This window comes from Specibacter sp. BI4, assembly GCF_056680095.1.
On the sequence record NZ_CM155265.1, the window covers coordinates 3,442,531 to 3,554,890 of the forward strand.

Below are 112,360 nucleotides of genomic sequence, written 5' to 3' on the forward strand. Positions count from 1 at the left end.
CAACTCGAGAATGCCGGGCCCCGCCAGCTCAACCCATTGCAGCAGGTCATGGTCCTCCAGCGGTTCGGGCGTGCCGTTGGTCACCTGCGCCAGCCACACGCGCATGGCGGCGTTGGCGTTCAGGGGCCAGCCGTCCGACGTCGGACACTGCAGTTCGGCGCCCAACTCCGCCTCGACGCCCAACTCCTCGGCCAGCTCCCTGTGGAGGGCTTCCTGCGGGGTTTCGCCGGGTTCAATCTTGCCGCCGGGAAACTCCCACATGCCGGCAAACTCCGGCGGGGCGGTCCGCCGGGCAGCCAGGAGCCGAACGGGATGTGCAAGGGAATCGACCAGGGCAGCGCCCACTATCTGTTTCTGCGTAGTCACCCCACCAGTCTAGGTCGAACTAGACTGGAGGCGGCAGCATCATGCCTTGCCTTGCGCGGCCCCGTCTTCGGAGTGCCGGCACCGGCCGCCCAGCACAGTGCGGCAGCGGAAGAAACCCACCCTGCGAAAGAAAATTCATGACCCTGCTTAAATCACAGCGCGACGCCAAGCCCGCCTCACCGAGGGTTGTGGCGTGGGCAATCCTGGCCCTGGCCATCGGCGGTTTTGGCATCGGCACCACCGAGTTTGCCATGATGGGCCTGCTGCCCAATGTGGCCGAAGGCGTGGGCGTCAGCGTGCCGACTGCCGGACACGTGATTTCCGCTTACGCCCTGGGAGTTGTCATTGGGGCGCCGCTGTTGATTGCCGTCGGCGCCAAACTGCCGCGCAAGACCCTGGCGCTGGGGTTGATGGCCTTGTTTACTGTGGGCAACCTGCTCTCGGTGTTCGCCCATGACTACACCACATTGCTTGTGACCCGCTTCATTGCGGGCCTGCCGCACGGTGCCTTCTTTGGCGTGGCTGCCGTGCTGGCGGCCTCGATGGTGGTGCCCACGAAGCGTGGCCGGGCCATTTCCATGGTCATGATGGGCTTGTCTGTGGCCAATGTGCTGGGCGTGCCGCTGGCAACCTTTGTGGGCCAGCAGTTCGGTTGGCGCTGGCTGTTCATTCTGGTCGGCATCATCGGCGTGGCCAGCATGGTGTGCATGGCACTTTTTGTTCCGGCCCAGAAGGCGCATCCTGATGCGAGCCTGCGCAAGGAACTTGGCGCCCTGCGCCGCGGCCAGGTGTGGTTGACACTCTTGATCGGCGTTGTCGGCTTCGGCGGCTTCTTCGCGGTGTACACCTACGTGGCAAACACCATGACGGACGTTGCCGGCTTCTCCCCCGCTTTCCTGCCCCTCATCGTTGGTTTGTACGGGGTGGGGATGGTGGTTGGAAACTACATCGGCGGCCGGATCGCCGATTGGTCTGTCATGGGCAGCATCTACCTGGTGATGGGTTTCATTGCAGCCATGCTTGTCATTTATGCGGCCTCGGTCCACATCCAGTGGATGGCCCTGCTGATGATCTTCGTCATTGGCGCCTCGGGCGCCATGCTCATTCCCTCGTTGCAGACCAGGCTGCTGGATGTTTCGCCGGGCGCCCCAACACTGGCCTCCTCGTTGAACCACTCCGCCTTGAACCTGGCCAATGCCCTCGGCGCCTTCGTGGGCGGCCTGGTCATCACCTGGGGCTGGGGCTACACGGCCCCGGCCATGGTGGGTGCGGCCCTCGCCGTGCTGGGCCTGGGCATCGCCCTTGTCAGCGGCTTGCTGGACAAGGCTGCCCGCAGGCGGGCCACAAGCTAGACGTCCCGGGCCGCTGCCGGAAGAGCTCCTGCGCAGCGGAAAGGCGGCAGCCGGCCGGGCAGGGCTATCATGGTCGTACCGGCCGGATGACCGCCTTCAGGACAATGCCTGATCTGCCCTGTTGCGTGTGGACATGTTGACCCGGTCTCCCGCCGGGACAAAGGACGCCGACATGTTCGACCTGCCGATAAGCATTGCCGTTGTCGCATTCATCGCCGCGGCATCGCCGATACTGGCCGCCCTCGCGGGCCGTGCTGTCAAGGTCCCGCTCGTGGTGTTCGAGATCCTCCTGGGCATCATCGTCGGCCCGGCCCTGCTCGGGTGGGTCAAACCCACAGCCTTCATTCATACGATGTCCCAGTTCGGCCTGGCCATGCTGTTCTTCATGGCCGGCAATGAACTCAATTATGCTGCCATCAAGGGCAGGCCGCTGCGCCGGGCGGGACTGGCCTGGCTCATTTCGGTGGCGGCGGGCATTGCCGCCGGCCTGCTCATCGTCCCGACCGTCGAGGCGGCAATTCTGGTCGGCATCGCCGTAGCCACAACATCGTTGGGGACCCTGCTGCCCATCTTGCGTGACGCAGGCGAATCACGGACGGTTTTCGGAAGGGCTGTGGCGGCGGTCGGCACTGTGGGTGAATTTGGCCCGCTGCTTGCCATCTCCTTGTTTCTGAGCGGCCGCGATTTCGGGGCCTCAGCCGTGATCCTCCTGGTATTCATCGTCATCGTTGCCGTGTCAATCTGGTTGACGGCCAGGGGCAGCCACCACCATTTCCACCGGCTGACGGCGGCGACCCTGCACGGCAGCGGCCAGTTTGGGGTCCGCCTGGTGTTGCTGCTGGTTGCTGGTTCAGTTGCGCTCAGCACCATCTTTGGCCTTGACCTGCTGTTGGGTGCGTTTGCCGGCGGCATTCTCTGGCGGGTCTTCATTGGCGGCGCCAGCCCCGGCGACGCAGCTGTTGTGGAAACCAAGCTCGATGCTGTTGCCTTTGGATTCCTCATCCCGGTGTTCTTTATCTACACAGGGCTGTCATTTGATCTCGATGCCTTGTTTAAGAACGCCTTCACCCTGGCGTTGGTGCCGATCTTCCTGATCGTGCTGCTCGTTGTTCGCGGGCTGCCCAACGTCCTGGCCGCACCCGAAGGGTCCCCCTGGGCTGACAGGTGGGCGATTGCGTTGTTTGGGGCCACGGGACTGCCCATCATCGTTGCCGTCACAGCCATTGGCGTGGACAGCGGGTACCTGCCGTCAGGGATCGCAACAGCCTTGATCGGGGCCGGGATGCTGTCCGTGTTGTTCTTCCCGGCCCTTGCCCTGGCCCAGGGTAAACGCAGGCCCAAGGCCGGGCCGGGCTGAACCTGGTGGCCCTCCCCGGTCCAGGGTTCACCGTCAAGCCACGGCGCAAGCTGCCGCACGCACCTGCGCTCCGGCCGCCGTCGGGCCTCACGGCCCGCTGTGATGCGTCAGTGCGCGCGCCGCTGCGCCCGGGCACTGGCGTAAAGGCACACGGTGGCCGCGGTGCCCAGGTTCAACGACTCTGCGGCACCATAGACGGGAACTGCTACGCGGTGATCGGCAAGCGCCTTCTCTTCCCCGGCCAGCCCCTGGGCCTCGTTGCCAAAGAGCCACATCGTGGGTTCGGCCAGGTCATAGGTGGCGTCGGGAATTTCCTGGTCAAAGGACCGGGCGGCGCTTTCGTCCTGGAGCAGGTCAAGATTCAACTGGCCGTAACCGTCGGCGGCGAGAATGCCAACGCCGGCGGCAGAAGCGGCCGCCACCACGTCTGCGAGGTCCGCACCAAGCACAACGGGCAGGTGGAAGATGGAGCCGGCAGTGGCACGCACGGCCTTCGGGTTGTAGATGTCAACGCTGGACTGGGAGAAGATCACGGCGTCGGCGCCGGCAGCATCGGCTGCACGCAGGACGGTGCCGGCGTTGCCCGGGTCCTGGACCCGGCACAGCATGGCGATCAGCTTGGGTTTGGCGGCAAGAACTTCGCTCAGTGGCACGTCCACAAAATTGCAGACAGCAACGATGCCTTGGGGTGAAACGGTGTCAGTCATGGCTGAGAGCACCAGTTCGCTGGCGATCCGCACCTGCAGGCGCGCGCCCGGGGCGGAGGCGGCGTCCAGCAGCTCGGGGTACTTTTTCAGGCTCTCAACCGTCGCATACAGGGCCTCAACCACAGGGGTTCCGCCGGCGGACAGGCATTCGCGGTGTGCCCTGAGGGCCTCCCGAACAGCCTGCGGGCCTTCGGCCAGAAACTGCCGGCGCTTTAAACGGCCCGAGCGCCCTACCAGCTTGGCAACGTCCCGCACCCGATCTGCTCGAGGGTTGGTCATTGCTTCTGCTGGCGGGCGCCCGGGTTCATTCATGCTTAGGACTTTAGCAGTCGCAGAGCAGGAACAAGGAACTGGGGGTTCCTGGGGAAATGCTGGAATTACTTGGCGGCCGGAGCTGACGTGTCAGCAGGCAGCGCACCCTTGGCGATGTTCACCAGAGCGGCGAAAGCACCGGCGTCGTTGACGGCCAGGTCGGCCAGCATGCGACGGTCAACCTCAATCTCAGCAGCCTTCAGGCCCTGGATCAAGCGGTTGTAGGTCAGGCCGTTGGCGCGTGATGCAGCGTTAATGCGCTGGATCCAAAGGCGACGGAAGTCACCCTTGCGCTTGCGGCGGTCGCCGTAGCTGTACACAAACGAGTGCAGCAGCTGCTCTTTGGCCTTACGGTAAAGGCGTGAACGCTGTCCGCGGTAACCCTTTGCGCGCTCAAGAACAACCCGACGCTTCTTATGGGCGTTTACAGCCCTCTTCACACGTGCCACGTGCGTACTCCTTCAATTTTAAAGATCCCAAGCCAATCATGCCGGGGAAGGCTTTGATGAATGGTGTCAGTTCCGAAATTGGAAATTCCACCGATTGACTTGCGAAATTAGATGCCGAGCATCTTCTTGATGTTGCGCACATCAGCCTTGGCGACCAGGAGGTCACCCTTCAGGCGGCGCTTCAAGCTGGAAGGCTTGTGCTCCAGGTAGTGGCGGCGGTTGGCCTGCTGGCGACGCAGCTTGCCGGAACCAGTCAGCTTGAATCGCTTCTTGGCACCACTATGTGTCTTCATTTTAGGCATGAGGACCTGTCTCCTTACGTATCCACCGGCGCTGCCTGTGGTTCTCTTGCAGCGACTGGTTGGGTCACTGTGTGGGTGTATTCACCGCTGAAAAGGTGAAACCTTATTCAGCCGAGCTGGGGGTTTCGGCCGCCGGTGCGCTCTTTGCAGAGGCAGGCTTGGTGGCCGGTTTTGCTGCTGCCTTGGCTGCCGGCTTGGCCGCAGGCTTTGCAGCTGCGGGCTTGGCCATCGGCTTCGGCATGGGGATGGGCTTGGCGGTGACAGGCTTCGGCGCAGCTACCGGCTTCGGTGCTGCGGCCGGCTTGTCGGCGGCCTTGGCAACGGGTGCCTTGGCTGCGGGTGCCTTTGCCGGTGCGGGGGCCTTGGCGGCGGGGGCTGCCTTGGCAGGTGCTGCCTTGGGCGCCGCAGTCTTGGCGGGTTCCTTGGCAGGTGCGACGGCGGCAGCCGGCTTTTCGGCCGGAGCGTTCACCTTGGGTGCCGGTGCAGTTGCGGGAGCTTCCGCAACAGCTGTTTCCTTGGCAGCGTCAGCTGCGGGAGCCTCGGTTGCCGGAGCTGCCGAGTCGTTGACGACGTCGGCTGCGGGAGCCGGGGCGTCCTCGTTCAGGTGCAGGCCTTCGGGCAGCAGGTCAGCCAGCGACTGGGTCATCGGCACCTTGTTGTCGCGGTCCACATCAACGCGGGCGGTGCCATTGGCAACCGCTTCGTTGTGTGCCTTGGCGTCGGCGCGCTGCTGGTTGCGGCGGGCTTCTGCCTTGGCTTCAGCCTTGTTCTTCAACGGACCAATAACCATGACCATGTTACGGCCGTCAATGCGGGGGCTCGACTCGATGATGCCAACTTCGGCAACTTCTGCGGCGAACTTCTGCAGGAGGCGGATGCCCATTTCCGGACGCTGCTGCTCGCGGCCTCGGAACTGGATCATGGCCTTGACCTTGTCACCGGCGCCGAGGAAGCGCATTGCGTGTCCGCGCTTGGTCTCGTAGTCATGGGTGTCGATCTTGAGGCGGAAACGGATTTCCTTCAAGACGGTGTTGGTCTGGTTCTTGCGGGCTTCACGAGCCTTGACTGCGGCTTCGTACTTGTACTTGCCGAAGTCCATCAGTTTGCACACCGGCGGCTTGGCCGTCGGCGCAACCTCTACCAGATCCAAGTCGGACTCTGCTGCTAAACGAAGGGCATCCTCAATGCGGACAACCCCAACCTGTTCGCCTGCTGGCCCAACCAACCGCACCTCGGGGACGCGGATTCGATCATTGATGCGTGGCTCGCTAATGTGTAGCTCCTGTTGCATAAGAAAAGGTGAATGCCACCAGCAACGGAGAAGGCCCCCAATTTGCTGATGCAATGGAGGCCTCGAATGATCGGCGCGGCATCCCGGTCAAAGGGAATTGCCTGCCCTCCCCCAAGGGAAAGCGCCAACCTGAACCAGACAACGCCAAGAATGGGTCGAAAGGTGGGAGAGGACTCCACTTGCAAACTCGCTGCCGCAGCAATCCTGTGCCCTGTGATTTTCATCTTCAGGACGCACGATAAATAACAGCATCGAGTCGGTCTGTGACAAGCTTAGCAGCATGAGTACCCCAGATAATAATTCGGACACCCGCAACACGTTTCAGGCAGCCCCCGAGGAGGCCCTGACGGACACAGAAGCAGCATCGGTGGTGCGTGACATCGCCGAAGTTCCGGCCATCGAAGTCATCACGACGGCGGCCGTCCACCTCATGAGCGCGGCGGCAGTCAAGTGCGGCCTGGCCGCCGGACCCGACGCGGAGGAGCTGAAGGACCTGGACGAGGCCCGCAAGCTCATCACGGCCCTCGCCGGGTTCGTCACCGCCGCAGCCCCCGAAATTGGCAGCCAGCACGCCGGTCCCTTGCGCGACGGCCTGCGTTCACTGCAGCTCGCCTTCCGCGAGGCCTCGGAATTCCCCGACGCACCGGGCAAGGGCCCGGGCGAAAAGTTCACCGGCGCGGTCAACTAGGCTCCGGCCCCTCCCCAAGCCAAAATCCAGTTTGCAGTAGTTGGACGGAAATCACAGTTTTTCGGTGATATGCGTTCAACTACTGCAAACTGGATTTTTTGTTGCCGTAAATCAAGCCTGCGGGTCCCGGCTGCGCAGCCGGATCTGGACAGAGTCCACTGCGTAGGCAAAGCCTTCATTCGCCGCCCAGAATTCCTGCAGGCGGGCAAGCAGGCCGTCTATTGCCACCTGGTCAAGGCCGGGCAGCAGGGTCAGGGTGACGCACAGCTCCGGTCCGGTGCCGCCGCCGGCAACCAACCGTCCGGACGGATCAGCGGCTGTGTCCCACTGGGTGCCGATGCCTTGTCCGGGGCTTGCGGAAATGCCTGCCACCAGGGGGTGGTCCAGGGCTGCAAGGGAAAGTTCAAGCACCTCGGCAACCACCGGGTCGGCGTAGCTGGGACGCCAGTCGCGTTGTTGCGCGAGAGCCCACATGGCCGGCCTGCGGACGACGAACGGCCGTTGCGACCCGGGATCCACAACCATCAGCTGCGCTTCCTCGGCCACGGCTGACAGGGCGGCGCGCGCAGCGTACACGGCCACCGGCCGCGCCCCTGGATGCCACCGGGTCAGCGCCTCGGCGTGGGAAAAGGCCGGCAGCGCCCGCCGCCCGTCGGGACCCTGCAGCGTCACCAGGGCCATGTCCGACTCCTTGTCGGTGACCAGGCCGTTTTCCCCTATCGCCTGCTCCGCGAGCTGGGCGACAATCGGGATGAAGACGCGGGCGTGGGCCAGCGCTGCCACGACCTGCGCTTCGGTTCCGTCTCCCGAGGCAAGCGCTGCCAAGGCTGCGGCGTAGACGGGGTCCATGGCGCCGTCATCGGTGTCAAAGTTGTGGTACTTCTCCTGCGCCGGCAGATCGCGCCCGGCCCAGGGCTGCCCGGCCGAGTCGGTGTTCCCGCCGGCACCGGCCAGGGCCGCGGCAATGTGTCCGGGCAGCGCCTTCTTGGGCAGCTCGGTCATGATTTAGCGGCGGCCGGCAACGTCAAGGGCCTGCGGCAGGGTGAACTGGCCGGAGTAGAGCGCCTTGCCGATGATTGCCCCTTCAACGCCCTCGCCGACGAGTTCGCGCAGCACGCGCAGGTCCTCGAGGCTGGAGATGCCGCCGGAAGCCACCACGGGCTTGGCTGTGCGGGTGCACATTTCCCGCAGCAGTTCCACGTTGGGCCCGCGCAGGGTGCCGTCCTTGGTGACGTCGGTGACGACGTAGCGGGCGCAGCCGGCGTCTTCCAGGCGTGCCAGAACTTCCCAGATGTCGCCGCCTTCCTTGGTCCAGCCGCGGCCGGCAAGTGTGGTGCCGCGCACGTCCAGGCCGACGGCGATCTTGTCGCCAAAGCGCTCGATCACCTTGGCCGTCCATTCGGGGTTTTCAAGTGCCGCAGTGCCAAGGTTGACTCGGCCCACGCCCAGTTCCAGGGCAGCCTCCAGGGAGGCGTCGTCACGGATGCCGCCGGAGAGCTCGACCTTGACTGTCAAGGCGGCGACCATTTCGCGCAGCAGGTGCACATTGGATCCGCGCCCGAAGGCTGCGTCGAGGTCAACAAGGTGCACCCATTCGGCGCCGTCGTTCTGCCAGTTCAGGGCCGCTTCAAGGGGCGAGCCGTAGCCGGTTTCCGAGCCTGCCTCGCCCTGCACCAGGCGGACCGCCTGTCCGTCGGCAACGTCTACGGCGGGCAGCAATTCCAAAATGGGGGTGGTCATGGGGTCCTCAACGTCATTTGATCTGTGGATGTGAAGTGGCCGCGGGGCCGCGGCCTGCGGCACGCTTGCCGGGTGGAGCTAGAGCGTGAATAAATATGCCGCCACCAGCGACATGACAGCCAGCAGGGCGAAACTGATGGGAATCCACCGGGCGGACTTTTGTTGGTAAAAGGTGTAGGCCCCGCCGATGAGCAGCCCGGCCAGTGCCATCAACAGCAGCGACCACATTAGTTGTCCGCCTTGGCCAGCGATCGCACCCAGTTGCGCAACAGCCGTGCTCCCGCGTCTCCGGACTTTTCCGGGTGGAACTGCGTGGCGCAAAGTGGCCCGTTTTCAATGGCGGCGATGAAGGGTGCACCGTGTTCGGACCAGGTCACCAGTGGCGGGCGCATCTTCGGCTGGAGGACTTCGAAGTCCCAGGCCTGCACCCCATAGGAATGCACGAAGTAGAAGCGTTCACTTTCAACGCCCTCAAACAGCATGGAGCCTTCGGCGGCTGTGACGGTGTTCCAGCCCATGTGCGGGACGACGTCGGCGGGCAGCAGCTCCACGGTTCCGGGCCACTCCCCCATGCCCTCCTCGTGAACGCCGTGCTCGACACCGGCGTCGAAGAGGACCTGCATGCCCACGCAGATGCCCAGGACAGCACGTCCGCCAGCGACGCGGCGCCCGATCATCCGCAGGGCGTCAACGTTTTTCAGTTCGGCCATGACTGAACCAAACGCACCGACACCCGGAACCACCAGCCCATCGGCGTTGAGGACGTCATCAGCCTTGGCACTGAGCGTCACAGCCGCACCGGCACGTTCCAGGGCCCGCACTGCCGAGCGCACATTGCCCGAACCGTAGTCAAGGACAGTGACAGTGGGCTGTGGTGGGGCTGGCTTCTCCGTCGCTCCGGAGCTCACAAAAGACCCTTCGTGGATGGAATCCCGGTCACCCGGGGGTCAGGTTCGACGGCCGAACGCAGCGCACGGGCAAAGGCCTTGAACTGCGCCTCGACGATGTGGTGCGGGTCCCGGCCGGCGATGAGCGTCATGTGCAGGCAGATTTGCGCGTGCAGCGTGATGGCTTCAAAGACGTGGCGGGTCAGGGAACCCGTGAAGTGGCCGCCGATAAGGTGGTATTCCTGGCCTGCGGGCTCGCCGCCGTGCACTAGGTAGGGACGGCCTGACAGGTCGACGACGGCGTTGGCCAGCGCCTCATCCAGCGGCACTGTGGCCTCGCCGAAGCGGCGGATGCCGGCCTTGTTGCCCAGCGCCTCCTTCAGCACCTCGCCAAGGGAGATCGCAACGTCTTCGACGGTGTGGTGCGCATCGATGTGGGTGTCGCCGGTGGCTTTGATGTTCATGTCGATCAGGGAGTGCTTGGACAGCGCCGTGAGCATGTGGTCATAGAACGGCACCGACGTGTCAATGGTTGACGTGCCGGTCCCGTCGAGGTTGATTTCAACCATGACGCTCGACTCACTTGTCGCCCGCTCCAAGCGGGCTGTTCGTCCCTGGCTGGGCGTGGTCTCAGTCATTGCAGCAGTCCTTTGATTTGTGTGCGCCATCCCGCGCCCGTGTGCAGGGCAGGGTTGGGCGCGCGGTCGATCCTCGGTGATTAACACCAGTTTAGAAGAAAAGGCAGGGGAAAGCCCAAACAGTCCCGCACCAGGGCTCTTTTCAACGCACGACGGCGTCAGGCAGCCGTGCCTTGGCCGGCGAGAAAGGTGCGCAGCCCGGTCAGGAACGCGCTGGTTTCAGCTTCCGTGCCGGCGGTGACGCGCAGGTGGCCGGGTATGCCGACGTCGCGAATCAGAACTCCCTGGGCCAGCAGCGCCTCCCACACCTCATGGGGGTTATCCAGCCCGCCAAAGAAGACGAAGTTGGAGTCTGACGGTGCGGGAGTCAGCCCCAGCGCCGTGAGTTCGGCGACAATGCGGTCGCGCTGGACCTTGATCTGCTCAACGTTGGCCAGCAGGGACGCTGAATTGCGCAGTGCAGCCACTGCTGTCGCCTGGGTGATGGCGGAGAGGTGGTACGGGAGCCTGACCAGGCGCAGCGCGTCGGCGACCTCGGGCGCCGCGGCCATGTATCCCAGCCGGGCGCCGGCCATGGCAAACGCCTTGCTCATGGTGCGTGAGACGACCAGGCGGGGGCGGCCCTCGAGCAGGTTCAACGCGCTGGGCGTGCCGGCGTGGGAGAACTCAGTATAGGCCTCATCCACGATGACGATGGCTTGCGAGGCTTCCCCTGCCTCGTAAACGGCCTGCACAACGTCCAGGCCAAGGGCCGTGCCGGTGGGGTTGTTCGGTGAGCACAAAAGAACGATGTTGGGGGCCTGCTCGCGAACCTGCTCAGCCGCCGATTCGGCGGACAGGCTGAAGTCCGGCGCCCGCACTCCGGCGATGTAACCGGTTCCGGTGCCGCTGGCCAGCAGCGGGTACATGGAGTAGGTGGGAGGGAAGCTCATGACGGTGCGGCCAGGACCGCCAAATGCCTGCAGCAGCTGCTGCAGAACTTCATTGGAACCGTTCGCCGCCCACAGGTTGTTTTCATCGAGCCCATGACCCAGGTAGGCAGCCAGCTCCTGGCGCAAGACGGTGAATTCCCTGTCAGGGTAGCGGTTCAGGCCGTCAAGCTCTGCCGCCACAGCCGTGAGGATGGCTTCCTTGGCGTCGGCCGGGACACCGAAGGTATTTTCATTGACGTTCAGGAGCACCGGCACGTCAATCTGCGGAGCACCGTATGGGTGCTGTCCGCGCAGATCGTCACGGAGCGGCAATTGGCCTAAGAGTTCAAACTGATCCATGGCACAAGCTTAATTGGCGACCGGACCAAATGCCGAAACGGCGACACCATGCGGACATCTTTGCGACAGGTGCGGGCACTCGCGGCACAGCCGGCGGGCGCTGCTGCAGCTCCCAGACTTTATCTGGGGCGTGGAACGTACAGGCGCTACTTGGGGAGGGGGACGTACAGGCGCTGGCCGGCCTGCAGGACTCCGCTGCCCAGCTCATTGAGCGCCACAATTTCACTGACAACGTCACGAATGTCGCCATGCGGGTTCGAAGCACTGGCAATGCTCCAGAGATTGTCGCCCGGCAGGACGGTGACTGACACGGCGTAGTCGGCCAGGTCCACGGCCGCGTACGCGGCGGAGGCCTGGGCCGGGGTGGCGATGGAGCCAAGCCCAATGGCCAGGGCGGCAAAGACCATTACGGCGGCCGTGAGGATGGCGGGGAGGCCAAGGAGCACCAGACGGCCGCGGCGGGTGAGCTGGAGCCTGGCCCGGCCACCATCATTCATGCCCGGGCCAGCCTGCGCCGAACCCAAAGGCACCGAACCGACTGGCGCCGTAACCGAACCGGACTGCATCCGTTCGGGCTTCGCGGAGTCGGGCCTGAACGCCCTGCCGCCGGCAGCGGCTTCGGTGGCCGGCTGAAAGCGCCACGGTCCCGTGCCGCCTGCCGCCGAGTCGTTTGTGTGCCTGCTGCTCAGGGTTGGTGCTGAGATAACCATTGCATTCATGATTTCTGGTCCTTTCGCCGTGGATCTAGATCCTTGGCCATCAACATCCGTCGGATCAAATTTCCATGCCTTATATCTTCGATAGAACGTATGTTCTAATTAGCTACTAGTACAGTTTTAGCACCTATGGACGACACTTGCCAAGGGCTGATAGAACAAATGTTTGAAATTGCTTCGTTTGTGGCTTAAACTTGTGAGACAAGGATTGGCCGCTAGATGCAGTCCACCAGCAGGCACTGACATTGTTCAGGGCAGCCACGAAAGGACCCGGGAACCATGGCGCTTCCAGAACCTCCGCACCGCATCCCCCAGGCGCCCAGCCGCGCCGGAATGAAGGGGCTGACAGTTCGGCAAAAGAAAATCCTTGAGTGCATCCAGCGCTCCATCGCCGACAAGGGCTACCCGCCCTCCATGCGTGAGATTGGTGATGCGGTGGGGCTTGCGAGCCTGTCAAGCGTCACGCACCAGCTGACGCAGCTGGAACGCCACGGCTATTTGCGCCGCGACCCCAAACGTCCCCGCGCCATGGAGGTCCTCATTCCGCTGGTGCTCGACAGCGGCCAGGTTGAGATCGAGGGTGTCAGTTCGCCCTCCAATCTGCGCAGTTCAAACGGCCTGAACTTTGCCGAACTCAGCAGTTCCTCGGACACGGCGTTCGTCCCGCTGGTCGGGCGCATCGCAGCCGGCGGGCCCATCCTGGCCGATCAGTCGGTCGATGACATCATGCCGCTGCCCCGGCAGATTGTGGGCAGCGGTGAACTGTTCATGCTCAGGGTTCAGGGCGATTCCATGATTGACGCAGCCATCTGTGACGGTGACTGGGTTGTGGTGCGCCAACAAAACACGGCCAACAACGGTGAAATCGTTGCTGCCCTCCTCGAAGACGAGGCGACAGTGAAGACGTTCCGGCAGCGCGACGGCCACACCTGGCTGCTGCCCCAGAACACCCGCTACGAACCCATCCTCGGCGACCACGCAACCATCATGGGCAAGGTTGTCTCGGTGCTTCGCAGTCTCTAGCACCACTCCTGCAGACAGTGCGGCGCCCCGGCCAAGTGGCCGGGGCGCCGCACTGTTCACTCTTGTTTTTGTTTGCGTGGCATCATCTCCCACATATTTCAGGATGCCGTTGGTGGGCGCATACCGTTGAGCCATGATTAATCTTGTGCCCGCGGGCCCCGCCGACATGGATGAAATCTCGGCGTTCCTTCGCACCGCCGATTTGACGCTCAGCGGCCTCGATTCACCGTCGGTGCACTTGTGGATCTCACGGGATGCCACAACAGGACGGATTTTCGCGTCAACTGGTTACGAAAGCAGCCACGACGGCAACCATGCGCTCATACGCAGCGTCGCCGTCGCTCCGGAACTGCGTGGAACAGGAATTGGGCTGGGGCTCGCTCAATTTGCCATGGACCGGGTCGTCGAAGCCGGCGCCGACCGGGCCTGGCTGTTTAGCCGCAGGTCGGGGCCGTTCTGGCAGAAAGCCGGGTTCACGTCTGCAGACACGAATGCTCTTGCGGTCGCCCTGGCCTCAACACACCAGGTTCAACTATTTACCGAAACCGGCCAGCTCGGACGCGAAGTCGCTTGGAGCCGGCAGTTGTGATGCAACGCCGGCACGACGCCTCATGGAGTGTTCCGTTACGGACATGAAGCCCGACGCGGGCTCCCTGTCGGCCGGGCGAGAACAGCGCCGGCACGATCGCTGCCGGCATCGCCTAAGCCGCACCCCAGACTCAGTGGATACATGCATTTACGGGGAATGAGGCCCAGCCCGGGGGTGCAGTCAGCGCGCTCCTTCTGCGCGGCGGCGTGTCTCCTCGGCGATCTCGATGAGACGCTCGATCACGGTGCGCGTGCTCACCCGTGCCCGCGCTTCGGGCCTTGTCAGGATTTCGATGTGCCGGCCAATGTCGAGCCCCTCGATCCGGCGCAGCACTACCTGCTCCCGAAAGTGGGGCGCCAGTCCTGTGTAGCGCGGCAGCAGGCCCACGGCGCGAGTCTCGGCGATAATGGCCGCCACCATGTTGAACTCATTGACCCGGTGCGTAATCTGGATCGGGGTGCCCGCGCCTGCAGACATTGCCTGGACGAGGAGTGGTTCGAGGGCAAATCCTTCGTGCGCCGCCACCCAGGTTTCTGCCGCTAGATCGGCCAGGCGCACCGTCCCATGTTTCGCCAGTGGATGGTCACGGTGAATGGCCAGGTCAATCGGTTCCTGCAGCACAGGCGTGGCGTGCACCCTGCGGGCGGGCCAGGGTTCGGACATCAGCGGACGGTGGGCGATCACGACGTCGTGGTCGCCCACCAAATCGACGAACTCGTTGACCGATACGTCCTCGTCCCTGCAATGCACCCTCGGCCCGTCGGGATCGTTGAGGCTTCTGGCGATAAGCTCCGGGAACCAGGCGAGACCGGCGCTGTGAAAAGCGGTGACTGAAACGAGTTCCTGTCGCGCCAGGAGATACCCTGTGACGGAGTTCTCTGCGCGTGCGAGGGCTTCCAGCACTTCACCTCCGGCATCGGCGAGCCGTTCGCCCGCCGGCGTGAGTATCAGCACTCGACCCCGCTGCTCGGTGAGGGGAATTGACACTCCCCGTTGCAGGGCTGCGAGTTGCTGGGACACCGCAGACGGAGAAAGGTGCAGGGCCTGTGCCACAGCAGTGACGGAGCCGCGGTCCCTGAGTTCGCGCAAGGTTCGAAGATGATGAACTTCCATGAAGCTCACCTTACGGGATATTGAAGATAGTGCCTGTTGTTCTGCACGGAGGGTTGTCAGTACGGTAAAAGCATGTCCTTCGCATCCCCCTCCACCCGTCGACTGCTCCCCGACGCCGTACTCCTGATCGTGGCAATATTGTGGGGCGGAAGCTATCTGGCGACTCAAGACCTGGCGGTGGCCTCATCCGCGGCTGCGGTGATGTGCGCTCGTTTCGTTCCCTCGGCGGCAATCCTGCTGCTGGCGCATTTCGCCCGGCCAAGAAATCGGCTCCGGGACTCGGCATTTCCCGGCATCCTGCTTGGAACCCTACGGGCGGCCACCATAGCGCTGGAAACCATCGGCGTCACTCTCACGAGTGCGACAAACGCCGGGCTCATCATCGCCCTGTCCATTCTGCTGACCCCGTTACTCGAGTCCGCTCTCACCAGGAGACGGCTCTCCCCTGCGTTGGTCGGAAGCATCCTGCTTGCCCTCCTCGGCATTGCGCTGCTCGTGGGTGGCAATGGTTTCTCCGGGGTCAACCTCGGCGATGGACTCATGCTTGGTGCTGCAGCAACACGGGCCCTGCTCGGTGTTGCCGAGGCATGCTTTACCGTCAACAAAAAAGCCAACGTGCTGGGGCTGACCACCGTCGAGATCACATTTGGCGCGGTCATATTCGCCGCCTGGGGCGGAAACTCACTGCTGGCGCATCTTCCGGGCTTCACTGTCGCGAATTGGCTCACTATTGCCTACCTGTGTCTGGGCTGCACGATCCTGGCGTTTCTTGGGCAGCTCTGGGCAACGAAGCACACCTCGGCGTCACGAGCAGGCATGCTTCTCGGCACCGAACCTGGCTGGGCCCTCCTCGTGGGAATGCTCCTTGCCGGAGACCGGATTGGCACGCTTGGCTACCTGGGGGCAGCGGTGCTTCTCGTGGCCACCTGGTGGGGGGCCCGTGCCGAACAGCGCTGGCGCGGGAGTGGCTTGCCACACCGGGAGATCACCGTAGCCGCGTCGGCCGTAACCGCGTTGCAAGGTGCGGCCGACGACTGAGCCCTGTTGGGCCGGTGACCAATGGCCGCGCGCGACCCGTCAGCTATTTGCCCGACAGCCTTGTCAGCGCCGACAAGGCCACCGCCCTGTCCTTGGTGGCCCAGAACGGCGGCAGGGCCGCCCGCAGGAAGCCGCCGTAGCTGGCGTTCGCCAGCCGGGAGTCAAGAACAGCCACCACTCCCCTGTCCTCACTGGACCGAATCAAGCGCCCCACACCCTGTGCCAGGCGCACAGCCGCATGCGTGGCCGAGATGGCGATAAAGCCGTCGCCCCCACTTTGCGCCACTGCCCTTGCCCTGGCCGTGACCAGCGGATCATCCGGGCGGGGAAAGGGAATCCTGTCAATGACGACAAGCCTGCAAGAGGCGCCCTGCACGTCAACGCCCTGCCACAGGGACATGGTGCCGAACAGGCAGGTGTCAGCTTCGTCGGCAAATTCCTTGATCAGCCCCGCCATGGATGAATCACCCTGGCACAGAATTTTCACCTTGAGCTTCTTGCGCAATTTCTCGGCCGCATCCTCCGCCGCCCGCCGCGAGGAGAACAATGCCAGCGTGCCTCCGCCGGCAGCCGTGATGAGCGCCGCCAGTTCATCCAGCTGTTCCGGTGACATCCCAAATCCCGGCTTTTGCAGGTGGGCTGCAACATACAACATGCCCTGCTTGGGGTAGTCAAAGGGCGAACCAACGTCCGCCCCTGTCCAATTGGGCGCACTGGGACCCAGCAGTCCCAGGCCTCCGGCAGTGGCCTGGAATGATTCGCCAATGGCCAGCGTGGCCGAGGTCAGCACGACTGTGCGGTCTGCAAACAAGCCTTCGCGCAGTTTCATCGCCACGCTCAGGGGCGCAATGTTGATGACAGCGGGTTCGTTCGGATCAGCCTTTTGGTAACCCTTGCCCGGTGTGAATGTGCCGGGCCGTGACGCCCACACAACTTCCCGCGCCTCGTTTGCCGCCAACAGGCGCTCACAGAGGTCGAAGATCAGGTTCAGGCGGGACCTGGCAATGGAACGTCCACCGTCAGCCGTGGCGCTGCCTTCCGGCTTTGAATCCGACAGCGCCGCCCGGACGGCGTCGCGCACCTGGCCGATGACCTGGCTTTGGGCATCATTGAGCCCGTTGGGCAGCAGCCCTTCAGGGGTTCCCGCGAAAACCAGGTCAAGGGCTGCTGCACTTGCGTGCAGCGCGTCCACCGAAACACCTGTGTGCTTGCGGGTGCTCGAGGCAGCCGCCTGGACCATCTGGACCGACAGCTGTCCGGTGACGGCACCTGTCACCCGGTCCTGGAGCTCATGGGCCTCGTCCACGACCACCAGGTCGTAATCGGGCAGGACGGCGATGCCTTCAAAGGCACTGATGGCCAGCATGGCGTGGTTGGTGACCACAATGTCCGCTTCGGCCCCTCGGGCGCGGGCCAGTTCGGAGAAGCATTCGGTGGCCAACGGGCACTTCTGTGCCCCCAGGCATTCCATGGACGTGACGGAAACCTGCCGCCATGCCTTGTCGGTGACGCCGGGAGCAAGTTCGTCCCTGTCCCCGGTTTTGGAGTCCTGTGCCCATTCGCGCAGCCGCACAACTTCCTTGCCCAGCTGGGACGTGGGACCGGAGCTTGCCCCCGGAAGGTGGGCGACGCTGGTGTCTTCGCCCAGGTTGAACAGGGCACCTTCCCCCGTGTCTTCGGTCGGGAAACCTCCACCCAATTTGTGTTTGCACACATAGTTGCTGCGCCCCTTGACCAGTGCCACGTCAATCGCACGCGGCAGCAACGGTGCCAGGGCAGCCAACAGCCTGGGTACGTCGCGGCCAACAATCTGGGCCTGCAGGGCCAGCGTTGCCGTGGCCACAATGGCCGGTTTGTCGCTCGTGAGGGCGTTGACGATCAACGGGATTAGGTAGGCAAGCGATTTTCCCGTTCCGGTGCCGGCCTGCACCAGCAGGTGGTCGCCGCTTTCAATGGCGGTGACCACCCGCCGGACCATCTCATGCTGCCCATCTCGGCGCTGGCCGCCCATGGATTCAACTGCCCGGTCCAAAAGATCCAGTGCCTGCTGTGACAATTCGCTCTCAGGCATGCTGGACAAAAGGTTCAACCTCGGCAGCCAGGTCCTCGCGGACGCGAACATTGGCCAGCGTTCCATGCTCACCGTGTTCGAGGCTGACAATCTCGGCGTCACTGCGGTGCAGCTTGTTCAGGACGTCGCCGCGATCGTAGGGAATCAACAGTGTCAAGGACACGCTTGGGTGCGGGATGCCTGCACTGATGGCTTCCAGCAATTCCTCGATGCCCTGGCCGGTTCGCGCGGAAACCACAACCGTGCGGGGTTCATGCTGGCGCAGCCGTTCAACCACGAACGGGTCCGCGATGTCGGCCTTGTTCAAGATGATGATTTCGGGGATTTGGAGCGCCCCGACTTCAGCGAACACCGTCCGCACCGCCGAGATCTGCCCCTCCGGATCGGGATGTGAGGCATCCACAATATGCAGGATCAGGTCTGCGTCGGCCACTTCTTCAAGCGTTGACCGGAATGCCTCAACCAATTGGGTTGGCAGTGAGCGCACGAATCCAACGGTGTCGACAAGGGTGTAGCCCAGTCCGTCCGAGGTTTCGGTTTTGCGCACAGTGGGGTCGAGGGTGGCGAACAGCGCATTCTCCACCAGTACACCGGCGTCGGTGAGGCGGTTCAGCAACGAGGATTTGCCGGCGTTGGTGTAGCCGGCGATGGCAACTGAGGGCACGCTGTTGCGCTTGCGGTTGGCGCGCTTGGTTTCCCGGGCCGGGCGCATGGCCGCAATTTCCCGGCGCAGTTTGGCCATCCGCGTACGGATTTTGCGCCTGTCCAGCTCCATCTTCGTTTCGCCGGGACCACGGGAACCAATGCCGCCGCCGGCGGCTCCCACCCGGCCACCGGCCTGGCGCGACATGGATTCGCCCCAGCCGCGCAGTCGTGGCAGGAGGTATTCCATCTGTGCCAGCTCAACCTGGGCACGGCCTTCGCGGGACTGGGCGTGCTGGGCAAAAATGTCCAGGATCAGCGCGGTGCGGTCAATGACCTTGACCTTGACCACTTCTTCCAGGGTGCGGCGCTGGGATGGTGCGAGGTCGCCGTCAATGATGACTGTGTCGGCACCGGTGGCGTACACAATTTCCTTGAGCTCCTGTGCCTTTCCCTGGCCCAGAAAGGTGGCGGGGTCGGGCTTGGCACGGCGCTGAACGAGCCCGTCCAGGACCTCCGAGCCGGCTGTTTCAGCCAGTGCGGCCAATTCCCGCAGCGAGTTCTCGGCGTCGGCCATGGTCCCCTGCGACCACAGACCGGCCAAAACCACACGTTCCAGGCGCAGCTGGCGGTATTCAACCTCGGAGACGTCTTCGAGTTCGGTGGACAGGCTGGCCCGGCGGCGCAGCGCGTTGCGCTCCGCAAGTTCGGACTGGTCGCCGTCAAATTGGCTGTGCTGGAAATTCAGGGACGAGACGGCCTGGGCATGCCCGGCCAGCGGCCGCACGGCAGGCGTTCCCTCATAGGGGTCCTGGGCTTCGCTTTCTTCGTCAGCACGCACGGCCCGGCTGGTGGCCGCGTCCTTGGCCAGGATGCGGTCAATCACGGCCTCGATCTCGGCCACTGACAACTCCTGGTCGGGCTGGCCGGAGCCCGGTGTTGTTCCGTTTCCGCCGTTTGTGGGCAGTTTGTTGTCGTCGGAACCATGGTGTGCAGATGCGTTGGACATGTTCTCCTTATAGGCGCTTACCCTCAATCGTAGTCCGGCCCGCCCACACGCACACCTTCCGCGACAATTTCCTGTGGACAAGTGCCCCGGGGCGTGGCCGTGCTTAGGCGCGCCTAGATACACAATGTGGCAAAACCACACTAATCTGGCATGACTATGGGTACTCAGGGTGCAGAGCACTATTTCAGTTCACAACCGTCCACGCCGATGAAGCGCCGGCCCCTCAGCGTGGTTTTGGCCGGCGCGGAGCGCCAGCTGCAGACAGCAGGGGGCATCTTCAGCCCGGACGGGGTCGACAAGGGCACCACCATCCTGCTCTCGGAGGCGCCGCCGCCGGCCACAGAGGGCAATCTGCTTGACATCGGCTGCGGCTGGGGGCCCGTGGCCCTGAGCCTGGCCCTGCGGTCCCCCGCCGCAACCGTGTACGCCGTGGACATCAACGAACGCTCCATTGAACTGACCCGGGAAAATGCCGCGGCGCTGGGACTGGACAACGTCCATGCGTCGACCCCGGAGGACGTTGATCCGGGGATTCGGTTCAACACCATCTGGTCAAACCCGCCGATCCGGGTGGGCAAGTCGGAGCTGCACTCCATCCTGCTCATGTGGCTGCCCCGCCTCGCCCACAACGGCAACGCCTACCTGGTGGTCCAAAAGAACCTTGGTTCGGACTCGCTGCAGCGCTGGTTGGCTGGCGCGCTTGGCGAGCAGTACCCGGAGGCCGGTTTCACGGTTGTCCGCGACTCCACGAACAAGGCGTTCAGGATTCTGAAGGTCACCCGCACCAACCCGTAGGCACGACGGCGACGCCCCGGCAGCCGCGGGCAGGCGCCGTACTGCGGACGGCCGGGGTTACACCAGCCCTTGGGCAACCACGCCGTCGGCGACGATCTCGGCCGGCCCGCTGAGCTCAACGTGTTCGCGTCCGTCGGGGCCGGGGATGAAACGCACCCCCACCACGCCCCCGGGAACTGCCACAGCCCAGTCGTCGGGGGCGTCGCTGCCGGCCCAAAAGCGGATGGCGGCAGCTGCGGCACACGCGCCGGTGCCGCACGACAGGGTCTCCCCCACCCCGCGTTCGTGGACGCGCATGCTGATGTGTCCGACGTCGTCCATCACCAGCGGCTCGGCCGGCACGGCAAACTCGACGTTGGTGCCGTGCGGCGGCGGCGGCGTAACCACGGGCGTCGTAAAGAGCTGCGTCCCGGCAAGTTCGGCCAGGTCCGCCAACGCCACGACGGTGTGGGGGTTGCCCATGCTGATGGACAGTGCCGGGCGCTCCACGGAAAGCCCGGCCGCGTCGACCAGCGAATCCATGCCCCGCCCCGCAGCTTCATCGGGGAAAATGAAGTCCCAGGGTCCCATGTCCACGCGGTAGCCGCCGGGGGTGCGCGACACGACCTTGATGCCGGCACGGGTGCCAACGGTGAGCGCCTCGCCGGGCTCCAGCGCCACGAGCCCCTGGGCCACGAGAAAGTGCACAAAAACCCGCACGCCGTTGCCGCACATTTCCGATCGCGAGCCGTCGGCATTGCTGTAGTCCATGAACCATTCGGCGCCGGGGTTTTCCGCCAGCAGGGCGGCACCCTCGGGCAGGTGCCGGGACCGGACGGCACGGATCAGCCCGTCGGCGCCGATGCCGCGGTGCCTGTCGCACAGCACGGCTGTTTGTTCCGGGGTCAGTTCGCGGGTGCCGTCGGGATCGGACACCAGCACAAAGTCGTTGCCGGTCCCGTGCCCCTTGGAGAAGCGCAGGCCTGTCAGTGGTGTTGCTGGCTCAGTCATGCATTAAGACTAGGGCACCAACCGCCCTGGCGCCGGACGGACGACGCCGGATGGCGGCTTAGCCGCCCTGCCCGCCCAATGCGGGCAGCCCGTCGGGTGCGTGCTGGCTGTCTTAGGCTTCATCCGCGGAGGCCACCAGGGCCGCTGCCGCGGAACCCAGCCCGGGCTGGGACCAGTCGAGCCACTGGACGCGCGGGTCCGCACGGAACCAGGTGAGCTGGCGTCGGGCAAACTGGCGGGTCGCCACGATGGTTTCCTCGCTGGCCCGGGCAACTGTGGACCCGCCGTCAATGACCCGCAGGAATTGTTGGTAGCCGAGGGCCTTGTGCGCCGTCCGGCCCTCCCGCAGCCCCTGGGGAACCAGGGCCGCAACCTCCTCAAGCAGGCCCTGGTCCACCATGCGATGCACGCGCCCCTCCAAGCGGTTATGAAGATCGGCCCTGTCGCCGTTCAGCCCAATCTGCACGGTAGGGGTGACGTAGCGGCGATCGGGCATGAAGGAGCTGAAGGGCCTGCCGGTGAGTGCATGGACTTCAAGGGCCCGCACCACGCGCTTGCCGTCGTTGATGCGGGCGGCGGACACGGCGTCCACCTCCGTCAGGCGGGCCAGCATCGCGGGCAGCCCGTCCCGTTCAAGTTCCGCCTCAAGGGTGGCCCGGAGCTGCTGATCGGTGCCCGGGAATTCAAGGACGTCCACGGCCGCCCTGAGGTAGAGGCCGGAGCCGCCCACCAGGATGGGCAGCCTGCCACGGGAGCGGATGTCGGCAATGGCCGTCCGGGCCAGTTGCTGAAAGGTTGCCACGGTGGTGTCCTCGCGGACCGAAAGGAAGTCCATGAGGTGGTGCGGGATGCCGCGGCGTTCGGAAACGGGCAGCTTGGCCGTTCCAATGTCCATGCCGAGATAAAACTGCATGGAGTCCGCGTTGACGGCCTCGCCGTCGAAACGTTCGGCCAGCTGGAGGGCCAGCTCGGATTTCCCCGATCCGGTGGGCCCGACAATGGCCACAAGCGGCAACTCACGTCCCGACAGCTCAGCGTCCGAAGCCGCTGCGGGGGTTGCGCTCATGCGGTGCGGACCGGAAGCGACGGCATGCCGAGGCTGACCTTCGGCCGGGCGCCGTCGGACGTTCCAGTGGTGGGCACGCCGCACGACTCGGCCTGGGCCAGGTCCCAGGCATCGCCGGCGCGGGAGCGGCGCAGCTGGTAATCAGCTGTGGTGGGGTCTGCAACGAGGTGGAAGGACGCGGCCTCCGTGATGGTGACAGTGACAAGGTCGCCGGGGCGGGGGGCCTCGGCGCCGTCGGGGACGCTGAAGTGGACCAGGCGCTGGTCTTGTGAACGGCCGGAGAGCCGGCTCGTTGCGGCAGCCTTGCGTCCTGACTGGGCCGTGACCATGACCTCAACACTGGTGCCCACCTGCTTGGCGTTCTCCTCGGCGGCGATGCGGTCCTGCAGTGCTGTCAGTCGCAGGAACCGCTCCTGGACCACTTCCTTGGGCAGCTGGTCGGGCAGGTCCGCGGCGGGTGTGCCGGGGCGCTTGGAGTATTGGAACGTGAAGGCGGTGGCGAAGCGGGACTTTTCAACGACGTCGAGCGTGGCCTGGAAGTCCTCCTCGGTTTCGCCGGGGAAGCCGACAATGATGTCGGTGGAGATGGCGGCGTGCGGCATCTGCTCGCGCACCTTGTCCAGGATGCCCAGGAATTTCGCAGAGCGGTAGGAGCGGCGCATGTCCTTGAGCACCTTGTCGGAGCCGGACTGCAGCGGCATGTGCAGCTGGGGCATGACGTTGGGAGTCTCGGCCATGGCGGCGATGACGTCGTCGGTGAAGGCGGCCGGGTGCGGGCTCGTGAAGCGCACGCGCTCCAGGCCCGTGATGTCACCGCAGGCGCGCAGCAGCTTGCCGAACGCAAGGCGGTCGCCGAACTCAACACCGTAGGAGTTCACGTTCTGGCCCAGCAGGGTCACTTCGATGGCGCCGTCGTCCACGAGTGCCTGGATTTCGGCCAGGATCTCCCCGGGGCGGCGGTCGCGTTCCTTGCCTCGCAGTGAGGGCACGATGCAGAAAGTGCAGGTGTTGTTGCAACCCACGGAGATGCTGACCCAGCCGGAGTAGACGGCGTCACGCTTGGTGGGGAGCGTGGACGGGAACACGTCAAGTGATTCCAGGATTTCCATCTGCGCGTCGGCGTTGTGGCGGGCGCGTTCCAGCAGGACCGGCAGGGCGCCCACGTTGTGGGTGCCAAAGACGACGTCGACCCAGGGTGCACGCTTTTGGATGGTGTCGCGGTCTTTTTGCGCCAGGCAGCCGCCGACGGCGATCTGCATGCCGGGGTTGCTCTCCTTGACGTGGGCGAGCATGCCCAGGTTGCCGTACAGCTTGTTGTCGGCGTTCTCGCGGACGGCGCAGGTGTTGAAGACGACGACGTCGGCGCTGGGGCCCACGGGCTGCCCGTGCCCGTCAACCTCGCCTGTGGCATTGGAATCATCGAAGGCGACCATGCCCGCGGTTTCCAGGAGCCCGGCCATGCGCTCCGAGTCGTGGACGTTCATTTGGCAGCCGTAGGTGCGCACCTGGTAGGTGCGGGGCTGGCCGGCTGGGCTTGCTGCGGTTGCGGACGTATCGACGCTGTCTTGGATCAGGCTCACCGTACCAGCTTAAGACCTGCCGCCAAGTATCAGCTAAACGGCCTTCGCCAAGGCCACGGTGGAGGCGCTCACGCGCCAAAGTGCAGGGCCCGGTGGGAAGCGCTCATGGGCTGACGCGCACACGAGCGGGGCGTGGACGTCCGGACATGGGGAGGAGGTGAGGCTTTTAATACCAGCCGATGGCTTCGGAGTGGTCCCAGGCACCGCAGGGTGAGCCGTAGCGGTCCTGGATGTAGCCCAGGCCCCAGTCAACCTGGGTGTGGTAATTCGTGAGCCAGTCGGAGCCGGTGACGGCATATTGGCTCGGCGGCAGGGCCTGCGCGATCCCATAGGCCCCGCTAATGGGGTTCGTGGCATTGGTGCGCCAATTTGATTCACGTTCCCACAGCTGGACCAGGCATTGGAACTGGTCCTGCCCCCAGCCATGTCCGGCCAACCGTGTCGAGGCGTAGGCCTGCGCCCCTGCCGGATCGTTGACTGCGCCACCGGGAATGTTCGGCAGCAGCACGTCAATTGGTATGTAGCCGTCATCCGGGTCCGGATCCACCGGTGCCGACGGCGCCACCGGGGCAACAGGGTTTGGTGCCGGGGCCGGGGCCGGAGCTGGGTTCACCACGGGGTTCGGAGCCGGGTTTGCGGCTGGTTGCTGGGGTGCCGGTTTCAGCCGTTCAGCCTCGACACGCTGCCGCTCGGCCTCCGCGCGGCGGGCCGCCTCCGCCGCGGCCGCCTGGCGTTTTGCTTCCTGGGCCTCGTTGTAGGCGGCAAGTTCAAGCTGCCCCTGCCGGTATTCCTGTTCCTTGGCGACAGTGGTGTTGTTCAGGGATGCCAGCTGCGCCACCAGGGTGGTGCTCTGTGTTTTTTTCGTGTCAAGTTGTTTGGTCACGGCGCGCTGGGCGGCAACGGCTGCGTCACGGGAATTGGACGCTGCGGCTGTGAGTTCCTTTTGGGCCGCCTCGGCACCCTTTCGAGTCTCTTCAAGGGCGCTTGCCGCTGCCTGGGCCTCATTGGCCCTCGCCTGCTTGATGGCGGCCCGCTCACCGACTTGGTGAAGCATGTCAACACCGTTGAGGCTTTCGGGTGATTCCAGGGCGGACATAGTGGCGAACAGTCCCAGTCCGGTCCCGCCGCTTTTGTAGCTTTGCACGGCAACGGCAACGGCATCTTTTTTGTACTTCTCGGCTTGTTCGGCCGCACGGGCAGCCTGGGCCCCCAGGACACCGACCTCGGCGGTGGCAGCATCAAGTTGGCGCTGCGTCAGGGCAAAATCGGCTCCGGCCTTGACGGCGGCAGTGCCCAGCACTCCCGCTTCAGCTTCCAGGGAGTCCAGCATGTGCGACACCTTGGAGACCTCAACGGCTGTGGCGGCTGCATCGCCCTTGGCTTGTTCAACATCGGCCCAGCTGGGGAACCCCGACGGCGGGGCGTCCTCGGCCTGGGCCGGCACGGCTGTGACGGCGGAGGCAAGCAGAAAACCGGCCGCCACTGAGACGGCAAGCAGGCGGCGTAGTTTTGGCTGGTGCTTACTCATATGCCGCTAGCATAGCCGCTTCACGCTGGTTGCTGCCGAAATACTTGTCATGTTGTCCCTGCCGTCGCGCAGTTGCGGCCTGCGCGCTGCGCCGGCGCGGACGCGGGCTGCCTAGTCTTCCTGCCGGCTCTCGTCGATGACCTCGCCAACGATCTGGAAGGCAAGGGAGGGGTTGAATCCCTTTCTGGCCAGCATCGCCACCCAGCGGCGGGTGTATTTGTCCCGCTCCGCCGCTTCGTCCAGGTCCATGGACGGCCGGACCTTGCGCCGGACAAGTTCCATGGCCTGCCCGCGCTCGGTGTCGTCATCAATTTGTGCCAGGGCTTCCTGTGCCAGGTCCGGGGCGATCCCCTTCTCCGTCAGTTCACGTTGCAGGGCTCCCCTGGCCAGTGACTTGTGCATCGACCTGCTGCGCACCCACATGTCGGCAAATTCGGCGTCGTCAATGAGTTTGACAGCTTCAAAGCGGTCAAGCACAGCCTCCGCCACATCCTCGGGGATGTGGCGTTCGGCAAGCTTTTGGCTGAGCTGGAACCTACTTTTAGGCGAGTGTGTCAGCTGGCGCAGCACAATTGCCCTGGCCACCGATGCCGGGTTGGCTTCAGGTTCCAGTTCCGGTGCCGGACGTGCGTTGTTCATGGGGCGCCCTAGAAGCCGTCAACAGCCTTGAGCTTGGGTTCGGTTTCATCCTCAGTTTCAGCAATGACACCGACACCCAGCTTTGCCTTGATGAGACGCTCCAGTTCATCTGCCAGTTCCGGATTGTCCTTCAGGAAACGCCGTGAGTTCTCCATCCCCTGTCCCAGTTGGTCACCGTCATAGGTGTACCAGGAACCGGACTTGCGGATAATGCCGTGCTCGACACCCATGTCGATGATTCCGCCTTCACGCGAAATGCCCACGCCATAGATGATGTCGAACTCGGCGATCTTGAACGGTGGTGCCATCTTGTTCTTGACAACCTTGACCTTGGTGCGGTTGCCAACGGCGTCGGCACCCTCTTTCAGGGTCTGGATGCGCCGAATGTCAAGGCGGATGGACGCATAGAACTTCAGCGCCTTGCCACCGGTGGTCGTTTCGGGACTGCCGAAGAACACACCGATTTTCTCTCGGAGCTGGTTGATGAAGATGGCCGTCGTCTTCGTCTGGCTCAGGCGCCCGGTGATCTTGCGCAGGGCCTGGCTCATGAGACGGGCCTGGAGGCCCACGTGGCTGTCGCCCATGTCGCCTTCGATTTCGGCACGGGGCACAAGGGCCGCCACGGAGTCAATGACAATGACGTCCAGGGAGCCCGAACCAATCAGCATGTCCATGATTTCCAGGGCCTGCTCACCGGTGTCCGGCTGGGACACCAGGAGCGCGTCGGTGTCGACACCGAGTTTGGCCGCGTATTCCGGGTCCAGTGCGTGTTCGGCATCAATGAAGGCTGCAATGCCGCCAAGCTTCTGCGCACTGGCAACAGCGTGCAGGGCCAGCGTGGTCTTACCGGAGGACTCCGGTCCGTAGATCTCCACGACGCGTCCGCGCGGCAGTCCGCCAATGCCCAGGGCCACATCCAAGGCGATGGAGCCGGTGGGGATCACTTCAATGGGTGCCCGGACATCGTCACCCAGGCGCATGACTGAGCCCTTGCCGTATTGCTTGTCAATCTGGGCCAGTGCTGCTGCCAGCGCTTTTTCACGGTCTGCGGGAGCGGCCATGATTCACCTCGGTCTTTCCGTTGCGCCGTTTCCGGCCCCGGGCGGCTGCGCTGGTGGCGCAGTGCCCGATTAGTGGTCTGATGCATTGCTCGTGCAATTTTTTGTTCTTGACCGGTTTCCCGGCATCCTGCTGATGGAACGGACCTGCAGGTTTTCCTCGTCACTTAAAACGCTAGTTCAAGGGTCTGACATTGTCTGCGGCCACCACGCCCCAACCCGGAAATTGTGGAGAACTTTCTGGCTCTCCACGGCCCAGCACAGTAACCATTATAGTTTTGATCGAATAGATATTCGAACATCTAACGCTTGATTGACGGCGTGTCGTTGTTGCACACGGCCAAAGTCACGTTTTCGGGCCGCCCCGTCTAATTTTTCGGGGCAATGTCCCTGCCCAGCCAGCGCGACGGCGGGACATCCTGGATCTTGCACACCTCAAGCCAAATGTCCCGTGGCTCAAAGCCGGCACGCAGGGCGTCGCTTGCGGTGTTTCCGCCCACGCCGCTGAGCACCAGGTCGCGGGCCAGCACCCGGGAATAGGAGGGGCTGAACTCATCGTCCATCAATCGCCAAAATTCGCTTACTCGCACTCCACCATTCTCGCATGCCCGCGCCCGGGGCGAATCGCCCGGCGGCGGGCCCGTCACGAGCCCTGCCTGACGCCTGGAATTGCACCATGACTCCCGCATCCGCGCCGCCGGTGGCTGTAAACGAGGCAACAATTGCGGCCTTGGAAGACCTTGACACACAGCTGAGCCTGCTGTCGCGCCGCGCCCGCGCCATCAACTTTCAACTTTCAACTCACCAGGAGCGTCCATCCGGACCTGGAACCGGCGGCTTACGGACCGTTGTCCGTGCTGCTCAACCAGGGCGGGATGCGTTTGACCGAGCGTGCCAGCCGGGTTGGTGTGGGCAAGCCATCGGTCAGCCGGCAGATCACCCTGCTGGCAAGCCTGGGGTTGGTGGACAGGGAAGGCGACCCGGCGGACCGGCGCGCCCAGCTCATTGAGCTGACTGCGGCCGGCCGGGCAAAGATGGAGTCGATTCACGCCGGCAGGCAGGCAGCTTTTAATGCCCGTTTTAATGTCCGGTTGCAGGATTGGGATGAGGACGAAGTGGCATCCCTTGCGACGCTGGTGGCCAAGCTCAACGCCGCCTACATCCGTTAATCATCCAGGAGCGCCCCCACAGCGAAGCCAGGCCCAGCCGGGACGCACCGGGCACTGTGTAAAGGGCGACGGGCATTGGGCACCGGGCAAACCAAAAAACTGGACCCCTCCCGAGGGAGGGGTCCAGCCTGGTTTAGGGGGTGGCCCCGCAATCCGGGGCAACCTAGTTTAGAAAGCGCTGGACATTAAGCCCTTGTTCAGTTCGTCGGAGAGTTCCTCGTTCAGGTCCCTGCCATAGCGGGCGGAGAATTCCTGGGGAACGGTGTCCGGGACAGCCACGCCTTCGGCCATGGCCAAACGGTCACTCACTTCACGCAGCATGAGTGACAACGGCACTTCCAGTGCGGAACAGATTGAGGCCAGCAATTCCGAGGACGCTTCCTTTTGTCCTCGTTCAACTTCACTCAAATAGCCCAGTGAGACACGTGCATTGTGCGAGACTTCGCGGAGTGTGCGGCCCTGGCGTTGACGCACATCTCGCAGAACATCACCAATCTCGTGGCGTAATACCACCATTTTGCGCTCCTTCTGCTGATGCGGTTTCTCGTCTGCCAAACCCACATCCCGCCAGCGCACTACGCCGTTTACGGATACGGGTTGTTTCACCATCGGTATCGCCTTACTCCTAGATCAATCATTCACTTTGGGTGCACCTTCCGGAGGTTCCCGGAGGGTGCTGTGCCCGCTTGATGTTCCCATCCTAAAGGGAATGGAACCATTTTGCGTTCACTATGACTAACTATCCGGTCACAACTTTTGTTCCCCGGCAGCTTTAATGACTTGTTCAAGCAGCGAAATGGCCTCCTGCGTTGCCTGCACCCGGATCATTTCCCTGTCCCCGCCAAAATGGTATTCGTAGGATTGGGCTTCCCCGTCAAGCGCCACACCAATGTACACATGGCCGACTTCCTTTCCCTGGTGGGGTTCCGGCCCGGCCACACCTGTGGTGGAGATGCCCACGCGGGAGCCGGCGGCCGCGCAGGCTCCCAGTGCCATGGCTGCGGCAACCTCCGGGTCGACCGCCCCGCGGCTTTCCAGCAGCGCCGGCGAAACGCCCAGAAGGCGTTCCTTAAGCTCGTTTTGGTAGGCGATGACACCACCTTGCAACATGCCGGAGGCGCCAGGCACCTGGATCAGCGTGGCCGCCACCATTCCGCCGGTCAGTGACTCGGCGGTGGCAACCGTGATGTTTGCCGCCACGGCCGACGCAACGAGCGCGGCCAGTCCTGTATCAGTCAGCATCCGCTACTCCGGTTCCGTGGGGTTGCCGGCGGGGGTGGCGCCCGGATCGGTGCCGTGACCCTGGCGGGCGCTGCGGCCGGCCGCACGCAGCTGCCATGCCTTCACCAGGTAGTCCCCGCCTGTCACCACTGTCACTGCCAGTGCGGCAAGCATGACGACCAGGGCAATAATTGACAGCCAGGAATTGGCGGGGGTCACCGGCAGCAGGTACACAAAGATCGCCACCGTCTGCATGACTGTCTTGAGCTTGCCGCCCTTGGATGCGGCCATCACGCCATAGCGAATCACGACAAAGCGCAGCAGGGTGATGCCAATTTCACGCACGAGCATCACGATGGTGACCCACCACCACAGCTCCCCCACAGCCGAGAGCATGACAAGCGCCGAACCTATCAGCAGCTTGTCGGCAATGGGGTCTGCGATCTTGCCAAAGCTGGTGATGAGCCCGCGCGCCCGGGCAATGTCGCCGTCGAGCTTGTCGGTGTAAATGGCAACCACAAACAACACCACAGCCAGCCATCGCAGGGGGCCGTACTCACCGCCGTCGGCAACGAACGACCAGATGAAGAATGGCACCAGCACAATGCGCAACATCGTCAAGGCGTTGGGCAGGTTCCAATTCGAAGGGCGCGGCGCCACCGTTTCACTCACAGTGCAAGGCTATCGGCAAAGTGGCTGACGGCGGCATTTCGCGCCGGTCCGTCCGCTAGCGTCCCGTCAATGACCATGCGTCGTCGCCGTCCCCGTTGTCGCCATCGTTGCCGTCGTTGTACTCGACGGCCTGCGGACGGTTGGCCAGGTCATCAGCCACGAGGTCGCCGCCCCAGCCATGGTTGGCATTCGCGTTCTCGGCAAGTGCTGCCGCCATCGGGTCCACGGCCGGAATCGGCGCGCCGCCAGGTTCGAGGGCGGTGCCGCCTGCCACGGGACCGTCACCGCGGATGGCGGCGAGGGTATCGGCGAGGTCGTCAGGCTTGACCATGACGTCGCGGGCCTTGGAACCCTCCGAGGGTCCCACGACGCCGCGGGATTCGAGCAGGTCCATGAGCCGGCCGGCCTTGGCGAAGCCGACGCGAAGCTTGCGCTGCAGCATGGACGTCGAGCCGAACTGTGTGGTGACGACGAGTTCGGTGGCCTGCAGCAGGAGGTCCATGTCGTCTCCAATGTCGTCCTCGATGACCTTCTTCGGTGCCTCGACGGCGACGTCGTCACGGTAGGTGGCCGTGAGCTGGCCCTTGACATGGTCCACGACGGCCTTGATTTCTGCTTCCGTGACCCAGGCGCCCTGCACACGGACGGGTTTTGACTTGCCCATGGGCAGGAACAGGGCGTCACCCTGGCCCAACAGTTTCTCGGCACCGGGCTGGTCGAGGACCACGCGGGAGTCGGTGACGGAGGAGGTGGCGAACGCCATGCGGGAGGGCACGTTGGCTTTGATCAGGCCGGTGACCACGTCCACTGACGGACGCTGGGTGGCCAGCACCAGGTGGATGCCGGCGGCACGCGCCAACTGCGTGATGCGCACAATGGAATCTTCCACATCGCGCGGGGCGACCATCATGAGGTCGGCGAGCTCATCCACAATCACCAACAGGTACGGGTAGGGCCGCACAATTCGCTTGGAGTCCACCGGCGGATGGACGTTGCCGGCCTTGACCGCCTTGTTGAACTCGTCAATGTGCTTGAATCCGTAATTGGCCAGATCGTCATAACGCTGGTCCATCTCCCGAACAACCCACTGCAGCGCTTCGGCTGCCTTCTTGGGATTGGTGATGATGGGGGTGATCAGGTGCGGCACGCCTTCATAGGCCGTCAATTCAACGCGCTTGGGGTCAACCATCACCATGCGCACCTCATCAGGGGTGGCCCGCATCAGGATGGAGACAATCATGGAGTTCACAAACGAGGACTTGCCGGCACCCGTGGCACCGGCCACGAGCAGGTGTGGCATCTTGGCGAGGTTGGCGACAACGAAACCGCCCTCGACGTCCTTGCCCACGCCCATGACCATGGGGTGTTCGGTGCGCCGGGCGTTGGCCGAGCGCAGCACGTCACCAAGAACCACAATTTCCTTGTCGGCGTTGGGAATCTCGATGCCGATGGCGCTCTTGCCCGGGATGGGGCTCAAAATGCGTACGTCCGAGGAGGCGACGGCGTAGGAGATGTTCTTGCTCAGCGCCGTCACGCGCTCAACCTTGGTGCCCGGGGCAAGCTCAATCTCGTACCTGGTCACTGTGGGGCCACGGCTGAAGCCGGTGACCTTGGCATCGACATTGAACTGCTGCATGGTGTCGGTCAGCGCGGCCACGACGGTGTCGTTGGCGGCCGTGGCATCCTTGCCCGGGGGGCCCGCCGGCAGGTATTCGGAATCCGGCAGCGTGTACGTGACGTCTCCGGAAAGCTGGAGTTGTTCCGAGCGGGCGGGGATCGGCGTCGGCGGGATCAAGGGCGGGGCCGGAATGGTGTGCGCCACGGCGGCGTCGACGTCGAACGCACCTGTGGCGGCATTCCCCACGGTGCTCCGAGCAGCGTTCGCGGCCACAACACCGATCGCCTCGGTGACAGGCTCGGTGTCCTGCTGGCCGTCAAAGACATCGCTGCTGGTGGGCAGTCCCTGCCTGGCCTTGATCTTGTCCGCTGCCAGCTCATCCCTGGTTGGCCTGCGAACCCCGGGCCGCACGGATGCCGCGCCCGACCCCGAAACCTGGCCTTCGTCGTCGTCCGGTTCGATGAGCGGCGTGGCGAACGCTTCCGTCCCCACCACGTCATCGAATTCCTCTTCGCGTGCAGCCTTCTGGCGCGAACGCAGGCTGCGCGGCTTCTTCGCCTTCCCGCCGTCGGCGTACAGGTAGCTCTGGTCGTGGCCGTTGGCGTCCAGCTCACGTGAAGTGCCGGGGTCCGTGCCCATCAACTTTTCATACACGCCACGCAGGCGGGCAGGAATGTGGCGCACGGGGGTGTTGGTCAGGACGAGCACGCTGGCGAACGCGACGATGGAGTAGAAGATGATGGCTGTGATGTGTCCCAAATAGGCCACGCTGCCGCCGGCCACCACACCCACCATGCCGCCGGCCGCGCTGATGCCCTCAAAGCCGTCGGAGACGCTGGGGTTGCCGCCCGCGACGTGCGCGAGGGCGCAGCCGGCCAGTGTCAGGATGGAAAAGCCCAGGGCGACCCGGTTGTTGGTTGGCATGTTGCTTGGCTGCCTGAACACCAGCACGGAGAAAATCAAGAACATCGGCGGCAGCAGCACCGCGAACCAGCCAAAGGTGCCCTGCACGACCCCCTGCACAGCATCGGCAACCGAACCCGTCAGGCCCCACCATTCAAAGGTGGCAATGATGACGGCAAGCAAAATGAACAGCAGCCCGGAGCCGTCGCGGCGTTCGTGGGCCGGCATGTCGCTCTTGTCGGTGCCCATGCGGCGGATGGCGCCGCCGATCAGGTGGCCCAGGCCCTGCCAGAATCCAACCACGATGCGCACAGGCCACACCAAATGCACCTCCGGCTCGGGAGCGGAAGGTTTGCTGCGTGTCACCGGCGTCTTTGTGGTCTTCGCGGTGCGCGATGAAGCGCCACCCTTCTGACCGGCGGACGAACGGGCGGGGGAAGAACGAGTCGCCATGGTTCAACGGTACCGCCCGCGGCGCGGAATCTGGCGGATTTCGGCGCTGAATGACGCGTGGTGGCAGGCACACGGACGCACCCGCAGGTCCCGACGGGACGCATCCCTTGATCCAAACGGACCCGCCCGGCAGGCAGAAGGGCCACGTAGCGGGGATGGATTGGGTGGGCCCACGCGCCCGAGGGCCCCGCAGCGAGCTTGCGAGCTGTGGGAGGGCGTGGGGACTACGCTTCGAGAACCACGGGAATGATCATGGGCCGGCGGCGCAGCTTGCGGTTGACCCAGGTGCCAATCACGCGGCGCACCACCTGCTGGAGCTGGTGGGTTGTGTGCTCGGTGCTGGCCATGACGGCTTCCTCAAGGGCGGCAGCGATCTTGGGTTTGATGTCGTCGAAGACGGAGTCGTCCTCGGCCACGCCGCGGGCGTGGATGTCCGGGCCGGAGACGATCTTGCCGGTTGCCCGGTTGACGACAGTGATGATGGAGATGAAGCCTTCGTCACCGAGAACGCGGCGGTCCTTCAGGTCGGCGTCCGTGATCTCGCCAACGCTGTGGCCGTCAACGTAGACAAAGCCGCATTCGACCTGGCCGGTGATCTTGGCGACGCCGTCCTTGAGGTCGATGACGGAGCCGTCGTCGGTCAGCAGGACGTTCTCGGCCGGCACGCCTGAGGCGATGGCGAGCTTGGCGTTGGCGATCAGGTGGCGGGTCTCACCATGGACGGGCATGACGTTTTTGGGTGTCAGGATGTTGTAGCAGTACAGCAGCTCGCCTGCGGCCGCGTGGCCCGAGACGTGGACCTTGGCCGTGCCCTTGTGGATCACGTCGGCACCGAGCTTGAGCAGCCCGTTGATGATCCGGAACACGGCATTTTCATTTCCGGGGATCAGCGATGAGGCAAGGATGACGGTGTCCCCCTTGCCCACGGCAATCTTGTGGTCGCCGTTGGCCATGCGCGAGAGCGCGGCCATGGGCTCACCCTGCGAACCGGTGGACATCAGCACAACCTCGTTGTCGGGCAGGTTGTCCACGTTTTTCATGTCGACCAGGACGTCGGCTGGCACGTGCAGGTAGCCGAGTTTGGCGGCGATGGACATGTTGCGGACCATGGAACGGCCCACAAAGGCGACCTTGCGGTCGTGCAGCACGGCAGCGTTGAGGACCTGCTGGACGCGGTGGACGTGGGAGGAGAAGCTGGCCACGATGATCCGCTTGTCGGCCTTGCCGAACAACGCTTCAAGCGTGGGCCCGATTTCGGCTTCGCTGGTGGTGAACCCGGGCACGTCCGCGTTGGTGGAGTCAACCAGGAACAGGTCAACGCCTTCCTCGCCCAGGCGGGCAAAGTGGCGCAGATCGGTGATGCGCCCGTCAAGGGGCAGCTGGTCCATCTTGAAGTCGCCGGTGTGCAGCACCGTGCCGCCCTCGGTGCGGATGAACACCGCAAGTGCGTCGGGGATGGAGTGGTTCACGGCAATGAACTCGCATTGGAACGGGCCCAGCTGCTCGACCTGGCCTTCCTTGACTGTCAGCGTCCAGGGCTTGATCCGGTGCTCGGTCAGCTTCGCCTCGATGAATGCCAGGGTCAGCTGCGAACCGATCAGGGGAATGTCCTGGCGCAGGCGCAAAAGGTAGGGAACTGCGCCGATGTGATCCTCATGGCCGTGTGTGAGCACCACACCGACGACGTCGTCGAGCCTGTCCTTGATGTAGGAAAAATCTGGCAGGATGACGTCAACGCCGGGTTGGTCCTCTTCGGGGAACAGCACGCCGCAGTCAACGATGAGCAGCTTGCCGTCCATTTCAAAGACGGTCATGTTGCGGCCGATCTCGCCAATGCCGCCCAACGGCACAACGCGCAGCGTTCCCTTGGCCAGTTCCGGCGGGGTCCGCAGCCCGGGTTCGGTCGTTTGGGTCATGGCTAGACTTCCATTCCAGCTTCCGCGAGGTCAGCCTTGATCATGGCGATCTCGGTCTCGCCAGGCTCCACGAGGGGCAGCCGGACGACCGAGTTGGACAGGATTCCCTGCCACTTGAGAATTTGTTTGACGGCGACGGCGCCCTGCACATGACCCATGGCGGCCCTGATGACCGGGTCCAGTTCAAAGTGGATGCGGCGGGCAGTGGCAAAGTCCCCGGCAGCGGCGGCGTCAATGAGGGCGCGGAACTTCCGGGGTGCAATGTGGGCACTGACACTGACAAGTCCGACGGCGCCAGCGGCCATCAGCGGCAGCGTCAGTCCGTCGTCGCCCGAGTACACGTCAAGATCGGTGTTGGCCAGCACGCGGCTGGTTTCGGTGAAGTCGGCCTTGGCGTCCTTCAGTGCCGTGATGCGCGGGTGGTCCGCCAGCTTGATGATGGTTTCGGTGGTAATGGCGACACCGGAGCGGCCCGGAATGTCGTAGAGCATCACGGGAAGTTCGGTGGAGTCGGCAATGGCCTCAAAGTGGGCCTGGATACCGGCCTGGCTGGGCTTGTTGTAGTACGGGGCGACAAGAAGCAGTCCGTCAATGGCGAGCTTCGCCGCACGCTGGGACAGGCTGATCGAGTGGCGGGTGTCGTTGGTTCCGGTGCCGGCAATGACCCTTGCGCGGCCGCCCACTGCATCAATGACAGCCTGGAACATGCCCAGGTTCTCTTCATCCGTCAGGGTGGAAGTTTCACCCGTGGTGCCGGTGACGAGGATGCCGTCGCAGCCGTCGTCGACAAGCTTGTTGGCCAGCTCCCCGGCAGCCTTGTAGTCCACCGCCCCATCGGCGGTGAAGGGGGTGACCATGGCGGGCACCAAAGTTCCGAAGGTGCGGGGGGAGATTTCAGAGGCAGACATAGCTAAAACATTAGCGCCAAGTTGGTGAATTCACGCAACGCAGTCCACCAATCGGGTTGCCGGCCGGTTGTGGGCGCCCGCGCGGGGGCCGCCGCTGCGCCCCGGAACCCGCCAGCCTCCCGGCAACCCTCGCGCAGCAATGGTGCTGTTTTCGGCAACCCTAGCGCAGCAATTGCAGGAATGGCAGCCACTCGTCAAGCACAGGCTGGGACGGGAACAGCGTTGTGCCGTGGTTGCGGCCCGGGAGTTCGACGAACCGGGCCTGCGGCATGAGGGCGGAGGCACGCCGCGAATCCTCCCAACGGCTGGTGTCGGCGCTGCCGGCCATCAGCAGCGCCGGGGTCGTGATGGCGGACAGTGCGCTCTCGGAAACTGGCAGGTCCGCCTCGGTCTGGGTGAAGTAGGCCCGCAGCGCCCCGGCGTCGTTGGCCAGGAAAGCCGCCCGGGTCTGGGCATCCAGGGCACGGCCCATGCGTGCTTCCCAGCCCTCGACAAAGGCGGGCATGCCGCCCGAGCCGAGGGCGCCGTCGTACCCGGGGAAGAACAGCCGGCCGATGCTGCCCGGCTGGATGCGGTAGGTGCCGCCCAGCGTTGTCAGCGACAGCAGGCGTTCGGGCGCCTCGACGGCCAGCGAGAAGCCCAGGCGGGCGCCGACCGAATAGCCGCCGTAGTGGGCCTGCGGTGCGCCGGCGGCATCCATCACGGCCAGGACGTCGGCCACGAGCGTGGGCATGGCGTAGTCGGCGGGGTTGTGGGGCTTGCCGCTGCGTCCGTGCCCGCGCAGGTCCATGGTGATGACCCGATGGTGCCCGCGGAACGCCTTCGTGTAGCCAAATCCGCGCCAAATGGCCTTGCTCAGGGCGCTGCCGTGGACAAGCACCATGGGCTCGCCCTCCCCCACCGTGTCATAGGCTAGCTCGACGCCGTCGTGCGGGTTGTGAGTGACAGGCATGTGGGCCTATTCCTTGTTGTGAACGGGTCGCAGCTGGCCCTCCCCGGGATTAGGGGGCGGAGCGGAAGTTACGGGCGGACGCGGGGTCGGAACAGCGCGATGGCGTCGCGCATGGCCTTGCGGGCGCGCTTGCGGTCGCCCGCGGCGTCGTAGGCGCAGGAAAGCCTGAACCATGACCGCCAGTCGTCGGGCGCCGCCTCGGCCTCGAGCTTGTATTTTTCAAACTCTGCGTCGGCCGCCCCGCGCACAATCCTGCCGCCGGGCGTGCGGGGCAGGTTGTCCTCGGGCAGGCCGCCTTCAGCCTCAAGGATCTTCGCCATTTGTTCTGTTCTGGCACCGAACTTGATTTCGCTGATCAAGGCCCACGCCGCAACGAACGGGATGACAAGGTAGGAAACGCCCAGAAGCTTGGCTATCCAGTCCGGGTCGGCCAGGAGCAGCACGGCCCGCTGCATCATGACAACCATGTAAAACACCAGCAGAAGGGCGATCAAGGCCACCCAGATTTTGGTTTTGGAAATTTTCATTTTGGACACCGCCGTGTTGGCCACGGTCCTAGCCTTCCAGATCCATGTAGCCGTCAAGGCCCACTGTCAGGCCTGGGCGGCTGCCCACCGTACGAACGCCGAGCAGGACGCCGGGCATGAATGATTCGTGGTTGAAGGAATCATGCCGGATTGTCAGCGCCTCACCGGGGCTGCCAAAGAGCACTTCCTGGTGGGCAACCAGCCCTGCCAGCCTGACGCTGTGCACGGGAATGCCGTCAATGGAGGCGCCGCGTGCGCCGTCGAGCTCGGTTTCCGTCGCATCCGGGGCTGCCGCCACACCCGCCGCTGTGCGGGCTGCCGCCACCAGCTGGGCTGTGCGCAGTGCTGTTCCGGACGGTGCATCGACCTTGCGCGGGTGGTGCAGTTCGATGATTTCAACGGAGTCGAAATAGCGTGCAGCCTGGGCGGCAAATCGGGTTGCCAGCACAGATCCGAGCGCAAAGTTCGGGGCGATCAGCACGCCTGTCTGCGGGTGTTTTGCCAGCAGTTCCTCAAGTTCCGCCAGCCGTGCAGCATCCCAGCCGGTGGTTCCGACCACGGCGTGGATGCCGTGCTCGACGGCAAACTGCACATTCGCCTGGGTGGAATCCGGAACCGTCAGGTCGACGACGACCTGGGCGCCGCGCTCCACGAGGAGCTCCAACGAGTCGTTGCGGCCCAGCGCCGCAACGAGCTCCATGTCCTGTGCCGCGTCGATGGCCGCCACGGCAGCCGTTCCCATTCGTCCCTTGGCGCCGAGCACGGCAACCTTCAGCATTTCACTCATGGGTTTAAGCCTACTGGTTTTCCGGACCCTGCTGCTCCGTGGGCTGGCGGGCCTGCCCCGGTGGCTGTCCAGGGACCTGCGCCGGCATGCTGCCGGCCCCGACCCACTCGACGCTGCCGTCGGCGAAAAACTGTTCCTTCCAGATCGGCACCTCCGCCTTGATCCGCTCCACCAGGGCCGAACACAGTTCAAAGGCCTCCGCCCGGTGGGAGGAGGCAACGGCGCACACAAGGGCCGGTTCACCAATTTCCAGCGGCCCCACCCGGTGTGCCACCCAGACCCGCACGGGGTGGCCGTCGGGGTCCCGCGCACTGTCCAGCAGCGAGCCAACCACGTCGTTGAGCACGCCCCTGGCAAGCGGGTGCGCGCTGTAGCTCAACCGCGCGACCTGCTTGCCGCCGTCGTGGTTCCGCACAATGCCGCTGAAGGAGACCACTGCCCCGGCGGTGTCTGATTCCACGGCGGCGATGGCGGCATCCACAGAGATGGGTTCGGCGCTGAGTCCGGCAAATACGACGTCGATGCTAGTGGCCATGGCGACCCGCCACCTGTTCGCAGAGGTGCTTGATGATCGGATCCAGCACTGCCAGCCCGTCCATGACACCGGAGGGGGAACCCGGCAGGTTCACGATCACTGTGTGTCCGGCGAGGCCCGCATGGCCCCGGCTCAGTGCGGCCATCGGCGTTTTCGCCCGTCCGGCGGCACGGACCGCCTCCATGATTCCCGGGATTTCCCTGTCAATCAGCGGCAGTGTCATCTCCGGGGTTTGGTCATCCGGGCTCAGGCCGGTGCCGCCGCTGGTGATGACGACGGCGGGACGTTGCGTCAGCACGGCCCGCAGCGCAGCCCCCACCGGGGCGCCGTCGGGCACGACGACGGGGGCCAGGGGTTCGAAGCCGTGTTCACTGAGCCAGTCGACGATGATGGGTCCGGTCTTGTCGTCGTAGACTCCCAGCGCAGCGCGGGTGGAGGCGATGACGACGGCGCCAGCCCCCAGGGACGTGCCCGGTTCGCAGGCGCTCATGCCGGCTGCCCTCCGGCGGCGGTGGTTCCGGCGGGGCCGGCGGTTGTTTCGGCGTCGCCACTGGCGGTAGCTCCGGCGCCGGCCACCCAGTCGCCGCTCTTGCCGCCGCTTTTGGCCAGCACCTTGATGCCGGAAATGACTGCGTGCTTGTCCACTGCCTTGATCATGTCGTACACGCTCAGGGCGGCAACCGAGACAGCCGTCAGCGCCTCCATTTCCACGCCTGTCACGCCGCGGGTTTTCACCGTTGCAAGCACCGTGACGGCGCTGTCGCCAAGCTCAAAGTCAACAGTGACCTTTGAGATCGGCAGGGGGTGGCACAGCGGAATGAGCTCGGAGGTCTTTTTGGCCCCCATGATGCCGGCCACCCGCGCCACCGCCAGTGCGTCGCCCTTGGGCAGCCCACCGGATCCCAGCAGCTTCATGACGTCCACGGTGGTGGAGACGGTGCCCGTGGCTGTGGCCTCGCGGGTGGTGGTGGCCTTGTCGGAAACGTCAACCATGGCGGCGGTTCCATCGTGGCGCAGATGGGTGAGGGAAGGAGTGTCGGGAGTAGTCACAACAGCCATACTTCCACTTTTGCCCCGGCCTGCAATTCCGTGACGCCGGCCGGGATGTTGATGAGGGCGTTGGCGTGCGCCAGGGCCCCCAGCAAATGCGAGGATTCCCCGCCAATTTCACCCACCGAGGGTGCCGATTCATACTCCGGTCCGGAATAAATGCCGCGGCGGATCTGGTGCTTGCCCAGCGGTGACACCATGGCATGTTCCAGTGCGGCAACCACCACGCGGCGCTTCGCGGGGGCACCCAGCAGGGCCGACAGTGCGGGGCGCAGGAAGAGTTCAAAGGACACAAACGCACTGACGGGGTTTCCTGGGAAGCCAAGAAAGGGAACGCCCCGGTAGGTGCCCAGCGCCTGCGGGCCTCCGGGCTGCAGCGCCACGGAAACAAACTCCATGGCTGCCTGGGATCCGGCGTTGGCACCGCCCAGCGCCTGCCTGACAACCTCAAAGGCACCGGCGCTGATGCCGCCCACCGAGATGACGAGGTCGACGCCCGGCTCGGGCATGCCGCCGCCGAGCTGCACGCTTCCCACATGCCCCTCCAGGAGCCGCAGCAGGGCGCCGGGATCGTCCCTGACAACATAGGAGTGGACCACCTCAACGCCTGCGTCAGCGAGGCTGGCCCGGAGCAGTGCCTCGTTGGCGTCAAAGATCATTCCCGGCGGCAGTCCCCCGGCTGCTGCGGGGTCGCCGGGTGCCAGCACCTCGTCACCGGTTGTCAGCAGCAGCACCCGCGGTTTGCGCCGGACCGGCAACTCGGTGAATCCCAGGGCGGCGGCAAGCCCGGCATGGGCGGCATTGAGCAGGGTTCCGGCGGCAACCACCACAGCGCCGTGCAGCACATCGCTCCCCTGTGTCCGCACAAACTTTCCCGCTGTCGTGGCCGGCAGCTCCACCACGTCCCCGGGCGCGGCAAACTCCGACGGCTTGGCCAGTTCAACGGGCACGACGGCGTTGGCACCGGCCGGCAGCATGGCCCCGGTCATGATCGGTGCGGCATGACCGGCTGCGAGTTCGTCCGGGACGGCGCCGGCAGCGATGGTCCCGGCCACAACATACGAGGTTGATTCTGCTAAATCAACGCTTTTGGGCTGATCCGAATCCACCCAGATGGCGTAACCGTCCATCTGGGAGTTGGCAAAGGGCGGCAGGTCCACCGGCGCCACCAGATCGGTGGCAAGGACACGCCCGGGTGACTGCGCGATCGGGAGCTGCGTGCCGCCGTCGTCCATGACCGAGCCGGACAGCTCAGCCCAGCTCCGGCGCAATAGCTGCGCGACTGCCTCTTGGTGTTCGGCGACTGCTCTCCGCATGACTTCCTTCCGGCGGGCGCCGGGCGGCGCTCCCTTTCCAATCCTAGGCGAGTGCCGCGGGGAGCGCCCGTGCTGGCGGGCGCTAGGGCGGATTCCGTCGCTGCACACCCGAACCTTGCACGCCAACGGCGCCGGGAATCCAATAATGGCGTAGCGTTGGGGCATGGACACCAAACGCGTAACCTTGGGCATGCCGGAGGTGCGACCCGCCCCCTCCGTCGCCGGAGTGCCGCGCCCGGGCGGGGCAGACACCGGACTGCTGGACCAATTCGGCCGGGTGGCGACCGACATGCGGTTGTCACTGACCGACAAGTGCAATTTGCGCTGCACATACTGCATGCCGGAGGCCGGCCTGGAATGGCTGAAGAAGGACAAGCTGCTTACCGCAGCTGAAATCGTCCGGCTGGTGGGACTGGGCGTCAACGCACTTGGCGTGCGTGAACTGCGGCTGACGGGCGGGGAGCCCCTGGTTCGCGCCGACCTGGTTGACATCATTGCGGCGCTGCGCCAAAACCATCCCGAGCTGCCCATCTCGCTGACAACCAATGGTGTGGGCCTGGCAAAAAAGGCGCAGGCGCTGGCCGACGCGGGCCTGACCCGGCTCAATGTCTCCATGGACACCCTGCACCACGACGCCTTCCTGCAGCTGACCCGGCGGCCCTTCCTTGACCAGGTGCTCGCCGGCATCGAGGCCGCCGCAGCCGCCGGCCTGGCACCGGTCAAGATCAACGCCGTCCTGCTGCGCGGCGTCAATGACGGACACGCGGCCGAGCTGCTGCAGTGGTCCCTTGACCGCGGCTTTGAACTGCGTTTCATCGAACAAATGCCGTTGGATGCCGACCACGGTTGGACCCGCGAAGGCATGATCACGGCCGCCGAAATCCGTGCACTGCTCAGCACCGACTTCGAGCTCACCCCTGATCCGCGTGCCCGCGACGGCGCCCCCGCCGAACGCTTCGAGGTGCGCCGCCCGGGCTCGGCCGAGCTGTTGGGCACCGTGGGCATCATCGCCTCCGTGACCGAACCGTTCTGCGCCGACTGCCGCCGCACCCGCATCACCGCCGAAGGCAAGGTGATGAGCTGCCTTTTCTCCCGCACCGAGGTCGACCTGCTCGCCCTGCTGCGTGCCGGAACAACCAAGAACGACGACGACGCCGTTACCGCCCGCTGGCAGGACGCCATGTGGGCGAAGCCGCGAGCCCACGGCATGGGCCACCCCGGATTGGGCGATGCCGACTTCGTGCAGCCCGACCGCAGCATGAGTGCCATCGGAGGATGACCATGTTCGTACGCTTCTTTGCCGCAGCCGCAGCCGCCACAGGCGTTGAGGAACAGCGCGTTGACCTCGCCGCCGTGGCAGGGTCCAGGCCGTACACGCTGGCTGACTTGTCCGAGCTGCTCGTGACGAGCTTTCCGGTGTCGGCCTCCGGCCACACTCCCCCGCTGGCCGAGATCCTGACCCGGTGCAGCTTCCTGCTCAACGAGGTCTCCACCCGGGACCTGACGGCCGCCCTGAAGTCCGGCGACGTCGTCGACGTGCTGCCGCCGTTCGCCGGAGGGTAAGCACCGCAAGCGGCGGGCCCAAGCGCTCAGGAACCTGCCGGTGCCAGCGGGCCAAGCGACAGTGCCAGCAGTGCGCCGCGGCTCTGGACACCGGTTTTCCCGAAGATTGACTTGAAAACATCCTGGATCGTGTACCTGCTGATCCCCATGCGGTGCGCCAGGGCGGCTGTGTCCAGGCCCGCCGCGCAGAGCTCCAGCAGCTGGGATTCCCGCGGGCTCAGCGCGAAGCTGCGCTCGAAAACATCTATCCGTTCCGAGGGCAGGGCGTCCTGGATGGTGACGGCAATCGGGGCCGCGGCGCCGGCAACCCCCGTCGTCATCCTCGCCGCCGACACGCCTGCCCACACCCCGCCACCCACAGGGACGCGGGAACGGGCCGGATGGGTGTCGACGCCGCACTCCACCGCCAACAATTGTGCAGCCACATTCAGCACCTCTGCCGGCACGCCCTGGTGCGGGCGGGGTGCCCGCTGCAACAATTCCAGCCACGGGGCAGCTGATTCGGTCTGGCTCACGATGGACAGGTCGTCGGCCAGCACCAATACGGCCTGCCGGTGGCCGGCAGTTGATGCGCCGGGCCCGCCGCTGTGAAATTCCCGGGCGGAGCAGGCCCGCAGGCCTGTGGCAATGACCGCTGCCAGGGCGTCCAGCCGCTGCGCCTCGGCGCTGGAAAAGTCGGTCTGTCCCCGGCCCCGCCACAACTCGAGCCAGCCCCACAAGCCCCAGCGGTCGGCAAAGGCGACGGACAGGACGTCCACCACCCCATACCGGGACAAAAGCGGCCACAGGGCACTGCGGCCGGGCTCATCCCCGGTCGCCTGCTTCAAGGACACCGCCCGCGACGGATTGACGGGCAGTGCCGTCCACCTGTTGACGGCAGTTCGGTACCGCAGGGAGATCAGGGCCGGCAGCTCCCCTGTGAACGGCCCCTGGGCCATCGGCGCAACACCAACTGTCGTGACGGGGTCCGCCAGCGGCCAGACCCAGGCATCATGGCCAACGACGGCGTGCAGCTCACCCAGCACGCCGGAGCGGTAGGCGTGGCTGTCCAGGCGGGCATCCCCCGCTGCCTCGACCCGGTCCAGGCAGCGGCGCAGGGCCCAATCGCTCGTCATGCCTCAAGTATGCGCCCATTGCCCGGCCCGCATGTGGCCGCGGCGCCCCAGATTTATGGGATGTTGCGGGGCGGCCCGGAGACCTAAAGTCAAAGCATCAGTTTCAGCGAAAGGACACGGCAATGCACACCTTGCAGATTGAACACGGCATCAAGGACTTTGACATGTGGTTGGCGGCCTACAAGTCCGATCCGCTGGGGCGGACGGCCTCGGGGGTGGTCGCCGAACGGGTGTACCGCCCCGTGGGTGAGGACCACTATGTGGTCCTTGACCTGGATTTTGTTTCGGCCGGCGAGGCGGAGCAGTTCCTGGGCCGGTTGAAGGCCCAGGTGTGGTCCACCCCCAGCGTTTCCCCGGCACTGGCAGGCGGTCCGAAAACACGGATCGTTGAACAACTCCCTTAAAACAAACTGGCCCGCGGTTGTGGTCGCAAAACACCGTTAAAACACGTGTTTTGCGACCACAACCGCGGGCCAGTTGGAGAAGGCGGGTGGTTAGAGGCCGAACGTTTCGGATTCCTCAAACGGGCCGACAACCGTGATGGTGCGCGGCGAGCCGGCCAAATCGCGGGCCAGGTCCTGAACCTCGGCGGCCGTGACCTTGCGGATCCGGTCGAGGGACTCGTCGATGTCAAGGAATTCGCCCGTGACCAATTCGGCCCGGCCCAGCCGTGACATGCGGGAGCCGCTGTCCTCGAGCGCCAACACGATGCCGCCGGCCAGCTGCCCCAGGGCCTTGGCCAGCTCGTCGTCGGTGACGCCGTGCTCGGCAAGTTTTTCAAGTTCAGCTTCCAGCAGGCCGATGACCTGCCCGACCTTTGCCGGTGCACACCCGGCATACATGCCGAAGTAGCCGGTGTCGGCATAGGAGGAAGCAAAGGAATAGGTGGAGTACACCAGTCCGCGCTTTTCGCGGATCTCCTGGAACAGGCGCGAGGACATGCCGCCGCCCAGCACGGAGTTCAGCACGCTCATGACGTAGCGGCGTGAATCCGTGGCGCGCAGTGACGGGCAGCCCAGGATGATGTTGGCTTGTTCGACCTGGCGCTTGACCACATGCAGACCGGACGTTCCTGTTACCTCCACGGCCTCGCTGGAGCGCCGCGGGGCCGGGGCCACACCGTCGTCCAGGGACCAGCCGGCGGTGCGCAGGGCTTCCAGCACCTGGCCGCACACCTCGTCATGGTCCAGGCCGCCGGCCGCTGTGATGACAAGTGTTTCCGGCCGGTAGTGCTTTTGGTAGTGCGCCCACACGGATTCGCGGGGCACAGCCTTGATCGCCTCGGGTGTGCCCCCGATGGGGCGGCCCAGGGCGTGGCCGCCGAGAACGGCCGCAACAAAATTCTCATGGGCAACATCAGTGGGGTCGTCGCCGTCCATGGCGATTTCCTCCAGGATGACGTCGCGTTCCTGCTCCAGCTCGGCCGGGTCAATCACGGCTGAGGTGACCATGTCGGCGATGACGTCGATGGCCATGGGCAGGTCGGTGTCCAGCACGCGTGCGTAATAGCAGGTGCTTTCCTTGGCCGTCGCAGCATTGGATTCCCCGCCGACCTCGTCAAAGGCGGAGGCAATTTCCAACGCCGTGCGGCGCTTGGTTCCCTTGAACAGCAGGTGCTCAAGGAAATGGGTTGAGCCGTGTTGGCCCTCGGTTTCATCCCGAGAGCCAACACCAACCCAGAACCCGATTGTCGCACTGCGCTGTCCGGGCATGGCCTCGGTGAGGACCCGCACGCCACCGGGCAGGACCGAGCGGCGCACGACGGCGCCGCCGGTCTGGCCCGAAATGACTGTGGAGCCGCTGCCGTTCAGGCCGTCAGCAGCGCTTAATAGCGGCAAAAGGGTGATCGCCATGAATTATTCAGCAGCGCTTTCGGCCACTGCTTCTTCGGAGGCGTTCTCTTCGTCGGCAACAACCGGCGAGAGGGAGAGCTTGCCGCGGTCGTCGATCTTGGTGATTTCCACCTGGATCTTCTGGCCGACGGAAACTACGTCATCAACGTTGTCCACGCGCTTGCCATTGGCCAGCTTGCGGAGCTCGGAGATGTGCAGCAGACCATCCTTGCCCGGTGTGAGCGAGATGAACGCACCGAACGTGGTGGTCTTGACAACTGTGCCCAGGTAACGCTCGCCAATTTCAGGAATCTGGGGGTTGGCGATGGCGTTGATCGCTGAACGAGCGGCGTCAGCTGACGGACCGTTCGTTGCACCGATGTAGACCGTGCCGTCATCTTCAATGGAGATGTCAGCGCCGGTGTCTTCCTGGATCTGGTTGATCATCTTGCCCTTCGGCCCAATGACCTCGCCGATCTTGTCAACGGGGATCTTGACCGCGATGACGCGGGGCGCGAACTCGGAGAGCTCGTCCGGGACGTCAATGGCGCTGGTCAGGACCGACAGGATGTGCAGGCGGGCTTCGCGGGCCTGCTTCAGGGCGGCAGCCAAAACGGAGGCCGGGATGCCGTCGAGCTTCGTGTCCAGCTGGATGGCCGTAACGAACTCGGAGGTACCGGCAACCTTGAAGTCCATGTCGCCGAAAGCATCTTCGGCGCCAAGGATGTCGGTCAGGGCCGCGTAGCGGGTCTGGCCGTCAACCTGGTCGGAGACCAGACCCATGGCGATGCCTGCAACGGGTGCCTTCAACGGCACACCGGCGTTGAGCAGCGACAGGGTCGATGCGCAAACGGAGCCCATCGACGTTGAGCCGTTGGAGCTCAATGCCTCGGAGACCTGGCGGATGGCGTAGGGGAATTCCTCACGCGAGGGCAGAACGGGCATGATCGCACGCTCGGCCAGGGCGCCGTGGCCGATTTCGCGGCGCTTGGGCGAGCCCACGCGGCCGGTTTCACCGGTGGAGTACGGCGGGAAGTTGTAGTTGTGCATGTAGCGCTTGCGCGTTACGGGGCTCAGCGAGTCGATCTGCTGTTCCATCTTCAACATGTTCAACGTGGTGACACCCAGGATCTGGGTCTCGCCGCGTTCGAAGATTGCCGAACCGTGCACGCGGGGCAGGACCTCAACTTCAGCTGTGAGCTGGCGGATGTCCGTCAGGCCGCGGCCGTCGATGCGAACCTGCTCGGTGAGGATGCGCTGGCGGATGACCTGCTTGGTCACGGAACGGAAAGCTGCGGAGAGCTCCTTCTCGCGGCCGGCAAAGTCGGCTGCCAACGCGGCAGTTGTCTCATCCTTCAAGGCGTCGGAGGCGTTGTCGCGCTCCTGCTTGTCGGCGATGGAGAACACGGCTGCCAGCTTGGTCGCTGCTGCCTTCTCCACTGCGGCGTAGGCGTCATCCTGGTAGTCAAGGAACACGGGGAACTCGACAGTGGGCTTGGCTGCGCGGGCGGCCAGGTCGGCCTGTGCTTCACACAGTGCCTTGATGAACGGCTTGGCAGCTTCCAGGCCCTCTGAAACGATCTCTTCGGTGGGGGCCTGGTGGCCCTGTTCCTTGATGAGCTTCCAGGAGTTCTCGGTTGCTTCGGCTTCCACCATCATGATGGCGACGTCGTCACCGGCAACCTTGCCGGCAACAACCATGTTGAACACGGCGTTTTCCAGCTCGGAGTGCTTCGGGAAGGCAACCCACTGCGGGCCCTGGCCGTCGTCGATCAGTGCAACGCGGACGCCGCCGATCGGGCCGGAGAACGGCAGTCCGGAGAGCTGGGTCGACATGGAGGAGGCGTTGATGGCCACCACGTCGTACAGCACGTCGGGGTTGATGGCCAGAACTGTGACAACAACCTGCACTTCGTTGCGCAGGCCCTTGACGAATGCCGGGCGCAGCGGGCGGTCCATCAGGCGGCAGGCCAGGATGGCCTCGGTTGAGGGGCGGCCTTCGCGGCGGAAGAAGCTGCCCGGGATGCGGCCGGCGGCGTACATGCGCTCTTCCACATCAACTGTCAGCGGGAAGAAGTCAAAGCCTTCACGCGGGTGCTTGCCGGCCGTGGTGGCTGAAAGCAATACGGTGTCTTCGTCGATGTAGACCATGGCAGCACCTGCTGCCTGCTGGGCAAGGCGTCCGGTTTCAAACCGGATGACGCGCTTGCCGTAGCGGCCGTTGTCAATGACGGCCTCTGAATACTGAATCTCGGGACCCTCCATAAGAGAGTCACCTCCATTTCCTGGTAGATGTTCATCTTTTGAACCCCCGCCAAGGAGCGGCACCGCGCACTCTTCCCAGGATCACCACCGGATCATGCTGTGGCTCTCTGTACAACACCCGGTCTTCGATCGAGGCCCACGGGCGTGAAGCGTCGTTCGCTTCTTCCCGGAGGCCACTACCGAGGACCACGAGTGCGTGAATGCGTCGGTTGCGCCCTTGTCCTGCAGGGGTGCGTGCCGGGCGCCAAGGCGTCCGGCACAATTCTCACAATATAAGTTTCCTACACTGTGAAAGGCGGCCTTCCAACACCAGGGACACTAGGTCCCGGCAAGAGGAAAGCCGCCTTGTTCACAGACTAGCGGCGCAGGCCGAGGCGCTCGATGAGCGTACGGTAGCGGGCGATGTCGGTGTCCTTGAGGTACCCAAGCAAACGACGACGGCGACCAACCAGGCCCATGAGGCCGCGGCGGGTGTGGTGGTCATGCTTGTGCATCTTCAGGTGCTCGGTCAGGTCGGTGATGCGTCGTGAGAGCATCGCCACCTGAACCTCGGGCGAACCGGTGTCGCCTTCGCTGGTTGCGAAAGCCTGCATGATTTCTTGCTTTACAGCGGCGTCTAATGCCACAAGTAACTCCTTGAATGTGCCGTGAACATGAAGAACTGCACCGAATCAATTTCTTGACGAAACACAGTTGAATCCAGCCACCACGGACTGCAGCCGGATTCCACCTTTCAGTTTAGTGCAGGGAGAGAGCATCTGTCGAAGCGGGTGAGAAAGAACTCACTTCCCGCCCGCCAAGCAGCTGCATGCCAAGGTGCCGCGGGCTTCATCCCAGAATGCTGCGGCTGTCCGTGACGTCGTGGTGCATTTGCTCGATGAGCGCTTCGGGCCCCGTGTAGGCGACCATCCCGCGCAGCCTGCGCACAAACTCCACCACCACGTGTTGGCCGTACAGGTTGAAGGCCTCCACCGGCTCTTCCGGCCTGTCGATCACATAGGCCTCGACCTGCCGGCTCACGCCCACGAAGGTGGGATTCGAGCCCACGGAGATGGCTGCCGGCCAGCGGTGCCCGTGCGTGTCAGTCAGCCAGCCGGCGTAAACGCCGTCGGCCGGAATGATCCCGCACGCGTCGGGTGACAGGTTCGCCGTCGGAAAACCAAGTTCCCGCCCGCGGGCAGCGCCGTGCACCACCTCCCCGCTCATGGTGTGCGAGCGGCCCAGCACCTGGGCGGCCATGTCGACGTCGCCGTTGTGCAGTGCCTCCCGCACCCAGGTTGAGGACCAGCGCCGGTCGTGTCCTTCGTCATTGACAACGACGACGTCGAAGCCCAGGTCCGCACCCAGGCCCACCATGGTCGTGAGGTCACCTGAGTTGCCGCGGCCAAACCTGACGTCGTGGCCCACGACGACGACGCAGGCCCCCAGGGTGTCAACAAACACGCTGCGCACGAACTGCTCGGGTGTTTGCTGGGCGAATTCCAGTGTGTAGGGCAGGACCAGGACGCCGTCCAGCCCCAGACCCGCCATGGCTGCCAGCTTGTCGGCGAGGCCCATGATCTGCTCGGGGGCCGACTCCGGCCGGTGGACGAGCGCCGGGTGCGGGTCGAAGGTCAACGCCACGGACAGGGCGCCGCGGGCTGACGCCTCGGCGCGCACCTGGGCCAGAACTTCCTGGTGTCCGCGGTGCAGCCCGTCAAAGTTGCCCAATGTGACCACGCAGGGGCCGAAATTCCGGGGAACTTCAGCCAATGAGTTCCAAATCTGCACTACTTTTTCCTCGTCTACGTCGTAGCTTGCGCCTGGTGTCCTGCGCCTGGGCCCCTCCAAGATTACCTGCTGACAGGCTCCGGTCCGTGCCAAGGCTGGGAGGGCAGCTGCTCATCGCCTGCAGCCAGGGAGAGGATCCACCGGTCAGCCGGGGTGCCGCGGTCGTTGTAGTCACCGCGGATCTCGCCGTCAAACGTGAAGCCGAGCTTCCATGCCAGTTTGCGGCTGCCCCAGTTGGGCACCAGCGCATGCCAGTGCACATAGCTCAGGTTGAGCTGGTTGAAGGCGTAGTCAAGGAGCAGGCGGATGGCGGCCTGTGCGGCCCCGGTGCCGCGGGCGTGCTCGCCAAAGTTGATGCCGATGGAGGCAGCACCCGGGCTTTTGCACTGCAGGTCCACTGTGCCCAGCAGGCCATCCGTCGCGGGGTCCGCCACGGCGAACGTCAGGGTCTCCCCCGTGGTCCAGCCCTGCGGGGTCAGCGTGTTGATGAAGTACTCGGCGTGGTCCATCGTGTAATTCAACGGCACTGTTGTCCATCGCACGGATTCGGGGTTGCGGCAGTTGTCCACCAGTTGTGCGGCGTCCGCCATGGCCAGTGCCCGCAGCACCACCGCGGCGTCACGCAGGGTGGGCACGACAGGGGCCACGTCCAGGGGCACCCGGCCCCTTCCCTCCCACTGCCGGGCCGTTTGGCTGAATACGACACCGTCGGCGACCTGGCCGTCGACGTGCCCGTAGCCGGGGATTTCGGCGGCCTGCACAAAGCCGCAGCGCTGGGCAAGGGAGCTGCTGGCAGCGTTGCCGGAGGTGCAGCGCCAATGCAGGATTTCAAGGCGCAAGTTGCCATAGGCGTAACCGCACAGCAGCTCGATGGCACGCTGGGCACAGCCGGTCCCGCGCCCGGCAGGCAGCATCTTGATGCCAACAGCGGCCGACCCGCCGGACGTCGTTGAATAAACATCCTGCAGGCTCAGGGTCCCCACAACCTCGTCGACACCGCCCACGTGTTCGACAATGGCGAAGCGCAGGCTGCTGCCGGTGTCCCAACCGGCGGCAATGGAGCCGTCGATGAATTCAGCGGCCCGGGCAGCGTCCATGTCCGCCATCGACGCCGCCCACTTCACGTTGAGCGGGTCCCGGTGGATCGCGGCAAAGGCCTGCGCGTCGTCGGCTGTGAGCCGGCGCAGGGTGGTGACGCCATCACTCAGGGTCGGGTTCGACGTCGTCAGTTCCACCGTGCTCACTTGGCCTCCCTGTGGCGGTAGAGCCAGATCAGGCCAATGATGGGCAGCAGCAGCGGGATGTAGCCGTACCCTTTGCCAAACATGCTCCACACAGTGGCGTGCGGGAAGGCGGCCGGATCAAACACGCTCAGGGCACCAATGACGAGCACCCCGGCAAGCTCGATGCAGATGGCAATGGTGGCTGTCAGCGCCCATTTGGCGCCCGGCTTGGCCAGCGACACCGTGGCCACGATGTACACGACAGCGGCGAAGGCTGACAACAGGTAGGCGACAGGGGCCTCGGCAAATTGGGTGGCAATTTGGAAGCCGGCGCGGGCGGTGGCTGAGATGGCAAATACCGCGTAGACGGTGATCAGCAGCCGGCCTGCGCCGGAGGTTCGTCCGTGCGGGGCTTCTTGCGCGGCGGTGTCGCGGGTTCTCATAATCCAATTCCTGGTTGTAGTGGGACTGACGCCTGAATGGCGGCCGTGCCGTACCAAATTTGGGCCATGCGGGCCAGCATCACAACAACTGTGACGCCCACGGCGCTCATGACGTAGTTGGACCAGTAGGTCCGTTCCATCATGGCCCAGTAGAACCCAGCAACGGGGAGCATGGCGGCCGTGAACATGTAGCCCCAAAACTCCCATGCCTCACCGGCCATCTGCTGCCCGCCGGCCAGCCTGACAACTGAGCCAATGGCGTAGGCCACAACGAAAAGTTCGACGGCGATCAGTGCCAGCAAGGTGATGTCGCTGGGTTTCTTCTTCATCACCGCGGCAACGACGCACACGATGGTCGAGGCCAGGCCCACGATGGCGCCGATGACAAACCAGGCGTCAAGTGTCACTTGGTGGGCTCCCCGGCGGTGTCGGGTGCGGCGGGCGTAGCGGGGGCCGGGTCCGGCGGGAACACCAGGACCGGCTTTGCGTACCGTCCGGCGTCGGCCAGCAGGGCCACAAGCGTGCCGTCGGGGGCGAAGGCTGCGCACGGATCGGAAAGTGTGTGCCCGCCGTCGGCGCTGGCCGGGATGCGGCGGCCAAAGGAAAGCTCAACGGCCTCGGCCGCACTGAGTTCCCGCACAGGCATCAAGGCACGGGCTGCGTCGGCGATGTCCAGGACCTGCAGGTCCTCGGCCAGTTCCTCGAGGGTGCGGGCCTGGTCAAGGGTGTACGGTCCCACACTGCTGCGGCGCAGTGCCGTGAGATGGCCACCCACGCCCAGCCCGGCACCGAGATCCCTCGCCAACGCCCGGATGTAGGTTCCCGAGGAACAGCGCACGGTGACATCGACATCCACGTAGGTGACGGCGTCGTCTTTGTTCTGGTCCGCCAACGCCTCGGCCTGCAGGGTGCCGCGGCGGATGGCGTGCACAACAAAGCTGTGGATGGTGACAGGCCGGGGTGCCAGCTTGACGTCCTCTCCCGAGCGCACGCGCGCATAGGCCCTCTCGCCGTTGACCTTGATGGCGCTGACGCTGCTGGGCACCTGCTCGATGGGGCCGCGCAGCGTGGCGATGCCGGCCTCGATGGCTTCATCCGTGACGCCGTCGGCGGATTCGGTGTGGGTCACCTCGCCCTCGGCGTCGTCGGTGACGGTGGTGGAGCCAAGGCGGATCGTCGCCTCATAGCTCTTGGAGGTGCCCACAATGTACGTCAGGAGGCGTGTGGCCTTGTTGATCCCCACCACCAGAACGCCGGTTGCCATGGGGTCAAGGGTGCCGGCGTGACCAACTTTTCGGGTCCCTGCCAGCCTTCGCATCCGGGCGACCACATCGTGGCTGGTCCATCCCTGCGGTTTGTCTACGATTACAAGTCCAGAAAGCACGCTTTGAAGTATATCCGCACCCGGGCCCTGTCCGGGGCGGCCGGGGAACCCACATGGTGAGTTGTCCCCATCGCAGGAAGCATTACCCCGGGTTAAGCTATTGAAAAGAGTAATTCAGCGACCCCGCCCACCAATGGAGAATCATGAACAACCAGTCCCGGATCACGTACAAACGCTCACTTGCTGCACTGGGCGCCGGCGCAGCACTTGCGCTGGCACTCACCGGATGCCTCCCCGGCGGCGACGCTGCCAAGCCGGTCGCGTCAAGCACGGCTGCGCAGAAGGAATCCCCGGCCCCGCAGGAGTCCAAGGCTTCGCAGGAACGTGGCGGCGGCGACGAAGCCAGCCCCAGCGCGAAGGAAACAGCCAAGGAAAGCGACAAAGAAAGCGACAAAGCAACTGACAAGGCGTCTGCGGCGCCGGCACCGGCAGACACCGGCGAGCTGACCGCCCCCGGCACCACGCTGAAGTTTGGTGAGGTTGCCTACACCCACAGCAACTCGGGCGAGAAGGACTCGGACGATTACAAGGAAGCCACGTACGAGACCAAGGTCACCAAGATTGTCGCCGGCAGCGAAGCAGATCTGGCCGAGTTCAAGGATGCCGCCAAATTTGCCGGGCAGACACCCTACTACGTTTTCACCGACGTCACCCTGACCTCACTGTCGCGCCCGTCGGCGGGCATCGGCGATCCGCGCATCAGCGGGCAGCTGAAGGACGGTTCCGAGGCCCAAAAGCTCATCGTTTTTGGGAGCATCGGCGACTGCAAGGACGGGAACTTTGAGACCGAAGGCGAAGACGACGACTTCAGCTACGTAGTGGGATCAAGCAAAACAATGTGCAGTGTGTTCCTGGCCCCCGCTGGCGATGAGATCGCCTCCGCAAGCTATGACGACTCGAACTACAACTACGAGAACTACGACGACAACAAGTACAACGACAACCCCGTCGTGTGGAGCAAGTAGCCTAATCCCTGAGCGGGTGTGGCCGGTGTTGACACCGGGAACACCCGTTTTTCGGTCTACAGCAGGTTCCCATAGGAGGAAGCATGTCCGATACTTTTCAAGGAGCAGATGTTGAGCAGCTCCGTGCCTTCGCCAAGGACATGGCTGGCGGCTCCCGGCGCCTGAACAGCATTGCCATGTCCCTGAACGGCACGCTCAATGGCATCAGCTGGCATGGACAGGACAGCGACCGCTTCCGCAGGGACTGGAGCTCATCGCACCTGCGCAGCATCAGGGCCGTTTCCGCGGAACTCGACTCGGTGGCGAAGCTCCTGCTGGACAACGCAGCGGAGCAGGACGGGGCGAGTGCCGCCACTGACATGGGCCCCGGCGGCGCCCCGATCGATGCAGCTCCCGCCCCCGGCAGCGTCCTGAACGACAAACTCTCGGGCATGACCCCGGATGAGATCAACACCTATCTGCAATCCGAAGATTTTCAGCGCTGGGTGCGCGCGAGCCAGGCCAATGCCGATGCCGCCAAGTCCATCCTCGACACGCTGGCAGACTCCGGGGGGCTGCAGGTAGTGGACCCCAAGCACCACCGCAACGGCTACGGCGACTTCCTGGAACAGTACTGGGCCGAGTCGGCCATGCGCCAGGCGGGAATTGATCCCAGTCATTGGGACCCCGCCCAGGGCGTCAACCACAACCGCGAAGACATCTACAAGGTGTACGCGTTCTATGCGGAGCTGTACAAGAACGATCCGCGCGAGGAATGGATTGGGATGGCCAACCAGGTGGGGCCAACCTTCATTGCCGGCTTCGAGGACCTGGCCGTTCTCCACACCATGGCGAAAGGCGGCAAGGACGCCACGGAATACCTGAACGAGATGGATCCTGGCAGATACGCGGCACTGCAGGCCTTGATGAGCCTCGGAGAAGCCGAACTGGGATATTACGAGACGTCGTTCCTGTCCATGCAAAAACAAATCTTCACCGACATTGGTTCCCAGCATTATGCTTTTCAGCAAGGTGGCATAGCTGAAATTAAACGCATGCAAGCAGCCGGCCTGGTCACCGAGGACATGGAAACGGCCTGGCAAAACATCGATTCGGTGCCGGCGTATTCCGATCCACAGGACTACCACAACCTCAGCACCGGACAGCAGCAGCTCCTGCACCAGGCGTCCTACAACATTGCCGACAGGGAGCAGAACTTCGTCATTGCCGACGACTACGACAAGATCAGGGACCGTCCGACGGGAACCGAGTTCACCGAAGTCATGACAGTCGTCGGACAGCCCAGCATTGAGGGCGCCAAATCATACTACGAGCAGTTCCCGCCCGCTGATCCATATCTGGACTTCGGCAGGTTCCCGCCGCTTGGCGTTGATCTCCACCATGGCAACATCTCAGTGCGGGAGGACAGGTGGGCGCTGATAGACCAGGACACCCTTGGCGCCTATGAGGACTGGCTGCACTCGCAAAGCGACCCCTATGGTGAAATGATGAAGCCCATGCCTGAACGTGTCGATGAATACCGCCTGGTTCCCAAACCCATGCGAAATCTTGTCGGTGCCCCGTGAGACGAATATTGGCTGCAGCCCTGAGCACCGCATTCCTTCTGGGCGGCTGCTCCATGATTCCCTCCCCCAAACAAAGCAAGGAGCCCACCACAGTGGTTAACGGCAATTCACAGTTCACAGCAGCGGGTGTCAAGGCCATGAAAAAGACTGGGCAGGCCAGCCTTGACGTGTCCGAACGCCCCCTGTCCATGGCCGCACTTGGCTTTCCCGAAGGTTCGGATGGAACCCTGATCGCCACGGATTCCGACAAAAAGATTCAGCTGAGCATCACCACGCCCAATGGCGTGGTGAAGATGACCACGGACACCATCCGCGTCCGTCCCGGCGTGCCCCCGGAAAACGTTGACCACATAGACATCTTCTACAACTTCCCCGACGCCCAGGACGCCAACCCAGAGATCGAGCGTGCGGCGAAGGAACTGGGATTCCGTGCCCTTGACGGATCCACTCCCATCGGCCCGGAGTTCAAGGATGGCTCCGGCAAGGAAACCTGGGTGCCGGGATTGGGAAACAGCACCGGGACGGTGTTTTCGGTCGAAGCCATCGAAAACCACACCACGGGAAGCCTGACCTGGATCTACTCGATCCGCCTGGACGACAAGTACTACACGCCAGAGGCGGCGGCAAGCATCGCCGAAACCGGTGACTTCGAGCGGTAATCGAATTTCGCTGCGCCCCGCAGTGGCGGCATCGCTGAACGGACGACGGCGGGAGGCCACCTTTTCCAAAAAAGGTGGCCTCCCGCCGTCGTGCTTGGGGTTACGCCTGTTCGGCGTCTTCCTCGTCTGACTTGTAGGGGTCAGCCTCGCCGGCGAACTCGGCGTTGGCAGAAATCTCGGCCAGCTTCGCGTCGCGTTCCTTGGCCACGCGCAGGAGCGCTTCCAGGTTGGAGGCGTTCTCCGGGATTACGTCGGCAATGAATTCGAGGGTGGGCGTCAGCCGGACCGTGATGTTCTTGCCAACTTCGGCGCGGAGCACGCCCTTGGCGCGTTCCAGGCCAATCTTGGCCTCGCTCTTGGCCGTGTCGTCACCAAACACCGTGTAGTAGATGGTGGCGTGCTGCAGGTCGTTCGTGACACGGGCGTCGGTGACAGTGATGCCTTCGACGCGGGGATCCTTGACCCTTGAGCGAAGGCCCTCGGCCACCACGACCTTGATGCGCTGTGCCAGTTTGGACGCGCGGGCTGAATCAGCCATGATGAACTCCTTAATGATGGGAAGACTTTCGATGGTTCGTAAACCATCTTAGGGAATGCAAAACCGGCCGGGCGCCCCTGCGGACGCCCGGCCGGCTTTGTTGGTGGGCCTAGGGCCTAGACGCGCGGCTTTTCGCGCATTTCGAACGTCTGGATGATGTCCTCGGCCTGCAGGTCGTTGAACGAACCCAAACCGATACCACACTCGAAGTCCGTACGGACTTCGGTTGCGTCATCCTTGAAGCGCTTGAGCGAGTCAACGGTGAGGTTGTCACCGATGATCTTGCCGGCACGCAGGACACGGGCCTTGGAGTTACGGCGGATGGTTCCGGAGCGAACGATGGAACCGGCGATGTTGCCGAACTTGGAGGAACGGAATACTTCGCGGATTTCCGCGGTACCCAGTTCAACTTCCTCGTACTCAGGCTTGAGCATGCCCTTGAGAGCAAGCTCAATGTCATCGATGGCGCCGTAGATGACCGAGTAGAAGCGCATGTCAACGCCTTCACGGTCAGCCAGTTCGGCAACACGCTCAGCCGGCTTGACGTTGAAGCCGATGATGATGGCGTTGTCGACAGTAGCCAGGTTGACGTCGTTCTGCGTGATGGCACCGACACCGCGGTGGATAACGCGCAGCTGCACGCCTTCGCCAACATCGATCTTGAGCAACGAGTCTTCCAGGGCCTCAACGGCACCGGAAACGTCACCCTTGAGGATGAGGTTAAGAGTGTCAACCTTGCCGTCAGCAACGGCCTGATCGAAGTCTTCCAGGCTGATGCGCTTGCGACGCTTGGCCAGTGCCGCATTACGGTCTGCCGCTTCACGCTTTTCAGCGATCTGGCGGGCCGTACGCTCGTCACCGGTCACGAAGAACGTGTCACCTGCTCGGGGAACGTTGGACAGACCCAAAACCTGGACCGGACGTGAGGGTCCAGCCTCGGTGATGGCGTCACCGTTCTCATCGAACATGGCACGAACACGGCCGTGGGCAGTACCCGCAACGATCGTGTCACCAACGCGCAAGGTACCTGACTGAACCAGGACAGTTGCCACGGAACCGCGACCCTTGTCCAGGTTGGCTTCGATGGCAATGCCGCGGGCGTCCTTGTTCGGGTTGGCGCGCATGTCCAGGGCAGCATCGGCTGTCAACAGCACAGCTTCGAGGAGTTCCTCGATGTTGATGCCGTTGCGGGCTGAGACGTCAATGAACATGGTGTCGCCACCGTATTCTTCGGGAACCAGACCGTATTCGGTCAGCTGGCCACGGATCTTCTCCGGGTTGGCTGCTTCCTTGTCGATCTTGTTCACTGCGACCACAATCGGCACACCGGCGGCCTGGGCGTGGTTGAGCGCCTCAATGGTCTGCGGCATGACGCCGTCGTCGGCTGCAACAACCAGCACGGCGATGTCGGTGACCTTGGCACCACGGGCACGCATGGCGGTGAACGCCTCGTGGCCGGGGGTGTCAATGAAGGTGATCTTGCGTTCGGTACCTTCGTGCTCGTGCACGATCTGGTAGGCACCGATGTGCTGGGTGATGCCACCGTGCTCGTCGGCAACAACGTCCGACTTGCGAATCGCATCCAACAGGCGTGTCTTACCATGGTCGACGTGACCCATGACGGTGACAACGGGAGGACGAACTTCAAGGTCTTCGTCGCCTTCAGCTTCAAGCTCGGCGTCGAAGTCGATGTCGAAGCTGCTCAGCAGTTCGCGCTCTTCGTCCTCGGGGGAAACGACCTGGACCTTGTAGCCCAGTTCGGTGCCCAACAAGGCGAAGGTGTCTTCGTCCAGTGACTGCGTGGCGGTCGCCATTTCACCGAGGTGGAACAGGACTGTCACAAGTGCTGCCGGGTTTGCCTCGATCTTGTCGGCAAAGTCGGAGATGGAAGCACCACGGCGCAACCGGATGACCGAGTTGCCGTCGCCGCGGGGAACGCTCACGCCACCAAGTGAAGGAGCACTCATCTGCTCCAGCTCTTGGCGCTTGGCACGCTTCGACTTGCGCTGCTTGCCACGGCCTGCGCCGCCCTTGCCGAAGGCGCCCTGGGTGCCACCGCGACCGCGGCCGCCCTTGCCAAAGCCACCACCGGCGGGAGCACCGCCTGGCGCGCCGCCCGGCGTAGCACCGGGAGCACCTGGACGGCCGCGGCCCGGAGCACCGGGACGGTCGTTGCCGCGGCCGGGCGCAGCAGGGCGCTCGGTGCGGTTCGGCATCATGCCGGGAGTGGGACGGGCAGCACCACCGGGGCGCGGAGCACCCGGACGGGGACCACCTGCACCGGGGGCACCAGCCGGACGCGGTGCGCCCGGACGGGCTGCACCGGCAGCTGCACTGGGACGGGGGCCGCCCGGACGTGGACCACCTGTGCCGGCCTCAGCGCTGCGGGGAGCACCCGGACGGGGCATGCCCTGTGACGGGGCGAAGGGATTGTTCCCTGGACGCGCAGCACCTGCACCGGCCGGACGGGGTCCGCGGTTGTCGTTGCGGTTCTCGCCACGCTCGGAGCGGTTGCCTGAACGCGGCATGCCCTGGGAAGTGGCGAACGGGTTGTTGCCGGGGCGCGGGGCACCGGGAGTTCCAGCCTTCGCAGCCGGTGCCGGAGCAGCAGGTGCGGGAGCGGAAGGCGCCGGGGCTGCCGGCGTTTCAGCAACGGGTGCAATGGCAGCGGGTGCTTCCGGGGCAGCCTTCGCACCCGGCTTTGCACCGGGAGTCGCAGCCTTGGGGCCGGGAACAGCAGCGCCGGGGGTGGCCGGTGTGGCCGCCTTCGGGGTTGCTGCAGCCTTGGGCGTGCTCGCCTTGGGTGCTGCTGCCGACGCAGGCGCTGCTGCAACGGGAGTGGAATCGGCAGGCTTTGCTGCCGTGGGGAAAGCGTCGCGAAGCTTCTTCACGACGGGGGCCTCAATGGTTGAGGATGCTGAACGAACGAATTCGCCCAACTCCTGCAGTTTGCTTACTGCTTCTTTTGAGGTGATGCCGAGCTCTTTTGCAAGCTCGTGTACGCGGGCCTTGGCCACATTACTCCTGTCTCGGCCCGCACCGGACAGGTACGAACCGTTTAATTCTTACTGCAACATTCCACGTCGGAATGGGCGGTATGAGAGAGCACAAAGATGCTCATTTTTGGGCACTCATCGCTGGGTACTCATCGGGTTTCCATCGGTTTTCTGACCCGCTTTCACAAAAGGGACAATTAGGTTCGTACTGCTCGGCCTGCCAGAAGCGGCAAACCATTCTGTGCAAACGCCTCAACGTCGCTGACATTGGTGGCACCCGGAAGGGCCCTGCCAATGGCGCGGCGCTTGATCGCAAGCTTCCAGCATTCCTCGCTGGGGTGCAGCCATGCTCCCCGGCCAGGCATACGACGTCGTAAATCAACCAGCGCCACTGTTTCACCAGAGCCGTTGGTTGTCCGGACAATCCGTACAAGCCGAAGCCGTCCCGCAGCTTTCCTGCATCCAATACATGTCCGCACAGCTTCGTTGGAAACGGCAGTTCCGTTGTGCGCATCAACTGCTTGCGCTGCAACTGCTTTCTTTGCCAACTGTGCTGCACCTTCGGGTATTTTTGGATGTCAGGGCAGTTTCGGGCCCGGCTCCACCCAGTCTACCGCGCGTCTGCGCCGCAGACCTAAACCGCCACGGCGTCGGAGATGATGTCGATGCGCCAACCTGTGAGCTTGGCAGCCAGCCTGGCATTCTGGCCTTCCTTGCCAATGGCCAAAGACAGCTGGTAATCAGGCACAACGACACGCGCGGAGCGCAGGGCCTCGTCAATGATGGTGACCGAAATCACCTTCGACGGCGAGAGTGAGTTGGCAATAAAGGTTGCCGGGTCCTCATTGAAATCGACGATGTCAATCTTTTCATCGTGGAGTTCGGTCATGACGGCGCGGACGCGGGATCCCATCTCACCAATGCACGAGCCCTTGGCGTTGACGCCTGCCTTGTTGGCCTGGACGGCAATTTTGGTGCGGTGGCCGGCTTCACGGGCCAGTGCCACGATTTCCACCGTGCCGTCGGCAATCTCGGGAACTTCCATTTCAAAGAGCTTGCGCACGAGGCCGGGGTGGGAGCGTGACAGCGTGATCGACGGGCCCTTGAGTCCGCGGTGGACGTCCACAACAAATGTGCGGATGCGGTTGCCGTGGCGGTAGTCCTCGCCGGGAACCTGTTCGTTGGGCGGCAGCACACCTTCAACGGCACCCAGGTCAATCTGAATCATGTTCGGGTTGTTGCCCTGCTGGATCTGACCAGCGACGAGTTCGCCCTCCTTGCCGCGGAACTCCCCCACAACAGCGTCATCCTCAGCGTCGCGAAGACGCTGCAGGATGACCTGTCGGGCGGTGCTGGCGGCAATGCGGCCAAAGCCCTTCGGGGTGTCGTCGAATTCGCCGATGGCGTCGCCGTCGTCGTCAAGCTCTGCCGCCCAAATCGTGACATGGCCGCTCTTGCGGTCGAGTTCGGCACGGGCCATATCGTGGGCACCTGTCGACTTGTGATAGGCCATCAGCAGGGCCTGCTCAATGGTGGGAATCAGAACATCCAACGGGATCTCCCGTTGGCGCTCCAGCTCGCGAAGCGCGCTCATATCAATATCCATGGTCAGTTTCCCTCTCCATCGACCGCGTTGCCGCTTGTCGGTTCAAATTCCAAATCGAGCTCCGCCTCATCCAGACGAGCAAATTCAAGTTCCACAACACCGCGGCGGATCACCGCAAACAAAACCTTTTCAGGTTCACCCTGCTTGGCCTTCATGCCCTTCTTCACCGGAAGTTCCGGCCGGAAGAGCACGCCGTCCTCCTCCACTGCCAGGATTCGTCCCATGAAGTTCTCCCGATCCGAGGCGTTGACCTTGGCCATGCGGCCCAACGCGCGGCGCCAGTGGCGGGGTTCGGTCAGGGGTCGGGTTGCTCCCGGCGAGGAGATTTCCAGGTCGTAGGCAGCGCCGTCGTCGTTGGGATCGGAATCCATGGCATCGGAGAGTTCCCGTGAAATCGAGGAAATCGCGTCGAGGCCCACGCCGCCGGCTTCATCTTCCGGCAGGTCAACAACGATGGAAACGGTGCGGTGGGCTCCTGCGAAGTGCACCTTGACGTCTTCCAGGTACAGGTTCGCGGCTGCAACCGTAGGGGCAAGGAAAGCATGCAGTCTTTGTGCTTCGGCGGTGGCGTCCACTGCTGAGGGCGAATTCCCTGAGCGTGCGGTCATTTTGGACCTGTCCGGCTTCGTCATAAAACGCACGCCTCCCTATTGATGATGTTGTAGTTATACAGACTACCGAGTTTCCACCCTTGCTGCTGAACCGATCGGGTGTGAGTATCAACGCATTGCCGCTCGATTCTGCCGACAGTTGCCGGTCATTGTGCACCGTACAGGGCACTCGTGAGATGATCAACAGTTGTGACCAATCCAGATTCCCAGGCCGGGCCAGAAGCGCCCCTCCCCTCCAGCGACGCTGCAGTTGCCGACAAGCCTGCGGGCACCAGCCCGCGCAAGGGTCCCCGCCGTGCGACAGCTCCCGCAGGGGCGCCGGCCAAGACTGCTGTGACGGCTCCCGCACTGCTTGTCATAGGCGCCGACGGCATGATTGTTCCCACCTCGCCTCCCACCCCCACAGGGGCTGAAACCGTTGAGGCTGGAAGCACCGAGGCCGGCAACGCTGGGGTAGGCCACACCGAGGCTGAAAAGAAGGACGCTGCCTCCCCCGCCACCAAGGCCATGCACCAGGTTGACGTGCCCGCGGAGGATGAATCGGCCGGCGAGGCAACCGCCAAATCGGCACCCGCGACCGACCGCGCCGGCGATGCGCCGTCGGTTGGCGGCGACGACGCCGCAACAGCCGCCGACGATTCAACGCCTCAGGGCCCGACCGGGCTGCAAGCGCCGGACGACGCTGCAACGACTGCGCATGTCACACCTGAAGCAGCGCCCGAAGCGGCTGCGGACGTGCCCGCTGTCGAAGCGGCCCCGGCCGTTGCCGACGAAACAGCAATCGAAGCCGAAGTCCCCACTGCCGGCACCGCTGAAGGCGACGTTACTGAAGGCGAGACTAAGGCAGCAGACAGTGAGGCAGGCAAGGCAGGGGATGGTGACGCTGCTCCTGCAGCCAATGAACCTGGCGACGGGGACTCCTCGCCGCTGCCTGGGGAAACACCACAAGCCGACGCGCCCGCAGAAGACGCCGACGATATCGCCCCGCTGTCGCGGCGCGAAAGGCGGCTGGCAGAACAACGGCTCGATTCCGACGTCGAACCCGGCGACAGCGCACCCGCCACGCTGCCCGCGGGCGAAAGCAAGGCGGCGGCAGGCGCGAAGGGCAGTGCGGCGTCCGGTGACGCGGCGGCCGCAGAGCCTGGCGAAGCCGGCGCCACTGATTCCACAGCCACTGCCGTCAAACGCGCCAAGCCGGTCAGGACGCGCAACCGGTTCGTGGCCTTCATCCGCGGACTGTTCTTCCTGGTGGTCATTTCTGCCCTGGTTGTGGGCATGGGAACCGTGCTCACCGGCAACGAGGAAGTAGCCGTTGGCCCCTCGCAAACCGAAAAGCACCGGCAGGCAGCCTGGGACGCAACCACTGCGCTTCTGGCCCAAACCACAGCGCTGGCCAGCACCACCGACAACCCCAAAACTCAGGACGTCCTGGCCCGGGCCGCCAAGGACTTGGACGTGCAGGTAACTGCGCTGGGCGACGGCCTGCCGCCAAACACCGCAACGCCCACGCCGGCGGCAACCCCCGTGGCACCGGCCACCGCGTCCCAACTGGCCCTTGCACTGACTGCCAGTGGCGGTGAACTCCTGACGAGTTCCCTGACAGCCGAGCACGCCATGGGCAGGGTGTTTGCGGCTGCCGGAACAAGCCAGCTGCTGCTGGGACAAAACCTCAGCGAGGCCGACGGAGGAACGGCCCCTGTAACAACGTTCCTGCCTGCGCGCATCGATTTCACGGCCCCCGACGGACCAGCATGCAAGTCAACCCTGGAACCGCGCCCCGGAACCAGCATCGATGCGGCGCTGCGTGCTGCCGCCCTGGCTGAGCAGAAGGCTGTCTACGCCTATCAGGTGTCCACCACCCGGTTTGCCGAACCGCAATTCAGCCAGTCAGCAGCGCTGTTGCAGCGCCACCAGGCAAAATTGGAAGTGCTCAACGCCGAGCTTCGCGTCCGTTGCCTGCCGCTGGCCACCCCGGTGGCAGGATTTACCCTCGACCCGGCGTTCACCACGACTCCCACAATCGCCTTGGCCGGCCTGGAAGCCGAATTGAGCGGCGTTTATGCCGATCTTGCCGCGCTCAGCACGGCCCTGCCCGATGATTCCGCAACAGACGCAGCTCCGGGTGCAGCGGCAGCCGCCACCCAGCCACCGGCAAACACCACGGTTATCCGCGAGATCGCTGTGACGTGGCTGCTCGATTCCGCGCAGGCACAGGACAGCTGGGGAGGGTCCCCCTCGGCGTTGGCGGGGATGCCGGAGGCATCAACACCCGCCGGACCCGCAGCGCCGTAGCTCCATCCTCCGCAGCCCCGCCGGAATCTCATTCTGCCGCCACCGGTTCATAGGGCAGGCATGCCTCAGCGAGGACATCCTTTCCTTGCTGGCAGCAACAACAGCCGGGTGCTTAGCTTGAATCATGAAGCGAGCAGAAGAGCTGACCCGTGCCCGGGCACGGTCCACAACGGGGGAAATCGCCCAGCGGCTGAACTGGCTGCGGGCAGGGGTGCTGGGTGCCAATGACGGAATCGTGTCAGTGGCGGCCGTGGCCGTCGGTGTCGCCGGGGCAACTGATGGAACCGGGCCCGTCCTGACAGCAGGCATGGCCGCACTGGTCGGCGGCGCCGTCTCCATGGCCCTGGGCGAGTACGTGTCCGTGAGCAGCCAGAGCGACAGCCAAAAGGCCATGATCGCCGGCAAGAAACTCGACCTGGAGCGGGCCCCGCAGGAAAGCTTGGCCCGCCTGGCAAGTACCTACGAACACAAGGGCCTCTCCCCCGCCACGGCCGCCCTGGTCGCCACCGAACTGACCGACCACGACGCACTTGGCGCCCACCTCTCGGCGGAACTCAACTTGGACGCGGCCGACGTCGTCAGTCCCTGGCATGCCGGCATCGCCTCGGCCATCGCCTTCACACTCGGCGCCATCCTGCCGCTGCTGGCCATTCTCCTGCCCCCCGAAAGCATTCGCGTCCCCGTCACCTTCGTGGCAGTGCTGCTGGCGCTGGGCATCACCGGCTGGATTGGCGCCACGATCGGCGGCGGCTCGCGCACCAGGGCCGCGGCCCGCGTAGTGCTTGGCGGCGCACTGGCACTGGTGGCAACATTCGCCATTGGCAGCCTGCTGGGGTCCAGCGGACTCGTCGGCTAGGATTTTGCCCGCACGACGGCGAACCCTCCGGCCCGGGTGCCGGCGGTAAGCTCTGAGGTGTGTCCATGAGAGTCGAGATTCCCGAACCGCTGCGATTGCGGCACCGCCAAACCCTCGCGGGCCGCACATGGCTGGGCCACCTGCCCGGCTTCATCCACCAAGCCCTTGGGCAGTGGCAGCTGACGCCTGAGCTTCCGGCCGGCGGACTGCCCTGGCACGGGCATACCGGCATCGTGCTTCCGGTGCGTGCCTTGGACGGCACAGCTGCCGCGTTGAAGATTGCCTTCCCCCACGAGGAGGCGCTGCTGGAACCTGTTGCCCTCACGCTTTGGGGCGGCAGCGGAACGGTGCGGCTGCTTGCAAGCGACGCGGATCTCGGGGCCATGCTCCTCGAGCGCCTCGATGACGGCCGCTCCCTGTTGGAGTTGCCCATGGCTGAGGCCATCCCCGTGTGGGGAACAGTCGTCAGGGCCTTGGGCATTCGCCCCGACGGCCGCAGCCAGTGGCAGCAGATCCCGCACATTGCCGCCACCGCCGAAAGGTATTGCGACGAACTGCCGCAGCGTTGGGGCGACCTGGCCGAACCGTTCCCGCGCTGGCTGCTTGAGGCCGCACTGGAGGTCTGCCAAACCCAGGGTGTCGTGGCCCGCCGCAGCAGCGGTTCCGATGTGTTGGTCCACACCGACCTGCACTACATGAACATCCTGGCCCGGCCAGGCACAAAAACGTATCTGGCCATCGACCCGCAAGCCCAGGTGGGTGACGCCGAATTTGCCCTCGCGCCGTGCCTGTGGAACCGGCTGCGGGACCTGCCTGCCCGGAACACTGAAGCCGCGCTGCGCCGTCGTGCTTCGCTGCTGGCGCAGGCCGCCGGACTCGACGAAGACCGTGCCGTCCAGTGGTCTGTCGTGCGGGAAGTGGAAAATGCGCTGTCGTATTTGGAAGAGCCGGGCAGCGGTGGCGACGCCCAGCGTTCCCTGTGGGTGGCAAGCACCATGGCGGGCAAAACACTCCCCGGGCTGCCGGACGCCCACGGGCTCAAGACCCTGTACTGAAACTGCACCTGCACCAACCCGGCGGTGTTAGCGGTGCAGGATGTTTTCGTTCCAGACGTCAATGCCGAGCTTGATGATCAAGGCAGTGACAACGACCAGAAATACGATCCGGATGAACTTGCTGCCCTGTTTCACTGCCGTGCGGGCACCGAGGTAGCCGCCGGCCATGTTCGCCGCACCCAGGATCAGCCCCACGCCCCACAGCAGTGAACCGTGCGGCAAAAAGAACATCAAGGCGCCGGCGTTGGTCGCCAGGTTGACGATTTTTGCCTTGGCACTGGCCTCCAGGAACGCATAGCCCATCAGGCTGACCATGGCTATCACAAGGAACGATCCCGTGCCCGGGCCGATCAGGCCGTCGTAAAAACCGATCAACATCCCAATGCAGCAGGCGACCACATAATGCTTGCGGCCTGAATGGCGCAGCGCAGTGAGTTCGCCAAGGTTGGGTTTGAACGCGGTGAAGAGCAGCACCGCAACCAGTGCTGCGACGATGATCGGCTTGAACACCGACCCCGGCAGGCTGGCTGCCACCACGGCCCCGCCCAGGCTGCCCGCGAGTGCCACACCGGCCATGGGCAGGGCCGTGCGCATGTCCGGCTTCACCCGCCGGTAATACGTGACGGAGCTGGTGGCGGTGCCGAAGATGGAGCCCATCTTGTTGGTGGCCAGCGCCTGGACCGGCGTGATTCCGGGGATCATCAACATCACGGGAAGCTGGATAAGCCCACCGCCACCGACCACGGCATCGATCCACCCGGCGGCAAACCCGGCCACGATGACCAACAGGATCGTGGCCAGTGTGATGTTCTCAAAGCCGGAAATCATGGCAGTCCCCTTCTGCGGACGTCGAAGGACCCGGCGCACGTGGGAGCCGGTGCCCCGGAGCGGGGATGGATTCTTGGCGCGCGGTCCGAGGAACGAGGAACGAGCGAAAGAATCTTACTGCCCGCGAGGGGCACCGGCGGCAGCGTGCGCCGGCGCCCCAGAGCCGGGCTGCTGGCGGAAGTGCGCCCCGGGTCCTGAGCGAATTACTGCTGGTCGAGGATGTACTTCACGGCGTCGGCCACTGCCACGTTCTCGGCAACGCCGGTGGCGCGGTTCTTGATTTCCACGACGCCGTCCACCAGTCCGCGGCCGACGGCCAGGATGGTGGGGACGCCGATCAGTTCGGCATCGCCAAACTTCACGCCGGGGGAAACCTTGGCACGGTCGTCGTAAATGACTTCCATTCCTGCGGTTTCCAGCTCGGCCGTGAGTTGTTCGGCTGCCTCGAAGATCTCGGCACCGCGGCCGACAGCAACCACGTGGACGTTCGCCGGGGCGACGTTCGCGGGCCAGATCAGCCCCTTGTCGTCGTGGTTGGACTCTGCCAGTGCCGCCACGGCACGGGTGATGCCGATGCCGTAGGAGCCCATGGTCACAACTGCAAGCTTGCCGTTGTGGTCCAACACCTTCAGCTCAAGAGCCTCGGCGTACTTGCGGCCCAGGGCGAAGATGTGCCCCATTTCAATGCCGCGGGCGGATTCCAGCGGGCCGGATCCGTCGGGAGCCGGGTCGCCTTCGCGCACCTGTGCGGCCTCGATGGTGCCGTCCCAGCTGAAGTCACGACCGGCAACGAGGCCGAAGACGTGCCTGCCCGGTTCGTTGGCGCCGGTGATCCAGCTGGTGCCGGAGACCACTCGGGGGTCAACCAGGTACAGGAGCTTTGTGGCTGCCTCGGCACCCAGCACTGCCTCATCGGCCGAGAGTCCCGGCCCGATGTAGCCCTTGATGAGTCCCGGGTGCTTTTTCAGGTCGGCCTCGGTGGCCGCGGCAACTGCCACTTCGCCACCAATTGACAGGTGGACGCCAATGTTGGCTTCGATGCGCTTGAGGTCAACGTCGCGGTCGCCGGGCAGGCCGACAACCACGATCTGGCGTTCACCCGTGGGCAGGTCTATGGCCAACACCACGTTCTTCAACGTGTCGGCGGCACTCCAGGCGCGTTCCCCACGGGGAGACACCTCGTTCGCTGCGGCCACGAGTGTGTCAATCGTGGGGGTTTCCGGGGTGTCCCTGACAACGGCAGCGGGTGCGTTGCTGAAGTCGATCTCCGCCGGCACGATCGTGGTGACGGCCTCGACGTTGGCTGCATAGCCGCCGGGCGAGCGCACGAAAGTGTCTTCGCCGACGCCCATCGGGTGCAGGAACTCTTCGCTCTTGGACCCGCCCATGGCACCGGCGGTTGCCGCGACCGGGATGATCTCCAGGCCCAGGCGCGCAAAGATCCGCAAGTAGGCACCCCGGTGGGCCATGTAGCTGGCGTCCAGTCCGGCGTCGTCAATGTCAAAGGAGTACGAGTCCTTCATGATGAACTCGCGCCCGCGCAGCAGGCCGGCGCGGGGACGGGCCTCGTCGCGGTACTTGTTTTGGATCTGGTACAGGCTCAGCGGCAGGTCCTTGTACGAGGAGTACAGGTCCTTGACCAGCAGCGTGAACATTTCCTCGTGTGTGGGGGCCAGAAGGTAGTCGGCCCCCTTGCGGTCCTGCAGGCGGAAGATGCCGTCGCCGTATTCCAGCCACCGGTTGGTGACTTCGTACGGTTCCTTGGGCAGCAGTGCCGGAAAATGGACCTCCTGGGCGCCGATGGCGTCCATCTCTTCACGCACAATGGCTTCAACCTTGCGCAGTACGCGCAGGCCCAACGGGAGCCAGGTGTAGATGCCCGGCGCCGCGCGGCGGATGTAGCCGGCACGCAGCAACAGCTTGTGGCTGTCCACTTCAGCATCGACGGGATCTTCACGCAGGGTACGTAAAAAGAGTTTGGAAAGGCGAAGTGCCACGGGCAGATTTTCCATTTCTAGAAGTTGGTGGGTGCCGCCGTGGATAAAGACGGACAGATACCAATCTACCGGTTCCGGAGGGGCTCTGGCACACCCGATCCGCGGCGGGCACCGTGGGCGTGTTGCGGTGCTGGACAGCGCCCTGTCCCGGGTCTAGTTTGAAGTGACATGTTCATGCACCGGCAGCTTTGGAGCCAGGATGTCCCACCGAGCAGCATTGCCCGCCCCCGAGCCCCCTTTCGCCCCCATTCCTGCTGATCCCTCGGGCATGAACGGGCCCGTGAGCGTCAGCATCGAGGGCCTGCGTGTCGAGCGTGGCAAGGCCACAGTGCTGGCCAATATCAGCGCCAACATCCCGCAGGGGCGCATTACCGGCCTGCTGGGGCCGTCCGGCAGCGGCAAGACCACGCTGATGCGGGCCATGGTGGGCGTCCAGCGCATCAGTGCGGGCACTGTCACGGTCCTTGGCCGCCCGGCAGGAGACCCCCGGAACAGGAACGACGTCGGCTACGTCACCCAGGCTGCCAGCGTCTACCGCGACCTGAGCGTGATCGACAATGTGCGGTATTTCGGGTCGGTGCACGGCGGCAGCCGTGACGAAGCGCACGCGGTGTTGGCCGCCGTCGGGCTTTCCGAACTGGCAAAGCGCAAGGCGGGAGACCTGTCCGGCGGGCAGTTCAGCCGGGTGTCCCTGGCCTGTGCGCTGGTGGGCAAGCCTCGGCTGCTTGTCCTGGACGAGCCGACGGTGGGCCTGGACCCGGTGCTGCGGGCGGACTTGTGGTCGCAATTTCGTGCCATGGCCGCCGAAGGGACCTCGCTGATCATTTCCAGCCATGTCATGGAGGAGGCCGCACACTGCGATTCGTTGTTGCTGCTGCGCGATGGGATGCTGCTCTCGCAGCTGACACCTGCGCAATTGCGTGAAAGCGGGCGGACGGACGACCTGGAGCTGGCCTTCCTGCGGCTGATCAGGGAATCGATGGAGTCCGACGCCGGCGCCGACGGCCGCTCCCGTGACAAGGGTGGTACCCGCCCAGCCGGCGGTGCCCGCGGCAGGGAGGCCTCATGAACGCCACGATGATGTGGGCCACCTGCACCCGGGTGCTGCGCCAGCTCAGGGGTGACCCGCGCAGCATTGGCATGATCCTGGTTGTCCCCGCCGTGCTGTTGGCGCTCGTGTACTGGCTGTACCAAAATGAGCCGCTGGCCCCCGGCATGCCACGCACCTTTGACCGGGTGGGGCTGATGATGCTGGGCATTTTTCCGTTCGTGGTGATGTTCCTTGTCACCTCGATCACGATGTTGCGGGAGCGGACCTCCGGCACGCTTGAGCGGCTGCTGACAACACCAATCCACAAGGCCGACCTCCTGTTCGGCTATGCCCTGGCATTTTCGATCATGGCCGCGCTGCAGGCGTTGGTGGCCACGGGGACGGCGTACTGGATTTTTGGCATGAAGATCGACGGCAATGCCGGCTGGGTGGTGTTGATTTCGGTGCTAACGGCGGTGCTGGGCGTGGCGCTGGGCCTGCTGTGTTCGGCGTTCGCGACCACCGAATTCCAGGCCGTCCAGTTCATGCCGGTGGTGGTGATTCCGCAGATTCTGTTGTGCGGGCTGTTTGTGGCCAGGGACCAGATGAACGGGGTGCTGGAGGCAGTCTCGAATGTCCTGCCCCTTAGTTATGCCGTGGACGGCCTGCAGGAAGTGGCGGCCCACGCTGATCCGACGGCCGCGCTGGCCACGGACCTGGTGGTCATTGCCTCGTTCGTGTTGGCAGTGCTGCTGCTTGCTTCCCTGACCCTGCGGCGCCGAACAGCCTGAGCCGCCGGGTCAGTGGCGTCCGGTGGCCGGTGGCGTCCTGTGGCCGGTGGCGTCCTGTCATTGGAGTCCCGGGTCAGTGCCGGCCGCGCCGGCGTTTCCCGGGCATGGGTAGCTCTGCCCATCGCGCAGCCCCCGCACGTCCCCTAACGTTGAAGGTCAACGAGCGTTGAAGTTCCGAGTGCTGTAATCAATGCCCGCTGGATCCGATGCCAAGGCAACCGCAGGAGAACCCATGAGCACAGGCCTGTACGGGGCAGATCCCGAGGAGTTGCGACAGTTTGCCCGGGAACTCGAGCATGCAAATACTGTGTTGCTGGCAGTCAAAAGCCAGTTGAGCGCCCGCATCAGCTCCAACTTGCGGTGGGAGGGCCCAGACGCGTTTGTCTTCAAGCACGCGTGGCAGTCCTCCTACGCACCCGTGATAGGCCAGGCGGCAGCCATGCTGGAAGCCACCGCGCACACCCTCCAGGCCCAGGCGTCCGAGCAGGAATCCGCCAGCAGTTAGTCCCTGCCCCGCTCCGCTGCCGTTCTTTGGCTGGCCTGCTCCGCTGCACTCCGCTGACTGGTGACCCCTCGTGCCCCGGCGCCATCCTTCCGAATGTCGGCCAGGGCCTGCCCGCACCATGCCAGCCACGACTGTTCATACGCAATCCCTGCCCGCAGCACAGCCAGTTGCAGCTCGTCCGCCGTGGACCGGTCCGCGCCCGCAGGAAAGTCTCGGCCGTCGATGGCCTCGTACCGTTGGAGCGTTTCCGCGTGCAGCCGTTGGTGCCGGCGCATTTCATCGGTGATGTCCACCGTCCCCAGAACTGCTGCTGCGCGCATTCGCACGAGCAGTTCGTCCCGGATGGGGCGCGGCCCGCCCTGCCCTGCGCACCAGTCCTGCAGCGCCGCGCGGCCGGGCTCCAGGACCTCAAAACGTCGTTGCTGCCCCCTGGCAGTGGGCAGTCCGCGGGCTTCGATCAGGCCGGCGGCTTCCATTTTTCCCAGCTCCTTGTAAATCTGCTGGTGCGTGGCCTGCCAAAAATGCCCCAGCGATTTGTCGAAGCGCCGCGCCAGTTCAGCCCCGGTGCACGGCTTTTCCAGCAGCGAGGTCAGGATGGCGTGGGTCAGCGACACTAGATTCTTGCTGCCAGGCGCGTGCCCTGGTCGATGGCCCGCTTCGCATCGAGCTCGGCCGCCACATCCGCTCCACCAATGAGATGCACGACGGCGCCCCCGGCTTCCAGCCCGGCCTGCAGCTCCCGGCGGGGTTCCTGGCCGGTGCACAGGATGACAGTGTCAACGGGGAGGACGGTGTCGGTGCCGTTGACGCGGAAGTGGAGCCCGGCGTCGTCAATCTTTTGGTATTCCACACCCGGCACCATTTGGACTCCCTTGGCACGCAAGGCTGTGCGGTGGATCCAGCCGGTCGTCTTGCCCAGGCCGGCACCCACCTTGGTTTCCTTGCGCTGGAACAAGCCCACGCGCCGGTCCGGACGGGGCGGGGCGGCGGTGGTGATGCCGCCGGCGCCGGTGTAGTCGGGGTCAATGCCCCACTCGCGGTAGAACTTTTCCGGGACCAGGGTGGCGCTGGTCCCGTGCGCGGTGATGTATTCGGCCACATCGAAGCCGATTCCGCCCGCCCCGAGAATGGCCACGTTGGTGCCGACGTCCTTCTTGTCGCGCAGCACGTCAAGGTAGTTCAGCACGCTGGGGTGGTCCACGCCGTCGAGCTCGGGTGTGCGCGGGGTGACGCCTGTGGCAAGCACGATCTCGTCAAAGTTTTCCGCCAGCAGTCCCGCCGCCGTGGCCCGGGTGTCCAGGCGCAGGTCGATGCCGCGCAATTGGATCTGGCGTCCGAAGTAGCGGATGGTCTCGTTGAACTCCTCCTTGCCGGGGATTTGCTTGGCAATGTTGAACTGGCCGCCAATCTCGCCGGCGGCCTCGACCAGCGTCACGGCGTGCCCTCGCTCGGCGGCCGTCACGGCAAAGGCCAGGCCGGCGGGGCCGGCGCCGACGACAGCTATCTTTTTGGGTTGGGCCGCTGTGTCGATGATGATTTCGGTTTCGTGGCAGGCCCGGGGGTTGACCAGGCAGGACGAGGTTTTGCCCACGAAGGTGTGGTCAAGGCAGGCCTGGTTGCAGCCGATGCAGCTGTTGATCTCGTCGCTGCGGCCGTCCCCGGCCTTGCGCATGAAGAATGCGTCGGCCAGGAAGGGCCGGGCCATGGACACCATGTCGGCGGTGCCGTCGGCGAGCAGTTGTTCGGCCACGTCGGGGGTGTTGATGCGGTTGGTCGTGATCAGGGGGATGCCCACCGAGCCCATGACTTTTTTGGTGACCCAGGCGTATCCGGCCCTGGGCACGGACGTGACGATGGTGGGGATGCGGGCTTCGTGCCAGCCGATGCCGGTGTTGATGATGGTGGCACCGGCCTTTTCAATGGCTTGTGCCAGGGTGATGACTTCCTCAAGCGTGGAGCCGTCCTCCACCAGGTCAAGCATCGAGAGCCTGTAGATGATGATGAAGTTCTCCCCCACGCGTTCACGGGTGCGGCGGACAATCTCCACTGGGAAACGCATGCGGTTTTCGTAGGAACCACCCCATTCATCGCTGCGGTGGTTGGTGCGGCGGACCACGAATTCGTTGATCAGGTAACCTTCCGAACCCATGATCTCGACGCCGTCGTAGCCGGCCGACTGGGCCAGTTCAGCAGCATGGACGAAGTCCTCAATGGTCTGTTCCACTTCGGCACCGGTAAGCGGCTGCGGTGTGAGCGGACTGATCGGGGCCTGGACCGCGCTGGGGGCCACCAGGTTCCGGTGCGATGCATACCTGCCAAAGTGCAGCAGCTGCAGCGCAATCTTGCTGCCCTCGGCATGCACGGCCGCGGTGACCACCCGGTGCTGATCCGCTTCTTCCTTGGTGCTGATCTTGGCGCCGCCCTTCATCGGCCGGCCGGCTTCGTTGGGCGAGATGCCTCCGGTGACCATCAGGGCCACTCCCCCGCGGGCACGCTCAGCGTAGAACGCCGCCATGCGCTCGAAGCCGCCGGGGAGCTCTTCAAGTCCGACGTGCATGGAGCCCATCAGCACCCGGTTGGGCAGGGTGGTGAATCCAAGGTCCAACGGGGCAAACAGGTGGGGGAACTGGCCAGCATTCATTCATGAACTCCTTTTTGCAACAAGTTGCATAATCGTAGCGCAGAAAACACCGCTGCAGGGATTTTTGTTTTTATTTGCGCCCTTGTCAGGATGCCGTCACTGCAGCACTAGAACAGGACGGTGGCGAAGGTCCCGACCTGCGTGAAGCCGACGCGTTTGTACACGGCGCGCGCCTTGGTGTTGTAGTCGTTGACGTACAGGCTGGTGATGGGCGCGTGCGCCTGGGCCAGCAGGACCACGGCCGCCATGTAGCCGGCGCTGAGTCCGATGCCGCGGTATCTCGGGTTCATCCAGACACCTTGGATCTGGGTGGCGAACGTGGTGGCCGCGCCGACATCGGCCTTGAAAATGACGGCACCGTCGGGTTCGTCGTGGCTGAAGGAGTAGCCGTGGCCGATCAGCCAGGCGACGCGGCGGCGGTAGTTGCCGTCCCCGCCAAGGAACGGCGAATACCCCACCTCCTCTTCAAACATCGCTGCGGCGGCGACGAGGATCTCATCGAACTGGCTGCTGACACTCACCGTCAGGGCGGGGTTGGCCGCCACAAGCGGCGGTCCGGTTATGGTCAGCAGCGGCTGGTTGGCACGAATTTCCTGCGCTGTGATACCAGCCTTGCGCAGCACATCCATGAGGGCAAGGGTGGCCTCGGCCGGCCCAAAAATGGAGGCGTGCGGCTGCCAATGGGCAACGATCCACTGGCCAAAACTTGCAGCCTGCACGGCCGTGGCCTCTACGGGGACCACATTGGAGCCGACCCAGCAGGCGGCAGCCAGCGTCACGCCGTCGTCCGCAAAATAACCCAACATGTCCGCGCCGGGGAAAGGTGGCACGGCGCTGTTGTTCTGGTTGATGAGCGTGTCAACGAAGACGTTGGCCACGCGGTCGCGCGCGACCAAGGCCCGGAGCGCGTCCGTGTCCGCGTGGACCAGGACGCGCACCGGCTCGCGATGCGCCCTTTTAGGAAACGCTGACCACGGGGCCACCCTGGAGAGTCGGGTCATCCGCGTCGGACTCCATCTCTTCGGCAAGTCTCATTGCTTCTTCAATGAGTGTCTCAACAATTTGGTCTTCCGGGACAGTCTTGATGACTTTTCCCTTCACAAAGATTTGTCCCTTGCCGTTGCCCGAAGCAACACCCAGGTCTGCTTCGCGGGCCTCACCGGGACCGTTGACAACGCAGCCCATGACGGCCACGCGCAGCGGAACTTCCATGCCTTCGAGGCCGGCGGTGACTTCCTCAGCCAAGGTGTACACGTCAACCTGGGCGCGGCCGCACGACGGGCAGGAAACGATTTCCAGCTTCCGCGGGCGCAGGTTCAGCGACTGCAGGATCTGGTTCCCGACCTTGATTTCCTCCACCGGCGGGGCCGAAAGAGAGACGCGAATGGTGTCGCCGATGCCCTTGGCGAGCAGCGCGCCAAATGCGGTGGCGGACTTGATGGTGCCCTGGAAGGCTGGTCCGGCCTCGGTCACGCCAAGGTGCAGGGGCCAGTCGCCCTGTTCGGCGAGCATTTCATAGGCGGCCACCATAATGACGGGGTCGTTGTGCTTGACGGAGATCTTGAAGTCGTGGAAGCCGTGTTCCTCAAACAGGGAGGCTTCCCAGACGGCAGATTCAACCAAGGCTTCGGGGGTTGCCTTGCCGTACTTTTTCATGATGCCGGGCTCCAGCGAACCTGCATTCACGCCGATCCGGATGGACGTGCCATGGTCCTTTGCCGCCTTCGCAATTTCCTTGACCTGGTCATCAAACTTGCGAATGTTTCCGGGGTTCACCCGCACGGCGGCACAGCCAGCCTCGATGGCTGCGAAGACGTACTTCGGCTGGAAGTGGATGTCGGCAATCACGGGGATCTGCGACTTGCGGGCAATGATCGGCAGTGCATCGGCATCGTCCTGGGCCGGACAGGCCACGCGCACAATGTCGCAGCCAGACGCCGTGAGTTCAGCAATCTGCTGCAGCGTGGCGTTGATGTCGGTGGTCTTCGTGGTTGTCATGGATTGTACGCTGATGGGCGAATCCGAACCCACACCCACCGAGCCGACCTTGATTTGCCTGGTCTTGCGCCTGGGCGCTAGCACTGGTGGTGGCAATGGCGGCATGCCAAGACTGACGGAGGTCAAAATATGCTCCTTGGAGTTCATTTATCAAATAATGCGGCAGTTGCACCGGTTTGTGGCGCCACTAAGGAAACCCGCAATATCTATCTTTGATTGTAGGCTCGATCCCCGTCCGGCGAGGACCAATGAGGTTTATCCCACGAAGCGGCTGAGTTGGCCAATCACAGGATTCCAGCCGGAAATCTTCAAGCCGGTGACACCGCCGCCAATTGTCATTGGATCCTGCGAAACAAGGTTCTGCACGGCAGTTTCATTCTCTGCACGGAAAATCAGCAACGCGCCTGCCCCGTCAGCATAGGGACCTGAGGCCAGCAACACTTCAGCCTCGGCCTGGGCGGCCAGCCATTCCCTGTGTTTGGGGCGGTGTTCGGTGCGGGCGGCTTCGGCTTCTGGACCATAAATGTATTCGACAGCGAAAATAGACATGGCTTCACCTTATAACAGGAGCACTTTTGCCAGTACCGCAACACTGGCCGACCACAGCATGGACGCCAGCGTGCCGATGATGAACCGTTCGCTGGCGGCGGGTGTGTCCTTCAGCTCCGGATACCTGCCCAAGCCCTTGATCGCCACGACATAGGCGATTGCCACAGGCTGGCCTGAGAAGATGGCCACCGCCACGGCCGCGCGTTCAAGAAAACCGATGAGCAGCCCGCCGCGCAGGACTTCGACCTGGGGGCTCGCGGCAGCTGATTCGGGCGGTGCGGGGTTTCCGGGCAGGGCATCTGGATCCGACTCGGGCGCTGCCTCCGGCGGGAACTCTTCGCGCAGCACCGGCACAAGCTCCGGTTCCGGCTCCACTGTCAGCGCAGCCGGTTCCGAGGCCGTGGCCGGCCGAGGCTCTGGCTCCGGGCCCGGTTCCCCTGGCAGCGCGGCCGACACAGCAGTTTGTGTGGAACCTGGCGCGGCTTCGCCGCTCTCGGCTGCATCAACGGCACGAACAGTCTTGGACTTGGCGAATCTGAGCATCCCGGCTGTCACCGGCCAGCCGCCAATGACGGCGACGGCAAGCGCGGCAGCTATCCAAATCGCGTCCATGTGTCCTCCTTGCGCCAGCGGGACTCGTTGGCAGCCGCTGGCATCGCCGTTGATTTCAAACTAGCTGGTGCCACCGACATTCATGGCGCGCGTTGCGTGGTCAAGAAGCAGGATTGCTGCCCGGCGCCCATTTCGCTCCTCCACCGTCCCGGAGCGCAGAATGGCTTTGCTGACCGCCTGCGGACTGATTCCCAATTGCCTGGCCACGTCTTTCTGGGCAGCGCCGGGAGCTGTATTCAAAGCGTCGAGGACCCGCCATTCAGCATCAGACCTGCGCCGCACCACATCACCAAACAGGACCAGAACAGCTTCAGCCGATTCGACCCACGGGGCGGCTTGGTCAACGGCGGAACGCACACAGAGTGGCACCCGATCGCCAGTTCTTTTGGCTGCATCGATGGCTTCACGGGCGGCGATGAATGCGTTGCCGGCTCCCTCGCGGGAGCTGGCTGGAACGGGAAGCTCCATGACACCGACGCCAATGCCGATGTACCATTCCTGCTCCCGCAGAACCCTGGCCACCGTTTCAACAACCGCGCCGGGATCCTCGATGACGCCCTGCACTTCATCTCCGACGGAGCGTTCGAAGGGCAGAACGGTGTCAATGTCGGCCAGCAGCCCCAGCAGCCGTGGGACCTTGTCGCCGTGGGTTCGACTTCCGCGCTGGTCGATCGTGAGAACAAACATGACTCAACCATAATTGATTGTCTATCGATAATCAACCATTTTTGGATGTTGAGCGGATGAGGTGATCTGGCCTGAGAACGGCCCCACACCACGAAACAGCGTCTGGGCCGCAATACAGCTGTTGCCCATCAGCTGATTCACGGCCAAAGCGCTGTTGCGTGAAAATGTCGGCTCTTGAGCGCCACGTGCGCAGCGGGAAGTGTCAGGCCGCTGTGGACAGCCGCGCTGCCCGCTTCGCCGCCGCCATGACAGCATTGATTCGTCTCAGCAGATCACGGGGGTCGGCGAGGTCGTGCCAATCGATCCTGATAAACCGCCATCCTTGTTCGATCAGCAAGTTCTCTCGCCGCCGTTCATCTCGGAGTACGAGGACCGTCGGCCTGAATTCGTAGTACTTGTAGTTGCCATCAAATTCAAGGATCAGTTTGATCTCCGGCCAGGCAAAATCCGCGCGGTAACGGGTGAAGTTCGCTGTAATCCACAGTTGCAACACGGGTTCCGGCAGGCCCATGGCGGCAAGAAACAGCCGTGTTCTTGTCTCGCCGGGTGATTCAGCCAAGCCATTCAGCGCGGCCAACACCCTCCGTGCCTTTCTTGCCCCTGGCTTACCCGCCAGGGATTCCACCATCGAGTTCATTGTTTCCAGGTTGGCGCCCTTGTACAACGCGCTGTCGCCAATAATGACTGCTTCGACAAAACCACCAAACCGGGCGCAGTCCACAACAGTGCGTTCCATGGACGTGACAAGGACGGAACGACCGTCTTTGAAGGACTTCGAATTGATCTCGACAGGCTCCAAAGGCAGGCCATGGAAGCGGACATCCGGTGCCGTCCCCTCCCCCGCCGGTGAGGTTTGGCAGGTCAGGTGAACCCGCGCATCACAGTTCCACACTGAAAGACCCAGCAACCGGGCAGCGCTGAAGTGTGAATAGGTATGCGTTCCCGTTGTCGAAACAATGTGGGCCCACAAGCGCATTTTGTTTTGCTCCCATGGCTTCAACAGGTTCCACGTAGCGGCGCGTACATAGGCGCCCCGGCGCAGCCTGAGCACCAGCCTCAATGCAACGGCCCTCGTCAACTGCCTGTCCCCACAACCAGCATCGGCCAATTGCCCCGTTGTGGCCACAGGGGCATCGGCCGGCCAGCATTCATTGACGTGTGCGAGCAGCTTTTCCTTGTCCATGACTCATTCTGCTGACTAAAGCACGGCCGCAGGAACCCTGAAATACGATTCTGTGGATAAGACAGCCGTAGCCCCCGCTGTGGGGGAATGAATTACGGACCCCCAAATCGCAGAGCAGCGCCTGAGCCGTCTCTCAGCTGTTGGGCAACAGCTGATAGACGGCTCAGGCGCTGAATCATGGGAAACGTGCCAGACAAGCGCGGCTCAGGCGCTGAATCATGGGAAACGTGCCAGACAAGCGCGGCCCAGGCGCTGATTCACGGGGCAGAAGCCCGCCACACGGCAGGGGCCAGGAGGGAGCGCCTAGCCGAAGAGGTTCACCGGTTTGACGATGTCTGCATAAATCAGCAGCGCCCCCATGGCCATCAGCACCACTGCCGCCACATAGGTGACAGGCAGCAGCTTCGCGATATCGAACGGGCCCGGATCCTTGCGCTTGAACACCTTGGCGAAAGTGCGCCGCACGCCTTCATAGAGTGCACCCAGGACGTGTCCGCCGTCGAGCGGGAGCAGCGGAATGAGGTTGAAGACGAACAAGGCCAGGTTCACTCCGGCGAGCAGCCCTGTCAGCGTCGCCACGCGCGAACTCAACGGGACTTCCTCCATGGCGGCCACCTCACCTGCCACCCGCCCGACACCCACGACGGAGATGGGACCGTTTGGATCACGCGGTTCGGAGCTGAAGGCGGCTTGTGCAACGCCCGCAAGTTTTTGCGGCAGCTGGAATACCACTCCCCCGATTTGCGCAACGTTCCTGCCCACGGCCGGCAGCACTGCCGACGCCGGTTCCCGCACCAGTGCGGACGTTGGCCCAATGCCGAGGAATCCTGCCTGCACGGTGACAGCAGTGCCTGCAGCATCCACTTCCGCAATGCCGTTGGCGTTGAGGACGGGCCGCGCAGTCAAGACCGGCGTGATGGTGGTGCTGATAGTCTCGCCGGCGCGTTCATACACCAGGGACACATTCTTGCCGGCGGAGGCCCGCACCCGCTCGGTGAACGCATTCCAGTCGGTGACCGGCTGGCCGTCGAAGGACTTGATGGAGTCGCCCGGCTGCAATCCGGCCGCCGCGGCGGGCGTCTTGGTGCAATTCGCCAGGTCGGCTGGCACAGCTTCGCCGTAGGCCACCTGGCAGGCGTTGACCTCCGCCAGAGTCGTGGTGGCCTGGGCCGTGCCAAAGCCCATCAGCAGGACACCCATGAGGACGATGCCAATGAGCAGATTCATGAACGGCCCGCCGAGCATGATGATGATCTTTTTCCACACGGGAAGCTTGTAAAAGACACGGTTGGAGTCGTCCGGGCCCACCTCTTCATGGGCAACGCTGCGGGCCTCGCTGGCCAGGGTTTGGAACATGCCGGTGCTTGAGGGCCTGACGCTGCCGTCGACGGGGTTCGGCGGGTACATGCCGATCATCGCCACGTAGCCGCCGGCCGGAATCGCCTTGATCCCGTACTCTGTTTCACCCTTTTTTCGTGACCACATCGTCGGCCCGAAGCCGATCATGTACCGCGTGACACGGACTTTGAACAGTTTCGCGGGCAGCAGGTGGCCCACCTCGTGCAAGGCGATGGAGACGGCAATGCCAACGGCCACGAAGACCACTCCGCCAATGAAAAGCAATACAGTCACAATTTACCTTCTGCTATCGGTCATTCTCTGCACTGGCGGCCAGCAGCTGCTGTGTCCGGGCGCGTGCCCACACTTCAGCATCCAGCACTGATTGGAGCGTCAGCTGCGAGGTGGGTGTGTGTTCACTGAGTACTTGCGCAATGGTGTCCACAATGTCCAGAAAGCCTATCCGTCCTGCATGGAAAGCGTGGACGGCTTCCTCGTTGGCAGCGTTGTACACGGCCGGGCAGGTATTTCCCCGTCGTGCCGCGTCCTTGGCAAGTTCGACGGCGGGAAAGGCCACGTTGTCCAGTGGCTCGAACGTCCAGGTGGCCGCCTTCGTCCAGTCACAGGGTGTTGCCGCTCCGGGCACCCGCTCGGGCCAGCCCAGCCCCAGAGCGATGGGCAGGCGCATGTCGGGCGGGGACGCCTGGGCAATCGTGGAGCCGTCGGTAAACTCCACCATTGAATGCACCACCGACTGCGGATGCACCACTGCCTCAATCCGGTCCAGCGGAACATCAAAGAGCAGGTGGGCCTCGATGACCTCCAGCCCCTTGTTGACCAGGGTGGCCGAGTTGGTGGTGACCATGGGGCCCATGGACCAGGTGGGGTGCTTGAGCGCCTGCGCAGGCGTGACGTCCGCCAGTTGCTCGCGGGTCCTGCCACGGAACGGCCCGCCAGAGGCCGTGACAATCAGCTTTGCAACTTCACCGGCTGTGCCCGAGCGCAGCGCCTGGGCCAGCGCCGAGTGTTCTGAATCCACGGGCACCAATTGCCCCGGCGAGGCAGCCGCCTTGACGAGCTCCCCGCCCACAATCAGTGACTCCTTGTTGGCCAACGCCAGAATGGCGGGAGTGGCCAGGGCGGCCAGGGTCGGCGCCAGACCGATGGATCCGGTGATGCCGTTAAGCACGACGTCGGCCGCGTCACCAGTGCCCGCACCCCACGCGGCGATGGCTGTCGAGGCGTCCGGGCCTGTCAAAATCTCAGGGGCGAAGCCTGCCAAGCCGGCGGCAGCGGCACGGGAGTCAATCAGGGAACGCAGGGTCCCGGCGTCGTCCGCGGAAATGCCAACTGCCAACACCCGCAACTGCACCGCCTGTTCGGCCAGCAGCTCGAGATTGCCGCCGCCGGCGCTGATGGCAGTCACGCTGAATCGCGGGTCGCCTTCGGGAAAGGTGGCCTGTTCGACGACGTCAATCGCCTGGGTGCCGATGGAACCTGTTGAGCCAAGAATAATAACTTTACGATGCGCCATGCCTCCAAGTATTCCGCACTTAGGCTGCGGGCGTCACCACAGGCCGCGTTCCTCGGCGGCGCGGCGGATGCTGGCGAGTGCCGCAAAAAGCTGTGCCTGCTGTTCGGGGGCCAGGGGGTCGAAGATGGTTTCGCGCACCATGGTGACGTGGCCGGGGGCTGCGCCGTGGACCTTGTCCCAGCCGGCATCGGTCAGGGCGATGTCCTGGCCGCGGCCGTCGGCGGTGGCGGCGCAGCGTTGGATGAGCCCGCGGGTTTCCATGCGGCGCAGCAGGTGGGACACCCGGGAGCGTTCCCACCCCAGCTTGGCCGCGAGGTCCCCCGACCGCACGACCTTGTCCGGCGATTCCGAGACGACGGCCAGGATGGAGTACTCCACGCCGGAGACGTCGGAGTCCTGGAGGAGCTGGCGGTCGATGGCGCGTGGGAGGCCCTTGGCGAATTCGCGCAACGCCAGCCACAGCTCCTGTTCCTGCGTGCTGAGCCAGCGCGTTTCCGCAGACGGGTGCTCCCCGGGAGCCTTCTCCGGACTTTCCACCGGCATCTTCGTGCCCACCGTTTCGTTGCTGCGCATTGCCTTCCCCACATCCCTTCACATTAGTTGACATATCAAGTATCTCTGCTCCATGATGGAAACAGCAAGTTTTAGTTGACACGTCATTTACTAATGGTGACGGGTTGCTCACTTTCAAGGAGAAGACACATGACCAGGATCGCCATCGTCACCGGTTCCACCCGCCCCGGCCGCAACAACACAGGTGTTGCAGAGTGGGTTTTGGCCCAGGCCCAGCTGCGCGGGGACGCCAACTACGAGATCGTTGACATCGCGGACTTCAATCTGCCGCTCCTCGATGAGGCGTACCCGGCCGCTTACCAGAACTACCAGAACGACCACACCAAGGTCTGGGCGGCGAAGATGAACGAGTTCGACGGCTACATCTTCATCACCGGCGAATACAACCACTCGGTCCAGCCGGCCCTGGCCAACGCCATCTCCTACCTGAACGCAGAGTTCAGCAACAAGGCTGCCGGCATGGTCGGCTACGGCTCCGCCTTCGGCGTCCGCGCCATGGAGCACCTGCGCGGCATCCTTTCCGAGCTGCAGGTTGCCCACGTCCAGAAGACCGGCATGTTCTCACTGTTCAGCGACTTCGAGAACTTCGCCACCTTCAAGCCCACTGAGCAGCAGGCCGCCTCGGTTGAGCCCATGATCGACCAGCTCATCTCCTGGACCCACGCCATGAAGACGGTTCGCGAAGGCGCCCTCGTTAACGCGTAGTCCCACCACCTTCGGAACGCTCGCGCATATACGGGGCATTATTTCGGAACGCTAGCTCAGTTATGTCGGGATTTGCCCGAGCGGCATTGCATTCTGAGCAAATTAAAGACGATGGCGGGTGGTCACCTTTCAAGGTGACCACCCGCCATCGTGCTTTAACTTCCCTGCTGGGCCACAAAAATGCTGCCCCTGCGCTGGGTGTCGAAATCCCCGCGCCGCGCACCAGCCAAAGAAATGTGCCGTCAACATCGCAGTGCACCCCTCCCCCGCGCCCGTAACTGCGCGAGCGTTTGGAAAAAACGCCCCGTAACTGCGAGAGGGTTGGGAGTGGGGCAGATCGGGTCAGGGGATGGCGCGGCGCAGTGTTTGTTGGGCATGGAGCAGGATGGGGCCGTCGACCATCTGGCCATTGAAGGCAAACACGCCTGTGCCCGCGGCGTCCGCGGCAGCCAGGAGCTCCTGCGCCGCAAGCACCTCGTCGATGCTGGGCTTGTACGCGGCCCGAATCACCGCGACCTGGGACGGGTGGATGGAGGCCTTCGCGCCAAAGCCGCTGGCCACGGCGTCCTCCGCTTCATCGGCCAGCCCCTCGAGGTCGGCAAAGTCGGCGTAAATGGAGTCGATGGCCACCTTGCCGGCAGCCCCGGCCGCCAGCAGCAGCTGCGAGCGCGCATGGGTTGCCACGGCCCGGTAGCTTCCGGCGCGGGCCCCGGCTGTGAAGCGGCTCGAGGTCCCGCCCAGGGATGCCACGAGGTCCTCGGCGCCCCACATCAAGGCCACCACATTGGGCAGCTGCGCCAGTGTCGGCGCAGCCATTATGCCTGCGGCGGACTCGCAGAGCACCACCACGTTGTATTCTGCGAGCGCAGCGACCGCTTCAACGTCGGCGGCCTTCGCCACCATGATGGTGTGAAAGCTGCTGCGCGCCACGGCTGCCAAGTCCAGGCGGGCGTCGTCGGTGTCCAGTGCATTGATGCGCACCATGGTGGTTGCCGGGTCGAGCGTGTTGGCTGCCATGTTTTCCCGGGCCGCCGCCTTGGCGTCCGGGGCGACTGCGTCTTCGAGGTCGATGATGACCGCGTCGGACCTGCCGGCAGCCTTGGTGAACCGTTCGGGCCTGTCGGCCGGCGCAAACAGCAGTGCCGGCCCCATGGTGAATTCTCTGCTCGGAGAGATGGCGTGCTCCTAATTTCTCGTGGCGGGTTCGTCGCTGGCATGTCCAGGTCGTGCCGGCCCTGCCAGGGCGAAGACTAGCTTGTTGGCAGACGCCAGAACAGTGCGGTCCTGCTGGCTCGTCCAACCACGACGCCGGATTGGTTGCGCCCGGTGTGGACCAGTGTCACAATACCTTGGCCGGGCCGGGACGCTGAGAGCCGCTTGTCAGTCACCTCTGTCTCCGTGTACAGGGTGTCGCCATGGAATACCGGGTGCGGAAACGAGATCTCGCTCATGCCCAGTTGTGCCACGATGGTGCCCTGGGTCAGCTGGGCCACTGACTGGCCCACCATGGTTGACAGCGTGAACATTGAATTCATGAGACGTTGCCCAAAGGGCTGGCTCTCGCTCCAGGCAGCATCGAGGTGCAGCGCCTGGGTGTTCATGGTCATGGTGGTGAACAAGACGTTGTCGGTTTCAGTCATGGTGCGCCCGGGCCGGTGCTGATACAGCACCCCAATCTCGAGCTCCTCAAAGTAGAGCCCGCGCTGGGTCACCACAGTAGGAGCCGTCGGGGCAGACTGGGCGGTGGCAGCCGCGGGGTTCGGCTCCCCTGCCTGTCCGACACTCATACGTTGTCCAGATCGTGCATCTCGAGGTTCAACGGTGCGCCGGTGGCGGCCACGATCTGCTCGACGGTGACGTCCGGGGCCAGTTCCTTCAGGACAAGGCCGTCGGGGGTTACTTCAATGACAGCCAGGTCGGTGACAATCAAGTCCACACACCGCTTGCCTGTCAGGGGCAGCGTGCAGTCCTGCAGGATCTTGGGGGCGCCATATTTGTCCACGTGTTCCATCATGACGATGAGCTTCTTGGCTCCAAAGACCAGGTCCATGGCCCCACCCATGCCCTTGACCATCTTGCCCGGGATCATCCAGTTGGCCAGGTCGCCGTTTGCGGCCACCTGCATGGCGCCCAGGACGGCGACATCAACGTGGCCGCCGCGCACCATCCCAAAGGACAGCGCCGAATCAAAGAAGGCGGCGCCCTTGTTGACGGTGACTGTTTCCTTGCCGGCATTGATCAGGTCCGGGTCCACATCCGCATCAAGCGGGTACGGCCCGATGCCCAGCAGCCCGTTTTCCGAGTGCAGCACCACTTCCACCCCCTCGGGGATGTAGTTGGGGATCAGCGTGGGCATGCCAATGCCCAGGTTCACGTATTGCCCGTTGTGCAGTTCCCGCGCTACCCGCGCAGCCAACTCATTGCGTGTCAGTGCCATGGTCATGCCTCCTGTGCGGTTGCGGCGGCCGGGGTGGTGACCGTTCGTTTTTCGATGCGCTTCTCACTGCCGGGAGTGCCTGCCGGGACGTGGACGACGCGCTGTACAAAGATGCCCGGGACGTGGACATGCTCGGGATCCAGCTCCCCCGGCTCCACAAGCTCCTCAACTTCGGCGATCGTGATCTGCCCGGCCATGGCGCAGAGCGGGTTGAAGTTCATGGCTGTGGCGTGGAAGACCAGGTTCCCGTGCCGGTCCCCCTTCCAGGCGTGCACCAGCGCGAAGTCGGGCGTCAGGGATTCCTCCAGCACAAATTCGGCGTCGCCAAAGCTGCGCACCTCTTTCGGCGGCGAGGCAATGGCAACCCCGCCCGCGCCGTCGTACTTGCGGGGCAGGCCGCCCTCTGACACCTGGGTGCCCACGCCGGCGGCCGTGAAGAAGGCGGGGATGCCAGCACCGCCGGCCCGCAGCTTCTCGGCCAGGGTGCCCTGCGGGGTCAGCTCAACTTCCAGCTCGCCGGCCAGGAATTGGCGGGCAAACTCCTTGTTCTCCCCCACGTAGGAGGAGATGGTGCGGCGGATGCGGCCGTCGCCGAGCAGGATCCCCAGGCCCCAGTCGTCGACGCCGCAGTTGTTGGAAATTGTTTCCAGCCGGGACGTGCCGGCATCGTGCAGGGCCTGGATGAGCGCCACGGGGATGCCGCAGAGGCCGAAACCGCCGACGGCGAGGGAGGCGCCGTCGTGGATGTCATGGATGGCGGCGGCTGGTGAGGCAACTACTTTGTTGATCATGGCGGTGCCTTTCTGGCGGGCTACAAACCCAGTTCGCGGGCGATGAGCATCAGCTGGACTTCCGTGGTGCCTTCGCCAATCTCCAGGATCTTCGAATCGCGGTAGTGGCGGGCAACGGAGAACTCGTTAATGAACCCGTAGCCGCCAAAGACCTGCGTGGCATCCCGGGCATTGTCCATGGCCGCCTCGCTTGCGACCATCTTAGCGATGGCTGCCTCGGTCTTGAAGGGCTTGCCGGCCAGCATGCGGGATGCGGCGTCGTAGTAGGCCAGCCGGGCCACGTGCGCCCTGGACTGCATGCGGGCGATCTTGAACGAGATGCCCTGGTAGTGGCCGATGTTGTGCCCGAAGGCGCTGCGCTCCTTGGCGTAGCGGACGGCTTCGTCCACGCAGCCCTGCGCCGCTCCCGTGGCAAGGGCTGCGATGGCGATGCGGCCCTCGTCCAGGATGGACAGGAAGTTCGCGTAGCCCCGGCCGCGCCCGCCGAGCAGATTTTCCTCCGGCACATGGGCGTTGGCGAACGTCAGCGGGTGGGTGTCGGAGGCATTCCAGCCCACCTTGTTGTAGGCCTTCTCCACCGTGAACCCGGGCGTCCCGTTGGGCACGATGATGGTGGAGATTTCCTTCTTGATGGAACCGTTGGCCCGTTCGGAGGTGCCGGTGACGGCGGTGGCTGTCACAAATTTGGTGATGGACGTGCCGGAGTTGGTGATGAACTGTTTGGCCCCGTCGATGATCCATTCACCATTCTCCAGCCGCGCCTTGGTGGTCGTGCCCCCGGCGTCCGATCCGGCGTCGGGCTCCGTCAGGCCAAAGCCTGCGAGCGCCTCGCCGCTGGTCAGCGACGGCAGCCATTGCTCCTTCTGCGCCTGGGTGCCGAAGCGGTGCACGGGCATGGCCCCGAGTGAGACGCCGGCTTCAAGGGTGATGGCGACCGACTGGTCCACCCGCCCCAGCTGCTCCAGCGCCAGGGAGAGCGCGAAATAGTCCCCGCCCATGCCGCCGAACTCTTCCGGGAACGGCAGGCCGAACAAGCCCAGCTCCCCCATCTGCGCCACGATTTCATAGGGGAAGCTGTGTTCCTCGTCGTGTTTGGCTGACGCCGGGGCCACCACGTTGTCGGCAAAGTCCCGCACCATGTCGCTGAGGGCCTGGTACTCGTCGTTGAGTTCAAAGTTTGGCACGTCATTCCCCTTCGGGGCTTGTTGTTGAGTTGTCTTCCGGTGTGGGTTCGCCAGCGTCCGGGGTCACCGTCGCCACGACCTGGTCCGCCTTGACCAGTGCACCCACGGCGACTCCGATGTGCACCGTGCCGGCCATGGGTGCGGTGATCTGGTGTTCCATCTTCATGGCCTCGACCGCCAGCAGCACGGCACCGGCCTCGACCCTGTCCCCCGTGTTGGCGTTGACGACGGTGACGGTGCCGGGCATGGGGCTGCGCAGCTGCGGATCGGCCGCGGCGTCCTCGCGTTCAAGGCCGGCCAGCATGCGTGCGGTTGCCGCGTCGCGGTCGAGCCGTTCCAGCGCAATGCTCCAGCCGCCGGATCCCAGGAACACGGTGTCACCGCGCATGCCCACACTGTAGCCATCGAACGATCCGTGCACCTCCCGGCCGCTCTCGCCCAGGCCGTTGACGCGGACGACGCCGGGACCTTCCGTCCCACGGGTGGCCTGGGTGCCGCTGACAGTCACCACGCCGGTGCGGCCGGGTGCCGCCCAGGTGCTGCGCCACGGTGCGGCCTCGCCGAGCCGCCACCCGTCGGTCCTTTCCCACGGTCGAAGCGGCGGAGCTTCACCGAGCGCATTGGGCTTCGCGGCACCGACTGCACGGACCACGAGCGCTGCAGCGGCGTAGTCTCCGGCGCCGACTGTGCGAAACGCCATGTCGGGGAGTTTGCGTTCAATCATGTTGGTGTCGAGGCGGCCGGCCTGGACGTCCGGATCCCCCAGGAGCAGGCGCAGGTATTCCACGTTCGTGGGGACGCCGAGAACCACGTAGCCGGCAAGTGCGTCGTCGAGCCGGTCGAGCGCCTCCTGGCGGTCAGCACCCCACGCGATGACCTTGGCGAGCATGGGGTCGTAGTTCGCCGTGATCTCCAGGTTCCGTGCCAGGGAGCTGTCAACACGCACGCCGGGACGCAGCGCGACGGACTCATCCAGCGACACGATGGTTCCGGTGGCCGGGAGGAATCCCTCGGCGGGGCTTTCCGCATAGACGCGGGCCTCAACGGCATGGCCCTCCAGGGTGACGTCCGACTGGGCGAAGTCGAGCTTCTCCCCGGCGGCAATGCGCAGCTGCCACGCCACGAGGTCCAGGGATTCCCCGTTGACCCGGGCCACCATTTCGGTGACGGGGTGTTCCACCTGCAGCCGGGTGTTCATCTCCATGAAGAAGAACTCATCCGGGCGGTCGTCGGAGACAAGGAACTCCACCGTCCCGGCACCCGTGTAGTTGACGCTGGCTGCCGCTGCACATGCGGCGGCACCGATGCGCTCCCGGGTGGCCCCGCCGTCGGCCAATCCTGCCAAAAGCGGCGAGGGTGCCTCCTCAATGACTTTTTGGTGGCGGCGCTGCAGCGAGCATTCACGCTCGCCCAGGTGGATGACCTGGCCAAAGTTGTCACCCAGGATCTGCACCTCGATGTGGCGGGGATTGGCCACGAGCCGTTCCAGGAACAAGGTGTCGTCGCCAAAGGATGCGGCAGCCACGCGCCGTGCTGTGGCCAGGGTGGCCGGCAGCTCCTCAGCGGCGAACACGCTGTGCATGCCCTTGCCGCCGCCGCCGGCCGAGGGCTTGATGAGCAGCGGATAGCCGACGTCCGCGGCTGCCGCGATCAAGTCGGCATCCGTGAGCCCTGGTTGGGAGATGCCGGGCACCACGGGCACGCCGGCGGCGGCCACATGGTTTTTGGAGCGGATCTTGTCGCCCATGACGTTCAGGGCCTCAACATTGGGCCCGATGAACGTGATCCCAGCTGCCTCCAACGCCTTGGCGAAGTCGAGGTTTTCGGACAGGAAGCCGTAACCGGGGTGGACGGCCTGGGCGCCGGATACGCGGGCGGCCCCGATGACCGCCTCGATATTGAGGTAGCTCTCGGCTGCGGCGGCAGGTCCGATGCACAGCGCCAGGTCAGCCTCGCGCACGTGGCGGGCTCCGGCGTCGGCCTCTGAATACACGGCCACCGAGCGGACTCCCTGCAACTTCAGGGTGCGGATGACGCGGCAGGCGATCTCACCGCGGTTGGCGACAAGGACGGTGTCAAAAAGTGGTGTGTCAACGAGTTCAGTCATGGTGGCTCACATCCTAAAGAGGCCGAAGGCGGTCTCGGGCAGCGGGGTCCTGGCACAGACGTCCAAGGCCAGGCCGAGGATGGTGCGGGTGTCCGCGGGGTCGATAACGCCGTCGTCCCACAGGCGGGCGGTGGAATAGTAGGGGCTGCCCTGGTCCTCGTACTGGGCGAGGATGGGGGCCTTGAACGCAGCCTCATCGGCGGCGGACCAGTCATTCCCGCGCCGTTCGTGCGCATCCCGCTTGACGGTGGCCAGGACGGACGATGCCTGGTTGCCGCCCATGACCGAGATCCTGGCGGCCGGCCACATCCACAGGAATCGCGGGCTGTAGGCGCGCCCGCACATGGAGTAGTTGCCGGCGCCGAAGGATCCGCCCACGATCACAGTCAGTTTTGGCACCCGCGCCGTGGCAACTGCCGTCACCATCTTGGCGCCGTGCTTGGCGATGCCGCCGTGCTCGTAATCCTTGCCCACCATGAAGCCGTTCAGGTTTTGCAGGAAGACCAGCGGGATGCCGCGCTGGTCGCACAGCTCGATGAAGTGCGCACCCTTCAACGCGGACTCGCTGAACAGCACGCCGTTGTTGGCGACGATGCCCACCGGGTGGCCGTGCAGGGTGGCGAAGCCGGTGACGAGCGTGGTGCCGTAGTTCTTCTTGAATTCATGGAACTTGCTGCCGTCCACGAGCCGGGCAATGATCTCGCGGATGTCGTAGGGGGTGTTCAGGTCGGTGGGGACGGCACCGTAGAGCTCTGACGGCTCGACGGCGGGATTCTGCGGGGCGGTGAGCGCCCAGGCCGGTGCCGGATTGGGCGGGAGCGTGGCCACTATGTCGCGGATGATGGCGAGCGCGTGTTCGTCGTTCTCGGCCAGGTGGTCAACAACCCCGGAGATGCCGGCGTGGACGTCGCCGCCACCGAGCTCCTCTGCCGTGACGATTTCGCCGATGGCCGCCTTCACCAGCGGCGGGCCGCCGAGGAAGATGGTGCCCTGGTTGCGCACAATGACCGTTTCGTCGCTCATGGCCGGCATGTACGCCCCGCCCGCCGTGCAGGAGCCCATGACCGCCGCAATCTGCGGGATCTTGCGGGCGGACATTTGGGCCTGGTTGAAGAAGATCCGGCCAAAGTGCTCCTTGTCCGGGAACACCTCGTCCTGCTTGGGCAGGAACGCGCCGCCGGAATCCACCAGGTAGATGCACGGCAGCCTGTTCTCCAGCGCAATCTCCTGCGCCCGCAGGTGCTTCTTGACCGTCAGCGGGTAGTAGGTGCCGCCCTTGACTGTTGCGTCGTTGCACACGATCATGACGTGGCGGCCCGCAACCACCCCGATGCCGGCGATGACGCCGGCACCCGGGGACGCGCCGTCGTACATCCCATGGGCGGCGAGGGGGGAAATCTCCAGGAAGGGGCTGCCCTCATCGAGCAGGTGGTCGACCCGGTCCCGAGGGAGCAGCTTGCCGCGGGAGACGTGGCGTTCACGCGACTTTTCCGGCCCGCCCAGCGCCGTGGTGCGCAAATGCCCGCGCAGTTCCTCCACCAAGGCACGCTGCGCAGCGTCGTTGCGCGCGAACACCTCCCCCGCCGGTTCAACCTGGCTTTGCAAAGTCTCCATCGACCCCTCATTTGCTCAATCACGGCTACACTAAGTTAACAAGCACTAACTGAGTTTCAGGTTAGTCTGTGAATTCTGCGATGTCCAGCACAGGGGGAAAGATGAGTCAGCAACCGGCCACCACCCGCACCCAGGCCAAGGCCAACCGGCGCTCTGCCCTGCTCAATTCGGCGGCGTCCCTGTTCGCCCGGCGCGGCTTCAACGGTGTCTCGATTGAGGATTTGGGGGCGGCGGCGGGGGTGAGCGGGCCGGCCGTGTACAGACATTTCCACGGCAAGCAGGCTCTGCTGGGGGCCCTGCTGGTGGGTGTCAGCGAGGACCTTTTGGCGGGCGGATGCGCCGTCCTTGCCAACGAGCCCGACGCCGAGGCCTCCCTGCGCGCGCTCGTCGCCTTCCACGTTGACTTTGCCCTGACGAAGCCGGACGTCATCCGTGTGCAGGACAGGGACTTTGAGAGCTTGGGCACCGCCGACAGCTCAGCCGTCAGGTCATTGCAGCGCGCCTACGTGGAACTGTGGGTTGACGTGCTGGGCCGGTTGCTTCCGGACCATCCTGCTGCCGTCCGGCGGCTGCAGGCACACGCCGTGTTCGGCCTCATCAACTCCACCCCGCACAGTGTCCGGCTGCACGGGCTTCCGGCGGGACGCGCCGACGTTCCGGACGGCACGGCGCGTGCGGTGCTGGAGTCGATGGCGTGGGCTGGCCTGACGGGGCTTTAATCGACAGGGCTGTTGTGCCCGGGCCCTGTGTTCGGCCGGGCTCCCGTCCCCCTGCGGAAACCGGGGCACCAATGGACACAGCGGTTACACTGATGCCCATGAAGATCAGAGCCTGCACCGACGAAGACTGGCCCAGCATTTTCACCTTCTACAGTGCAACGATGGCAGCCGGGCAAACATATGCATTCCCCGACAATCAGACCCTCGAAGAGGCCCGGCCGTGGTGGATGGAACAGCCGCCCGGACAAACGGTCGTCGCCACCGAGGGTGTGGACATCATCGGATCTGCGAAGATGGGCCCCAACCGGCCCGGACGCGGGCAACACATCGCCACTGCCTCATTTTTGGTTGACCCACGTTATGAGCGCCAGGGTGTTGGGCGGGCCTTGGGCGAGTACGTCATCGACTGGGCCCGGCGTGAAGGCTATCGGGGCATCCAGTTCAACGCCGTTGTGGAGACAAACCACCCTGCGGTCCACTTGTGGCAGTCGCTCGGGTTTGAGATCGTCGGCACCGTTCCGAAGGCCTTTGACCATCCCGAAAAGGGATTGGTCGGCCTGCATGTGATGTATCAAGAGCTGTAGCAACGTCCCCTGTCGTTTCCGCCGCAGCGGAAAAACACAACGGCGGGCGCCCGGTTTCCCGGACGCCCGCCACATGAATCGGTTTGGGTTTTAGTGGGCCGCCACACCTCCATGATGGCCCTCGGTGCGCTCGTGCATGCTTGGTTGCAATGCCAGAACACCAGCGATCAGTGCCACGCCTCCGGCAATCCATGAAGTCCAGGTTGCTCCGGTGTGTGCTGTGTATCCGGCAATCCACGGGGAGACAAACAACAGGGCACCCAAAACCATCTGAACCCATTCAGCCACCGGCTGCCCGGGGCTCATCAGATTCCAGACGCCTGAGGCGATCAGCAGCACGCCGCAGCCAATCATCATGACCATGGAGCCCGACTGTTGCGTCGTCCACATTGTCGACAGTGCGGCAAACAGGCCTGCGATCACGGCAACATAGTCTTGCCAGCGATTCCACCTCTTCATTGATACCAACCTCCTTGACAGTTGGCTCCCTAACTGGGGGTCACCTCAAATATACGTCCGCCGTTCCCGGGGATCCATAGCCGTGAGGTTGCTTTTGGGTGCCATTTTAGCCAATCGCGAGGGCCATCGCCGGGTCGGCCATCACGGCTCCCACATCCGCGAGGAAGCGCGAGCCCTGTTCGCCGTCGACAAGCCTGTGGTCGAACGACAAGCTCAGCGTCATCACCTGCCGCAGGGCAATCCCGCCCTGATGTTCCCATGGCGTGTTGCGCACGGCCCCCAAGGCCAGAATGCCCGCCTCGCCGGGGTTGAGAATCGGCGTGCCGGCGTCGATGCCGAACACCCCGATGTTGGTGATCGAGAACGTTCCGCCCGACAGGGCCGCCGGCTGGGTCTTCCCTGCCCGCGCCGTCTCGGTCAGTTCACCCAGGGCTTCCGCCAGCCCGCGAAGTCCCAGCTTGTGCGCATCCTTGATGTTCGGCACCACCAGGCCGCGCGGCGTTGCGGCCGCAATGCCGAGGTTCACATAGTTGAAGCCCACCACTTCCTGCGCTGCCTCATCCCAGTGCGAATTCAGCGACGGCCTGCGGGCAATCGCCAGGTTCACGGCCTTCGCGGCCAGGGTCAAGGGGGTCACCTTCACGCCGGCAAACTCCTTCTGCGCGCGCAATCGCACCAGAAACTCCATGCCGGCCGTGACATCGACGGTCAAAAATTCGGTGACATGCGGGGCCGTGAAGGCACTCTCAACCATGGCCGCCGCCATGAACTTCCGCACCCCCTTGATGGGCGTGCGCACCTCCCGCTCTTCCTCGTCCGCCCGCACTGATGTTTCCGCGAACTTTTTCACCGACGACGGCGAACCCTCCGATGCGGCGCCGGGGGCTTTGTCCCCGGCAAAGGCAACGACGTCGTCACGGGTGATCAGCCCCCGCTCCCCCGAGCCGGCCAGCAGCGCCAGTTCAATGCCCAGGTCACGGGCCAGCTTGCGAACGGGCGGAGTGGACCGGGGCCTGTCCGCCTGCACCCGGAGCGACGCAGGCGGGGGCACATCAACGGGAGCCGGCGCCGGGGCGCCGACTGCGACAAAGGTGCGGACCCTGCGGACAGGGGCAGCCGACGATTCCGGATCCGCCCCGTAGCCGACCAGGGTGGGAACACGCTTTTGCGTTGCCTCGTCAGCGGCTGCCGGCGATGGCGGCGCTCCGGCTGAATCTGCAACGTCAAAGGCGATGATCACTTCACCGACTTCAACCACGGTGCCGGGTTCGTGGGTGATGGCTGTGACGACGCCGGCAAAGGGCGACGGCAGTTCGACGACGGCCTTGGCCGTCTCGACTTCGCCTATGACCTGGTTGAGCACCACCGTATCTCCCACGGCCACGTGCCAGCTGACAATCTCGGATTCGGTGAGGCCTTCACCCAGGTCGGGGAGCTTGAATTCAGCAATCATTCTCAGCCTTCCAATGCGGTGAGGGAGTTGGGGCGGCCCAGTGCGCGGTCAACGCCGTCGAGAATCCTGTCCAGGTCGGGCAGATGGTGCTTCTCGAGCTTGGAGGGCGGGTAGGGAATGTCGAATCCTGTCACGCGCACGGGTGCGCTTTCAAGGTAGTTGAAGCAGCGTTCCGTGATGGTGGCAGCAATTTCGGCTCCCAGCCCCAGCGTCCGGGCCGCTTCGTGGGTGACGACCAGCCGGCCCGTGCGCTGCACCGATTCCTGCACGGTGGCATAGTCAACGGGCGAGAGTGAGCGCAGATCGATGACTTCGACGGAGATCCCTTCGGCGGCTGCGGCACTGGCTGCGTCGACGGCGGTTTTGACCAGGGGTCCGTAGGCGACCAGCGTGACATCCGTGCCGGGTTCCACGACACGGGCCGAACCCATGGCCGGCGCCGAGGCGAGCGCGCCGTCCAGATCGACCTCGCCCTTGGCGTGGTAGCGGCGCTTGGGCTCAAAGTACAGGACCGGGTCGTCGCTGGCGATGGCCTGGCGCAGCATGGTGTACGCATCCTGGGGATTGGAGGGGCTGATCACGCGCAACCCGGAGGTGTGCACGAAATAAGCTTCCGGGGACTCCGAATGGTGTTCGGGCGAGCCGATCCCGCCGCCGAAGGGCACCCTGATGGTCATCGGCATCCGCACCCTGCCGTTGGTGCGTGCGTGCAGCTTGGCCACCTGGGAGACGATCTGGTCAAAGCCCGGGTAGATGAAGCCGTCAAACTGGATTTCGCACACGGGCCTGAACCCGCGGTAGGCAAGGCCCACGGCCGTGCCGATAATGGCCGATTCGGCCAACGGTGTGTCAATGACCCGGTGGGAGCCGAAGTCCTTCATCAACCCATCGGTGACGCGGAAAACCCCGCCCAAGGTGCCGATGTCCTCACCCAGCAGCACAACCTTCGGGTCGTCTTCCAATGCGCGCCGAAGTCCTGCATTGATGGCCTGTGTCAAGGTCAACTTGCTCATGACGCACTCCCTTGTACGTTTGAAACCTGGTTCTGTGAAACGGTGGCCGGCATTTCCCCAAACGATGCCAAATACTGCCTGTATTGGTCGCGCTGCAGCTCGAGCAGCGGGTGCTCGTCCACGTAAATATTGTCAAAGAGACTCATGGGTTCCGGGTCAGGAAGGTTGATGCAGGCCTGTCGCAGCTCGGCGGCCACGGCGTCGGCCTTCGCGGCGATCCTGGCCTCGGCGTCGTCGTCGAGCTTTCCGGCGTTGCTGAGGAAGGTGTGCATCCTGGTGAGCGGGTCCTTGGCCGCCCACTCCTCCAACTCGGTGACGCCGCGGTAACGGGTGGGGTCGTCGGCGGTGGTGTGCGGGCCCATGCGGTAGGTGACGGCTTCGATGAAGCTCGGGCCGCCGCCGGTGCGGGCACGGTGGGCGGCCCAGCGGGTGGCAGCCAGGACGGCGAGGACGTCATTGCCATCGACCTGGAGGCTGGGAATGCCATAGCCCGGGGCGCGCCCGGCCAGCGGGACATGCGACTGCAGGCCCACCGGTTCGGAGATGGCCCAGTGGTTGTTCTGGCAGAAAAAGATGACCGGCGCCTGGAAGCTGGCGGCAAAGACCATGGCCTCGTGCACGTCGCCCTGACTCGTGGCACCATCACCCAGATAGGCCATGGCCAGGGATTCCTTGCCGTCCAGGACCAGGCCCATGGCGTAGCCGGTGGCGTGCAGGGTTTGCGCGCCGATGATGATTTGGGGGGTGGCCAATTTCAGTTCCTGCGGATCCCAGCCAACGTTGCTGGTGCCGCGCCAGACGCCGATGGCTTCCGACATCACTGCCCCGCGGCAATAGGCAACACCGTTCTCGCGGTAGGTGGGAAAAATGAAGTCCTCGTCCCCGAGCGCCCTGACGGAGCCGATCTGGGAGGCTTCCTGTCCCATCAGGGGCGGCCACAGGGCGAGCTGGCCCTGGCGCTGCAACGCCGTGGATTCAAAGTCGATCCTGCGGATGACAACCATGTCCTCGTACAGATTTCGAAGTGTTTGGTCGTCAATGTCGTTGACGAATTCGTCCAGCAGCTCATCGGCAACACGGATTCCGTCTGCGGTAATGAGTTGGTGCATTTTCATTGGGGCCTGGCCTGTGGGCTCATGGCGCGAATGAGTCATATTGCTCGCCTCCCTGCATTGTAATAAGGATGCTACCTATGAGTGTGACGATACTCACGTACAGCATCCGGCGCAATGACTCGGTTTTAAGTTGAGCAGAATGCACTATATCGACACGCCTGGCCATGCTAGTCTGCGCAGTATGTCAACTTTGGACGGAACCGACGCACGCATCCTCCTGGCCCTGGTCAAGGACCCCCGGCAAACGGTGGTTGCCATGGCCGAGCGGCTCGGATTGTCCCGAAACACCGTCCAGGCCAGGATGGCGGCATTGGAGAAGCGCCACGCGTTCCTGCCCTTCGACCACAGGATCAGCCCGGCGCCGCTGGGCTACCCCTTGACGGCGTTCATTTCCGTGCACGTCCAGCAGCGAAAGATTGCTGAATTGGCCACGGCGCTGTCCGCCATCCCGGAGGTTGTTGAAGCCCACGGGCTCAGCGGCAGGGCGGACCTGCTGGTCAAGGTCGTCTCCACAGGCGCCGAGGACTTGTTCCGCGTGAACGGCAAAATACTGGCGTGTGACGGTGTTGAACGCACGGAAACCTCGCTCTCCATGAACGAGCTCGTCCCCTTCCGCATGTCCCCCTTGTTGATGCGCGTGTTGGAACGCTGACGTGGGGAGCGAGCCTGGGCGCGGGCCGGCATTTTCGGGTGCGGCGTTTTGAGCCGGCTCGCAAAAGGCCCCATCCGCCGTCGTAATTTGACGGTGAATGGGGCCTTCAGACGGGGCGTTGCTGCCGACAGCGGGGTGGGCCCACAACTGCGAGGGGCCCCAAGGGGAAACGCGCCAGCGGATCCCCTTGGGGCGCAGGTGGGGATTAGTGGTCCACCGCCTTCTCGGCGCCCACACCTGTCAGGGAGCGAACTTCCATTTCAGCCTGGATGCGCGGGTCCTCGGTGTTCTTGTCCAGCACGGTGCCCAACCAGCCCAGGAAGAACGCCAGCGGGATGGAGATGATGCCGGGGTTGGCCAGCGGGAACCAGGAGAAGTCGGCACCCGGGATCATGGCCTTCTCGTTGCCGGAGACGACCGGGGAGAACGCGATCAAGATGATGGCTGCAGCCAGCCCGCCGTACATGCTCCACAGTGCGCCCTGGGTGGTGAACTTCTTCCAGAACAGCGAGTAAATGATCGTGGGCAGGTTTGCCGAGGCTGCGATGGCGAAAGCCAGCGCAACCAGGAAGGCGATGTTCTGGCCGTTGGCCAGGATGCCGCCGCCGATGGCGACCAAACCGATCACAATGACGGTGCGTCGGGCTACCTTGACTTCCATCTCCGGCTTGGGCGCGCCCTTGACGATGACGTTGGAGTAGATGTCGTGGGCAAAGGATGCCGCCGCCGTGATGGTCAGCCCGGCCACAACCGCAAGGATGGTGGCGAAGGCGACGGCGGAGATGAAGCCCAGCAGGATCGGCCCACCCACCACGAAGGCCAGCAGCGGGGCGGCCGCGTTGACGCCGCCTGGAGCAGCCAGGATGGCTTCCTTGCCGATCAAGGCACCTGCACCGTAGCCAAGGACCAGGGTGAAGACGTAGAAGCCGCCGATGAGCCAAATCGCCCACACCACGGACTTGCGGGCTTCCTTGGCCGTGGGGACCGTGTAGAAGCGCATCAACACGTGCGGCAGGGCGGCTGTTCCCAGCACCAGCGCCAGCGCCAGTGAAACAAAGTCCAGCGGAGCCTTGCCGTATGCAGCGCCCGGGTTCAGCAGTGCCTCGCCCACACCGCCCTCGTTGACGGAGGTCTGCACTGCGGCGTCCATCAAGGTCGAGAGGTTGAAGCCGTGCATGGCCAGCACAATGATGGTCATGATCGCCGCACCAATGATGAGCAGGAACGCCTTGATGATCTGCACCCAGGTGGTGCCCTTCATGCCGCCGATCAGTACGTACACGATCATGAGCACACCAACGACGGCGATGACAATGTTCTGGCCAACCTTGTTGGAGTTGTCGAAGCCGAGCAGCAGTGACACCAGACCACCGGCACCGGCCATCTGCGCGAGCAGGTAGAAGAAGCAGACAACCAGTGTGGTGGTGGCTGCTGCGATACGCACGGGACGCTGCTTGAGGCGGAAGGAGAGCACGTCGGCCATGGTGAACTTGCCGGTGTTGCGCAGCAGCTCGGCAACGAGCAACAGCGCAACCAGCCAGGCCACGAGAAAGCCGATGGAGTAGAGGAAGCCGTCGTAGCCGTTGACCGCAATGGCGCCGGTAATGCCAAGGAAGGACGCTGCCGAAAGGTAATCGCCGGCAATCGCTGTACCGTTTTGGCCGCCGGAGAAGGAACGGCCGGCCGCGTAGTAGTCAGCGGCCGTTTTGTTGTTGCGGCTGGCCCGGAACACCACGATCATGGTGATCGCAACGAAGCCAACGAAGATCAAGATGTTGATCCAGGATTTTTCCTTCGTTTGCTCAGCGAGCGTTGCCAGCGGGGCAACAGTGGGGAGAATGGCGAACAGGCTCACGGGCTAAACCTCTTCCTTGGTCTGGTCTGCAGCAGCGATCTGGCTTTCCAGGCGCGTGCGAATGACGGCTGCCTGGGGATCGAGCTTGCGATTGGCGTAAGTGACATACCAGGTGGTGATGCCAAAAGTGGTGACGAACTGAAGCAGGCCCATGATCAGGCCAATGTTGAAATTGCCCCAGACCTTGATGGACATGAAGTCGTGGGCGTAGGCGGCCAACAGTACGTACGCGAAATACCAGACCAAAAAGCCGATGGCGACAGGGAAAACAAAATTCCGGTGCGACTTGCGGAGTTCCTGGAACTCTTCCGAGCTCTGTTCCGCTGTAAAGTCAACCGGACCTTCATTGCTTGCGTGGGCAGAATTACCCATCATTCCTCCTTGAGTGATGTGATCCCTTTCACTATGAAGTGCGTCAGCTCACATTTTTGGGTCGTTGGTCATGTGCCGCGGTGAACGGCATCGACGCTGCGCCGAACGGCACAATCCCCCGCAACCGGGCGCCGGCGAACTCCGGCTAGTCTTTACTCCATGTCCACTCCCGTGCTGAGCGATTCCACCCTCCTGCTCATCATCGCCATCGCTGCCGTGGTGGCCGCCGTCGCCGTTGTTGCCGCCGTCGGCTTCCGGCTCTCGAGGTCGTACCGTGAACTTGGCACCGACGCCGAGCATGCAACATTTGCGGCGCTGCATTCTGCGGCAGCCGCAGGCGAACAGCTGCGCAACGGCCTGGAGCCGGCCGGGGCGTTGAAGGCAAGCAAGCAGTTGCGGGCGCTGCTCAACTGTGCGGCCATCGCAATGACCGACGACTCCCGCCTGCTGGCCTGGGACGGTGCAGGTGCCGCAGCCAAGCAACCCGATTCCGCCGTCGTCATGAACCTGGCGGCCAAGGCGCTGCGCACCGGCCGCACCCAGGTGGCCACCCTGGACCAGCCCCTGCGCGAGGCTCTCGGGTTGCCACTGCACGGCGGCGAATTGAAGGCTGCCGTCATCTGTCCCCTGAAGGTGGAGTCCAGGGCCGTGGGTACAGTGATCATTCTGTCGAAGGCGCCCTCGGCCGGGCTGGTCCGGGCAACGAATGAGGTGGCCGGCTGGGTGTCGGCCCAGCTCGAGCTCGCCGAACTGGGCGCGTCACGGAGCCTGCTGGCGGAGGCTGAGGTGCGGGCCCTGCGCGCGCAGATCAGCCCGCATTTCATCTACAACTCGCTCAACGCGATCGCCTCCTTCATCAACACCGACCCGCAGCGGGCCCGGGACCTGGTGGTTGAGTTTGCCGATTTCACCCGCTATTCCTTCCGCCGGCACGGGGATTTCACCACGTTGGCCGAGGAGCTGCGCTGCATCGACAGGTACCTGCTGCTGGAGAACGCCCGTTTTGGCGAGCGCCTGCAGGTCAGCCTCCAAATTGCCCCCGAGGTGCTCAGCACGGTGATACCGTTCCTGAGCCTGCAGCCGCTGGTTGAAAACGCCGTCCGCCACGGACTTGAGGCGAAGGTCGGCAACGGGCTCGTGCAGATTTGTGCCAGGGATTTGGGTGCGTACACGGAAGTGACAATAGAGGACGACGGCGTGGGGATGGACCCGGAGCAGCTGCGGTTGGTCCTGGCAGGCCAGCATGACGGCACGCATGTGGGCCTGCGCAATGTTGACGCCCGCCTGCGCCAGGTCTATGGCGACGACCACGGGCTCACCGTCGACACGGGCGTGGGGCACGGGATGCTCATCACCATGACGGTGCCGAAGAACCAGCCCGGCCACGACGCCTGATGCGGGCGCTGCGGGCCTTGGCCCCGTACGCTTAGCCACATGATTAATGTCCTTGTGGCCGACGACGAGCTGCCCGCCGTCGAAGAGCTCGCCTTCCTGCTCGGGCGGGACCCGCGCGTCGGCACCATCCACCGGGCCATCAGCGGCGCCCAAGCCCTCGAGCTGCTCACCGTAAACACCGTTGACGCAGTGTTTCTGGATATCCACATGCCTGGCCTGTCGGGGCTGGAGCTGGCAAAGGTCATTGGCAGCGGAAGCAACCCGCCAGTGGTCGTCTTTGTGACGGCCGACGACGACAGGGCGCTTGAAGCGTTTGAACTCGCCGCCGTCGACTACCTCTTGAAACCGCTCCGCACCGAGCGGCTCACCCGCACGATCGACCGTGTCGTTGAACTGGTGGCACATCCTGCTGCCGCCGATGAGGTGGAGATGATCACCGTCGACCTGGGCGGGGTCAGCAAGCTCATCCGTATTGACGAGGTAAGGTTCGTGCAGGCCCAGGGCGATTACGCCAGGCTGCACACCGCCGATGCAAGCTACCTGATTCGGGTCCCCCTGGCTGATTTGGAACAACAGTGGGCCGAGTCGGGCTTCATCCGCATTCACAGGTCATATCTGGTGTGCCTGCACTTTGTCAGTGCCTGGAAGCTCAGCGCTGCCAAGCCGACGGTGTCGGTGGGCAGCGCCGTCCTGCCCGTCAGCCGCAGGCATGTGCCCGTACTGAGGGAGCATTTGCAGGCCACAAGGGTGCGGCCAAGCTCATGATGCCAGGACACAGCCGATGACAATCGGCCCCAGCCGTCCGCCGGCAGCAGGCCGGGTCAGGGTTGCCGCCCCGCGCACGCAGGCCCGCCACATCCCGCCCGGCACAAGCGTGTCGCAGGAAGTTGCCGAGCAAACAGCTGTCGGTGAGGTGATGGTGCGTTCCTTGATCCGCTCGCAGCTGCGGCTGGCCTTGGTGGTGACGGCCGGTTTCACTGCCGCCCTGCTGTTGTGCTGGGTGCTTGTCCAGTGGGTGCCCTTCTTTTCGGATTGGTTGATCCTGGGCATTCCCGCCCCTTGGCTCTTGCTGGGTGTTGGCGTCTACCCCATCATTGGTGCCTGCGCCTTGCTCTATGTGCGGGCGGCAACAAAGAATGAAAACCAGTACCGCGACCTGGTGGGTGAAAAATGAACCCGACCATTGGCTACACGGCCTTGATTCTCGTGTCCGTTGCCACCACAGTGATCGGGTTTTATGGATTGCGGATTTCCCGGACAACGAGCGATTTTTATGTTGCCTCACGTACTGTGCGGCCGTGGTGGAATGCCTCGGCCATTGGCGGGGAATACCTTTCGGGAGCAAGTTTCCTTGGCATTGCCGGGCTCATAGTCGTCTCCGGGCTCGACGCCCTCTGGTTCCCCATCGGCTACACCGCCGGGTACTTGATGTTGCTGTTCTTCGTTGCAGCCCCCCTGCGCCGTTCGGGCGCCTACACCATCCCTGACTTTGCCGAGGCCAGGCTGGGATCAACCACTGCCCGCTATGTCACAAGCCTGCTTGTGGTTGTGGTGGGCTGGTTCTACATAGTGCCGCAATTGCACGGCGCCGCCCTGACCATCCGCACCACCACGGGGCTGCCGTCATGGGTTGGCGCGGGCGCCGTCGTTGTCGTCGTCTGCCTCACGGTTGTCACCGGCGGAATGCGCTCCATCACGTTCGTCCAGGCCTTCCAATATTGGCTCAAGCTCACGGCATTGGCCGTGCCGGCCATCTTCATCCTGCTCCTGGTCACGGGCGCCACCGGCTCCGGGCCGTCGCTTCCGGCAGGCACGGAGTTGTTCCCGTCCGCGGCCCCGCTCGCGGGAGACTCCACGTACAGCACCCTTTCCCTCATGGTGGCGCTGCTGTTTGGCACCCTGGGTTTGCCCCACGTCCTGGTGCGTTTTTATACCAATCCCGACGGCGCTGCAGCCCGCCGCACGACGCTGATAGTTTTGGGGCTGCTCTCCATTTTTTACCTTTTCCCCACCATTTACGGCGTGCTGGGCAGGGCTTTTTTGCCGGAGCTGGCGGCCAATGGCTACCCGGATGCGACGGTGCTGTTGCTGCCGGGAAAGCTGATTGGCGGCCTGGGCGGGGATCTTTTGTCTGCCTTGGTGGTGGCGGGCGCTTTTGCTGCCTTCCTGTCCACCACCTCGGGCCTGGTCGTCTCACTGGCCGGGGTCATCAGCCAGGACCTGTTGGGCGGCAGCGTGCGGGGATTCCGGATCGCCGCTGTTTTTGCCGCCGTCGTGCCTTTTGGAGTTGCCATGGTGACCGAATCGCTGGGGCTGGCCGGCAGCGTGGGCCTGGTCTTTGCCTTCACGGCATCCACGATCTGTCCGCTGCTCCTGCTGGGCATTTGGTGGCGCGGGCTCACCGACGCCGGAGCCGTTGCAGGCATGCTGACGGGCGGAGTATTGTGCGGAACTGCGATAATGGTGGGCGGCCCGACGGCGGCCGACTCTCCGTGGCGGGATCTGCTCACGCAGCCGGCCGCGTGGACGGTCCCGGTCGCCTTCCTGGTCACGATAGTTGTTTCCAGGGCCACCCGGCACCGCCGCAGTTCAACGCTCTCCCGGTTCATGACGAGGCTGCATGTGCCTGAGCGGCCCCTGGCCCTGGAGGATCCCAGGTCGCAGACCGGCTGACCCAGGCTCAAACCGCCCCGAAAAATACGCGGTCATGCTGCACACCGACCACTGCTGTGGGGCAGGCAACAGGACCTGGCGCCTACTTTGAGGTCAGCGGGTCGATTGAGGCCATCAGCTCAACCACGCGGTCAAGGAACGCATCCACTTGGCTTTCCTCGTACCCGTCGGGACCCTTTTCAGGGGCGAACACTGCCCGGCGGACCACGTCGACGCTGAGTTCACCGTTGTCTTCAATGTAGACGAGCAGTTCACGGCACAGCACGTCGACGTCGTTGACGTTGTAGCTCTGGGTGCCTTTACGTGAGGGGCGCCGGAACCGTTCTCCGTCGGGGCGGTGGAGGCGGGCACGCAGCAGGGACGCTGTCTTGCCGATCTTCATCATCCACGCCTTTTCACCCTCGGCGACGATCAGCAGGTCCTTTTCGCGCAGGACGAACTCATCTTCGATCCGGTCCATGGCGGCGTCGACGGCCTGGGCGCTGTAACCGCCGCGGGCCGGGTCAAATGCGGCAGTGCGCACGTCATAGCTGGTGATGGCTTTGTCGTCGCTGTCCGTGTTCAGGAAGTACGCCCGGGCGCGTTCAAGGAACACGTCGACCTGCTTGACGTTATAGCCAATTTGCTTGGGACCCACCAACTTGAATTTGGTGTTGGTCCGGGGCGTCTCATCCACTGTCACAGTCATTCCTTGAACTTTTCTCTATGGGTGGGGCAACTTGCCGGGCGCCGGTTGCGCTTTAGAACCGGCCTAACAGGGTAAAGATGGCGTATGCCACGGGTGCCGCGAACAGGATTGAATCCAGCCTGTCCATGACCCCGCCGTGGCCCGGCAGCAAGTTGCTCATGTCCTTGACGCCAAGCTCACGCTTGACCATGGACTCGGCAAAGTCTCCGCCAGTGCCTGCAAAGACCATACCAATGGCCAGGGCGAAGCCCACCCACCAATGCTGGTCAAGCAGGAAAACTGTGGCTGGAATGGCCACCAGCATTGCCCCTGCCAGGGAACCGGCAAATCCCTCCCAGGATTTCTTGGGGCTGATCTTTGGTGCCATTGGGTGTTTGCCGAAAAGCGCGCCGACCAGATAACCGAAGGTGTCATTGGCGACCACCAGCAGCAACATGATGATCACCTGCACCACGCCGGGGTTGATGTCGTTGAGGTCCAACGTCATCCCGACGGTGGGACCGTGCTCCCCGCGCAGCATCAAGAATACAAAACTGAGCAGGAACGGGATCCACATGAGTGAAAACACTCCGGCCAGAATGCTCTTGGCGGCGCCTGGCTCGGGATCAAGGGAGCGCCACAGGACCGTTGCGCCGGTGCTGGCGACGAGAGCGAAAAGCAACCCCTCGGCACCGGCAAAGTATGCGGACGCGGGCATGGCCAGCGCACCAACCATGACAGGAGTGAACGGCACGCTGATGCCCTTGCCTGCAATGGCCCGATTGACTTCCCAGACGCCGACACAGGCGAAGACAGTGGCGACGGCGATAAAGGCCACCGGGTAAAAGAGCAGTGAGCCAATGACGAGCACGAGCAGTGCCAGGCCAACGCTGATGGCCGCTGGCAGGTCGCGGCCGGCCTTCGGTGTCCGTGGCACCTTGACAGTCGTGGCCGCCGCGGGCATGGCCGCGATGGGCCCCTGCGGCACAGGAATCACTGGAATGCCGGTGACCTGGGTGGCTGAGACCGGGCGCGGGGCTGCTTCCTGACCGGAAAGCTCGACGTCGGACGCAACATCCGTCGCAACGGCAGCTTCGGTTTTGCTTCCAGTTTTGCCAGCGGCCTTGACCTTGGTGCCGGCGGTTTTCGAAACCGACCCTGGGGAGCTTTCTTTCGTCCCTGCAGTTTTGGGTCCGTCAGTCTTGGTCGAGGCAACCTTGGGTCCGGCCGCCGTAGTCACGGGAGCAACAGCAACAGGTTGGGCGACAGCGGTGCCGGAACCAACGCCTGCAGCTTTGCTTCCGCGAGCGTTTGATGCAGATTTTGCGGGAGCGTCCTTCGGCTCTGTCACCGGAGCAACGGGTGCCAGATGAGCCGAAGCGTTGGCACGTTTCTTCCGCGGCTTCCGCCCGGCTGCGGTCCTTTCGTTCCGCGAGGCGGCACCATCTGCTGCCTTGTGCCCTGCCACCACTGTGTCAGCGGAAATCTTGGCAGGCACCTTACCGGCATCCGACGTCGCGGCGTCAGCAGAGTCCTTGACAGGCACCTTACCGGCATCCGACTTCGCCTTGCCGGCCTTGGACTTTGCCGCGACGGAATTTCCGGTGCCGGGCTGCGTTACTGCACCGGCCGTGGTGTCGGGGCGGGGCCCGCCTGAGCCTGTGCCGTCGTCGTCCTTCCCGGCAGAAGGCTGCTGCGGCTGCTCTTCACCGGTCTTGGTTTTGGGCACAATGATGGGAATCATGCCCGTCAGCTCAGCATGGCGGCGGGCTTTCCGGCTCGGAAATTGATAGTCAGCCGGAGCCGGCATGAGACCGGCCTCTGGATTTGACGCGGCCGGCTCCTTGGCGGAACCGGCCGGCGCATTCTTGGGGTCGGACATTAGACCTCGAGTAGCTCGGCTTCCTTGCGTTTGAGCAGCTCATCGATGTTCTCGGTGTGCGACTTGGTCAGCGTGTCCAATTCCTTCTCGGCACGGGCGCCCTCGTCTTCACCGGCGTCCCCATCCTTGACCAGCTTGTCCAGCTGCTCCTTGGCCTTGCGACGGATGTTGCGCACGGAAATCTTGGCGTCCTCGCCCTTGGTGCGGACAATCTTGACGTATTCCTTGCGACGTTCCTGCGTCAGCTCCGGCATCATGATGCGAATGACATTGCCGTCGTTGGAGGGGTTGGCCCCGACCTCGGAGGAACTCAGCGCGCGCTCGATGTCATGCATCGAGGTCTTGTCGAACGGCGTGATGAGCAGTGTGCGGGCTTCCGGCACGGCAAAGGCGGCCAGCTGCTGCAACGGCGTCGGTGAGCCGTAGTACTCCACCATGACCTTGTGGAACATGGCGGGGTTGGCACGGCCTGTGCGGACCGCGGAGAACTCTTCTTTGGCAACTTCGATGGCCTTGTCCATCTTTTCCTCGGCCTCGAGCAAAGTTTCTTCGATCACGCGTCTCTCCCTCAATAAATGACTACACAACTATTCCGCGACGGAACCCGCGGCAAATCTGAATCCATCCTACCGTGACCTGCGTGGCGGCCGGGGCCAGCCAACGTCACGATGGGCCGTGCGCGTATTTACGGGGTGACCAGCGTGCCCAGCTCTTCGCCGAGAATGGCGCGCGTCACATTGCCTTCGCCTTCCATGCCGAAGACGAGCATGGTCACGTTGTTGTCGCGGCAGAGGGCAAATGCCGTCTGGTCCATGACCCGGATGTCGCGGGCCATCGCCTCGTCGTAGCTCAAGTGGTCAAGCTTGACGGCCGTCGGATCCTTCTTGGGGTCGGCCGTGTAGACGCCGTCAACACCGTTTTTGGCCATCAGCACGACGTCGGCATGGACTTCCAGCGCACGCTGGGCGGCGACGGTGTCAGTGGAGAAGTAGGGCAGTCCGGCGCCGGCGCCGAAGATGACCACGCGGCTCTTTTCCATGTGGCGGATGGCGCGGCGCGGAATGTACGCCTCGGCGACCTGGCCCATGGTGATGGCACTCTGCACCCGGGTGTCGACGCCTGCCTGTTCCAGGAAGTCCTGCAGCGCCAGGCAGTTCATGACTGTGCCCAGCATGCCCATGTAGTCGGCCCTGGAGCGGTCCATGCCGGCCTGGGACAGTTGGGCGCCGCGGAAGAAGTTGCCTCCGCCCACGACGATGGCGACCTCCACTGTGTCCACGGTGCTGGCGATCTGCTTGGCAATGTCCCGGATGGTGTCCATGTCGACTCCGAGCTTGCCGGCGCCGAAAACTTCGCCGGAGAGCTTCAGCAAAACTCGACGGCGTTTGCCTGTTCCCGGCGCTGATGCGGTGCTGCTGGGCGCGGGCTGCGAAATATTCGTGGTCATGGTGCCTTCCGTAGGTGCCGGCGTTGGCTGGTGGCGCTTGGATTGAGTCGCGTCAGTTGTTTGCGTGCAATTGTTCGGGGTACTGCCGTCACCTCGCTCAGGGCATGGTGAAGGGCCGCGTCTAGAATCCTATCCGACGTTGGACGCAAAGAAGGGGCAACCGCAGTTCGCGGTCACCCCTTTCTTCGTCACATCCGGCTAGTTCACAAAGTGAATTATGCTCCGACGCGGAAACGTGCGAAGGCAACAGGCTTGACGCCGGCTTCTGCCAGAACAGCGGCAACGCTCTTCTTGGCGTCCTTGGCGAAGGACTGGTCAACCAGGACGATCTCCTTGAAGAAGCCAGTCAGGCGGCCTTCAACAATCTTCGTCATGGCTGCTTCGGGCTTGCCCTCGGCCTGTGCGGTTTCGGTGGCAATGCGGCGTTCGCTTTCGACGACGTCGGCAGCAACTTCGTCGCGGGTCAGGAACGTCGGTGACATGGCAGCAATGTGCACGGCTACGTCGTGCGCAACCTCCTTGTTGTCACCGTCGATGGCGAAGAGCACGCCAACCTGTGCGGGGAGGTCCTTGGACGTCTTGTGCAGGTAAGAGTCAACCGTGGCACCTTCAACGCGGGCCAGGCGGCGGATGGCAACCTTTTCGCCCAGCAGGGCGCCGGCTGCAATGACAGCCTCGGACATGGGCTTGCCGTCAACGTCAACAGCCAGCAGTGCTTCAACATCGGCTGCGCCGGAGGAGATGGCCGTGGCCAGAACCGTGTTGGCGAATTCGATGAAGGGGGCAGCCTTGGCCACGAAGTCAGTTTCGCAGGCGACCTCAACCATGACGCCAACACCGTTGTCAACGGCTGCGGCAACGAGGCCTTCAGCGGTTGAGCGGCCTTCGCGCTTGGTGGCACCCTTGAGACCCTTGATGCGGATCAGTTCCATGGCCTTGTCGGCGTCGCCGTTGGCCTCGTCGAGAGCCTTCTTGACGTCCATCATGCCAGCGCCTGTGCGCTCGCGCAGAGCCTTAATATCAGCGGCGGTGTAGTTCGCCATATGAACCCCTCAGTGTAGATGTTTGAGTATGTAAATCAGTAGTAGGCCAGTTCTGGCAGGACCGCTTTGCCTTGTGGGCGGTGCGATCCTGCCAGCTTCTGGTGCCTTGCTTGGCTGCTTACTGAGGGGATTGCTCCCCTGTCAGTCGCTGCCAGGAAAGGTTCTTACTTCTCGGTTGCAGCTTCGGCAGGCGCTTCAGCAGCGGCCTCGGCCGGGGCTTCAACAACGGTCTCGGCAGCGGCCTCGGCCGGAGCAGCGGCTTCAGCCGGAGCTTCGACAGCAGCAGCTTCTGCCGGAGCTTCGACAGCAGCAGCTTCTGCCGGGGCAGCAGCCTTTTCGCCTTCGAGGAGTTCGCGCTCCCACTCAGCCAAGGGCTCGGCCGGGGCTTCTTCGTTGCCGGTTGCCTTGTTGTTGCGGGCGATCAAGCCTTCAGCAATGGCGTCAGCGATCACGCGGGTCAACAGTGCAACGGAGCGGATGGCGTCGTCGTTGCCCGGAATCGGGAAATCAACTTCGTCCGGGTTGCAGTTGGAGTCCAGGATGGCCACAACGGGGATGTTCAGCTTGTGCGCCTCGTCGATGGCGAGGTGCTCCTTGGGTGTGTCAACAACCCAGAGCACGGACGGTGCCTTGGTCAGGTTGCGGATACCACCGAGGTTGGTCTGCAGCTTGGTCAGTTCGCGCTTCAGGAGCAGGAGCTCCTTCTTGGTGTGGTTTGAACCAGCAACGTCGTCGAAGTCGATCTCTTCGAGTTCCTTCATGCGCGAGATGCGCTTGGAAACCGTCTGGAAGTTGGTGAGCATGCCACCCAACCAGCGCTGGTTCACGTAGGGCTGGCCCACGCGGGTAGCCTGCTCGGCGATTGCTTCCTGAGCCTGCTTCTTGGTGCCGACGAAGAGTACGGTGCCGCCGTGTGCAACGGTGGCCTTCACGAACTCGTAGGCGCGGTCAATGAAAGACAGTGACTGCTGCAGGTCAATGATGTAGATGCCGTTGCGCTCCGTGAGGATGAATCGCTTCATCTTCGGGTTCCAACGACGGGTCTGGTGTCCAAAGTGGACGCCGCTGTCAAGCAGCTGGCGCATTGTTACGACGGGCATGCCGACGCTCCTTCTGATAATTTTACGGTTGTTTAGCGTGTTGGTTCCGGCCGGGGCCGAATCCGTTGCTCCTGGCACCCATCGTGCATTCCATAAACCGCCGTGGGGCGGACCGTATGGGCACAATCCATCAGCAGGATCCAAGACGAATCTTGGTACCTCATCAGGGCGGGGTGCGCGTAGTCAGTGCACAAACACCACACTGCTCTCTCAATGTTACTACAGCGCAGCCTTGCCGGCTGACCAGTTTCAGTCCCCCACAGGCCGGTGTGCCACTTGATTTGTGCACAAATTGTCCGGCGGCCGACGCAGCTTCTCCTGCACGGCGCACGATGGAGGGATGAGGACCCCGATTCGCACCCGCAACAGCCCCGGTCCGGGTTCCCGGCCCCGGAGCGCGCAGCTGCTGTGCGCCCTCCTGGCGGTCATGGTTTTACTGCCCTCCCCCGTGTCTTCCCCGGCGGCTGCCGTCTCGGCTGCGGCTTTTGCCGATGCACGTCCGACGGCGGCCGCTCCCCTGCCAGCCTCCCTCGCCTGGGGCTGGCCCTTGGCCGGGAAGCCCCGGGTGGTGCACGCCTTTGATCCGCCGGCCAAACCGTGGCTGAGCGGCCACCGGGGTGTCGACCTGGCAGCAGCCCAGGGAATTGCCGTGCTTGCGCCCACTGATGGCGTGGTGACGTTTTCCGGCGTCGTGGTTAATAGGGCAGTGCTGACCATTGCCGTGGCGGACGGTTTGCGGCTGAGTTTTGAACCTGTCACGTCGACCCTGAAAGCGGGCGATGCGGTGGCACGCGGCCAAACCATCGGCATTGTGGAGGGCCCGAGCCATTGCGGCGGGGCCGGTGCCGCCAGCTGCCTGCACTGGGGCGTGCGTCGCGGCGACGAGTATTTGGACCCCCTGCAATTCATCCTGGACCTGCGCCCGTCGATACTGCTTCCCCTGTCGGGCGGATGACTGGGGCACTGTTGGATTAACCAAGCAACCCGCAGTGCAGCCGCCGGGGCGACCGCACTGCGGGTTACAGGAGTGTTGCTAGCGTGCGGTGCGGAACTACACGATCGCGGAGATTCCCGTGATGGCACGCCCGGTGACGAGCGTGTTGATCTCGTAGGTGCCTTCGTAGGAGTAGATGGCCTCGGCGTCGGCGAAGATCTTCGCCATCTCGTAGTCGGTGACGATGCCGTTGCCGCCAAAGAGGCCCCGGCCCATGGCGACTGTCTCGCGCATGCGTGCCGTCGTGAAGGCCTTTGCCAGTGCTGACTGTTCGTCCTTTGCCTGACCCAGGTCCTCGAGCTGGGACAGGCGCACCATCATGCCGGTGGAGGCCACCGTGTTGCCCAGCATTTTCACCAGCTGGTCCTGCACCAGTTGGAACGAGGCGATGGGCCGGCCGAACTGTTGGCGCTCCACGGCGTAGCGGCGGGCCACGTCGAACGCGGCCATCTGCTGGCCCACGGCCTGCCAGGCCACTGCCAGGCGGGTGACCTTGAGGACCTTGTTGGTGTCACGGAAGCTGTTGCCGCCGGCCAGCTTGTACTCATGCGGAACAACGACATTCTCGAGGGTGATGTCGGCATTCTGCACGGTGCGCAGCGCGGTCTTGTTTTCGATCTTGGTGGCGGTGTAGCCGGGCAGGGCGGTGTCAACCATGAAGGCCTTGACCTGGTTGTCCTCAACATCGCGGGCGTAGATGACAACCCAGTCCGAGAAGGTGGCGTTGCCGATCCAACGCTTGGCGCCGTTGAGGATCCAATTCCCACCGTCGCGCACTGCCGTGGTGCGGGTGCCGCCTGCCACGTCCGAACCACCCAGCGGTTCCGTCAGGCCAAAAGCCCCGATCTTCTTCATGGCGTAGATGTCAGGGAGCCAGGCGGCCTTTTGCTCCTCCGAGGCCAGTGCCTCGATGGAGCCGGTGAAGAGTCCGTCATGCACGCCCATGAAGGTGGCGATGGAAGCGTCGGCACGGGTGAATTCGGCGTGGCTCAGGCCGGCGAAAAGGCTTGAGTAGCCCTGGCGGTGGACCGGGCTCATGATGTCCAGTTCCGCCAGCTTGGGGATGATCTCCATGGGGAATTCGCCGCGGTTCCAGCAGTCGGTGGCAATCGGCTTGACTTCCTTGGCCAGGAAGTCGCGAAGTTCCTGCAGGCGTTCCCGCTCTTTCCCGGAGAGCATCTGCTCAAATCCGTAGAAGTCGCCATCGGCGTAGGGGAGGTTGTTCGGGTCTACTGCAGCCTTGGACACGGGCATTCCTTTGCTTGATCTCATCTGTGAACAGTGAACCGTTCGGCCCAGAACCAAACATGTTACTGATCAGTAACATACAGCATTCACGTGTCGCAGGCAACATTTCCGGTTGTTCCGGGGCCACAGGCCGGAGCGGTCCCCCAACACGCCCGCCGAGTCTCCCGGCGAGGCTGTCATCACGCTGAAACGAGTTCCCGAAATGATGGCTGCCCATGCCGAAGCCGTGCCAAGGCCGCAGCCGGCGTGCCCGCGTTGCGCCGGCAGCGGCGGTGCACCTTGCGGAAGATGCAGGGGCGCCTCGGGCAGGCTGCGGGGCTGTTGCGGTCTTTTGCCGGCGGAAGAGACAAATCTTCGACCTCCGGGGGCTGTCGTGGTCATTCGCCCATGGCCGGCCTCGGGCGAATGACCACGACAACCCCCGGAGCTGGCAGCATGGCCATTCGAGGCGGAATTCCTCCAACCCAGCCGCAGACTCCGCGGTCAGCGGGCAGTTAATTCCCCTGGACACAGTCGTCGGGGCAGCAACTCACATGGACTGGGGGTTGGCTGGCAGAACAAACAAAATACCCCCGGAATCGTCGTGATTCCGGGGGTATCGCA

110 protein-coding genes and 1 pseudogene (1 of these 111 cut by a window edge) are annotated in these 112,360 nt (G+C 64.1%); 29 read left to right on the forward strand and 82 right to left on the reverse strand.

Translation table 11 applies throughout. The features are described 5' to 3' along the window. Window positions 1–366, reverse strand: partial view of a (deoxy)nucleoside triphosphate pyrophosphohydrolase gene (locus AC1L6K_RS15740; RefSeq protein WP_480949786.1) — the 5' portion only. Its footprint begins 63 nt before the window's first position; the window shows 366 of its 429 coding nt (coding positions 1–366); its start codon is at window positions 364–366; the stop codon falls past the left edge of the window. 137 nt (window positions 367–503) lie between these two features. Here AC1L6K_RS15740 and AC1L6K_RS15745 point away from each other — a divergent pair, with 137 nt between their 5' ends. Continuing rightward, complete coding sequence (locus tag AC1L6K_RS15745; RefSeq protein WP_480949787.1) at window positions 504–1,718, forward strand: MFS transporter; 1,215 nt, start codon at window positions 504–506, stop codon at window positions 1,716–1,718. Window positions 1,719–1,851: 133 nt separating this feature from the next. Next, complete coding sequence (locus AC1L6K_RS15750; protein WP_480949788.1) at window positions 1,852–3,075, forward strand: cation:proton antiporter; 1,224 nt, start codon at window positions 1,852–1,854, stop codon at window positions 3,073–3,075. A 107-nt stretch (window positions 3,076–3,182) separates the two neighbouring features. Here AC1L6K_RS15750 and AC1L6K_RS15755 read toward each other — a convergent pair whose 3' ends face one another. The 4 genes from AC1L6K_RS15755 to infC form a co-directional block, all read right to left on the reverse strand. Beyond that, window positions 3,183–4,094 (reverse strand): TrmH family RNA methyltransferase, encoded by a 912-nt coding sequence (locus AC1L6K_RS15755; RefSeq protein ID WP_480949789.1) that lies wholly within the window; start codon window positions 4,092–4,094, stop codon window positions 3,183–3,185. 65 nt (window positions 4,095–4,159) lie between these two features. Further along, window positions 4,160–4,543 (reverse strand): 50S ribosomal protein L20, encoded by a 384-nt coding sequence (rplT, locus tag AC1L6K_RS15760; protein ID WP_480949790.1) that lies wholly within the window; start codon window positions 4,541–4,543, stop codon window positions 4,160–4,162. Window positions 4,544–4,650: 107 nt separating this feature from the next. Then, window positions 4,651–4,845, reverse strand: coding sequence for a 50S ribosomal protein L35 (gene rpmI, locus AC1L6K_RS15765; RefSeq protein ID WP_038467906.1), 195 nt, complete (start codon window positions 4,843–4,845; stop codon window positions 4,651–4,653). A gap of 103 nt (window positions 4,846–4,948) precedes the next feature. Beyond that, entirely contained in the window at window positions 4,949–6,136 is a 1,188-nt protein-coding gene (gene infC, locus AC1L6K_RS15770) for a translation initiation factor IF-3 (protein WP_480949791.1), read from the reverse strand. 280 nt (window positions 6,137–6,416) lie between these two features. On the opposite strand from infC, the gene AC1L6K_RS15775 reads away from it, so the two are divergent. Then, window positions 6,417–6,824 carry a DUF1844 domain-containing protein gene (locus AC1L6K_RS15775; protein WP_480949792.1) on the forward strand — a complete coding sequence of 136 codons (408 nt, stop codon included), beginning with the start codon at window positions 6,417–6,419 and terminating at the stop codon, window positions 6,822–6,824. A gap of 111 nt (window positions 6,825–6,935) precedes the next feature. Here AC1L6K_RS15775 and AC1L6K_RS15780 read toward each other — a convergent pair whose 3' ends face one another. The 7 genes from AC1L6K_RS15780 to AC1L6K_RS15810 form a co-directional block, all read right to left on the reverse strand. Further along, window positions 6,936–7,826 carry an SseB family protein gene (locus AC1L6K_RS15780; protein ID WP_480949793.1) on the reverse strand — a complete coding sequence of 297 codons (891 nt, stop codon included), beginning with the start codon at window positions 7,824–7,826 and terminating at the stop codon, window positions 6,936–6,938. Window positions 7,827–7,829: 3 nt separating this feature from the next. Beyond that, window positions 7,830–8,564 (reverse strand): bifunctional 1-(5-phosphoribosyl)-5-((5-phosphoribosylamino)methylideneamino)imidazole-4-carboxamide isomerase/phosphoribosylanthranilate isomerase PriA, encoded by a 735-nt coding sequence (gene priA, locus AC1L6K_RS15785; protein ID WP_480949794.1) that lies wholly within the window; start codon window positions 8,562–8,564, stop codon window positions 7,830–7,832. Window positions 8,565–8,642: 78 nt separating this feature from the next. Beyond that, window positions 8,643–8,792 (reverse strand): hypothetical protein, encoded by a 150-nt coding sequence (locus AC1L6K_RS15790; RefSeq protein ID WP_480949795.1) that lies wholly within the window; start codon window positions 8,790–8,792, stop codon window positions 8,643–8,645. After that, window positions 8,792–9,472 (reverse strand): imidazole glycerol phosphate synthase subunit HisH, encoded by a 681-nt coding sequence (hisH, locus tag AC1L6K_RS15795; protein WP_480949796.1) that lies wholly within the window; start codon window positions 9,470–9,472, stop codon window positions 8,792–8,794. The genes AC1L6K_RS15790 and hisH overlap by 1 nt, the downstream gene beginning before the upstream one ends. Further along, the gene (gene hisB, locus AC1L6K_RS15800) at window positions 9,469–10,089 is read right to left on the reverse strand and encodes an imidazoleglycerol-phosphate dehydratase HisB (RefSeq protein WP_480949797.1); all 621 of its coding nucleotides are present in this window, start codon (window positions 10,087–10,089) and stop codon (window positions 9,469–9,471) included. Before hisB ends, hisH begins: the two co-directional genes overlap by 4 nt. A gap of 158 nt (window positions 10,090–10,247) precedes the next feature. After that, window positions 10,248–11,360, reverse strand: a complete 1,113-nt coding sequence (locus AC1L6K_RS15805; protein ID WP_480949798.1) for a histidinol-phosphate transaminase — start codon at window positions 11,358–11,360, stop codon at window positions 10,248–10,250. A gap of 146 nt (window positions 11,361–11,506) precedes the next feature. Next, window positions 11,507–12,079 (reverse strand): LysM peptidoglycan-binding domain-containing protein, encoded by a 573-nt coding sequence (locus tag AC1L6K_RS15810; RefSeq protein ID WP_480949799.1) that lies wholly within the window; start codon window positions 12,077–12,079, stop codon window positions 11,507–11,509. A gap of 276 nt (window positions 12,080–12,355) precedes the next feature. Here AC1L6K_RS15810 and lexA point away from each other — a divergent pair, with 276 nt between their 5' ends. Together lexA and AC1L6K_RS15820 are read left to right on the forward strand one after the other, a co-directional pair. After that, window positions 12,356–13,099, forward strand: coding sequence for a transcriptional repressor LexA (lexA, locus tag AC1L6K_RS15815; protein ID WP_480949800.1), 744 nt, complete (start codon window positions 12,356–12,358; stop codon window positions 13,097–13,099). Between the two features lie 133 nt (window positions 13,100–13,232). Further along, the gene (locus AC1L6K_RS15820) at window positions 13,233–13,688 is read left to right on the forward strand and encodes a GNAT family N-acetyltransferase (RefSeq protein WP_480949801.1); all 456 of its coding nucleotides are present in this window, start codon (window positions 13,233–13,235) and stop codon (window positions 13,686–13,688) included. Window positions 13,689–13,868: 180 nt separating this feature from the next. On the opposite strand, the gene AC1L6K_RS15825 is transcribed toward AC1L6K_RS15820, so the two are convergent. Next, entirely contained in the window at window positions 13,869–14,801 is a 933-nt protein-coding gene (locus AC1L6K_RS15825; protein WP_480949802.1) for a LysR family transcriptional regulator, read from the reverse strand. 72 nt (window positions 14,802–14,873) lie between these two features. Between AC1L6K_RS15825 and AC1L6K_RS15830 the strand changes: the two genes are divergently transcribed. Then, on the forward strand, window positions 14,874–15,839 hold the full coding sequence (locus AC1L6K_RS15830; RefSeq protein ID WP_480949803.1) for a DMT family transporter: 966 nt from the start codon (window positions 14,874–14,876) through the stop codon (window positions 15,837–15,839). Between the two features lie 43 nt (window positions 15,840–15,882). Here the strand turns inward: AC1L6K_RS15830 and AC1L6K_RS15835 are convergent, their stop codons facing one another. Further along, complete coding sequence (locus tag AC1L6K_RS15835) at window positions 15,883–17,910, reverse strand: ATP-dependent DNA helicase (protein ID WP_480949804.1); 2,028 nt, start codon at window positions 17,908–17,910, stop codon at window positions 15,883–15,885. Next, a complete protein-coding gene (gene hflX / locus AC1L6K_RS15840) occupies window positions 17,903–19,561 on the reverse strand; it encodes a GTPase HflX (RefSeq protein ID WP_480949805.1) in 1,659 nt (552 codons plus the stop codon). Before hflX ends, AC1L6K_RS15835 begins: the two co-directional genes overlap by 8 nt. Window positions 19,562–19,711: 150 nt before the next feature. On the opposite strand from hflX, the gene AC1L6K_RS15845 reads away from it, so the two are divergent. Next, window positions 19,712–20,356 (forward strand): class I SAM-dependent methyltransferase, encoded by a 645-nt coding sequence (locus AC1L6K_RS15845; protein ID WP_480949806.1) that lies wholly within the window; start codon window positions 19,712–19,714, stop codon window positions 20,354–20,356. 57 nt (window positions 20,357–20,413) lie between these two features. Here the strand turns inward: AC1L6K_RS15845 and dapF are convergent, their stop codons facing one another. The 7 genes from dapF to AC1L6K_RS15880 form a co-directional block, all read right to left on the reverse strand. Continuing rightward, window positions 20,414–21,346, reverse strand: a complete 933-nt coding sequence (gene dapF, locus AC1L6K_RS15850) for a diaminopimelate epimerase (RefSeq protein ID WP_480949807.1) — start codon at window positions 21,344–21,346, stop codon at window positions 20,414–20,416. Window positions 21,347–21,458: 112 nt separating this feature from the next. Continuing rightward, window positions 21,459–22,412 (reverse strand): tRNA (adenosine(37)-N6)-dimethylallyltransferase MiaA, encoded by a 954-nt coding sequence (gene miaA / locus AC1L6K_RS15855; RefSeq protein WP_480949808.1) that lies wholly within the window; start codon window positions 22,410–22,412, stop codon window positions 21,459–21,461. Beyond that, window positions 22,409–23,896, reverse strand: coding sequence for a tRNA (N6-isopentenyl adenosine(37)-C2)-methylthiotransferase MiaB (gene miaB, locus AC1L6K_RS15860; RefSeq protein ID WP_480952791.1), 1,488 nt, complete (start codon window positions 23,894–23,896; stop codon window positions 22,409–22,411). Before miaB ends, miaA begins: the two co-directional genes overlap by 4 nt. Window positions 23,897–24,158: 262 nt before the next feature. Further along, window positions 24,159–25,520, reverse strand: a complete 1,362-nt coding sequence (locus AC1L6K_RS15865) for an aggregation-promoting factor C-terminal-like domain-containing protein (protein ID WP_480949809.1) — start codon at window positions 25,518–25,520, stop codon at window positions 24,159–24,161. Window positions 25,521–25,631: 111 nt separating this feature from the next. Continuing rightward, entirely contained in the window at window positions 25,632–26,159 is a 528-nt protein-coding gene (locus AC1L6K_RS15870; protein WP_480949810.1) for a regulatory protein RecX, read from the reverse strand. 8 nt (window positions 26,160–26,167) lie between these two features. Further along, window positions 26,168–27,220 carry a recombinase RecA gene (recA, locus tag AC1L6K_RS15875; RefSeq protein ID WP_480949811.1) on the reverse strand — a complete coding sequence of 351 codons (1,053 nt, stop codon included), beginning with the start codon at window positions 27,218–27,220 and terminating at the stop codon, window positions 26,168–26,170. 365 nt (window positions 27,221–27,585) lie between these two features. Further along, window positions 27,586–27,807, reverse strand: coding sequence for a DUF3046 domain-containing protein (locus AC1L6K_RS15880; protein WP_480949812.1), 222 nt, complete (start codon window positions 27,805–27,807; stop codon window positions 27,586–27,588). Between the two features lie 285 nt (window positions 27,808–28,092). Between AC1L6K_RS15880 and AC1L6K_RS15885 the strand changes: the two genes are divergently transcribed. Next, a complete protein-coding gene (locus tag AC1L6K_RS15885; protein WP_480949813.1) occupies window positions 28,093–28,386 on the forward strand; it encodes a MarR family winged helix-turn-helix transcriptional regulator in 294 nt (97 codons plus the stop codon). Between the two features lie 168 nt (window positions 28,387–28,554). Here AC1L6K_RS15885 and AC1L6K_RS15890 read toward each other — a convergent pair whose 3' ends face one another. The 13 genes and pseudogenes from AC1L6K_RS15890 to AC1L6K_RS15950 all read right to left on the reverse strand — a co-directional run bounded on the left by AC1L6K_RS15890 (window position 28,555) and on the right by AC1L6K_RS15950 (window position 41,244). Beyond that, window positions 28,555–28,995 carry a helix-turn-helix domain-containing protein gene (locus AC1L6K_RS15890; RefSeq protein ID WP_480949814.1) on the reverse strand — a complete coding sequence of 147 codons (441 nt, stop codon included), beginning with the start codon at window positions 28,993–28,995 and terminating at the stop codon, window positions 28,555–28,557. Window positions 28,996–29,133: 138 nt separating this feature from the next. Continuing rightward, entirely contained in the window at window positions 29,134–29,628 is a 495-nt protein-coding gene (locus AC1L6K_RS15895; RefSeq protein WP_480949815.1) for a CinA family protein, read from the reverse strand. A 3-nt stretch (window positions 29,629–29,631) separates the two neighbouring features. Further along, window positions 29,632–30,279, reverse strand: a complete 648-nt coding sequence (gene pgsA / locus AC1L6K_RS15900; protein ID WP_480949816.1) for a CDP-diacylglycerol--glycerol-3-phosphate 3-phosphatidyltransferase — start codon at window positions 30,277–30,279, stop codon at window positions 29,632–29,634. Between the two features lie 55 nt (window positions 30,280–30,334). Then, complete coding sequence (locus AC1L6K_RS15905) at window positions 30,335–33,253, reverse strand: FtsK/SpoIIIE family DNA translocase (protein WP_480949817.1); 2,919 nt, start codon at window positions 33,251–33,253, stop codon at window positions 30,335–30,337. A 224-nt stretch (window positions 33,254–33,477) separates the two neighbouring features. Then, the gene (locus tag AC1L6K_RS15910) at window positions 33,478–35,169 is read right to left on the reverse strand and encodes a ribonuclease J (protein WP_480949818.1); all 1,692 of its coding nucleotides are present in this window, start codon (window positions 35,167–35,169) and stop codon (window positions 33,478–33,480) included. A 2-nt stretch (window positions 35,170–35,171) separates the two neighbouring features. After that, the gene (gene dapA, locus AC1L6K_RS15915) at window positions 35,172–36,077 is read right to left on the reverse strand and encodes a 4-hydroxy-tetrahydrodipicolinate synthase (RefSeq protein ID WP_480949819.1); all 906 of its coding nucleotides are present in this window, start codon (window positions 36,075–36,077) and stop codon (window positions 35,172–35,174) included. 160 nt (window positions 36,078–36,237) lie between these two features. Beyond that, the gene (locus AC1L6K_RS15920; protein ID WP_480949820.1) at window positions 36,238–37,029 is read right to left on the reverse strand and encodes an alpha/beta fold hydrolase; all 792 of its coding nucleotides are present in this window, start codon (window positions 37,027–37,029) and stop codon (window positions 36,238–36,240) included. 68 nt (window positions 37,030–37,097) lie between these two features. Then, window positions 37,098–37,556, reverse strand: a complete 459-nt coding sequence (locus AC1L6K_RS15925; protein WP_480949821.1) for a hypothetical protein — start codon at window positions 37,554–37,556, stop codon at window positions 37,098–37,100. A 28-nt stretch (window positions 37,557–37,584) separates the two neighbouring features. Continuing rightward, window positions 37,585–38,343, reverse strand: a complete 759-nt coding sequence (gene dapB / locus AC1L6K_RS15930; RefSeq protein ID WP_480949822.1) for a 4-hydroxy-tetrahydrodipicolinate reductase — start codon at window positions 38,341–38,343, stop codon at window positions 37,585–37,587. A 91-nt stretch (window positions 38,344–38,434) separates the two neighbouring features. Beyond that, a pseudogene (locus AC1L6K_RS15935) lies at window positions 38,435–38,878 on the reverse strand (molybdenum cofactor biosynthesis protein MoaE); the annotation flags it as partial. Then, window positions 38,868–39,368 carry a MogA/MoaB family molybdenum cofactor biosynthesis protein gene (locus AC1L6K_RS15940; protein WP_480949823.1) on the reverse strand — a complete coding sequence of 167 codons (501 nt, stop codon included), beginning with the start codon at window positions 39,366–39,368 and terminating at the stop codon, window positions 38,868–38,870. The pseudogene AC1L6K_RS15935 and the gene AC1L6K_RS15940, both read right to left, overlap by 11 nt. Continuing rightward, entirely contained in the window at window positions 39,365–39,937 is a 573-nt protein-coding gene (moaC, locus tag AC1L6K_RS15945) for a cyclic pyranopterin monophosphate synthase MoaC (protein ID WP_480949824.1), read from the reverse strand. Before moaC ends, AC1L6K_RS15940 begins: the two co-directional genes overlap by 4 nt. Then, entirely contained in the window at window positions 39,925–41,244 is a 1,320-nt protein-coding gene (locus AC1L6K_RS15950) for a molybdopterin molybdotransferase MoeA (RefSeq protein WP_480949825.1), read from the reverse strand. Before AC1L6K_RS15950 ends, moaC begins: the two co-directional genes overlap by 13 nt. Before the next feature lie 190 nt (window positions 41,245–41,434). On the opposite strand from AC1L6K_RS15950, the gene moaA reads away from it, so the two are divergent. Further along, entirely contained in the window at window positions 41,435–42,523 is a 1,089-nt protein-coding gene (gene moaA, locus AC1L6K_RS15955; RefSeq protein WP_480952792.1) for a GTP 3',8-cyclase MoaA, read from the forward strand. Continuing rightward, window positions 42,520–42,807 (forward strand): MoaD/ThiS family protein, encoded by a 288-nt coding sequence (locus AC1L6K_RS15960; RefSeq protein ID WP_480949826.1) that lies wholly within the window; start codon window positions 42,520–42,522, stop codon window positions 42,805–42,807. The genes moaA and AC1L6K_RS15960 overlap by 4 nt, the downstream gene beginning before the upstream one ends. A 26-nt stretch (window positions 42,808–42,833) precedes the next feature. Here AC1L6K_RS15960 and AC1L6K_RS15965 read toward each other — a convergent pair whose 3' ends face one another. Beyond that, window positions 42,834–43,922 carry a helix-turn-helix transcriptional regulator gene (locus tag AC1L6K_RS15965; RefSeq protein WP_480949827.1) on the reverse strand — a complete coding sequence of 363 codons (1,089 nt, stop codon included), beginning with the start codon at window positions 43,920–43,922 and terminating at the stop codon, window positions 42,834–42,836. 122 nt (window positions 43,923–44,044) lie between these two features. On the opposite strand from AC1L6K_RS15965, the gene AC1L6K_RS15970 reads away from it, so the two are divergent. Next, window positions 44,045–44,326 (forward strand): hypothetical protein, encoded by a 282-nt coding sequence (locus AC1L6K_RS15970; protein ID WP_480949828.1) that lies wholly within the window; start codon window positions 44,045–44,047, stop codon window positions 44,324–44,326. A gap of 90 nt (window positions 44,327–44,416) precedes the next feature. Here the strand turns inward: AC1L6K_RS15970 and AC1L6K_RS15975 are convergent, their stop codons facing one another. The 8 genes from AC1L6K_RS15975 to truB form a co-directional block, all read right to left on the reverse strand. Beyond that, complete coding sequence (locus tag AC1L6K_RS15975) at window positions 44,417–45,775, reverse strand: M16 family metallopeptidase (protein ID WP_480949829.1); 1,359 nt, start codon at window positions 45,773–45,775, stop codon at window positions 44,417–44,419. Window positions 45,776–45,778: 3 nt separating this feature from the next. Next, window positions 45,779–48,019 (reverse strand): polyribonucleotide nucleotidyltransferase, encoded by a 2,241-nt coding sequence (locus AC1L6K_RS15980; RefSeq protein ID WP_480949830.1) that lies wholly within the window; start codon window positions 48,017–48,019, stop codon window positions 45,779–45,781. Window positions 48,020–48,375: 356 nt separating this feature from the next. Further along, window positions 48,376–48,645, reverse strand: a complete 270-nt coding sequence (gene rpsO, locus AC1L6K_RS15985; RefSeq protein ID WP_444529499.1) for a 30S ribosomal protein S15 — start codon at window positions 48,643–48,645, stop codon at window positions 48,376–48,378. Window positions 48,646–48,847: 202 nt separating this feature from the next. Beyond that, on the reverse strand, window positions 48,848–49,789 hold the full coding sequence (locus AC1L6K_RS15990) for a bifunctional riboflavin kinase/FAD synthetase (RefSeq protein ID WP_480949831.1): 942 nt from the start codon (window positions 49,787–49,789) through the stop codon (window positions 48,848–48,850). Window positions 49,790–49,851: 62 nt separating this feature from the next. Then, the gene (locus AC1L6K_RS15995) at window positions 49,852–51,033 is read right to left on the reverse strand and encodes a GNAT family N-acetyltransferase (protein WP_480949832.1); all 1,182 of its coding nucleotides are present in this window, start codon (window positions 51,031–51,033) and stop codon (window positions 49,852–49,854) included. Beyond that, window positions 51,030–51,455: a hypothetical protein gene (locus AC1L6K_RS16000; RefSeq protein WP_480949833.1), complete on the reverse strand. Its 426-nt coding sequence runs from the start codon at window positions 51,453–51,455 to the stop codon at window positions 51,030–51,032. Before AC1L6K_RS16000 ends, AC1L6K_RS15995 begins: the two co-directional genes overlap by 4 nt. Then, window positions 51,452–51,862, reverse strand: a complete 411-nt coding sequence (locus AC1L6K_RS16005) for a hypothetical protein (protein WP_480949834.1) — start codon at window positions 51,860–51,862, stop codon at window positions 51,452–51,454. The genes AC1L6K_RS16000 and AC1L6K_RS16005 overlap by 4 nt, the downstream gene beginning before the upstream one ends. Beyond that, complete coding sequence (gene truB / locus AC1L6K_RS16010) at window positions 51,859–52,839, reverse strand: tRNA pseudouridine(55) synthase TruB (protein WP_480949835.1); 981 nt, start codon at window positions 52,837–52,839, stop codon at window positions 51,859–51,861. The genes AC1L6K_RS16005 and truB overlap by 4 nt, the downstream gene beginning before the upstream one ends. Before the next feature lie 143 nt (window positions 52,840–52,982). On the opposite strand from truB, the gene AC1L6K_RS16015 reads away from it, so the two are divergent. The 3 genes from AC1L6K_RS16015 (at window position 52,983) to AC1L6K_RS16025 (ending at window position 56,028) form a co-directional block, all read left to right on the forward strand. Continuing rightward, window positions 52,983–53,804: a hypothetical protein gene (locus AC1L6K_RS16015; protein ID WP_480949836.1), complete on the forward strand. Its 822-nt coding sequence runs from the start codon at window positions 52,983–52,985 to the stop codon at window positions 53,802–53,804. A gap of 83 nt (window positions 53,805–53,887) precedes the next feature. Beyond that, window positions 53,888–55,369: a WXG100 family type VII secretion target gene (locus tag AC1L6K_RS16020; RefSeq protein ID WP_480949837.1), complete on the forward strand. Its 1,482-nt coding sequence runs from the start codon at window positions 53,888–53,890 to the stop codon at window positions 55,367–55,369. Beyond that, entirely contained in the window at window positions 55,366–56,028 is a 663-nt protein-coding gene (locus tag AC1L6K_RS16025) for a hypothetical protein (protein ID WP_480949838.1), read from the forward strand. The genes AC1L6K_RS16020 and AC1L6K_RS16025 overlap by 4 nt, the downstream gene beginning before the upstream one ends. A gap of 100 nt (window positions 56,029–56,128) precedes the next feature. On the opposite strand, the gene rbfA is transcribed toward AC1L6K_RS16025, so the two are convergent. From rbfA to AC1L6K_RS16050, 5 genes are all read right to left on the reverse strand, one after another. Continuing rightward, window positions 56,129–56,566, reverse strand: coding sequence for a 30S ribosome-binding factor RbfA (gene rbfA / locus AC1L6K_RS16030; RefSeq protein ID WP_480949839.1), 438 nt, complete (start codon window positions 56,564–56,566; stop codon window positions 56,129–56,131). A 116-nt stretch (window positions 56,567–56,682) separates the two neighbouring features. Continuing rightward, entirely contained in the window at window positions 56,683–59,583 is a 2,901-nt protein-coding gene (gene infB, locus AC1L6K_RS16035) for a translation initiation factor IF-2 (RefSeq protein ID WP_480949840.1), read from the reverse strand. Between the two features lie 176 nt (window positions 59,584–59,759). Next, a complete protein-coding gene (locus tag AC1L6K_RS16040; RefSeq protein WP_480952793.1) occupies window positions 59,760–60,041 on the reverse strand; it encodes a YlxR family protein in 282 nt (93 codons plus the stop codon). Window positions 60,042–60,196: 155 nt separating this feature from the next. Continuing rightward, window positions 60,197–61,168, reverse strand: a complete 972-nt coding sequence (gene nusA / locus AC1L6K_RS16045; RefSeq protein WP_480949841.1) for a transcription termination factor NusA — start codon at window positions 61,166–61,168, stop codon at window positions 60,197–60,199. Window positions 61,169–61,170: 2 nt separating this feature from the next. Further along, complete coding sequence (locus tag AC1L6K_RS16050) at window positions 61,171–61,800, reverse strand: ribosome maturation factor RimP (RefSeq protein ID WP_480952794.1); 630 nt, start codon at window positions 61,798–61,800, stop codon at window positions 61,171–61,173. Between the two features lie 168 nt (window positions 61,801–61,968). Here AC1L6K_RS16050 and AC1L6K_RS16055 point away from each other — a divergent pair, with 168 nt between their 5' ends. The 3 genes from AC1L6K_RS16055 to AC1L6K_RS16065 all read left to right on the forward strand — a co-directional run bounded on the left by AC1L6K_RS16055 (window position 61,969) and on the right by AC1L6K_RS16065 (window position 65,982). Next, the gene (locus AC1L6K_RS16055; protein ID WP_480949842.1) at window positions 61,969–64,071 is read left to right on the forward strand and encodes a DUF4439 domain-containing protein; all 2,103 of its coding nucleotides are present in this window, start codon (window positions 61,969–61,971) and stop codon (window positions 64,069–64,071) included. A gap of 124 nt (window positions 64,072–64,195) precedes the next feature. After that, entirely contained in the window at window positions 64,196–64,927 is a 732-nt protein-coding gene (locus AC1L6K_RS16060) for a VIT1/CCC1 transporter family protein (RefSeq protein WP_480949843.1), read from the forward strand. A gap of 65 nt (window positions 64,928–64,992) precedes the next feature. Continuing rightward, window positions 64,993–65,982, forward strand: coding sequence for an aminoglycoside phosphotransferase family protein (locus tag AC1L6K_RS16065; protein ID WP_480949844.1), 990 nt, complete (start codon window positions 64,993–64,995; stop codon window positions 65,980–65,982). Between the two features lie 27 nt (window positions 65,983–66,009). On the opposite strand, the gene AC1L6K_RS16070 is transcribed toward AC1L6K_RS16065, so the two are convergent. Both AC1L6K_RS16070 and AC1L6K_RS16075 read right to left on the reverse strand, forming a co-directional pair. After that, window positions 66,010–66,810: a sulfite exporter TauE/SafE family protein gene (locus AC1L6K_RS16070; RefSeq protein ID WP_480949845.1), complete on the reverse strand. Its 801-nt coding sequence runs from the start codon at window positions 66,808–66,810 to the stop codon at window positions 66,010–66,012. A 203-nt stretch (window positions 66,811–67,013) separates the two neighbouring features. Beyond that, window positions 67,014–68,807: a proline--tRNA ligase gene (locus AC1L6K_RS16075; protein WP_480949846.1), complete on the reverse strand. Its 1,794-nt coding sequence runs from the start codon at window positions 68,805–68,807 to the stop codon at window positions 67,014–67,016. A 268-nt stretch (window positions 68,808–69,075) separates the two neighbouring features. Here AC1L6K_RS16075 and AC1L6K_RS16080 point away from each other — a divergent pair, with 268 nt between their 5' ends. The 3 genes from AC1L6K_RS16080 to AC1L6K_RS16090 all read left to right on the forward strand — a co-directional run bounded on the left by AC1L6K_RS16080 (window position 69,076) and on the right by AC1L6K_RS16090 (window position 71,133). Next, the gene (locus tag AC1L6K_RS16080) at window positions 69,076–69,876 is read left to right on the forward strand and encodes an ABC transporter ATP-binding protein (protein WP_480952795.1); all 801 of its coding nucleotides are present in this window, start codon (window positions 69,076–69,078) and stop codon (window positions 69,874–69,876) included. Then, window positions 69,873–70,628, forward strand: coding sequence for an ABC transporter permease (locus AC1L6K_RS16085; RefSeq protein ID WP_480949847.1), 756 nt, complete (start codon window positions 69,873–69,875; stop codon window positions 70,626–70,628). Before AC1L6K_RS16080 ends, AC1L6K_RS16085 begins: the two co-directional genes overlap by 4 nt. A gap of 232 nt (window positions 70,629–70,860) precedes the next feature. Further along, window positions 70,861–71,133, forward strand: coding sequence for a hypothetical protein (locus tag AC1L6K_RS16090; protein WP_480949848.1), 273 nt, complete (start codon window positions 70,861–70,863; stop codon window positions 71,131–71,133). Here the strand turns inward: AC1L6K_RS16090 and AC1L6K_RS16095 are convergent. From AC1L6K_RS16095 to AC1L6K_RS16145, 11 genes are all read right to left on the reverse strand, one after another. Continuing rightward, window positions 71,130–71,747, reverse strand: coding sequence for a PadR family transcriptional regulator (locus AC1L6K_RS16095; protein WP_480949849.1), 618 nt, complete (start codon window positions 71,745–71,747; stop codon window positions 71,130–71,132). The two genes, AC1L6K_RS16090 and AC1L6K_RS16095, sit on opposite strands and share 4 nt — an antisense overlap. Further along, the gene (locus AC1L6K_RS16100) at window positions 71,747–73,774 is read right to left on the reverse strand and encodes an oxidoreductase (protein ID WP_480949850.1); all 2,028 of its coding nucleotides are present in this window, start codon (window positions 73,772–73,774) and stop codon (window positions 71,747–71,749) included. Before AC1L6K_RS16100 ends, AC1L6K_RS16095 begins: the two co-directional genes overlap by 1 nt. Before the next feature lie 107 nt (window positions 73,775–73,881). Beyond that, window positions 73,882–74,775, reverse strand: coding sequence for a GNAT family N-acetyltransferase (locus tag AC1L6K_RS16105; RefSeq protein WP_480949851.1), 894 nt, complete (start codon window positions 74,773–74,775; stop codon window positions 73,882–73,884). Continuing rightward, the gene (gene ispG, locus AC1L6K_RS16110) at window positions 74,732–75,898 is read right to left on the reverse strand and encodes a flavodoxin-dependent (E)-4-hydroxy-3-methylbut-2-enyl-diphosphate synthase (RefSeq protein ID WP_480952796.1); all 1,167 of its coding nucleotides are present in this window, start codon (window positions 75,896–75,898) and stop codon (window positions 74,732–74,734) included. The genes AC1L6K_RS16105 and ispG overlap by 44 nt, the downstream gene beginning before the upstream one ends. Window positions 75,899–76,027: 129 nt before the next feature. Next, window positions 76,028–76,321 (reverse strand): YciI family protein, encoded by a 294-nt coding sequence (locus AC1L6K_RS16115; protein ID WP_480949852.1) that lies wholly within the window; start codon window positions 76,319–76,321, stop codon window positions 76,028–76,030. Between the two features lie 9 nt (window positions 76,322–76,330). Beyond that, on the reverse strand, window positions 76,331–76,933 hold the full coding sequence (locus AC1L6K_RS16120) for a hypothetical protein (RefSeq protein ID WP_480949853.1): 603 nt from the start codon (window positions 76,931–76,933) through the stop codon (window positions 76,331–76,333). A gap of 60 nt (window positions 76,934–76,993) precedes the next feature. Continuing rightward, window positions 76,994–77,620 (reverse strand): MarR family transcriptional regulator, encoded by a 627-nt coding sequence (locus tag AC1L6K_RS16125; RefSeq protein ID WP_480949854.1) that lies wholly within the window; start codon window positions 77,618–77,620, stop codon window positions 76,994–76,996. Window positions 77,621–77,822: 202 nt separating this feature from the next. Then, window positions 77,823–78,728, reverse strand: coding sequence for a hypothetical protein (locus AC1L6K_RS16130; RefSeq protein WP_480949855.1), 906 nt, complete (start codon window positions 78,726–78,728; stop codon window positions 77,823–77,825). A 378-nt stretch (window positions 78,729–79,106) separates the two neighbouring features. Beyond that, complete coding sequence (locus AC1L6K_RS16135) at window positions 79,107–80,438, reverse strand: M50 family metallopeptidase (RefSeq protein WP_480952797.1); 1,332 nt, start codon at window positions 80,436–80,438, stop codon at window positions 79,107–79,109. A 10-nt stretch (window positions 80,439–80,448) separates the two neighbouring features. Beyond that, on the reverse strand, window positions 80,449–81,675 hold the full coding sequence (dxr, locus tag AC1L6K_RS16140; RefSeq protein WP_480949856.1) for a 1-deoxy-D-xylulose-5-phosphate reductoisomerase: 1,227 nt from the start codon (window positions 81,673–81,675) through the stop codon (window positions 80,449–80,451). 33 nt (window positions 81,676–81,708) lie between these two features. Then, window positions 81,709–82,248 carry a MarR family winged helix-turn-helix transcriptional regulator gene (locus AC1L6K_RS16145; protein ID WP_480949857.1) on the reverse strand — a complete coding sequence of 180 codons (540 nt, stop codon included), beginning with the start codon at window positions 82,246–82,248 and terminating at the stop codon, window positions 81,709–81,711. 129 nt (window positions 82,249–82,377) lie between these two features. Here AC1L6K_RS16145 and AC1L6K_RS16150 point away from each other — a divergent pair, with 129 nt between their 5' ends. Then, entirely contained in the window at window positions 82,378–82,953 is a 576-nt protein-coding gene (locus AC1L6K_RS16150; RefSeq protein ID WP_480949858.1) for an NADPH-dependent FMN reductase, read from the forward strand. A gap of 342 nt (window positions 82,954–83,295) precedes the next feature. Here AC1L6K_RS16150 and AC1L6K_RS16155 read toward each other — a convergent pair whose 3' ends face one another. The 7 genes from AC1L6K_RS16155 to AC1L6K_RS16185 all read right to left on the reverse strand — a co-directional run bounded on the left by AC1L6K_RS16155 (window position 83,296) and on the right by AC1L6K_RS16185 (window position 91,086). Further along, window positions 83,296–84,105, reverse strand: coding sequence for an HpcH/HpaI aldolase/citrate lyase family protein (locus tag AC1L6K_RS16155; protein WP_480949859.1), 810 nt, complete (start codon window positions 84,103–84,105; stop codon window positions 83,296–83,298). Window positions 84,106–84,203: 98 nt separating this feature from the next. Then, a complete protein-coding gene (locus AC1L6K_RS16160) occupies window positions 84,204–84,740 on the reverse strand; it encodes a MaoC family dehydratase (protein ID WP_480949860.1) in 537 nt (178 codons plus the stop codon). Continuing rightward, on the reverse strand, window positions 84,737–85,390 hold the full coding sequence (locus tag AC1L6K_RS16165) for a CoA transferase subunit B (RefSeq protein ID WP_480949861.1): 654 nt from the start codon (window positions 85,388–85,390) through the stop codon (window positions 84,737–84,739). The genes AC1L6K_RS16160 and AC1L6K_RS16165 overlap by 4 nt, the downstream gene beginning before the upstream one ends. Before the next feature lie 2 nt (window positions 85,391–85,392). Continuing rightward, the gene (locus tag AC1L6K_RS16170; RefSeq protein WP_480949862.1) at window positions 85,393–86,181 is read right to left on the reverse strand and encodes a CoA transferase subunit A; all 789 of its coding nucleotides are present in this window, start codon (window positions 86,179–86,181) and stop codon (window positions 85,393–85,395) included. A 20-nt stretch (window positions 86,182–86,201) separates the two neighbouring features. Beyond that, the gene (locus AC1L6K_RS16175; RefSeq protein ID WP_480949863.1) at window positions 86,202–87,365 is read right to left on the reverse strand and encodes an acyl-CoA dehydrogenase family protein; all 1,164 of its coding nucleotides are present in this window, start codon (window positions 87,363–87,365) and stop codon (window positions 86,202–86,204) included. 1 nt (window position 87,366) lies between these two features. Then, window positions 87,367–89,472 (reverse strand): acetyl/propionyl/methylcrotonyl-CoA carboxylase subunit alpha, encoded by a 2,106-nt coding sequence (locus AC1L6K_RS16180; protein ID WP_480949864.1) that lies wholly within the window; start codon window positions 89,470–89,472, stop codon window positions 87,367–87,369. A gap of 6 nt (window positions 89,473–89,478) precedes the next feature. Beyond that, window positions 89,479–91,086, reverse strand: coding sequence for a carboxyl transferase domain-containing protein (locus AC1L6K_RS16185; RefSeq protein ID WP_480949865.1), 1,608 nt, complete (start codon window positions 91,084–91,086; stop codon window positions 89,479–89,481). 101 nt (window positions 91,087–91,187) lie between these two features. Between AC1L6K_RS16185 and AC1L6K_RS16190 the strand changes: the two genes are divergently transcribed. Together AC1L6K_RS16190 and AC1L6K_RS16195 are read left to right on the forward strand one after the other, a co-directional pair. After that, window positions 91,188–91,805 (forward strand): TetR/AcrR family transcriptional regulator, encoded by a 618-nt coding sequence (locus AC1L6K_RS16190; RefSeq protein WP_480949866.1) that lies wholly within the window; start codon window positions 91,188–91,190, stop codon window positions 91,803–91,805. 98 nt (window positions 91,806–91,903) lie between these two features. After that, window positions 91,904–92,389: an N-acetyltransferase family protein gene (locus tag AC1L6K_RS16195; protein ID WP_480949867.1), complete on the forward strand. Its 486-nt coding sequence runs from the start codon at window positions 91,904–91,906 to the stop codon at window positions 92,387–92,389. A 90-nt stretch (window positions 92,390–92,479) separates the two neighbouring features. Here the strand turns inward: AC1L6K_RS16195 and AC1L6K_RS16200 are convergent, their stop codons facing one another. The 4 genes from AC1L6K_RS16200 to pdhA form a co-directional block, all read right to left on the reverse strand. Continuing rightward, a complete protein-coding gene (locus AC1L6K_RS16200; RefSeq protein WP_480949868.1) occupies window positions 92,480–92,848 on the reverse strand; it encodes an SPW repeat protein in 369 nt (122 codons plus the stop codon). A gap of 106 nt (window positions 92,849–92,954) precedes the next feature. Further along, complete coding sequence (locus AC1L6K_RS16205) at window positions 92,955–94,301, reverse strand: dihydrolipoamide acetyltransferase family protein (RefSeq protein ID WP_480949869.1); 1,347 nt, start codon at window positions 94,299–94,301, stop codon at window positions 92,955–92,957. Window positions 94,302–94,303: 2 nt separating this feature from the next. After that, entirely contained in the window at window positions 94,304–95,314 is a 1,011-nt protein-coding gene (locus tag AC1L6K_RS16210) for an alpha-ketoacid dehydrogenase subunit beta (protein WP_480949870.1), read from the reverse strand. Beyond that, the gene (pdhA, locus tag AC1L6K_RS16215) at window positions 95,311–96,429 is read right to left on the reverse strand and encodes a pyruvate dehydrogenase (acetyl-transferring) E1 component subunit alpha (protein ID WP_480949871.1); all 1,119 of its coding nucleotides are present in this window, start codon (window positions 96,427–96,429) and stop codon (window positions 95,311–95,313) included. Before pdhA ends, AC1L6K_RS16210 begins: the two co-directional genes overlap by 4 nt. Before the next feature lie 181 nt (window positions 96,430–96,610). On the opposite strand from pdhA, the gene AC1L6K_RS16220 reads away from it, so the two are divergent. Beyond that, window positions 96,611–97,081 carry an Lrp/AsnC family transcriptional regulator gene (locus AC1L6K_RS16220; protein ID WP_480949872.1) on the forward strand — a complete coding sequence of 157 codons (471 nt, stop codon included), beginning with the start codon at window positions 96,611–96,613 and terminating at the stop codon, window positions 97,079–97,081. A gap of 205 nt (window positions 97,082–97,286) precedes the next feature. Here AC1L6K_RS16220 and AC1L6K_RS16225 read toward each other — a convergent pair whose 3' ends face one another. Both AC1L6K_RS16225 and AC1L6K_RS16230 read right to left on the reverse strand, forming a co-directional pair. Next, window positions 97,287–98,900, reverse strand: a complete 1,614-nt coding sequence (locus tag AC1L6K_RS16225) for a solute symporter family protein (protein ID WP_480952798.1) — start codon at window positions 98,898–98,900, stop codon at window positions 97,287–97,289. A gap of 39 nt (window positions 98,901–98,939) precedes the next feature. Next, window positions 98,940–99,308 (reverse strand): DUF485 domain-containing protein, encoded by a 369-nt coding sequence (locus AC1L6K_RS16230; protein ID WP_480952799.1) that lies wholly within the window; start codon window positions 99,306–99,308, stop codon window positions 98,940–98,942. Between the two features lie 174 nt (window positions 99,309–99,482). Between AC1L6K_RS16230 and AC1L6K_RS16235 the strand changes: the two genes are divergently transcribed. The 4 genes from AC1L6K_RS16235 to AC1L6K_RS16250 are packed head-to-tail and all read left to right on the forward strand — an operon-like array spanning window position 99,483 to window position 103,376. After that, on the forward strand, window positions 99,483–100,703 hold the full coding sequence (locus AC1L6K_RS16235; RefSeq protein WP_480952800.1) for a GAF domain-containing sensor histidine kinase: 1,221 nt from the start codon (window positions 99,483–99,485) through the stop codon (window positions 100,701–100,703). A gap of 39 nt (window positions 100,704–100,742) precedes the next feature. Next, complete coding sequence (locus tag AC1L6K_RS16240; RefSeq protein ID WP_480949873.1) at window positions 100,743–101,468, forward strand: LytR/AlgR family response regulator transcription factor; 726 nt, start codon at window positions 100,743–100,745, stop codon at window positions 101,466–101,468. 16 nt (window positions 101,469–101,484) lie between these two features. Continuing rightward, on the forward strand, window positions 101,485–101,877 hold the full coding sequence (locus AC1L6K_RS16245; RefSeq protein ID WP_480949874.1) for a hypothetical protein: 393 nt from the start codon (window positions 101,485–101,487) through the stop codon (window positions 101,875–101,877). Next, window positions 101,874–103,376: a sodium/solute symporter gene (locus AC1L6K_RS16250; RefSeq protein WP_480949875.1), complete on the forward strand. Its 1,503-nt coding sequence runs from the start codon at window positions 101,874–101,876 to the stop codon at window positions 103,374–103,376. The genes AC1L6K_RS16245 and AC1L6K_RS16250 overlap by 4 nt, the downstream gene beginning before the upstream one ends. 82 nt (window positions 103,377–103,458) lie before the next feature. Here the strand turns inward: AC1L6K_RS16250 and AC1L6K_RS16255 are convergent, their stop codons facing one another. The 6 genes from AC1L6K_RS16255 to rpsB all read right to left on the reverse strand — a co-directional run bounded on the left by AC1L6K_RS16255 (window position 103,459) and on the right by rpsB (window position 109,515). Then, a complete protein-coding gene (locus tag AC1L6K_RS16255) occupies window positions 103,459–104,058 on the reverse strand; it encodes a DivIVA domain-containing protein (protein ID WP_480952801.1) in 600 nt (199 codons plus the stop codon). Between the two features lie 58 nt (window positions 104,059–104,116). Beyond that, on the reverse strand, window positions 104,117–105,007 hold the full coding sequence (locus AC1L6K_RS16260; protein WP_480952802.1) for a phosphatidate cytidylyltransferase: 891 nt from the start codon (window positions 105,005–105,007) through the stop codon (window positions 104,117–104,119). Window positions 105,008–105,924: 917 nt separating this feature from the next. Next, window positions 105,925–106,482, reverse strand: coding sequence for a ribosome recycling factor (gene frr / locus AC1L6K_RS16265; RefSeq protein ID WP_480949876.1), 558 nt, complete (start codon window positions 106,480–106,482; stop codon window positions 105,925–105,927). 128 nt (window positions 106,483–106,610) lie between these two features. Further along, the gene (gene pyrH / locus AC1L6K_RS16270; RefSeq protein WP_480949877.1) at window positions 106,611–107,372 is read right to left on the reverse strand and encodes a UMP kinase; all 762 of its coding nucleotides are present in this window, start codon (window positions 107,370–107,372) and stop codon (window positions 106,611–106,613) included. A gap of 215 nt (window positions 107,373–107,587) precedes the next feature. Next, window positions 107,588–108,415 carry a translation elongation factor Ts gene (tsf, locus tag AC1L6K_RS16275; RefSeq protein ID WP_480949878.1) on the reverse strand — a complete coding sequence of 276 codons (828 nt, stop codon included), beginning with the start codon at window positions 108,413–108,415 and terminating at the stop codon, window positions 107,588–107,590. Between the two features lie 164 nt (window positions 108,416–108,579). Then, window positions 108,580–109,515 (reverse strand): 30S ribosomal protein S2, encoded by a 936-nt coding sequence (rpsB, locus tag AC1L6K_RS16280; protein ID WP_480949879.1) that lies wholly within the window; start codon window positions 109,513–109,515, stop codon window positions 108,580–108,582. Window positions 109,516–109,855: 340 nt separating this feature from the next. Here rpsB and AC1L6K_RS16285 point away from each other — a divergent pair, with 340 nt between their 5' ends. Next, window positions 109,856–110,470, forward strand: coding sequence for a M23 family metallopeptidase (locus tag AC1L6K_RS16285; protein ID WP_480949880.1), 615 nt, complete (start codon window positions 109,856–109,858; stop codon window positions 110,468–110,470). A gap of 96 nt (window positions 110,471–110,566) precedes the next feature. Here AC1L6K_RS16285 and AC1L6K_RS16290 read toward each other — a convergent pair whose 3' ends face one another. Beyond that, window positions 110,567–111,757 (reverse strand): acyl-CoA dehydrogenase family protein, encoded by a 1,191-nt coding sequence (locus AC1L6K_RS16290; RefSeq protein WP_480949881.1) that lies wholly within the window; start codon window positions 111,755–111,757, stop codon window positions 110,567–110,569. Window positions 111,758–112,360: the final 603 nt, after the last annotated feature.

Coding starts and splice junctions, on each gene's coding strand:
- AC1L6K_RS15975 (WP_480949829.1), bottom strand. CDS start 45,775: ATGGCGATCACCCTTTTGCCGCTATTAAGCGCTGCTGACGGCCTGAAC.
- pdhA (WP_480949871.1), bottom strand. CDS start 96,429: ATGAAAATGCACCAACTCATTACCGCAGACGGAATCCGTGTTGCCGAT.
- AC1L6K_RS15780 (WP_480949793.1), bottom strand. CDS start 7,826: ATGACCGAGCTGCCCAAGAAGGCGCTGCCCGGACACATTGCCGCGGCC.
- AC1L6K_RS16145 (WP_480949857.1), bottom strand. CDS start 82,248: ATGCGCAGCAACGAAACGGTGGGCACGAAGATGCCGGTGGAAAGTCCG.
- AC1L6K_RS16285 (WP_480949880.1), top strand. CDS start 109,856: ATGAGGACCCCGATTCGCACCCGCAACAGCCCCGGTCCGGGTTCCCGG.
- AC1L6K_RS15870 (WP_480949810.1), bottom strand. CDS start 26,159: ATGAACAACGCACGTCCGGCACCGGAACTGGAACCTGAAGCCAACCCG.
- AC1L6K_RS16100 (WP_480949850.1), bottom strand. CDS start 73,774: ATGAATGCTGGCCAGTTCCCCCACCTGTTTGCCCCGTTGGACCTTGGA.
- AC1L6K_RS15885 (WP_480949813.1), top strand. CDS start 28,093: ATGCGTTTGACCGAGCGTGCCAGCCGGGTTGGTGTGGGCAAGCCATCG.
- AC1L6K_RS16050 (WP_480952794.1), bottom strand. CDS start 61,800: ATGACGAAGCCGGACAGGTCCAAAATGACCGCACGCTCAGGGAATTCG.
- AC1L6K_RS16155 (WP_480949859.1), bottom strand. CDS start 84,105: ATGGGGCCGGCACTGCTGTTTGCGCCGGCCGACAGGCCCGAACGGTTC.
- AC1L6K_RS15820 (WP_480949801.1), top strand. CDS start 13,233: ATGATTAATCTTGTGCCCGCGGGCCCCGCCGACATGGATGAAATCTCG.
- AC1L6K_RS15950 (WP_480949825.1), bottom strand. CDS start 41,244: ATGCGGAGAGCAGTCGCCGAACACCAAGAGGCAGTCGCGCAGCTATTG.
- AC1L6K_RS15980 (WP_480949830.1), bottom strand. CDS start 48,019: ATGGAGGGTCCCGAGATTCAGTATTCAGAGGCCGTCATTGACAACGGC.
- hflX (WP_480949805.1), bottom strand. CDS start 19,561: ATGTCCAACGCATCTGCACACCATGGTTCCGACGACAACAAACTGCCC.
- pyrH (WP_480949877.1), bottom strand. CDS start 107,372: ATGACCACGAATATTTCGCAGCCCGCGCCCAGCAGCACCGCATCAGCG.
- AC1L6K_RS16120 (WP_480949853.1), bottom strand. CDS start 76,933: ATGGACGCGATTTGGATAGCTGCCGCGCTTGCCGTCGCCGTCATTGGC.
- rpsB (WP_480949879.1), bottom strand. CDS start 109,515: ATGCCCGTCGTAACAATGCGCCAGCTGCTTGACAGCGGCGTCCACTTT.
- AC1L6K_RS15830 (WP_480949803.1), top strand. CDS start 14,874: ATGTCCTTCGCATCCCCCTCCACCCGTCGACTGCTCCCCGACGCCGTA.
- AC1L6K_RS16250 (WP_480949875.1), top strand. CDS start 101,874: ATGAACCCGACCATTGGCTACACGGCCTTGATTCTCGTGTCCGTTGCC.
- AC1L6K_RS15805 (WP_480949798.1), bottom strand. CDS start 11,360: ATGGATCAGTTTGAACTCTTAGGCCAATTGCCGCTCCGTGACGATCTG.
- AC1L6K_RS15940 (WP_480949823.1), bottom strand. CDS start 39,368: ATGAGCGCCTGCGAACCGGGCACGTCCCTGGGGGCTGGCGCCGTCGTC.
- AC1L6K_RS16105 (WP_480949851.1), bottom strand. CDS start 74,775: ATGACCCGACTCTCCAGGGTGGCCCCGTGGTCAGCGTTTCCTAAAAGG.
- AC1L6K_RS16195 (WP_480949867.1), top strand. CDS start 91,904: ATGAAGATCAGAGCCTGCACCGACGAAGACTGGCCCAGCATTTTCACC.
- tsf (WP_480949878.1), bottom strand. CDS start 108,415: ATGGCGAACTACACCGCCGCTGATATTAAGGCTCTGCGCGAGCGCACA.
- moaA (WP_480952792.1), top strand. CDS start 41,435: ATGCCGGAGGTGCGACCCGCCCCCTCCGTCGCCGGAGTGCCGCGCCCG.
- AC1L6K_RS15905 (WP_480949817.1), bottom strand. CDS start 33,253: ATGGCGACTCGTTCTTCCCCCGCCCGTTCGTCCGCCGGTCAGAAGGGT.
- rpmI (WP_038467906.1), bottom strand. CDS start 4,845: ATGCCTAAAATGAAGACACATAGTGGTGCCAAGAAGCGATTCAAGCTG.
- priA (WP_480949794.1), bottom strand. CDS start 8,564: ATGACCACCCCCATTTTGGAATTGCTGCCCGCCGTAGACGTTGCCGAC.
- AC1L6K_RS16020 (WP_480949837.1), top strand. CDS start 53,888: ATGTCCGATACTTTTCAAGGAGCAGATGTTGAGCAGCTCCGTGCCTTC.
- AC1L6K_RS16190 (WP_480949866.1), top strand. CDS start 91,188: ATGAGTCAGCAACCGGCCACCACCCGCACCCAGGCCAAGGCCAACCGG.
- AC1L6K_RS16070 (WP_480949845.1), bottom strand. CDS start 66,810: ATGATTTCCGGCTTTGAGAACATCACACTGGCCACGATCCTGTTGGTC.
- dapF (WP_480949807.1), bottom strand. CDS start 21,346: ATGACTGAGCCAGCAACACCACTGACAGGCCTGCGCTTCTCCAAGGGG.
- AC1L6K_RS16160 (WP_480949860.1), bottom strand. CDS start 84,740: ATGAGTGTCGGACAGGCAGGGGAGCCGAACCCCGCGGCTGCCACCGCC.
- AC1L6K_RS15920 (WP_480949820.1), bottom strand. CDS start 37,029: ATGCCTGTCACTCACAACCCGCACGACGGCGTCGAGCTAGCCTATGAC.
- AC1L6K_RS16220 (WP_480949872.1), top strand. CDS start 96,611: ATGTCAACTTTGGACGGAACCGACGCACGCATCCTCCTGGCCCTGGTC.
- AC1L6K_RS16180 (WP_480949864.1), bottom strand. CDS start 89,472: ATGACTGAACTCGTTGACACACCACTTTTTGACACCGTCCTTGTCGCC.
- AC1L6K_RS16230 (WP_480952799.1), bottom strand. CDS start 99,308: ATGGGTAATTCTGCCCACGCAAGCAATGAAGGTCCGGTTGACTTTACA.
- AC1L6K_RS16245 (WP_480949874.1), top strand. CDS start 101,485: ATGACAATCGGCCCCAGCCGTCCGCCGGCAGCAGGCCGGGTCAGGGTT.
- AC1L6K_RS15970 (WP_480949828.1), top strand. CDS start 44,045: ATGCACACCTTGCAGATTGAACACGGCATCAAGGACTTTGACATGTGG.
- AC1L6K_RS15960 (WP_480949826.1), top strand. CDS start 42,520: ATGACCATGTTCGTACGCTTCTTTGCCGCAGCCGCAGCCGCCACAGGC.
- AC1L6K_RS16170 (WP_480949862.1), bottom strand. CDS start 86,181: ATGATCAACAAAGTAGTTGCCTCACCAGCCGCCGCCATCCATGACATC.
- AC1L6K_RS16205 (WP_480949869.1), bottom strand. CDS start 94,301: ATGATTGCTGAATTCAAGCTCCCCGACCTGGGTGAAGGCCTCACCGAA.
- dxr (WP_480949856.1), bottom strand. CDS start 81,675: ATGGCGCATCGTAAAGTTATTATTCTTGGCTCAACAGGTTCCATCGGC.
- AC1L6K_RS16210 (WP_480949870.1), bottom strand. CDS start 95,314: ATGAGCAAGTTGACCTTGACACAGGCCATCAATGCAGGACTTCGGCGC.
- AC1L6K_RS16080 (WP_480952795.1), top strand. CDS start 69,076: ATGAACGGGCCCGTGAGCGTCAGCATCGAGGGCCTGCGTGTCGAGCGT.
- AC1L6K_RS16015 (WP_480949836.1), top strand. CDS start 52,983: ATGAACAACCAGTCCCGGATCACGTACAAACGCTCACTTGCTGCACTG.
- AC1L6K_RS15845 (WP_480949806.1), top strand. CDS start 19,712: ATGACTATGGGTACTCAGGGTGCAGAGCACTATTTCAGTTCACAACCG.
- AC1L6K_RS16085 (WP_480949847.1), top strand. CDS start 69,873: ATGAACGCCACGATGATGTGGGCCACCTGCACCCGGGTGCTGCGCCAG.
- AC1L6K_RS16260 (WP_480952802.1), bottom strand. CDS start 105,007: ATGCCCGCGGCGGCCACGACTGTCAAGGTGCCACGGACACCGAAGGCC.
- AC1L6K_RS15810 (WP_480949799.1), bottom strand. CDS start 12,079: ATGAATGCAATGGTTATCTCAGCACCAACCCTGAGCAGCAGGCACACA.
- dapA (WP_480949819.1), bottom strand. CDS start 36,077: ATGTCTGCCTCTGAAATCTCCCCCCGCACCTTCGGAACTTTGGTGCCC.
- AC1L6K_RS16125 (WP_480949854.1), bottom strand. CDS start 77,620: ATGTTTGTTCTCACGATCGACCAGCGCGGAAGTCGAACCCACGGCGAC.
- rbfA (WP_480949839.1), bottom strand. CDS start 56,566: ATGGCTGATTCAGCCCGCGCGTCCAAACTGGCACAGCGCATCAAGGTC.
- AC1L6K_RS15825 (WP_480949802.1), bottom strand. CDS start 14,801: ATGGAAGTTCATCATCTTCGAACCTTGCGCGAACTCAGGGACCGCGGC.
- AC1L6K_RS15965 (WP_480949827.1), bottom strand. CDS start 43,922: ATGACGAGCGATTGGGCCCTGCGCCGCTGCCTGGACCGGGTCGAGGCA.
- AC1L6K_RS16150 (WP_480949858.1), top strand. CDS start 82,378: ATGACCAGGATCGCCATCGTCACCGGTTCCACCCGCCCCGGCCGCAAC.
- AC1L6K_RS16240 (WP_480949873.1), top strand. CDS start 100,743: ATGATTAATGTCCTTGTGGCCGACGACGAGCTGCCCGCCGTCGAAGAG.
- AC1L6K_RS15790 (WP_480949795.1), bottom strand. CDS start 8,792: ATGTGGTCGCTGCTGTTGATGGCACTGGCCGGGCTGCTCATCGGCGGG.
- AC1L6K_RS15835 (WP_480949804.1), bottom strand. CDS start 17,910: ATGCCTGAGAGCGAATTGTCACAGCAGGCACTGGATCTTTTGGACCGG.
- AC1L6K_RS16060 (WP_480949843.1), top strand. CDS start 64,196: ATGAAGCGAGCAGAAGAGCTGACCCGTGCCCGGGCACGGTCCACAACG.
- AC1L6K_RS15895 (WP_480949815.1), bottom strand. CDS start 29,628: ATGCTGACTGATACAGGACTGGCCGCGCTCGTTGCGTCGGCCGTGGCG.
- miaB (WP_480952791.1), bottom strand. CDS start 23,896: ATGAACGTCCACGACTCGGAGCGCATGGCCGGGCTCCTGGAAACCGCG.
- AC1L6K_RS15925 (WP_480949821.1), bottom strand. CDS start 37,556: ATGAAAATTTCCAAAACCAAAATCTGGGTGGCCTTGATCGCCCTTCTG.
- recA (WP_480949811.1), bottom strand. CDS start 27,220: ATGGCCGCTCCCGCAGACCGTGAAAAAGCGCTGGCAGCAGCACTGGCC.
- AC1L6K_RS15890 (WP_480949814.1), bottom strand. CDS start 28,995: ATGGTGAAACAACCCGTATCCGTAAACGGCGTAGTGCGCTGGCGGGAT.
- AC1L6K_RS16090 (WP_480949848.1), top strand. CDS start 70,861: ATGAGCACAGGCCTGTACGGGGCAGATCCCGAGGAGTTGCGACAGTTT.
- dapB (WP_480949822.1), bottom strand. CDS start 38,343: ATGAGTGAAATGCTGAAGGTTGCCGTGCTCGGCGCCAAGGGACGAATG.
- AC1L6K_RS16185 (WP_480949865.1), bottom strand. CDS start 91,086: ATGGAGACTTTGCAAAGCCAGGTTGAACCGGCGGGGGAGGTGTTCGCG.
- AC1L6K_RS16065 (WP_480949844.1), top strand. CDS start 64,993: ATGAGAGTCGAGATTCCCGAACCGCTGCGATTGCGGCACCGCCAAACC.
- lexA (WP_480949800.1), top strand. CDS start 12,356: ATGGCGCTTCCAGAACCTCCGCACCGCATCCCCCAGGCGCCCAGCCGC.
- AC1L6K_RS16115 (WP_480949852.1), bottom strand. CDS start 76,321: ATGTCTATTTTCGCTGTCGAATACATTTATGGTCCAGAAGCCGAAGCC.
- AC1L6K_RS15755 (WP_480949789.1), bottom strand. CDS start 4,094: ATGAATGAACCCGGGCGCCCGCCAGCAGAAGCAATGACCAACCCTCGA.
- AC1L6K_RS15910 (WP_480949818.1), bottom strand. CDS start 35,169: ATGACCCAAACGACCGAACCCGGGCTGCGGACCCCGCCGGAACTGGCC.
- AC1L6K_RS16200 (WP_480949868.1), bottom strand. CDS start 92,848: ATGAAGAGGTGGAATCGCTGGCAAGACTATGTTGCCGTGATCGCAGGC.
- hisB (WP_480949797.1), bottom strand. CDS start 10,089: ATGACTGAGACCACGCCCAGCCAGGGACGAACAGCCCGCTTGGAGCGG.
- AC1L6K_RS15775 (WP_480949792.1), top strand. CDS start 6,417: ATGAGTACCCCAGATAATAATTCGGACACCCGCAACACGTTTCAGGCA.
- AC1L6K_RS16165 (WP_480949861.1), bottom strand. CDS start 85,390: ATGGCACTGACACGCAATGAGTTGGCTGCGCGGGTAGCGCGGGAACTG.
- AC1L6K_RS15745 (WP_480949787.1), top strand. CDS start 504: ATGACCCTGCTTAAATCACAGCGCGACGCCAAGCCCGCCTCACCGAGG.
- AC1L6K_RS15750 (WP_480949788.1), top strand. CDS start 1,852: ATGTTGACCCGGTCTCCCGCCGGGACAAAGGACGCCGACATGTTCGAC.
- moaC (WP_480949824.1), bottom strand. CDS start 39,937: ATGGCTGTTGTGACTACTCCCGACACTCCTTCCCTCACCCATCTGCGC.
- AC1L6K_RS15865 (WP_480949809.1), bottom strand. CDS start 25,520: ATGAGTAAGCACCAGCCAAAACTACGCCGCCTGCTTGCCGTCTCAGTG.
- miaA (WP_480949808.1), bottom strand. CDS start 22,412: ATGAGCGCAACCCCCGCAGCGGCTTCGGACGCTGAGCTGTCGGGACGT.
- AC1L6K_RS16000 (WP_480949833.1), bottom strand. CDS start 51,455: ATGAGAACCCGCGACACCGCCGCGCAAGAAGCCCCGCACGGACGAACC.
- nusA (WP_480949841.1), bottom strand. CDS start 61,168: ATGGATATTGATATGAGCGCGCTTCGCGAGCTGGAGCGCCAACGGGAG.
- infC (WP_480949791.1), bottom strand. CDS start 6,136: ATGCAACAGGAGCTACACATTAGCGAGCCACGCATCAATGATCGAATC.